The sequence below is a fragment of the Bradyrhizobium sp. th-b2 genome (assembly GCF_000426785.1).
GTDB lineage: Bacteria > Pseudomonadota > Alphaproteobacteria > Rhizobiales > Xanthobacteraceae > Bradyrhizobium > Bradyrhizobium septentrionale.
Genome location: NZ_AUGA01000014.1, coordinates 57672 through 173014, shown reverse-complemented (window position 1 = coordinate 173014; position 115343 = coordinate 57672). Strand labels below are relative to the sequence as shown.

Genomic DNA, 115343 nt, shown 5'->3' with positions numbered 1-115343 from the left:
GCCCGACAGCCTCCATCTTCTGCACCTGGCGCAGCTTCTGCTCGGCTTCGAGCTGTTCGCGGGCGGCCTCGACCTCGCGGGCGCGCATGAAGATTTCCGCTTCCATCTGCTCGGTGCGCTCGCGCAGCAGGTCTGTCAGCTTGTCCTGCTCGACGCCGCGCTGCTTCAACTGGATGAAGCTGGTGACGTCCTCGACCCGATGGATGATGTAGGTGAACTGCCCGCTCGGCCCGAGCACCGGCGAATTGCGCGGGCTCCAGTAACGTTCCTCGAAGCCGCCGCCCTCCGAGTCGGGCTTGCGGATATCGTATTTCTGCACCGACATGGTGTCGGGGCGGCGGAACTGCACCACGCGCTCGAGCGAGGCGCGCAGGTTCCGCACGCCGTCGGCGGCCGGATCGTCCGGATTATCGGGAAAGACCTCGAACAGCCCGCGCCCAAGGATCGCGGCGCGCTCGGTCTTGGTGGCACGCAGATAGGCGTCGCTTACTGCCACGATGCGGAAGTCGGGCTGGGTCAGCACCAGATAGAGGCCGGGCGCCGCCTCGAATAACGCCTTGAAGTCAGGCATCGGCGGGGACTGGTTCTGCAGTTCATCCTCCCTTGGGGGATACGGTCAGGTGGCCGCACTCAAGATGTGACATGCGCCTCGCGGAACTTCAATGCCTAACATACGGCGCCACCTCGTTTTTCTCGATCGCGCGTGCATCGCGGCAACGCGCGGCACTAGCGCGAATTCGGCAGATAGCGCCAGCCCTCCTTGCCGAGGAAGTCCAGCATGGCCTGCGCGGGCGGCAGCAGGATCTTGTCGACGCGCCTGATTGCGTGCCACTGCCTGACGATCGGCAGGCCCTTCACCTTGAGCACCACCAGCCGGCCGTCCTCGAGTTCGTGGAACACCGTGTGCTGGGAGATGAAGGCGATGCCGAGCCCGGCCATGACGGCCTGCTTGATGGTCTCGTTGCTGTCCATCGCCATGCCGAGCTTCGGCTCCAGTCCGACCCGCTCGAAATATTGCTGCATCAGCATCCGCGTGCCCGATCCCTGCTCGCGGGTGATGAAGGTCTCGTTGGCGAGCTCCGATGTGGCGACGTGCCGTCGCCGCGCCAGCCGATGATCGGGCGCGGCGATGATGAAGTGCGGATGCCGGCCGAGCGGCTTCATCTCGACCTCGACATCGGCCGGCGGCCGGCCCATCACCGCGATGTCGAGATCGTAGCCGCGCAGCGCGTCGCGGATCTCCTCGCGGTTGCCGATCCTGAGCGTGACCTCGATCTTGGGAAAGCGGCGCGAGAACGCCGCGATCGCGAACGGCACGAAGTATTTCGCGGTCGAGACCGCGCCCATCGCGACGCGGCCGCCGCTGCGGCCTGCGATCATGTCGAGCGACTGCTCGCAGTCCTTGAGCGCCGCCTCGATCCGCTCGACCAGCGTCAACACATGCGCGCCGGCATCGGTCAGCGCCATGCCGTCGCCGGTGCGCTGGATCAGCGGCAATCCCGCGAGCGCCTGCAGGTTGCGGAGCTGCAGCGTCACCGCCGGCTGCGTCAGGTTGAGCTGGTTGGCCGCCGACGTGATCGAGCCGGCGCCGTGCACGGTGGACAGCGCACGCAGCTGGCGGATGGTGAGGTCCCGCGAGAAGTTCCCGGCCACGACAAGCTCCATAAGAAATACTTTGCCCGGACCAAAGATAATAAAATTTCCCTAATTCGGCAAATCGCGCGTTGATACGGCGAAGGCGACTCCCTGTGGTCGCCTCTCGACACCTCGGGACAGAGGGCGATCAAAGGGAGAGGCCGGTGGAGATTCGTCCTGCATTGCATGCCCATCTGGAGTGGCCGACGCAGCACAACCCGTTGCGTGCCGCGACCGTTGCGGTGATCGAAGCCCTTGCCGGTGCCGCGATCGAGCTCTCGCGCATCATCGCCGCCGGATCGCTCGCCGGGATCGGCGGGGAGAGCGGCGGCGTCAATCCCGACGGCGATCGCCAGAAGACCATCGACATCGTCGCCGACCGCCTGATGCGCGACGCGCTGCGCACTGCGCCGGTCGCCGCGGTGCTGTCGGAGGAGGTCGAGCTGCCGGAGACGCTCGATCCCGATGCGCCGCTCTGTGTCGCGATCGATCCGCTCGATGGATCCGCGAATCTCGAAAACAATATCTCGATCGGCACGATCTTCTCGATCCGGCCCAAGGGAAACGACCTCATCTCGACCTTCTTCGAGCCCGGCACGGCGCAGTGTGCCGCCGGCTGCTTCATCTACGGTCCGCAGACCGTGCTGGTGCTGGCGCTCGACCAGTGCGTCGACTGCTTCACGCTGGACCCGCGAACCGGCGAGTTCGTGCTGACGGCGCGTGACCTGCGGGTGCCGCAGGATGCCTCGGAGTTCGCCATCAATGCCTCGAACCGGCGGCACTGGAGCGGCCCGGTGCGCAGCTACATCGACGAGTGCCTCGCCGGGGTGAACGGCGAGCGCGGGCGGGACTACAACATGCGCTGGATCGGCTCGCTGGTGGCGGAAGCCTACCGCATCTTGATGCGCGGCGGCGTGTTCCTGTATCCGGCGGATGCGCGCCAGGGCTACCGCGAAGGCCGGCTGCGCCTGCTGTATGAGGCGCATCCGATCGCGCTGATCATGGAATGGGCGGGCGGCGCCGCGTCGAGCGGGCGGTCGCGCATTCTCGAACTCTCGGCACGTACGCCGCATCAGCGCGTGCCCCTGATCATGGGATCGGCGCGCGCCGTGCGCGACGTCGATGCGATCCACCTGACCGTCGAGCCGTTGTTCGAGAGCAGCGATGCCCCGCTGTTCGCGCGGCGCGGCCTGTTCCGCTGAGGGGGAGCGCATGTCTCGTCGACATCCCATCATCTCGATCACCGGCTCCTCGGGCGCCGGCACCACCTCGGTGAAGAAGACGTTCGAGAACATCTTCCGCCGCGAGAATGTGGTCGCGGCCTACATCGAGGGCGACGCATTCCACCGCTACGACCGCGCCGAGATGCGCAGCCAGATGCTGGAGAAGGCCGAGCGCGGCGACAAGCATTTCAGCCATTTCAGCCCCGAGACCAATTTGTTCGAGGAACTGGAGAAGCTGTTCAGCGACTATGCCGAGACCGGCACCGGAACGACGCGGCACTATGTCCACGACGAAGAGGAATCCCGACTCTACGGCGCCAAGCCCGGCACCTTCACCAAGTGGGAGCCGCTGCCGGAGAATTCCGACCTGCTGTTCTATGAGGGCCTGCATGGCGCCGTGGTCACCGACAAGGTGAACGTCGCGCAGCACGCTGACCTCAAGATCGGCGTCGTGCCGGTCATCAATCTCGAATGGATCCAGAAGCTGCATCGCGATCGCAGCCATCGCGGCTACTCCACTGAGGCCGTGACCGACACCATCCTGCGCCGCATGCCTGACTATGTGAACTACATCTGCCCGCAGTTCAGCGAAACCGACATCAATTTCCAGCGTGTGCCGACGGTCGATACATCGAATCCGTTCATCGCGCGCTGGATCCCGACGCCGGATGAATCGATGGTCGTGATCCGGCTGAAGAACCCGCGCGGCATCGATTTTCCCTATCTGCTCTCGATGATCCCGAACAGCTTCATGTCGCGCGCCAACTCGATCGTGATTCATGGCGCCAAGCTGGACCTGGCGATGCAGCTCATCCTCACCCCGCTGATCCTGCAACTGATCGAACGAAAGAGGCGAACGATATGACCGCACTTGCGTCCGTTGCCAACCGGCCCGACGTCAGCCATGACGAGATGGCCAACGCCATCCGCTTCCTCACCATCGACGCGGTGGAACAGGCGAAATCCGGCCATCCCGGCATGCCGATGGGTATGGCCGATGTCGCGACCGTGCTGTTCACCGACTTCCTGAAGTTCGACCCGGCCGATCCGGCCTGGCCCGACCGCGACCGCTTCGTGCTGTCGGCAGGTCACGGCTCGATGCTGCTCTACGCGCTGCTCTATTTGACGGGCTACGAGAGCATGACGCTCGATCAGCTCAAGGCCTTCAGGCAGTGGGGATCGAAAACCCCGGGCCATCCCGAATACGGGCACACGCCGGGGGTCGAGACCACGACCGGGCCGCTCGGGCAGGGGATTGCGACCGCGGTCGGCATGGCGCTCGCCGAGCGCTTGATAAACGCCCGCTTTGGCGACGAGCTGGTCGACCATTACACCTATGTGATCGCCGGCGATGGCTGCCTGATGGAGGGCCTCAGCCATGAGGCGATCTCGCTCGCCGGCCATTTGCGGCTGAACCGGCTGATCGTGCTGTTCGACGACAACCACATCTCGATCGACGGCGCCACCTCGCTGTCCTGCTCGGACGACCAGACGGCGCGGTTTGGGGCCAGCGGCTGGAACGTCTGCCGCATCGACGGCCACGATCCGCAGGCCATCTCTGCAGCGATCAGGCAGGCGCGGTCGAGCGATCGTCCGTCGCTGATCGCCTGCCGCACCGTGATCGGGTTCGGTGCGCCGAACCGGCAGGGCAGTGAGAAAGTGCATGGCGCGCCGCTCGGCACCGATGAGGTGGCGAAGACCCGCAGCGCGCTGCGCTGGCCGTATCCGGCATTCGAAATCCCCGACGCGGTGCTGGCCGAGTGGCGCGAGCTCGGCGGCCGCGGCCGCGACGCGCGGCGGGCCTGGATCGAGCGCTCGCGCAGCGCCTGCAAGGCCGACACGGGCGTGCGGTCTGCGTTCCACGACGCGCTGAACCGGAAATTGCCCTGCGCCTATACCAAGGCGATGGCCAAGCTTGTGGAACGGTTTGCGACCGAGCGGCCGAAGCTCGCCACGCGGCAGGCCTCGCAGCAGGTCATCGACGTCATCGCCGAGGCCTTGCCGAACCTGCTGGGCGGCTCCGCCGACCTCACGCACTCCAACCTCACGCTGGCGAAGTCGCAGGTTTCGGTGCGGCCGGAGACGCTCGACGGCAGCTATATCCATTATGGCATCCGCGAGCACGGCATGGCCGCGGCGATGAACGGCATCGCGCTGCATGGCGGGTTCATTCCCTATGGCGGCACCTTTCTCAGCTTCGCCGATTACAGCCGGCCGGCAATCCGTCTTGCGGCGCTGATGGGGATCCGCGTCATCCATGTGATGACCCACGATTCGATCGGGCTCGGCGAAGACGGGCCGACGCATCAGCCGGTCGAGCATCTGGCGGCGCTGCGGGCGATCCCGAACCTGCTGGTGTTCCGCCCCGTCGATGCAGTGGAGACGGCGGAAGCCTGGGACTGCGCGTTGAAGGCGGAGACCTCGCCGTCGATCCTCTGCCTGTCGCGGCAGGCGCTGCCGACGGTCCGCGACGATATCAAGGACAACCAGGTCGCGCTCGGCGCCTACGTTCTCGTCGAGCCGGCCTTCGGGCGTGACGTCACCCTGATTGCAACGGGTTCGGAGGTGGCGATCGCGCTCGAAGCCGCAAAGCTGCTGGCGGAAGACGGAGTACAGGCCGCGGTCGTCTCGGCCCCGTGCTTCGAGCTGTTCCGCCAGCAGCCGAGCGGCTATCGCGCCAAGGTGCTGGGCGACGCCCCGCGCGTCGGTGTGGAGGCCGCAGTCGAAGGCGACTGGGCGCGCTGGCTCGGCGACGACGGGGCGTTCGTCGGCATGACCGGCTTCGGTGCCTCCGCGCCGGCCGACGTGCTCTACCGCGAATTCGGCATCACGCCTGCGGCAGTTGCCGCGGCGGCAAAGCAACTCAAGCAACGAGCGAATTGAAAGGAGGACGCCATTATGGCGCGGATCACACTGAGGCAATTGCTGGACCACGCCGCCGAACGCGGCTACGGCGTGCCGGCCTTCAACATCAACAATATGGAGCAGGGCCTCGCCATCATGGAGGCGGCGGCCGCCTGCGATGCGCCGGTTATCATCCAGGCCTCGCGCGGCGCGCGGTCCTATGCCAACGACATCATGCTGGCGAAGATGATCGACGCGCTGGAGGAGATGTATCCGCAGATCCCGCTCTGCCTGCATCTCGACCACGGCAACGAGGAGGCGACCTGCGCCACCGCGATCCGCTACGGCTTCACCTCGGTCATGATGGACGGCTCGCTGAAAGCCGACGCCAAGACCGCGGCCGACTACGACTACAATGTCGATATCACCCGCCGGGTGGTCGAGATGGCGCACTGGGTCGGTGCGTCGGTCGAAGGCGAACTCGGCGTGCTCGGCTCGCTCGAACATGGCGGCGGCGAGCAGGAGGACGGTCACGGCGTCGAAGGCAAGCTGAGCCATGACCAGCTGCTCACCGATCCCGACCAGGCGGTCGATTTTGTCCGCGTCACCAAGGTCGATGCGCTGGCGATCGCGATGGGCACTTCGCACGGCGCCTACAAGTTCACGCGCCGCCCCGACGGCGAGATCCTGGCGATGCGCGTGGTCGAGGAGATCCACACCCGGCTGCCGAACACGCACCTCGTGATGCATGGCTCGTCCTCGGTGCCGCAGCCGCTGCAGGATATGTTCAACCAGTTCGGCGGCGAGATGCCGCAGACCTGGGGCGTGCCGGTCGAGGAGATCGTCCGCGGCATCAAGCACGGCGTGCGCAAGGTCAACATCGACACCGATTGCCGGCTGGCGATGGCCGCGGCCTTCCGCAAGGTCGCGGTGCAGTCGAAGAGCGAGTTCGATCCGCGCAAATTCCTGAAGCCCGCGATGGATGCGCTGCGCGAACTCTGCCGTGACCGCTTCGAGCAATTCGGCACGGCCGGCAATGCCGCCCGGATCAAGGTGGTGGCACTGCCCGAGATGGCCCGTCGCTACCGCGCCGGCGCGCTCGATCCGCAGATTGGAAAGATGACCCAGGCCGCCTGAGCAAATGGCGGCGAACGACAGGAGATTTTGATGAATATTCAGCAGTCGATCACGGTGCGTGGCAAGGATCGCTACAAGTCCGGCGTGATGGAATACAAGCGGATGGGCTATTGGGAGCCGAACTACGAGCCCAAGGACACCGACGTGATCGCGCTGTTCCGCGTCACGCCGCAGGACGGCGTCGATCCGACCGAGGCCTGCGCGGCGGTGGCGGGCGAATCCTCGACCGCGACCTGGACCGTAGTGTGGACCGACCGGCTGACCGCCGCGGAGAAATACCGGGCGAAGTGCTATCGCGTCGATCCGGTGCCGAACTCGCCGGGCAGCTACTTCGCCTATATCGCCTACGACCTCGATTTGTTCGAGCCGGGCTCGATCTCGAACCTGACGGCGTCGATCATCGGCAACGTGTTCGGCTTCAAGCCGCTGAAGGCGCTGCGGCTCGAGGATATGCGGCTGCCCGTCGCCTATGTGAAGACATTCCAGGGCCCGGCAACTGGCATCGTGGTGGAGCGCGAGCGGCTCGACAAGTTCGGCCGTCCGTTGCTCGGCGCCACCGTGAAGCCGAAGCTCGGCCTGTCCGGCCGCAACTACGGCCGTGTTGTCTATGAAGCCTTGAGAGGCGGGCTCGACTTCACCAAGGACGACGAGAACATCAACTCGCAGCCCTTCATGCACTGGCGTGAGCGCTTCCTGTACTGCATGGAGGCGGTCAATCGCGCCCAGGCCGCCACCGGCGAGATCAAGGGCACTTATCTCAACGTCACCGCGGCGACCATGGAGGATATGTACGAGCGCGCCGAATATGCCCACGAGCTCGGCTCCAACATCGTCATGATCGATCTTGTGATCGGCTACACCGCGATCCAGTCGATGGCGAAGTGGGCGCGCAGGAACAACATGATCCTGCATCTGCACCGCGCCGGCCACTCCACCTATACGCGGCAGCGCAGCCACGGCGTCTCGTTCCGGGTGATCGCGAAGTGGATGCGGCTGGCCGGCGTCGATCATATTCATGCCGGCACGGTGGTCGGCAAGCTCGAAGGCGATCCGAACACCACGCGCGGCTACTACGACATCTGCCGCGAGGACTTCAATCCGATGCAGCTCGAGCACGGCGTGTTCTTCGATCAGAACTGGGCGAGCCTCAACAAGCTGATGCCGGTGGCCTCCGGCGGCATTCATGCGGGCCAGATGCACCAGCTGCTCGATCTGCTCGGTGAGGACGTCGTGCTGCAGTTCGGCGGCGGCACGATCGGCCACCCCCGCGGCATCCAGGCCGGCGCGATCGCCAACCGCGTCGCGCTGGAAGCGATGGTCCTCGCCCGCAACGAGGGGCGCGACTACGTCCATGAAGGACCGGAGATCCTGGCCAAGGCGGCGCAGACCTGCACGCCGCTGCGCGAGGCGCTCGATGTCTGGAAGGACGTCACCTTCAACTATGAGTCGACGGATGCCCCCGATTTCGTTCCCACGCCGAGCTTGGCGGTTTGACAGGAGATTCTGATGCGCGTGACCCAAGGCTGCTTTTCGTTCCTGCCCGATCTCACCGACGAGCAGATCGCCGCACAGGTGCAATACTGCCTCGACAAGGGCTGGGCGGTGAACATCGAGTTCACCGACGATCCGCATCCCCGCAACACCTATTGGGAGATGTGGGGGTTGCCGATGTTCGACCTGCGCGATGCGGCAGGGATCATGAAGGAGCTCGCCGACTGCCGGCGGGTCTATGGCGACCGCTACATCCGGATCTCCGGTTTCGATTCCGGCCACGGCTGGGAGTCCGTTCGCATCTCCTTCATCGTCAACCGGCCGCGCGAGGAGCCGGGCTTCCGGCTCGACCGCCAGGAGGCTGCCGGACGCAACCTCCGCTACGCGACGCGTTCCTATGCGGCGACGCGCCCCGAGGGCGAACGCTACACCGACCAGTGACCGCGTCCGGCCAGTAAACCAGGCGGATTGCTCCCTCGACCGTCCTGGTCCGGATGCACTTCTCCGTCGCCGCCGCCGCGGCGACGGAGCCTTTTTCGAAGCGAGAGGATGATGACCCAAGCGCAAGAACAACTCGGCGAACAAATCCGCGAGACGCCGCTCGCAACCATCGACATCCGGCATGAATTCGCCGACCTCGGCATCGGCGACGTGCTCGACCAGCTTGATTCCGAACTGATCGGCCTCAAGCCGGTGAAGACCCGCATCCGCGAGATCGCCTCGCTGCTGCTGGTCGAACGTATCCGGCAGAAGATGGCGTTGGCGACGACGTTTCCGACCCTGCACATGTCGTTCACCGGCAATCCCGGCACCGGCAAGACCACGGTCGCGCTCAGGATGGCCGGCATCCTGCACAAGCTCGGCTTCGTGCGCCGCGGCCACGTCATCAGCGTCACGCGCGACGACCTCGTCGGGCAATATATCGGCCACACCGCGCCGAAGACCAAGGAGATACTGAAGAAGGCGATGGGCGGCGTGCTGTTCATCGACGAGGCCTATTATCTCTACCGCCCCGAAAACGAGCGCGACTACGGCCAGGAGGCGATCGAGATCCTGCTGCAGATCATGGAACAGCAGCGCGAGGATCTGGTGGTGATCCTGGCCGGCTATGGCGACCGCATGGAGAAGTTCTTCCAGAGCAATCCGGGCTTCCGCTCACGTATCGCCCATCACATCGACTTTCCGGATTATTCGGACGGCGAGCTGCTCTGGATCGCCGAATTGATGTTGCAGCAGCAGAATTATCGCTTGTCTCCGGAAGCACGCGAGGCCTTCATCCGCTACATCGCCGTGCGCAAGGAACAGCCGCTGTTCTCCAATGCGCGCTCGATCCGCAACGCGCTCGACCGCATCCGGCTGCGCCAGGCCAACCGGATCGTGGCAAAGCTCGACCGCACGCTGACGGCCGACGACGTGATGTCGATCGAGGCCGGCGACGTGCTTGCCAGCCGCGTGTTCAGCAAAGAAGCCGGTGCAGCGGGCGAGGGACGATGAATCAGGCGCTCGCAGTGATCCGAAGGACCGGGATGCGCGACATCATTGCGGGCGCCCGTGCATTGATCTTCGACGTCGATGGCACGCTGGCCGAAACCGAGGAGGTGCACCGCCGCGCCTTCAACGAGGCGTTTGCCGAGGCAGGCCTCGACTGGTTCTGGGATCAGGTCACCTACGCGCGGCTGCTCCGCGTCGCCGGAGGCAAGGAGCGCATCCGCGCGTTCGACCAACGCAACGCGATGCCGGCGCTGACATTTGCCGATATCGCCGACCTGCACCGGATCAAGACCGCGCGCTACGCCGCGCTGATAGCGGCGGGCGGCTGCCCGCTGCGGCCGGGCGTGAGAGCATTCCTCGGCGGTGCGCGCCGCCGCGGCCAGCGGCTGGCGATTGCGACCACGACCTCGCATGGCAACATCGATGCGCTGCTCTCGGTCGCGCTGGGGCTCGGCTGGACCGGTCTGTTCGAGACGATCGTTGCCGGCGACGACGTTCCGCGCAAGAAGCCGGCGCCCGACGTTTATGTCGAGGCCCTGACCCGGCTTGGACTGGCGCCGGCGGACTGCATCGCCATCGAGGATTCCGGCAACGGCCTCGTTGCCGCGTCGCACGCGGGCATCCCCGTGGTCATCACCCGAAGCGCGTATTTCGCTGATGACGATTTCGCGGAGGCGCTGCTCGTCGTCGACGACCTCTCGGTGATCGACAAGTAGGGTCGGCGCCGTGTCGTTCGGGTCGGTCTGCCCGGTACAGGTCACAAACAATGTGACTAGTCGGCGCATTTCTTCCGTGGAATAGTACCGAAGTACCCCGCAAGAGGGTCGCCCTGCGCTGCCACACCACCTTGAACGCTGGTGGAGGGCGCACACGAATGAGCTTGGGAGACCGCGCCTCATGATGCCTGAATCCACCGTTGCGCCCCCTTCAATTCCTTCTCTCGCAGGCGAGTGAAGCCGGCCGGTGCCGCGTGGACGGGCGATCGGCGCGACGCGAGGGATGGTGGTGCCAGTCATGGGCTGCATCGACTTTTTCCGCAATAAATCACCCTGACGGCGGCGCGGATGCTGCTGCCGAGAGGTGGTATGACATATAACACGCTCGTCATGGTTGATACGCCATTGGCTGCAGCGCGGCACCAATCAAAGAAGGGGAGTGACGCATGTTCAGATTGAAGGTCTCGTTGATCGCGCTGGCGCTGGCAGGTCTCACCGCGGCCGCGCCGGACGCCCGCGCCCAGAGCAAGCCGACCATCGGCATCGCAATGCCGACCAAATCCTCGGCACGCTGGATCGACGACGGCAACAACATGGTCAAGGTGCTGAAGGAACGCGGCTACGGGACCGACCTGCAATATGCCGACGACGACATCCCGAACCAGCTCTCCCAGGTCGAGAACATGGTGACCAAGGGCGCCAAGGTGCTGGTCATCGCGGCGATCGACGGCACCACGCTGTCCGACGTGCTGAAGCAGGCCAAGGCCCAGGGCATCACGGTGATCGCCTATGACCGCCTGATCCGGGACACGCCAAATGTGGACTATTACGCGACCTTCGACAATTTCCAGGTCGGCGTGCTGCAGGCGCAGTCGATCGAGACCGCGCTCGGGCTGAAGGACGGCAAGGGGCCGTTCAACATCGAGCTGTTCGGCGGCTCGCCCGACGACAACAACGCCTACTTCTTCTACGACGGCGCGATGTCGGTGCTGAAGCCCTATATCGACAGCGGCAAGCTTGTGGTTGCGAGCGGCCAGACGGGCATGGGCAAGGTCGCAACCCTGCGCTGGGACGGCGCGACCGCGCAGGCCCGCATGGACAATCTGCTCAGCGCCTTCTACGGCAAGAGGCGCGTCGATGCGGTGCTGTCGCCGTATGACGGCCTGTCGATCGGCATCATCTCCTCGCTGAAGGGCGTCGGCTACGGCAGCAAGGACCAGCCGATGCCGTTCGTCAGCGGCCAGGATGCCGAGGTGCCCTCGATCAAGGCGATGCTGCGCGGCGAGCAATACTCGACCATCTTCAAGGACACCCGCGATCTCGCCAAGGTCACGGCCGACATGGTCGATGCCGTGCTGAGCAAGAAGGAGGTCAGCGTCAACGACACCAAGACCTACAACAACGGGGTCAAGGTGGTTCCGTCCTATCTGCTCAAGCCGGTCGTGGTGGATAAGACCAATTGGGAGAAAGTCCTGATTGACAGCGGCTACTACAAGCGCTCGCAATTCGACTAAGCTTGAGAGGCGGGTGAGCGGCGGCTGATAGCGCCGAGACCGATCGACGCTGCGGGACACGATTTGATGACGGCGATGCTTGAGATGCGAGACGTCAGCAAGAGCTTTGCCGGCGTGCAGGCATTGCGCGACGTCAATTTCACCGTGGAGGCCGGACAGATCCATGCCCTGGTCGGCGAGAATGGGGCCGGCAAGTCGACCCTGATGAAGGTGCTGAGCGGGGTCTATCCCGCCGGCGGCTATGAAGGGTCGATCCTGTTCGACGGCGAGGAGCGCCGGTTCCGCGACATCAACGACTCCGAGGCGCTGGGGATCATCATCATCCACCAGGAGCTAGCGCTGATCCCGCTGATGTCGATCGCCGAGAACATCTTCCTGTCGCGCGCGCCGTCGCGGTTCGGGGTGATCGACCGCGATGCGGTGTACCGGCGGACCGCCGAGCTGCTGACCCAGGTCGGCCTGCGGGAATCGCCTGATACCCTGGTCACCGATCTCGGCGTCGGCAAGCAGCAGCTCGTCGAGATCGTCAAGGCGCTGTCGAAGCAGGTGCGCCTCCTGATCCTGGACGAGCCGACCGCGAGCCTCAACGAGGCCGACAGTGCCGCGCTGCTGGACCGGTTGCTGGCGTTCCGCGAGCAGGGCATCGCCTCGATCCTGATTTCGCACAAGCTGAACGAGGTCGCACACGTCGCCGACCGGATCACGGTGCTGCGCGACGGCCGCACCGTCGACAGCCTCGATTGCCGGATAGAGCAGGTCGACGAGGACCGGATCATCCGCAGCATGGTCAACCGCGATCTCGCGCATCGCTTCCCCGAGCGGAAGGTCGCGATCGGCGATCCCGTGATGACGGTGGAGAACTGGTCGGTGTATCACCCGCTGCACACCGCCAGGCAGGTGATCAAGAACGTCGATTTCAAGGTGCGCCGCGGCGAGGTGGTCGGCATTGCCGGCCTGATGGGCGCTGGCCGCACCGAGTTCGCCATGAGCCTGTTCGGCCGGGCCTGGGGCTACAATATCTCCGGCAGGATCGGCCTCAATGGACGCGATGCCAACCTTGCCAGCGTGCCGGCGGCGATCGATGCCGGGCTCGCCTATGTCACCGAGGACCGCAAGCAGCTCGGGTTGCTTCTCGCCGACGACGTCCGCAAGAACGTGACGTTGGCGAGCCTTCGCCAGGTGTCGGATCGTGGCGTGATCGACGATGTGGTCGAGCTGAAGGCCGCCAGCGACTACCGCAACCGGATGCGGATCCGCTGCTCCGACGTCTATCAGGAGGCCGGGCAGCTCTCCGGCGGCAACCAGCAGAAGGTGGTGCTGTCGAAATGGCTGATGACCGATCCGCAGGTGCTGTTGCTGGACGAGCCGACCCGCGGCATCGACGTCGGGGCAAAATACGAGATTTATTGTATCATCAACGAGCTCGCGGAGGCCGGCAAGGGGGTCGTGGTGATCTCGTCGGAGATGCCGGAATTGCTCGGCATCTGCGACCGGATTTGCGTGATGAACGACGGCGCCTTCGTCGGCGAGTTTGCGAAGGACGACGCGACGCAGGAGAAGATCATGCGCGCCATCATGCGCAATGTCAGGATGTCCGGAACCGGCGCCCATAGAGGCGAGGTCCGGGCGGGAGACGGAGCACAATGACCGACAAGACGGTATCACTTCCCGAGACCCCCAAGCATTCCGGCTTCATCAAGAACAATCTGCGCAACTACGGCATGCTGCTGTCGCTGCTCGCGATCATGCTGTTCTTCGAGATCGTGACCGACGGCACGCTGTTGCAGCCGGTCAACCTCACCAATCTCGTGCTGCAGAACAGCTACATCGTGATCATGGCGCTCGGCATGCTGCTCGTGATCGTCACCGGGCATATCGACCTGTCGGTCGGCTCGGTCGCGGGATTCGTCGGCGCGGTCGCGGCGGTGCTGATGGTGAGCTACCATGTCGATTACCCGACCGCCTTCATCGTCTGTCTGCTGGTCGGGGCCGCGATCGGCGCGGCGCAGGGTTACTGGGTCGCCTATTTCAAGATTCCGTCCTTCATCGTGACGCTGGCGGGCATGCTGGTGTTCAAGGGCCTTGCGCTCGCGGTCCTGCAGGGCCGGTCGGTCGGGCCGTTTCCGCCGACCTTCCAGAAGCTGTCGTCGGGCTTCATCCCCGAGCTGTTTCCGAGCGCCGGCACGCTCTATCCGACCTCGCTTCTGATCGGTGTCGTGCTGGCATTCGCGCTGGTATGGGCGAGCGCCAAGAGCCGGGCGCGCGAGCAGTCGCACGGCATCGAGGTCGAGCCCTACGCGTTCTTCGTGGCCAAGAGCATCGCGCTGGCTGGCGCGGTGCTCTATTTCACCTATCTGATCGCCTCGTATCGCGGCCTGCCGAACGTGCTCGTCATCATCACGGTCCTGATCGCGCTCTACGGTTTTGTGGCGCGGCGGACGGTGATCGGCCGGCAGATCTATGCCGTCGGCGGCAACGCAAAGGCCGCGAAACTCTCGGGCGTCAAGACCGAACGGCTGACCTTCTTCACCTTCGTCAATATGGGCGTGCTGGCGGCGCTGGCAGGGCTGGTGTTCGCAGCCCGGCTCAACACCGCGACGCCCAAGGCCGGGCTCGGCTTCGAGCTGGACGTGATCGCCGCTTGCTTCATCGGCGGCGCCTCGGCCTATGGCGGCGTCGGCCGGGTCGGCGGCGCGGTGGTCGGTGCCATGATCATGGGGGTGATGAACAACGGCATGTCGATCCTCGGTATAGGCATCGATTATCAGCAAGTGATCAAGGGCCTCGTCCTGCTCGGCGCCGTCTGCATCGATGTCTACAACCAGCGCCGGTGACTGCCACGCAGTCATATTTCCACGATAGGATGCTGGCGCAGTGCAGGAGGAAGCCGCGTGAAACTGTCTCATGCCGATGCGCTGAACATCGGAGACATCCTCGCCGAGGTCGGCCGCAGCGAGATCATGCCGCGGTTCCGCCGCGTGCGGGAGATCGAGGTCCGTACCAAGACATCGGCATTCGACGTGGTCACCGAGGCCGATGAACTCGCCGAGCAGGCGATATCGGCGGCGCTGCTCCGGGCCTTCCCGAACGCGGTTGTGATCGGCGAGGAAGCGACGTCGCGCGACCCGGCCGCGCTCGATCAGGTCGGAACCGCGGAGCTCGCCTTCATCATCGATCCGATCGACGGCACGCGGAACTTCACCTCGAGCCTGCCGCTGTTCTGCACCATGGTGGCTGCGACCATGCGGGGCGAGATCGTGTTCGGTGCGATCCATGATCCCGTCAGCAACGACACGGCATTCGCGCTGCGCGGCGAGGGCGCGTGGCTCGCGATGCCGGATGGCAAGCGGCATGATCTGAAAGTGGCGCCGGCCGTGCCGGTCAAGCAGATGGACGCGGTGGTCGGCGTCAACTTCCTGCCTGAGCCGCTGCGCACGACCGTCGCCGGCAATCTGTCCAGGCTTGGCGCCAGCGCCTGGCTCCGATGCGCCGCGCACGAGTATCGCATGGCGGCGTCCGGCCATTGTCATTTGCTGTTCTACAACAAGCTGATGCCGTGGGATCATGCCGCCGGCTGGCTGTTGCATCGCGAGGCCGGCGGCTACAGCGCGCATTTCGACGGATCGCCGTACAAGCCGGTCAACCTGACGGGCGGCCTGCTCTGCGCGCCCGACGAGGAGAGCTGGCATGCGGCACAGCAGGCGATCCTGACGCCGGCGGGATAGAGGCGGGACGTGCGTTCGGGTGTGCCCATACTCACTGTCGTCCCTGCGGAAGCAGGGACCCATAACCACAGGACTGCATTGTTGAAGAAGGCTGTAGCCCCAGCGCTGCAAGGCAATTGACATTCGTGGTTATGGGTCCCGGGTCGCGCTTCGCTTGCCCGGGACGACGCGGAACGTGTGGCACGGCCAGTGAGTCATACATCCGCATTCTCGCGACATGATTTGTCCGAGCTTCGCGTCTCATTTTGCCGCTCTGAGAACAGAGGGCGCAGGGAAAGCCGGGTGCCGATCGCACCCATGGGCCCTGTGCAACAAAAAAGCACAGGGGTAGGACCACAGGTGTAACCGGAACCATCCCGGCTTTCCCTGCGCGATGGTTTTACGACTTATGCGCGCTCTCCCCGGCGAGACTTGGCTTGTTTGTCACCGCCTTCGCAAGACGCAATTGCGTCTTACAAGGGGACACCGGCCACATCTAGGGCGTCAGGACCACACGACTTCACCGTCCGCTTCGCGTGCTCTCGTCAGCTCCACGCTCGGCGTCCACCGCATCTCACCGCAACACCCGTGACGATGCGCAAGCGCCCCTCGATCGGGTGAGACGGGGAATTCATACACTGAGTTGGGTCTTCAGATAAACCGAAATACTTTTGCTGCGGGGGCTTGCGCCGTCGGGCAACTCAGTGATTGGCGATTTCGGCCGGGACGTCAAGCAGTGGCCGATGCCTGATGCGTCGCGCGACAAGCGCCATGAGCGCGGCGGCGGCGATCGGCGCCAGTTGCAGGCCGTTGGCGCCCGCAGGCACCATGGCGAAAGGCGTCATGTAAAGCGCGGCGAGCGCGATGCGTTCATACGGCAGCCAGCCGTGCGCGAGCGCCTGCGCAATCAGCCACGCGCCCGGGATCGCCAGGATCACGACCTCGTAGCTGCCCAGAGATGGCACGCACAGGGCGGTCGCCGCGACCATCAGCGCGATCTCGGCGGCGCCGCCGGGCCGCTTCCGCAGCACCAGGATCAGAACTGATATCGCGACCGCGGCCGCGGCCACCTGAACGAGCCAGGCGGTGTTGCTCGATCCGCCGGCCAGCCTGATCGCGGCGTAGGGGCTCGCGAACTTCTCGAAACCGGGCTCGCCGCCGAGGCTCCAGGCGCTTGCCTCCGGCAGCACGGCAATGAATTTGATCCACGGCTCGATCCCGAAGCAGGCGGTGGCCGCCACAACAAGCACGAGCGTTGTTGCGGCCGCCGCTGCGAGCGCGCGCCAGCGCCGCGTCAGGATCAGCACGAGCGGCGCGAGCAGGGCGACCTGCGGCTTGTAGCTGAAGCAGCCGAGCAGCATGCCCGCGATCACCGGATTCCGGTCCAACGTCACCGCCGATCCGCCGAGCAGGGCTGCCGAGAACAGCGAGTTCTGTCCGAACAATGCGCATACCCACACGCCGGGAAAGGCGAGCGCGGGAACGACCGACCCGCCCTTGCGCAAGGCTCTCACCGCGGCTGCATAGGCGGCGCCGGTCGCGACGATCCAGATGACGGCGGCGGTCGCAAAGGAAACCAGCGCGAAGGGCAGCCAGAAGAGCAGTGACGTCGGCGGATAAAAGAACGGTGCGTAGGTCTTCTGACCGAACAGGGCCGCGACCGCGGCGCGGCCTGCGTCGCCATAGGCGTCGCCGGCGCGGCCCTCGAGCGCGAGCTTTGCCGCGGTCCAGAATGCCGCGAAGTCAGGGCCGACATCCATCGTCGGCGCAGCCCACGGGATGATCGCGACGCAGCCGATGAACAGCAGGAGAAAGACGCGGGTGAACGCCATGACGCGATCGGCCGTGAGCCACTCGGCCTCGCGCAGCGCGGAGACCAGCGCGCCCGTGCCGGACATCTGGCTGTCAGTTGCGCGCCGCGTCACAGCGCCCGGACCTGCGGCATCCGAAGGCGTCGCGAGGTGACGCGTCGCATCGTCAGCGAAGGCGAGCCTGTGTCCCTCGAGGTCCGACTTTTGCGACATCGGCCGCTTCATCCCAATCGCGTCATGCACGCCCAACGTTTGGATCAAATCGTCTAAGGTTGCGTAAACCCGGTCGCTGCAATTGGCCGCGGCAGGATCGGAACCCGTCGCGCGACATTGCCCTTGTCCGCGGCCTGTCACGCCGGGCATGGTAAAGGAACCCGCAACGTCGGCGGGTTCCGGGCTGGCGGGCGGACATCTTTGCCTGGCAACGGTAGGATCGCGCCGCCCCACCAGGATTTGGGCGGTTGCCGCCATCGTATGCCCGCGCCGGCTATCGCCGCGATGCGCTCAGGAACAGCGGCCGGAAGATATCGAGAAATCCGGTCGCGGCCGGTGTCAGCGGGCGGTTCTTCAGCCGCAGGATTCCGATCTTGCGGACCAGCGGTGGCGAGACCAGCCGTTTGACCACGACACCGCGCGGGGCGCGCGGCGGCAACGCCGATGCCGGCACGATCGAGATGCCGACATTGGCGCCGACAAAATCATAGAGCGTGCCGAACTGCTCGACGATGGTGCTGTGATTGAGCACGATACCGTTCGTGGTTGCGACGCTGTCGATCTGCTTGCGCAGGCCCGAGCCGGTCGGCAGCGAGACGAAAGCTTCGTTGCGCAGCTCGCGCAGGCTCAGCGTGCTCTTGTGTCGCAGCGGATGGCGTGAAGGCAGGATCGCGAAGCAGGACTCTTCCACCGCGTCATCGCTGACCACCTCCTGGCCCAGCGCGGTGACGTTGCCGACGCCAAAGTCGGCGAGGCCGCTGCGCACATCCTCATAGACCTCGCTGCCGAGGCCTTCGCGCAGGTGGATTTCGACGCCTGGATGCGCCTTCCGGTATTTCAGCACGGCCTCCGGCACCACGTGATGGGTCAGTGACAACAGGCACGAGATGATCAGGCGCCCCTTGATCTGATCGCCGAGCGCGCGGGCGTTGTCGACCTGGGCGCCGAGATCGGCGAGCAAGCGCTGCATCGATGCGGTGAATTCGCGGCCTGGTGCGGTCAGGATGACGTTACGCGTCGAGCGCAGGAACAGCGAGACCCCGAGTTGGCGTTCGAGTTGAAGCACCAGCCGGCTGACCGCCGATTGCGTCATGCCGAGGTCGGCGGCCGCGGCCGTGAAGCTGCCATACACCGCAACCGAGTTGGCGGCGCGCAGATGTTTGAGGCTGACCTCGAACTGGCGTGGGCGACGGTCGCGCATCATTCATTCCATTTTCGCATCAATAATCCAGATCGGAAAATATTTGACCTATATCGCCGCGACGTCAACGATGAACACAACGACAGCGCGGTGAGCGGGAAGGGAATTCCGGATGACGGCGAGCCTGAAAATGAGGGCACAAGGCGCGCTCAGGGGTGTCCGCGTTCTCGATCTGACGCGCTTCTATTCGGGTCCGTTCGCCACCTTGATGCTGGCGGGCTTCGGTGCGGAGGTCATTCGCATCGACACCCCGGAGCAGGGCGATCCCGCCATGACGGGGCCGCCGTTCCTCGGCAAGGATGGCGTCGCGCTCGACCGGAAGCACGACAGCGATCTCGGTCTTGCTTATCTAAAGCGCTGCCGCGACAAGAAGTCGATCACGCTGAACATGCGCTCGGCGGAGGGCATGGAGCTGTTCCATGCGCTGCTGCGCAAGGCGGACATCCTGGTTGAGAATTTGCGCCCCGGCGCCGCCGAGCGGCTCGGGATCGACTATGAGGCAAACCGGCAGGTCAACCCCGCGATCGTACATTGCGCGCTGACCGGCTACGGATCGACCGGCGCCGACCGGCGTCTCAAGGCCTATGATTTGATGATCCAGGCGGCGTCCGGCCTGATGTCGATCACGGGTGCGCCGGACAGCGGCCCCAGCAAGGCAGGCACTGCGCTCGCGGATGGCATCACCGGCGCCTTCGCGGTCTCCGGCATCCTCGCCGCGCTGACCGAGCAGCGCATTTCGGGGCAAGGCCAGTTCGTCGACGTCGCGATGGCGGATTGCCTGCTGTCGCTGGTGCTCGACGAGCCCTTGGATTGCTATCCCCGGATGGGCATGGCGCCGCGGCAGGGCAATCGCATCATGCGGTTCTCGCCGTTCAACACCTATGCCACGCGCGATGGTGCGATCGCGCTCGGTGCCGCCACCAACGAGGATTGGCTGGCGCTGCTGGGTGTGATGGACCGGCTCGACCTCGCGCAAGACGACAAGTTCATGAACACCGGCTGGCGCGTTGCCAACAATGCGCTCGTCGACGCGATCGTCAGCGAATGGACGCTGGGCCGCACCACGGCCGAGGCGATCGAGGCGCTCAATCGCGGCGATGTCGCGGCAAGCCCGATCCGCGATATCGACGATATCCTCGCCTGGGAACATCTCGACGCGCGCGACATGCTGCAGGCCGTCGCGCATCCGACCGAGATGCTGGAGCAGCGCGTCATCGGCGCCGGTTTCCCGATCAAGATGGGCCGGACCCATAAGGGATACACCGCGCCGGCTCCGACGCTGGGGCAGAACAATCAGGAGATCTATGGCGGTCTGCTGGGTCTTTCCGGCGAGAGGATCGACGATCTGAAGTCGAGGCGGGTCATCTGAAGCAAAGAGGCCGGCACATGCATGCCGTCCCAAGCGGGGAGCGTCGAGGACAGTGATGGCGAAGACACGATGGATCACAGGTGCGGCAATCGCGTTGCTGGCCGGCAGCGCGGTGCTGACGCCGGTTCGGGCGGAGGATGTGCAGCCGGTCAGGATCGGCGTGCTCACCGACATGTCGGGCATGTATCGCGACATCATGGGGCCGGGATCGGTGCTCGCCGCCAAGATGGCGGTCGAGGAGTTCGGCGGCAGAGTGCTGGGTCGTCCGATCGAAGTGATCTCAGGCGATCACCAGGCGAAGGCCGATGTGGGCGCGGCGATCGCCCGCAACTGGTTCGACAATGGCGGCGCCGACGTCATCGTCGACGTGGCGCAGTCGGCGGTGGCGCTCGCCGTGCAGGAATTGGCGCGGGCGCGCAACAAGATCGTCATCCACGGCGTGACCGGAAGCCCGGTAATCACCCAGCAGGCCTGCGCGGCGACCGCGTTCTCGTGGTCGCTCAATGCCTATGCGATTTCGGCGCCGCTGCCGAAGCCGCTGATCGAGCGCGGGCTCGACAGCTTCTTCTTCCTCTCCGCTGACTATTCCTTCGGCAAGGCGATGGAGGACGCTGCCACCAATGCGATCAAGGCGGCGGGGGGCAAGGTGCTGGGCTCGGTGCGCTTCCCGCAAAACAATCCCGACTTCAGCTCGTTCCTGCTGCAGGCGGTGTCGTCAAAGGCCAAGGTGATCTGGCTGATCTCCGCCGCCGAGGACACCACCAACGCCCTGAAGCAGGCCAAGGAGTTCGGCATCGCCGAGGGCGGTCAGCACATCGTGGTGCCGTTGACCTACATCACCAATGTGCACGCGCTCGGAATTGCCAACGTCCAGGGTCTGACGTTTGCGACGCCATTCTACTGGGACCGCACCGACAAGACCCGCGCCTGGTCGGAGCGCTTCTTCAGACAGCATCATGCGATGCCGACGATGGATCAGGCCGCGGTCTATTCGGGAACGCTGCACTATCTGCAGGCCGTCGCCGCCGCCAGGACGCTCGATGGCCCGAAGGTTGCCGATGAAATCAGGAGGCTGCCGGTCAACGACATGTATGTCGAGAACGGGATTGTGCGCGCCGATGGCTGGCTGATGCATCCGTTCTACATGGCGAGCATCAAGGCCCCCGGCGAGGTCAAGAAGCCCTGGGATTACTACAACATCGAGAAGGTCATTCCGGCATCCGAGGCGGCGCAGCCGCTGTCGGAGAGCCAGTGCCCGCTCGTCGCCCAATCGCAATGACATCGACACAAAGGAGAGACCATGTCGCGCGAAATCCTCAAGATGTATTCGGACTACAAGAGCCCCTATGCCTGGCTGGCGTTTGATCCGGTGTTCGAGCTGGAGAAGAGATACGACATCAAGGTGCAGTGGCGGCCGTTCCAGCTGCGGATCAAGGGCTCCGGCCAGCGCAGCGTCTATTCGGAATACAAGGTCAAGTATTCCTACATGGATGCACGGCGGTCCGCCAACGAGCGTGGCGACAAGAAGATCATCCGCGGCCCGTTGAAGATTTTTGACACCGCGCCGGCGCTGATCGGCGGGCTGTTCGCGGAGAAGCAGGGACGCCTGATCGAATACAGCCGGCTTGTTTATGAGCTGTTCTTCCGCCGCGAGCTCGCTGTCGACGAGGTCGATGCGGTGGAGCGCTTCATCGTCTCGCTCGGCATGTCCGGTGCCGACTATCGCGCCTATCTCGAGGGCGACGGCCGCCGCGAATATGAGGAGGCGCAGCAGGAGAGCCAGGGCGACCATATCTTCGGCGTGCCGATCTGCGTCTTTCGCGGCGAGCAGTTCTGGGGCAATGACCGCGTGCCGATGCTGGAGCGCCGGCTGCAGGAGGTTGGCCTTTCGCTGGCCCGCGAAAAGCAGCCGGCCTGAGCGGCAGGATGGAGGCTCCGATGATCGACCTTCATTTCGCGCCGACACCGAACGGCTGGAAGATATCGATCATGCTCGAGGAATGCGAGCTGCCGTACACTGTCGTGCCCGTCAACATCACGCGCGGCGATCAGTTCCGGAGCGAGTTCCGAGCCCTCAATCCGAATGAGCGGATTCCCGTCATCGTCGACAGGGATCCGCCCAGCGGAGGCGAGCCGCTGACCATCTTCGAGTCGGGTGCGATCCTGCTCTATCTCGCGGAGAAGACCGGCCGCTTCGTTCCGCGCGATCTCCGTGGCCGTTACCGCGTGCAGCAATGGCTGATGTGGCAGATGAGCGCGCTCGGACCGATGCTGGGCCAGAACGGGCACTTCTCGCTCTATGCGCCGAGCAAGATACAATATGCGGTCGAGCGCTACAGCAATGAGGCGCGCCGCCTCTACGGCGTGCTCAACGATCGGCTCGGCGAGAGCATCTATGTCGCAGGCGACGACTATTCGGTCGCCGACATCGCCTGCTTTCCCTGGGTCATGACCCACAAGGCGCAGGGTGTCAGCCTCGACGATTTCCCGCATGTCAGGCGCTGGTTCGCCGCGTTGCGCGCGCGGCCGAAGCTCCAGAAGGGGCTCGCGGTCGGCCGGCGTGGCATTCGCAAGACGCTCGACGCGCAGGCGCGCAGCAATCTGTTTGGTGCGAGACCTGCGGGCGGAGACGCGCCTACCGGAGCGCTTCAATCACAACAAGTGGATAATTGAGATGACCCTGCCTCCGAAAATGCTGACCGGCTATCGCGTGCTCGATATCACCCAGTTCGTCGCGGGCCCGACCTGCACGCGTCTGCTGGCCGAAGCCGGCGCCGACGTGATCAAGATCGAACTCGCGCCGTTTGGCGACCGGTCGCGCTTCCAGGGCCTCAAGCCGCGCGATCCCGCCTACAAGAACACGTCGCAGAGCACCTACTTCTTCCAGCAGAACCATTCGAAGCGCAGCCTCGCGCTCGACTTCAAGCACGAGAAGAGCCGCGAGATCCTGACCCGGCTCGCGGCCAAGGCCGACGTTCTCGTGGAGAATTTCACGCCCGGCGTGATGGAGCGCGCCGGACTTGGCTACGAGACGCTCAAAAAGATCAATCCGCGGCTGATCATGTGCTCGATCTCTTTTGCGGGGCAGAGCGGTCCGCTCAGCGACAAGCCGGGCTTCGACTACATCGCGCAGGCCTTCGCCGGCATTACCGGCGTGATCGGCGACCCCGACGGGAAGCCGGCGCAGGTGCCGGTCGCGATCGGCGACGCGTCGACCGGCGTTGCCGCGGCGATGGCGGTGGGTTTTGCGCTGCTGCATCGCGAGCGTACCGGCGAAGGGCAGTTCATCGAGTCGACGCTGCTCGACACCTATTTCCATATGCACGAGGCCAATGTGCCGAAGGTCTCGCTGCGCGGCGACAGTTTTGTGCCGCAGCGGGAAGGCTCGCTGCATCCGAACGGCGGCCCGGTCGGCGTGTTCGATTGCGGCCGGGACGAGTTTCTCGTGATCTGCGCGCTGGCGCATCAATGGCCGCAAATGGTTCGTGCGCTGGGGAGGCCGGAGCTCGAGAAGGATCCGCGGTTCGAGTCCGCGCGCGCCCGCGCCGACAACAGGGTGCTGGTGGGGGAGATCGTCGAAGCCTGGCTCAAGACGTTTCCGTCGCGCGATGCAGCGATCGCGGCATTGGAAAAAGAGAGAATTCCCTGCGCGCCGGTGCTAACCCTGAATGATGCCATGGCGCAGCCGCATCTGATCGAGCGCGGCACGGTCCGCCATGTCAGCGATCCCCGGATCGGCAAGTTTGCGATTCCCGGCGTGCCGATGCGCTTCTCGGAATGGCCGCAGCGCACCGAGCTGAGGGCCGACCTGCTCGGCGAGCACAATGAAGCGATCCTGGGCGAGCTCGGGCTGTCCGAGCAGGAAATCGACCAGCTCTATGCCGAGAAGGTGCTGGTGCAGGACCGGGAGTTGCGGGCCGGGAAGCGGCTCAGGCAGGCGAGCTGAGTCGCGTCATCATCACGCCGTCAGGCCGAAGTGGGGCGATCGAAATACGCGAACGCCGCACTGGTCAGGCTGCCGAGCAGGGACCAGAACACCAGGCTGGTCAGCGTGACCGCGACCACGAACTGATGCGATAATGACGACGGCACGCTGGTCTCGACATGCTCCAGCTCGGGCGCGCCGATCAAATGCGGCAGCATGATCAGGACCACGCCGGCAATCGCGGCCGGTGCCGAACGCCGGAAAACGATCAGCCCGAGGCCGGCCGAAGTCGCCAGCACCGTCGTCACCCACCAGATCTGACGCGACATCAGTGGTGCGGCGGGGACACCCGGCAGTTCAGGCGGCAGCCCAAGGCCCGGCGCGATCGTGAAGACGGCAAAACCTGCGAGGCCCCACATCAGGCCTTCGTGCCAGGAGATTGGCTCGCCGGTCGCGCCGCTGCGAACCGAGAAGAAGCCGCAGAGCAGAAGCGCAAAGCCGATCCCGGTCAGGATATTGGCGCCCGCGGTATAGAGGTTGCGCTCCAGCCCGTCCCGCGGCTCCCACGCCTCCGCGCCATGATCATGATCCGCATGATCGTGCACGAGGGTCACCTGCGGTGGCGCGGCGGCCTCGTGCTTGTGCTCGGCCGCCTTCTCGTAGACCTCGGCCTTGAGGATCAGGGGGACGGTGCCGAACTGCTGGACCGCCGTGACGATCAGGCCAACGATGAAACCGGCAATGACCGACGAGAAGACGATCGAGCGAAACGTGCTCATGCCAAGGCGGTCAGTGGCAGGGGAACGCGTTGGAGTGGCGCACATCGTGCGCCGCGTTGTGGATCACGTCGATGTGCGAGAAGCCGACCACGCCGACGATGAACAGACCGAGCGTCATCGCCATCAGGGACTGGGCAAGCCGTCCGACCTGTCCGGCGGCGGCCGGCAGATGCGTGACTTGAGCTTGCGTGACCTGGGATTGGCTCATGGTCGTTCTCCACGTTCGATTTGCTCGGCTTCTAGCAGCTTTCGCGCGATGTCGCGACTGGTAAGATGCAAATTTGTTGCAACAGGGATGCGCTTGCGCACAATCTTGGCGCGCGCCGCGGCCCTGAACGCGTCTTCAAACCGTCCGAAATAGCCAAGACAGGCGTCCGGCGTCGGGTCCGTGCCGAGCAACGTCCGAAATGCGCCCTGGTGCACCGCGCAGATCGCGCTGTGCTCCGGGAGGCCAAAGACCAGGGAGGCGATGTCGGCGCGCCAGTGAGCGTCGCAGCTCGGAGCGCCGCTGCCGGCCGGAGCTCCATCAGCGTCGGATGGTGAATGCACCCGGACCTCGCCGCGATTCCCATTTGGCCTGCTCAAGCTCCGGACGGTCACATTCTGCCTGGGGGGTGCCGATGCAGAGGTAGCCGATGAATTTCCAGGCGTCCGGTATTTCCAGAATCTCCTGAATGCGGGTCGGGTTGAGGATCGAGACCCAGCCGAGCCCGATGCCTTCGGCGCGGGCGGCAAGCCACATCGAGCAGATCGCAGCCACCACGGAATACTCAACCGTTTCCGGCATCGTCGCGCGGCCAAGGCCGGAGCCGATGTGCTCGGTCTTGTCGGCGAATACGGCGAGATGGCCGGGCGCCTCTTCCAGGCCCGATAGCTTCAAGGCGGCATATTTCGCGGCACGCTCGCCCGAGTAAGACCGCAGCGCATCGGCGTTGCAGGTCTTGAAGTCTTCGATCACTGCGCGGCGGCGCACCGCATCGTCGACAATGACGAACCGCCAGGGCTGGCTCAGGCCGACCGAGGGCGATAGGCAGGCGACCTCGATCAGCCGCTCGATCGTGCCATCCGGCAGCGGATCGGTTCGGAAGCGCCGCACGTCGCGCCGCCACACGAACAGCTCCTGCAGTTGGCGGCGAAACGCATCATCGAAGGAGACCATCGCGGGGCCTTTGGCTGAATCCATCGCGGACTTCACTTGAGCTTCACCGGCAGGCCCGCAACGACGAACTCGACCTCGTCAGCCACGCCGGCGATGGTCTGGTTCATGATGCCGGCGGCATCGCGGAAGCTGCGCGCCAGTGCATTGTCGGGCACGATGCCGAGGCCAACCTCGTTGGTGACCAGGACGACCGGGCTGTGCTGACGCGGCAGCGCATCCGCCAGGCGCGTCACTTCCTCGGTCCAGTCGCGCTCCGCATGCAGCAGGTTCGAGAGCCAGAGCGTCAGGCAATCGACCAGCCTTGCGCCGCCGCCATCGGTCTCGGACAGCGCGGCGACGAGGTCGAGCGGCACCTCGCGTTCGATCCAGTCGCTGCCGCGCCGCGCGCGATGCTTGGCGATCCGCTCGTCCATTTCCGCATCGAGCGCCTCGGCGGTCGCGATATAGACCGGACGCTCCGGAAAGCTGCGCGCGCGCAGTTCAGCGCGCCGGCTTTTACCGGAGCGAGCTCCACCCGTGATCAGAATGACGGCCATGGGATCTCCTGTCTACGTCCGCTCTAACCACCAATCGCGGTGAAACACAAAGCCGAAATCCGCCACGGAGGGCTTGCACTCGGCCAATGTCTTGCGCATCAGGGGGATCGCGGCGAGGAGAGGGTTAAGTGGGTTTTGCGGGAGCGATGGCGGTGGCGATGGCGGTGGATGCCCTGATCGGCTGGCCATCGCCGCTGTTTGCACGCATCGGCCATCCCGTGACCTGGCTCGGCCGGCTGATCCATCTTGTCGACAGAGCCTGGAACCGGGACACCGATCCGCCGGCGTTGCGTCGCGTCGCGGGTGTCGCGGCTGCTATCCTGGTGATCGCGCTGGTGACGGCTCTCGGTTGGGCGGTTCAGTCCGTGCTCGGATCCGGATGGGTGCGCGTCGTCCTTGTTGGTGTGCTGGCGTGGCCGCTGGTAGCCTTGCGCTCGCTGCATGACCATGTCGCGGCGGTGGCCAATCCGCTGGCGTCCGGCGACATCGCGGCCGCGCGTTCGGCGGTTGCGCAGATTGTCGGACGCGATCCCTTGACGCTCGACGATGCCGGCATCGCGCGCGCGACCATCGAGAGCCTCGCCGAGAATGCATCCGACGGCATCGTCGCGCCAGTGTTCTGGGGCGCGCTGTTCGGCCTGCCGGGAATCCTCGGCTACAAGGCGATCAACACACTGGACTCGATGATCGGCCATCGCACCGAGCGGCACGACGCCTTTGGCTGGGCCGCCGCCCGGATCGACGATCTCGCCAATCTCATTCCGGCGCGGCTGACCGGACTTTTGCTCGTGGTGCTCGCGCCGCGGCCATCGCAGGCGTGGTCATGCATGTTGCGTGACGCGCGCCGCCATCGCTCGCCGAATGCCGGCTGGCCGGAAGCGGCGATGGCCGGTGCGCTCGGCGTGCGGCTCAGCGGTCCCCGCATCTATCACGGCAGCATCGCCGATGAGCCCTGGCTGAACGAGGGCGCGCGCGATCCGGCTGCCGCCGACATCTTCGCCGGGCTGAAACTCTATCGTTACGCCACGATGCTGCTGGCTGCGGCGTTCACAGCCCTGGCGCTGGCGTGAAGGAGCGGGGCATGCGCGAGCACGGCGGAAATCTCGATGTCGCCCAGCAACGCTTCGGCGGCGCTGCGGAGGACTGGATCGACCTGTCGACGGGGATCAATCGGGTGCCTTATCCTGACGTCGATGTGGAGCCGCGGCAATGGAGCGCGTTGCCGTCGCGATCCGAGATCGAATCCCTGCACACCGCCGCGCGGCAGGCTTATGCGACCGACGCGCCGATCTTGGCGATGGGCGGTGCGCAGGCCGCTATTCAGCTGCTGCCCCAGCTGGCGTCCCGGGGGCGGGCGCGTGTCCTGGCGCCGACCTACAATGAGTATGCCGCAGTGTTGTCGGCCGCCGGATGGGACGTCGACGAGGTGTCCGATCTCGCAGCGCTTGCGGGCGCCGGTCTTGCCGTGGTCGTCAACCCGAACAATCCCGATGGGCGGCACCATGAGCGGCGCGAGTTGCTCGCGCTATTGCCGCGCGTCGGCCGGCTCGTGATTGACGAGAGTTTTGCGGACGCCGTGCCGGACCTGTCGCTCACACCGGAAGCCGGACGAGCGGGGCTCGTGATCCTGCGCTCGTTCGGCAAATTCTACGGGCTTGCCGGGCTGCGGCTCGGCTTCGCGATCGGCAGCGAGACGGATATCGCCGCGCTTGCGGCGATGGCGGGCCCATGGCCGGTGTCGGGGGCCGCAATCGCGATCGGGCGGCGGGCGCTGCGCGATCACGACTGGGCAAAGGCGACGGCCGCGCGGCTGGCGGCCGACTGCGTCAGGCTCGATGCAGCGGTGCGATCGCAGGGGTGGACCCTGGTCGGTGGCACGCCGCTGTTCCGTCTCTACGAGACCCGCGATGCGCTGGCCGCACAGGACAAGCTTGCGCGCGGGCTGATCTGGTCGCGCGTCTTCCGGCAGCGGCCGGGATGGCTGCGCCTCGGTTTGCCCGGCAGCGAGGCCGAATGGGCTCGCCTCTCCACGGCATTGTCGCGCTGACCTAGCGCGCCAGCGCGAGCAGGCCTTCGACGTCGAGATGGGTCTCGATGTGTTCGGCGAGCGCATCGAGCGCGCTCTCGACCCGGGCGCCGTATGGCTGGTCGGCCGCGGGAATATCGAGCCTCGCAAGGAACGCCTTGCGAAATTGGTCTGACGTGAACAGGCCGTGCAGATAGCTGCCGTGAACGCGACCATCCGCGGAAACGGCACCTTCTGCTGCGCCGTCAAGCGTCGCAAAAGGCCGCGCGCGATCCGGACCGTCGGTGCGCCCGATGTGGATTTCATAGGCGCTGATCGGCTGAGATGTGGCAGCATGCACCGCGCTGACGCGCGTCAGCGTCTTCTGCTCGGTCATGACAGTTGTGATATCAAGAAGTCCGAGGCCGCGCGTTTCGCCGGCCGGGCCTTCGATCCCGTCGGGATCGGCGACGCTCTCGCCGAGCATCTGATATCCGCCGCAGAGGCCAAGGACATGGCCGCCGCGGCGATGATGCGCCAGGAGATCGATGTCCCAGCCTTGCGCGCGCAGGAAGGCGAGGTCGCCGCGGGTCGATTTCGAGCCGGGCAGGATGACGAGCCGCGCATCACCCGGGATGGCTTCGCCTGGTCGCACCATCACGAGATCGACGCCGGGCTCGAGCTTCAGCGGATCGAGATCGTCGAAATTCGCGATGCGCGACAGCGCAAGGAAGGCGATCTTGCACTGGCCGGGCTTGCGCGCGTCGGCGAGCCCGAGCGCGTCTTCGGCCGGAAGCTCACCGGCGCGGGTAAACCAGGGCAGTACGCCAAAGCCGCGCCACGCCGTGCGGGATTCGATCAAGCGGTAGCCGTCGTCGAACAGCGTCGGATCGCCGCGGAACTTGTTGATGAGAAAACCCTGGATCATCGCGGCATCCTCGGGATCGATCACCGCCTGGATACCGACGAGCTGCGCGATCACGCCGCCGCGGTCGATGTCGCCGACCAGCACCACGGGCACGTCAGCCCGGCGCGCAAAGCCCATATTGGCGATATCGGACTTACGCAGATTGACCTCGGCGGGGCTGCCGGCACCTTCGACCAGCACCAAATCGGCGCGATCCTTCAGCCGCGCAAAGCTCTCCAGCACCGCGCCCATCAGCGACGGTTTCATAGCGGAATATTCGCGCGCGCGTGCGGTCGCGATCCGTTTGCCGTGCACGATGATCTGGGCACCGACATCGCTCTCCGGCTTCAGCAGCACCGGGTTCATGTCGGTGTGCGGCTCGACACCGGCGGCGAGCGCCTGCAGGGCCTGCGCACGTCCGATCTCGCCGCCGTCGATGGTCACGGCCGCGTTGTTGGACATGTTCTGCGGCTTGAAAGGCAAGACGCGCAGGCCGCGTCGTCTGGCAGCGCGCGCCAGGCCCGCGACGATGAGCGACTTGCCCACGTCCGAACCCGCTCCCTGGATCATCAATGCGCGCGCCATGGCGATAACAGTCAGAACTCGACGCCCGGTTGGGCCTTGATGCCGGAGCGGAACGGATGCTTCACCAGCGTCATCTCGGTGACGAGATCGGCGATCTCGATCAATTCATCCTTGGCATTGCGTCCGGTGAGCACGACATGCGTCATCGGCGGCTTCGACGTGGTCAGGAAGTCGACGACATCGGCAATGGCGAGATAATCGTAGCGCAGCGCGATGTTGATCTCGTCGAGCACGACCATGCGCAAGCTCGGGTCTGCGATCAGCTGCTTGGCCTTCTCCCAGCCGGCCTGCGCCGCCGCGATGTCGCGCGCGCGATCCTGGGTCTCCCAGGTAAAACCTTCGCCCATCGCGTGGAATTGACAGAGCTCTCCGAAATGCCCGGTGAGCAGGCGGCGCTCGCCGGTATCCCAGGCGCCCTTGATGAACTGCACCACGGCGCATGGGAAGCCATGCGCCACGCAGCGCACGATCATGCCGAAGGCGGAGGAGGACTTTCCCTTGCCGGCGCCGGTATGAACGATGATCAGACCCTTTTCGCCGCTCTTGGTCGCCATGATCTTGTCGCGGGCGACCTTTTTTTTCGCCATCTTGGTCGCGTGGCGCGCATCCAGCGAAACCTCGCTGCTGACGACCTCGTCTTCGGCGCCGTTTTCTTCAGAAATCATGACGTTCCTTCGGCTTGACAAGTTCGAGCCACGGACGAATGGTGGGCCCGCGTTGGTTCCTGTCCTACGACAGGCGAAGAGGGAATGCGATAGGGCTCAAGGTGGGCCTGAAAAGCAGCCGCCCCCGCGACCGTGACCGGAGAGATGCCCAAAGCCACTGATTCCTTGTCGAGAATCGGGAAGGTGGGCATCGAGGGAGAAATCCTGCTCCGCAAGCCGGGAGACCTGCCAACGCAACGTGTTGTGAGACCGGCGGACGGGGTGTTCCGCGACGGGGAAACGAACCCATTCACAACGGTTCGTGTGCCTCTTCGCCTCCCGCTGTTAATCCAGGATGGGCGATGAGCGTTACACTTCATGTCTGCATCACCTGCCGCGCCGGCCAGACGCTGGCGGAAGGTGAGCTCGCGCCCGGTGCGCGCCTGTATGCCGCGCTTGTTGAGGCCGGCGTGCCCGATGACGTCAATCTTGTTCCCGTCGAATGCCTGTCGGCGTGCAGCCAGGGTTGCTCGGTCGCGCTCAGTGCGCCGGGGCGGTGGTCCTACGTCTACGGCCGCCTGTCCGCTGACAATGCCAGGGATGTGATCGCGGGCGCCACCGCCTATGCCGCGGCGCCTGACGGCATCGTGCCGTGGCGCAGCCGTCCGGAAATCTTTCGCAAGCAATCGCTCGCTCGAATCCCACCCCTTGCCGTCGTGCCGGAGGCCGCAGAATGACTACGCTCGCCAAGGTTCCGGTCACCGTCGTGACCGGTTTTCTCGGGTCCGGCAAGACAACGCTGATCCAGCATCTGATCCGCAACGCCAACGGCAAGAAGCTCGCGGTGCTGGTCAACGAATTCGGCAGCGAAGGCGTCGACGGCGAGATCCTGAAGTCGTGCGCCGACGCCAATTGTCCGGCCGAGAACATCGTCGAGCTCGCCAATGGCTGCATCTGCTGCACCGTCGCCGACGATTTCATCCCGGCCATGGAGCAGTTGCTCGCGCGCCGGGTGAGACCTGATCACATCGTGATCGAGACGTCCGGCCTCGCTTTGCCGAAGCCGCTGCTGAAGGCGTTCGACTGGCCGGAAATCCGCTCGCGGATCACGGTCGACGGCGTGATCGCGCTGGCCGATGCGGAGGCCGTTGCTGCCGGCCGCTTTGCGCCGGATCCGGCCGCAGTCGATGCACAGCGTGCGGCCGACGACAATCTCGACCACGAGACGCCGCTGTCCGAAGTGTTCGAGGACCAGATCGCCTGTGCCGATATCGTGCTGCTGACCAAGGCCGATCTCGCCGGAGCCGAGGGGATCAAGGCGGCCAAAGCGGTGATTGCGGCCGAAATGCCGCGCGAGGTGCCGATATTGCCGATCGTCGACGGCGTCGTCGACGCGCGGGTCATCCTGGGACTCGAGGCCGCCGCAGAGGATGATCTCGCATCGCGGCCGTCTCACCATGATGGCGAAGCCGAACACGAGCACAATGATTTCAACTCCGTAGTGATCGATCTTCCCGAGGTTTCGGATGTCGAGGCACTGGTGGCTTCGATCAAGGGGCTGGCGCGCGAGCAGAACGTGCTGCGCGCCAAGGGCTACATCGCGGTCGAAGGCAAGCCGATGCGGTTGCTAGTGCAGTCCGTCGGCGAACGGGTACGGCATCAGTTCGACATGCCTTGGGGCACGCGGCCGCGGCAGTCGAAGCTGGTCGTGATCGGCGAACACGGCGATATCGATGAAGCTGCGATCAGGGCGCGACTAGGTGTCTGATGCACGTCGTCTTCCGCGAGAGCCGCGGCCTTGAGGAGACCGCGACGCCAAGGGACCTCGGCCAGGATCCGGCCGATCTCGTGGTGTTGTCGTTTTCCGACAGCGATCTCGCCGCCTTCGCGGCCGGCTGGCGGCGGGGCCGCGCCGCGCTGCCGTCGCTGCGGCTCGCCAATCTCGCGGAGCTGCGCCATCCGCTCTCGGTCGATACCTATATCGAGCGCACACTGTCGCGCGCGCGCGGCATCCTGGTGCGGCTGATCGGCGGCGAACCCTATTGGTCATACGGGCTGGCCGCGGTGCATCGTCTGGCGAAGGAGCGCGACATCGCTTTGGTGGTGTTGCCAGCCGATGGCCGCGACGATCTGCGGCTGGATGAATTTTCGACCTTGCCGGTCTCGACGCTGCGTCGTCTGAAGGTGCTGTGCGACAAGGGCGGGCCTGTCGCCGCGCAGGCCGTGATCGCACAATTGGCGCTGGCGTCAGGGCTGTATGCCGGGCCTGTGGTCGGCGAGATCGATCTTCCCGAGATCGGTCTCTACGACCCGCGGCGCGGTGTTGTCGCGGCGCTGCCGGCATCGGATCGCCGGCCGCGGGCACTGGTGACTTTCTATCGCTCCTATCTCGCGGCGGGCGACACGGCACCGGTCGATGCGTTGATTGAGGCGCTACGCGAGAAGGGCTTTGACGCCTACGGCGTCTTCGTCGCCTCGTTGAAGGCGGCGGGCGTGGCCGATTGGCTGCGTACTCAATTCGCGCAATGCGCACCCGCCGCCATCGTCAATGCGACCGCCTTTTCCGCGGCCGGCGATGACGGCACCACGCCGTTCGATGCCGCATCGTGTCCGGTGTTCCAGGTCGCTCTGTCCACGGCGCGGCGCGAGGATTGGGCCGAGTCGCTGCGCGGTCTGTCGCCCGGCGATCTCGCGATGCATGTGGTGTTGCCGGAGGTTGACGGCCGCCTGTTTGCTGGCGTGGTCAGCTTCAAGTCGGCGAGCGAGCGCGATCCCGATCTGCAGTTCGCACATCTCGCGCATCGGCCGGATGCCGGACGCGTCGCAGCAATTGCCGTGCGCGTGGCAGCCTGGCGCCATCTTGCGGAAAAGCCCGCGCGGAAGAAGCAACTTGCACTCGTGCTGTCGAACTATCCGGGCCGTCCGCACCAGATCGCGCATGCTGTCGGCCTCGATGCGCTTGCCTCGGTCGAGGTATTGCGGGCCGATCTCGCGGCCGCGGGCTTTGATCTCGAGCCGGTGGCGTCGCTGGGCGATGCGCTCTTGCACCGGAAACTGACATGGGAGGTGGCCGAGTATCGCGCGGCCATCTCCGGCCTTCCGCCACAGCTTCAGGACGACCTCGCGCGTGCATGGGGCGCGCCGGAGGACGATCCCGATTGTCGTGATGGCGAATTTCAATTCGCGGCAATCCAGTGCGGCAAGTCCGTCATCGCCGTTCAGCCGGAGCGCGGCGATGTCTCTCATCGCGATGCCGACTATCACGATCTGTCGCGCACGCCGCGCCATGCCTATGTCGCGTTCCATCTGTGGCTCAGGCAGCAACGCATCGATGCCGTCGTGCACATGGGCGCGCATGGCACGCTGGAATGGCTGCCCGGCAAGTCGGTTGCGCTGTCGTCCGCGTGCTGGCCGGAAGCGCTGATCGGCGATCTGCCCGTCATCTACCCCTTCATCGTCAACGATCCCGGCGAGGCGGCGCAGGCCAAGCGCCGGATCGGCGCCGTGACGATCGGCCACCTGCCGCCGCCGCTGGCGCAGGCGGCGGTGCCGGAAGGCTTGCGCAGGCTCGAGCGCCTGCTCGATGAATATTCGACCGCTGACGGTCTCGATCCGGCACGGCGGCAGCGCCTGATTGCCGATATCCGCGAGGAAGCGCGGCTGGCCGGGCTGGAGGACGATCTCGGTCTCGCTGCGTCGGTCTCCGCTGCCGAGGCGATTCCGCAGATCGACCGCTTTGTCTGCGATCTCAAGGAAAGTCAGTTCGGCGATGGCCTGCACGTGTTCGGGCAGGGCGCCTGCGGTGCGGAGGAGAGAGCGGCGTTACGCGATGCGCTCTCCGGCCGGCGCGTCGCGCCGGGACCGTCGGGGTCGCCCTATCGCGGGCGCCGCGACGTGCTGCCGACCGGACGCAATCTGTTTGCCGTCGATCCCCGCGCGGTGCCGACGCCGTCGGCGCATGCGCAGGGCGTGAAACTCGCCGAAGAGCTGCTGCGCCGCCACCTGCAGGACCACGGTGACTGGCCGAAGGGGCTCGTCGTCGACCTCTGGGGCTCGTCGACGATGCGCACCGCCGGTGAGGATTTTGCGATGGCGCTGCATCTTGCCGGCATCGCGCCGCGTTGGGATCACGGATCGGGCCGTGTGGCCGGCTACGACATCATCGCGCCGGCGGAGCTCGGTCGTCCCCGCATCGACGTCACGCTGCGCGTGTCGGGGCTGTTCCGCGACGTCTTCTCGGCCCTTGCCCAGTTGTTCGAGGCGGCGACGGAGGCGTTGTCTGAACGCAGCGATGAGGGGGATGAAAATCCCTATCGGCAGCGCGCGTCGCGCGTGTTCGGGCCCCGCCCAGGGCACTATGGGGCGGGCATCGCCGCGATACCGGATGTCTTCACCGAGGCGGCGCGCGATGCGGCTGGCGAAGCTTGGCTGTCGGCGTCGTCCTGGGCGTTTGCATCCGATGGCGAGATGCGGCCCGATCGCGCCGGCATCGAGGCTCGGCTCGCGGCCGCCGACAGTTTTGTCCATACCCAGGACTTGCCCGAGACCGACCTGCTGCTGGCGGCGGACTATGCCGCGCATGAGGCCGGCATCGCGGCGGCGGCCCGGCGCATTGGCGCAGAAGTCCCGGCGCTCTATCATCTCGACGCGACGCGGCCGGATCAACCGCATGCGCGCTCGTTGACCGAGGAGATCTCACGGGTGGTGCGTGCGCGCGCCGCCAATCCCGCCTGGATCGCCGGCATGATGCGCCATGGCTTCCGAGGTGCCGCCGAGATATCAGCGACGCTGGAGCATATGGCGGCGTTTGCCCATCTTGCGGGCGCGGTGCCGCCGCATTTGTTCGACCTCTATTACGACGCGACGCTCGGCAATGACGACGTTCGCGGCTTCATGGCGCGCGAGAATCCGGCTGCCTTGGCTGCGATCGAAACCTGCTTCACCCGGTTGCACGAGGCGTCGCTGTGGCAGACGCGGCGCAATTCGATTGCGGCTGCATTGCAGGAGGCCTCATGAGCGCTGTTGCGATCAAGGGCTGGTGTCCCGGCGCACTGCGACCGATGCTATCAGGCGACGGCCTCGTGGTGCGCATTCGTCCGCGCGGCGGACGGCTCGACGCGGCGCAGGCGGCGGGAATCGCTGATCTGGCTGCGCGGCACGGCAATGGCCTGATCGATCTGACCAGCCGCGCCAATCTTCAGATCCGCGGTGTCAGCGATGAAGGTTTCCCGTCTTTGATCGATGGGCTTGCCGAGCTCGAACTGCTGGACACGGATGCGGACACCGAGGCGCAGCGCAACATTCTGGTGACGCCATTCTGGACCGCCGGCGACGATACGCGCGTGCTCGTGGCCGAGTTGGAGCGGGCGCTTGCCGGCGTGTCGCTCGATCTTCCAACCAAGTTCGGTTTCGCAATCGATGACGGCAGCGAGCGGGTGCTGGCTGGCGCGTCTGCGGATATCAGGATCGAGCGCGATCGCAACGGCGGACTGCTGCTGCGCGCCGATGGCGCCGAGCTCGGGCTTTCCGTCACGCGGAGCGAGGCCGTACCGGTCGCGCTGGCGCTGGCCGAATGGTTCATCGCCTCCGGCGGAGCCAAGGGAGGGAGGCGACGGATGGCGGCTCATCTCGCCGGCGGCGCGCGCCTGCCTGGATCCCTTCGCGGTGATGTGGAGCCGGTGGCTCGATCGGCAGACCCCGTTCCCGGACTCTATCCGTCCGGCGCGATGGTCGGCGTCGCGTTCGGGCTCATGCCGCACCAGACGCTCCGGCATCTTGCCGGGAATGCACAGGCTCTCCGCGTGACGCCGTGGCGGATGCTGCTGGTGGAGGGGATGCGCGAGATGCTTGGTGGAGCCGACCTCGTCACCGAGGCCGACGATCCGGCGCTCCGCGCGATCGCCTGCAGCGGTGCACCGCGCTGTGGTGAGGCGCATGCCGATACCCGCGTGTTGGCATCGGCGCTTGTGCGGCATATCCCGGCGGATGCCCGCCTTCACGTCTCCGGTTGCGCCAAGGGATGTGCGCATTCCGGCTCTGCGGATGTCACCCTCGTGGCTACGAACCAAGGCTTCGATCTCATCCGTCGTGGGACGACACGGGATGCGCCGGTCATGCGTGGGTTGACCAGCGCCGGCATCATCGCAAATCCCTCCGTGCTGCTGGGAGGCCGCTGATGCCGCACATCTATGAGACCGACGGCGCGGCGATCTATCGCCAGTCCTTTGCCGCCATCCGCTCCGAGGCCGACCTTGGCCGCTTCACGTCGGATGAAGAGCCGGTGGTGGTGCGCATGATCCATGCCGCGGGCATGGTGGGGCTGGAAGCGCATGTCCGCTTCACGCCCGGTATGGCCGCGAGCGCGCGTGCCGCCCTGCAGAACGGCGCGCCGATCCTGTGCGACGCGCGCATGGTGTCGGAGGGGATTACGCGCGCGCGACTGCCGGCCGGCAACGCCGTCATCTGCACGCTCGGTGATGTCAAGGTTCCCGAACTCGCCCAGTCGATGCACAACACGCGCTCCGCCGCCGCGCTCGAACTGTGGCGGCCGCATCTGGCCGGCGCAATCGTCGCGATCGGCAATGCGCCGACCGCGCTGTTCCATCTCCTCAACATGCTGGAGGACCCCGATTGCCCGCGGCCGGCGGCGATCATCGGCTGTCCGGTGGGCTTTGTCGGCGCTGCGGAGTCCAAGGCGGCATTGATGGCCGCGCCGCCCGCGCCGGCGCTGACGGTCGAGGGACGGCTCGGTGGTTCGGCGATCACCGTCGCCGCGGTCAATGCGCTGGCGAGCCGGAGCGAATAGATGGGACGCATCATCTGCTGCGGGCTCGGCCCAGGCGATCCGGACCTGATGAGCGTACGCGCTGATCGCACCGTACGGGCCGCGAAGCACGTCGCCTATTTCCGCAAGAGGGGCCAGCTGGGCCAGGCCCGCCGCATCGTCGAGGGGCTGCTCGCCGCCGACGTCAGCGAATATCCGATGGAATATCCCGTCACCACGGAGATCGCCTTCGACAGTCCGGACTATGCGCAGCTGCTCGGGAGCTTCTATGACGAATGGGCCGAGCGCCTGGCGCGGCTTGCGCGCGCAATCGACGTCGTCGTGCTCTGCGAGGGCGATCCCTATTTCTACGGCTCGTTCATGCATCTGCATTCGCGCCTGCAGGGGCGCGTCGAGATCGAGGTGATCGCCGGCATTCCCGGCATGGCGGGCTGCTGGAATTCGGTCGGCCAGCCGATCGCGCTGGGTGATGATGTGACCACCGTGCTGATGGGCACGTTGCCGGAGGCGGAGCTCGAGCAGAGGATGCGGAGTTCCGACGCGCTCGTCGTCATGAAGACCGGTCGCAATCTGAAGAAGATCCGCCGCGCGCTCGCCTCGGCCGGGCGTCTCGACGATGCGTGGCTGGTCGAACGCGGCACCATGCCGGATCAGCGTGTCGTCCGGCTTGCGGAGATCGGCGAGGCCGACTGTCCGTATTTTGCGATCGTGCTGGTGCACGGGCAGGGGCGGCGCAGGGAGGCGGCCGAATGAAGGGCACGCTGACCATCGCGGGACTGGGACCGGGCGACGAAGCGCTGATAACCCCAGAAGTCACAGCTGCACTTGCGGCTGCGACCGACATCGTCGGCTATGCGCCCTATGTGACGCGCGTGCCGCCGCGCGCCGGGCTCACGCTGCATCCCTCGGACAATCGCGTCGAGTTGCAGCGCGCCGCCGACGCGTTGCGGCTTGCATCCGAGGGGCGCCATGTCGTTGTGGTGTCCTCAGGCGATCCCGGCGTCTTCGCGATGGCATCCGCCGTGTTCGAGGCGCTGGAGGATGCGCCGCAATGGCGCGACCTCTCCATTCGCGTGCTGCCTGGCGTCACCGCTATGCTGGCGGCGGCAGCGAGTGCCGGCGCGCCGCTCGGTCATGATTTTTGCGCGATCAACCTCTCCCACAATCTCAAGCCATGGCCGCTGATCGAGAAGCGCCTGCGGCTCGCGGCCGAAGCCGATTTTGCCATCGCGATGTACAATCCCCGCTCGGCCAGCCGGCCGGAAGGTTTTGGTCGCGCGCTTGAGGTCTTGCGCGAAGCAGGTTGCGGCGACCGCATCGTGATCTTTGCCCGGGCCGTCAGCACGCCCGAGCAGCGGATCGAGATGGTCGAGCTGCGCGACGCGAAGCCGGAAATGGCCGACATGCGGACGCTCGTGATCGTCGGCAATTCGGCGACGCGGCGGGTCGGGCGCTGGGTCTACGCGCCGAGGCAGGTCCGATGACCGAGCCATTGCATCACATCTTCGGCGCTTTCCACAAGCGGCCTGTCGGGCAGCGGTGGCCGGATGATCATGATGACGGGAAGGCCAAGAGCACGGGCGGCGTCGATCTTGGCGCGCGCGCCGGTGCCGCCCGAGTTGCGGGCGACGATCCAGTTAATGCGACGCCCGCGCATCATCTCAAGCTCGCCGTCGAGCGTAAACGGTCCGCGCGAGACGATGACGTCGGCATCGGGCAATGGCAGCGTTCCCTCGGGCGGGTCGACAAATCGCAACGTATAGGCGTGTTGCGGTCGGTTGCCGAAGGGCGCGATGTGCTGGCGGCCGATCGCGAGGAATACGCGCGCGCGCCTGTCCGGCAGTGTCGCGACTGCGGAGACGACGTCCGCGACCTCGATCCAGCGGTCGCCGGCTTCCTTGTCCCATGGCGCGCGTTCAAGCGCGATCAACGGCGTTGCGGTTTGTGCGCAGGCGGCGATCGCGTTGCGGCTCATCTCGGCTGCGAAGGGATGCGTCGCGTCGATGACATGCGTGATGCCTTCACGACGAAGATAGTCGGCAAGACCACTGGCGCCGCCGAAGCCGCCGATCCGGGTCGGCAGCGGCTGGTCGGCCGGCGCACGGGTGCGGCCGCCATAGGAATAGACCGCGTCGATCCCCGCGCGCGCGATTGCAGCGGCGAGCAGATTGGCGTCGGCGGTTCCGCCCAGGATCAGGGCGCGCATCATGAATAATCCCTGGTTGACCATCATCGGCATCGGCGAAGATGGCCTTGCCGGCCTCTCCGACGCAAGCCGAAAGGCGCTTCGCGAAGTCGAGACGGTGTTCGGCGGCGAACGGCACCTCGCGCTGGCCGGCATCACCGACCGCGGCCGTGCCTGGCCGGTGCCGTTCGATGCGGACATTGTGCTTGAATGCCGTGGTCGTCCGACGGCGGTGCTCGCCTCGGGCGATCCGTTCTGGCATGGCGTCGGCGGAGGCCTCGCAGAGAAGCTGCAGCCGGGTGAGTGGGTCGCATACTCCGGACCATCGACATTCTTGCTTGCGGCGGCACGCTTGGGCTGGCGCTTAGAGACCGTCATCTGTCTTGGCCTTCATGCGGCACCGTTCGAGCGCCTGTTGCCGTATCTCGCGCGTGATGCACGGATCATCTGCCTGGTGCGCGACGGCAAGGCGGCTTCCGATCTCGCGCAATGGCTCACGGGCCGCGGCTGGGGGCCGTCATCGATGTGGACGCTTTCCGCGCTTGGCGGACCGCGTGAATCCATCACGCAGCATCGCGCGGATGGTTATGCGGGCGATGCAGGCGACAGCCTGGTCGCGGTTGCGCTGGAGGCGAGGGGAACGCAAGGGATCGCACGCAGTTCGGGTCTTCCCGACGCACTCTTTGTGCATGATGGGCAATTGACAAAACAGCCGATCCGCGCGCTTGCGCTGTCGGCGCTTTCGCCGCGGCCTGGCGAGAGGTTGTGGGACATCGGTGCCGGCTCAGGCTCGATCTCGATCGAATGGGCGCTGTGCGGCGGGACGGCGGTCGCCGTCGAGGCCCGCGGCGAGCGCGCCACGAACATCCGCAGCAACGCGGCGAGCTTCGGCCTGACGCACCGGATCACCGTCATCGAGGGCGAGGCGCCGGGCATCCTGTCGGACCTCGAGGCGCCCGATGCCGTGTTCATCGGTGGCGGCCTCGATGCTGATATGTTCGACGCGATCTGGTCGCGCATCGCGCCGGGAACGCGACTGGTTGCGCATGCTGTGACCCTGGAAACCGACGCGCTGCTTGCCGATCTGCATCAGCGCCATGGCGGTGACCTCATGCGCGTCGAGATCGCCCATGCCGAGCCGTTGGGGCGGTATCGCTCCTGGAAGGCTACGCGGCCGATCGTGCAATGGAGCGCTATCCGATGAAGGTCGCAGGTCTCGGATTCAGGCGCGATGCCAGTGTCGCATCCTTGCGCGACGCGCTTGACGCGGCCGGCGGTTCCGATGGCCTTGCGGCGGTTGCAACGGTGAGTAACAAGGCCGATGCGGTGGCGTTGAAAGTGCTGGCGCGGGAGTTGGATTTGCCGATCCGGGGCATTCCCGCCGAGTTATTGGCTGGGACAAGGACCGTAACGCAATCCGAGTTCATCAAGGCGAGGTTCGAAACGGGCTCGGTTGCCGAAGCCGTGGCAATCGCTGCGGCAGGACGCGGTGCGCGGCTGATTTCGGTCAGGGCGACGTCACAGGATCGGATGGCCACTGCGGCGATCGCGGAAGGAGACGGCGAATGACGGTGCATTTCATCGGCGCAGGGCCAGGCGCTGCCGATCTCCTGACCTTGCGCGGGCGCGATCTCATCGCCTCCTGCCCGGTCTGTCTTTATGCCGGATCGCTCGTGCCGGAAGGTGTCCTGGCGCATTGCCCAAAAGATGCGCGTATCGTCAACACGGCGCCGCTGTCGCTCGACGAAATCGTCGCCGAGATCGCCTGCGCGCATGCGGAGGGCAAGGACGTCGCGCGGCTGCATTCGGGCGATCTCTCGATCTGGTCGGCGATGGGCGAACAGTTGCGCCGGCTGCGCGCGTTGCAGATTCCCTATTCGGTGACACCCGGCGTGCCGGCTTTTTCGGCAGCCGCGGCGGCACTGGAGTCCGAGCTGACGCTGCCGGGCCTTGCGCAATCGGTGGTGCTGACGCGCACGCCGGGCAGGGCGAGCGTGATGCCAGATGGTGAAACGCTCGTGGCCTTTGCCGCGACCGGCGCGGTGCTCGCGATCCATCTCTCGATCCATCTGCTCGACAAGGTCGTTGCTGAGCTCACGCCGCATTACGGAGCCGACTGCCCGGTGGCGATCGTCTGGCGTGCGAGCTGGCCGGACCAGCGCATCGTGCGCGCCACGCTTTCGACCCTCGACGCCGCCGTTGGCCCCGAGCTCGAACGCTCCGCGCTGATCCTGGTCGGCAAGACGCTGGGCGCGGATGAATTCGCCGAAAGCCGCCTCTATGCGGCCGACTACGACCGCCGCTACCGGCCGGTGGGAGCCGAGCCACGCTTTCCGGAACCATCGCGATGAGCGCGGGGCTTGTGATCTCTGCGCCGGCATCCGGCGTCGGCAAGACGACGCTGACCTTGGCGCTGGCCCGCGCCTATCGCAATCGTGGGCTGAAGGTGCAATGCCTGAAGAGCGGGCCTGACTACATCGACCCCGCCTTTCATGCGGTCGCTACCGGACGCGCGTCGGTCAATCTCGATAGCTGGGCGATGGAGCGCGACGCGATTGCGCATCTGGCTGGCCGCGGCGCGGACGCCGACCTCGTGCTGGCCGAGGGCTCGATGGGGCTGTTTGACGGCGTCGCCGCACGCGGCGTGTCCGGCACCGGCGCCACCGCTGATATCGCCGAGATGATGGGGTGGCCGGTGTTGCTGGTGATCGATCCTTCCGGCCAGGCACAAACCGCGGCGGCGATCGCGGCAGGATTGCGCGATTTCCGCGCCGGCGTGCGGTTGGCCGGCGTCGTTCTCAACCGCGTTGCAAGCAAGCGGCATGAGGATCTGGTGCGCGGCGCCATGGCAGGCGCGGGCATTGCTGTGTTGGGTGCGCTGCCTCGCCATGCCGAGATCGCCTTGCCGAAGCGGCATCTTGGCCTGGTGCAGGCCGAAGAGCAGGCCGAGATCGACGGCCTGATCGAGGAAGCCGCGCGCTTCGTCGCCGAGCATGTCGACCTCGACGCCGCGCTGCGATCGGCCCGCGTCTCGCCGGTGCAATCGTCGACGCGCCGCTTCGCCGTCACGCCGCCCGGCCAGCGCATCGCGCTCGCCCGCGACGCCGCATTCTCCTTCGTCTATCCGCACATGCTCGAAGCGTGGCGCGCGGCGGGCGCAGAAATCGCGACGTTCTCGCCGCTCGCCGACGAAGGCCCCGACGCCGACGCCGACGTGTGCTGGCTGCCCGGTGGCTATCCTGAACTGCATGCCGGCCGGCTCGCCGCCAACCGGCGATTTCTCGGGCAGTTGCGTAGCTTCGCCGAGACGAGGCCGGTGCATGGCGAATGCGGGGGCTACATGGTGCTGGGCAGCGCGCTGACCGACGCCGACGATGTGCGCCACGAGATGGCGGGCTTGCTCGGCCTCGAGACGAGCTATGCCAAACGCCGCATGCATCTGGGCTACCGGCTTGCCGAGCTCGTTGCACCGATGCCCGGGCACGAGCCGGGCGCACGCCTGCGCGGCCACGAGTTTCACTACTCGACGATCATCGCGCAGCCGGATACGCCGCTCGCGGTGGTGCGCGATGCGACCGGCGCGATCGTGGCCGAAACCGGATCGCGGCGCGGCCGTGCAACGGGGACCTTCTTCCATCTGATTGCGGAGGACCGGTGAGCGGATTCGTCTCCTTCGTCTCGGCCGGCCCCGGTGATCCCGAGCTCCTGACAGTGAAAGGGGCGGCGCGGCTGCGCGAGGCCGACGTGGTGCTCTACGATGACCTTGCCTCGGGCGCGATCCTTGATCTCGCGCGCACCGGTGCCAATCTTGTCGCCGTCGGCAAGCGCGCCGGCCGGCTGTCGGCCAGGCAGCATCATGTCAGCCGGCTGCTGGTCGATTATGCCGCGACCGGCGTGCGCGTGGTTCGCCTGAAATCGGGCGACGCCGGCATCTTCGGACGGCTCGAGGAGGAGATCGAGGCGCTGCGCGCGGCCGGCATCGGCTACGAGATCGTTCCCGGCGTGACCTCGGCCTCGGTCGCCGCCGCACAGGCCGGCATTCCGCTGACCCGACGGCTGACATCGCGCCGGGTGCAGTTCGTGACCGGCGCCGACGTCACCGGTGAATTGCCGGCGGACCTGAATTGGGCGGCGCTGGCCGATCCGGAAGCGACCACCGTCGTCTACATGGGGCGGCGGACTTTCCCCGCGCTGGCGGCAAGGCTGATCGCGCAGGGACTTGCGCCCGAGACGCCGGCGTTGCTGGCGGAATCGCTCGGCCATGCCGATGAGCGGATTGTTCGCACCACGATCGAGGACCTTGCCGAACAGCTCGCGCATGCGGGTGCCGCAACGGCGGCCGCGATTATTCTGTTCGGTGCCCTGGCGCCGAACCAAGGGTGACGCGGACATGCTGACGCTTTCCCTCATCGGCATCGGTTGCGGCGATCCCCGGCAACTCACACTCGCTGCGATCGCCGCGATCAATGCCGCCGATCTAATCCTGATCCCGCGCAAGGGGACCGCGAAGTCGGATCTCGCCGAATTGCGGCGAACGATTTGCGCAGAGGCGTTGAGCAACGACCGGACACGCATTGCCGAGTTCGACCTGCCGGTGCGCGATGCCGGCGAGGAGGACTATCGCAGGGGCGTGGACGATTGGCATGATGCGGTCGCCGCGGCCTGGTCGCAGGAAATCGCGCGCCATCTCGGCGGCGAGGGACGTGTCGCCCTGCTGATCTGGGGCGATCCGTCGCTCTATGATTCAAGCCTGCGGATTGCGCGACGGCTCGATCCGCTGCCATCAATCGAAGTCATCCCCGGCATCACGTCGATCCAGGCGCTGTGCGCGGCGCATTCGTTGCCACTCAACGAGATCGGCGAGCCGTTCCTGGTCACCACCGGCCGGCGGCTGCGCGAGGGCGGATGGCCGTCCGGCACTGACACCGTGGTCGTGATGCTCGATGGCGGCGCGGCCTTCCAGGCGCTGGATCCGGCGCGGCTGCGGATCTGGTGGGGCGCCTATCTCGGCATGGCGGATCAGATCATCATGGCCGGTGAGTTGGCCGAGGTGGGTCCTCGCATCGTCGTCACGCGGCGTGAGGCGCGCGAGCGCCATGGCTGGATCATGGACTGCTACATCCTCAAGCGGCAATCATGATTAGGGGCTGTGCCGACGTATCGGCATTCCAGAGCCGCTAATCCTTGAACCCGCGTATCGACGGCTGGATCGTCAGGCGGTAGGCGACGAGCCTGTCGCCATCGAACTGCTCAAGTGTCGTCTCACAGACCGGGCAGCGATACTCGCCCTTGTTTCCTGAGCCGGACGTCAACTCGAGGCGTCGGAATCCAGCCCCGCAGCGCGGGCACGTGACGTCGTCCTTCTTCATCGGCTTACCCCAGAACAACACCGGCGGTATTTTGTAACCCAGACCGCGCGGCGGAACTATGGTCACGGCCGGAGAGCAGCGGACCATTCGTGCATGGCAACGCCGACACGACCTGGATCGAGCAACCGAGCCGGCAGTTCGATCTCGCACGGGAAACGGATCGGCAATTTCAACGTATTCCGCAAATTCAGCAACGAGTTATGGCGTGACATCGAAGCACGTTCTGAACCTTACCTGCACCGCAACAATCGCTGCCGCGTCGCGATGCCCGTCGGTTCCCCACTGCCTGTCCTCGTCAACGCGCGATCGCCGGCGAACGCTGGGTTCGCCGGCGATCCATCGCCATCAGCGGCTGCCACCTATTGCCGCGTCAGGCGAACCACGTCCTGTCTCAGCAGGTAGAGCGAGACGGCGAGCAGGACGACATCCTTCATCAGGAAGGGCACGTTGCCGGTCATCGCAGGGAAACCTCCGGCCGCAACGTCCCAGCCTTCCGGCATGAACGGGATGATCGTGACCGTCGCGATGAACGTGCCGGTCGAGCCGAGCGCGCCGAGAACGCCGAGCCGCTTGTCCCAGAAGCCCGCGAGCAGCAGGGATCCGAAGGTCCATTCCGAGGCGCCGAGGAAATAGCTGGCGCCGGCATGACCGAAGACGGGATACAGCCACCAGATCAACGGCCCGTTGCTGATGAACGGGACCAGCCGTTCGAATTCGTACGGAAACCACTTCTGGTAACCGAAGAACAGGAACATGATCACCATCGAGGCCCGGACGATATGGTAGTCGAGATCCTCCGCGAGCAGGCCGGACCGATACAGCGCGCGAACAAGCGGATTTTGCGTGGTGTTGGCAAGCGTGGTGTTGGAAAGCGTGGTCATGGTCGTGATCCTTTGACGTGACATCGCGCGGTCGCTTCATGCGACGGCGGGGAAGTCGATGTCGGTGTCGTTGATGCGGTTGAAGACGTTGGTGAAGACGGTGGTCGCGAACGCCAGGCTGATCTCGACCAGTTGCGCGTCGCTGTAACCGGCCGCCCGGATTGCCGCGAAGTCCTCGGCGCTGACGGTGCCGCTCGACTGCGCGAGCTTGCGAACGAAATTCACCAGCGCATCGCGCTTGGCGTCGCCGCTCGGCTCGCCGTCGCGGATCTGCTTCAGCGCGTCGGCCTTCACGCCGGCGAGTCTCGCGAGGTGCGAATGCGCGGCGACACAATAATCGCAGCCGCCGGCGGCGCTGATCACGAGCTTGATGACCTCCTGATCGCGCTTGGGTAGGCTGCTGCCGGCCAGCACGGCATCGGCGGCGAGGATCGACTTGAGCGCGGCCGGACCGTGGGCGGCGATTGCCGCGTAGGTGTTCGGGACGCTGCCGATCGCCTTCTTGATCTGGGCGTAGATCTGGCCCGACGGGCCGGTGTCGGTTTCGAGATTGGGGACTGAGAGACGGGACATGGTGGCACTCCTTGTTGGGGTGGCTGAACGATTGCGGAGTGACAATAGGATCGCGATATGAGACATTGAATGTCGCAATAGCTCACATATATGCTCCATAGTCTCAATCTGGCTGCTTCGGGAGATCGCCCATGGATTGGCTCAGCCGGCTGTTCGAGATGATGCCGGTGCGCGGCCGGCTCGACCTGCGCTGCAGCTATGGCGTGCCCTGGCGCATCGACCAGGGACCGGGCGTGAGCAACGAGATCCCCTATCATGCGGTGCTTGCCGGCTCGGCGATCCTCGACGATCCCGCGGGCGGGCGGCCGTTGCAGCTGAAGGCCCGGCGACATTCTTCTGCTTCCCGGCAACCCGCGGCACGTAATGCATGACGGCAGCGGGACGCCACCGCTGCCGGAGCGCAACCGGGCGGCGCAGAATTTCACGATCAGCGAGAACCTGGGTTCGGACGAGCGGCTCGACCTGCTGTGCGGACACTTCGCGATCGCCCCTCCGCACGACCGCTTGTTGCGCACCCATCTCCCGCCGCGTCTTGTCGTGCATGCCGGACCAAGTGTGGGAGAGGGAACGGCCGCACAGCTCGCCGGACTTGTGTCGCTGATGCGCAGCGAAACGACGGACGATCGTCTGGGCGGCCGCGCCATGCTGAACGCGCTGTCCACGGCGATGTTTGCGCTTGTGCTGCGGCTTGCGAGCGAGACCGACGCAGAGTCACGCGGCCTGCTTGCGCTGGCCGGCGATCCTCGCCTTGCACTGGCGGTGGCCGCCATGTTCAACGAGCCTGAGCGCGCATGGTCGCTGCCGGAGCTTGCGCGGTTGTGCAACATGTCGCGCGCCACGCTGGCACGGCAGTTCCAGGACAAGCTCGGGCGATCGGCCAGCGATCTGCTCACCGATATCAGGATGACGCTGGCGGCGAACGAGTTGAGGCGATCGTCGCTCTCGACCGGCGGCGTTGCGGAGATGGTCGGCTATCAGTCGGAGGCCGCATTTCAGCGCGCCTTCAAGAGCCACATGGGCGTCACGCCGGCGCAGTGGCGAAAAGTGCAGCATTCCGGACAGGACGTGCTGGCGGACCGTGTCGCATCGGCCGATTTGAAGGCGATGTCCGCGGCTGTTGATCGATAGTTTGCGAGGGAGAGGCGGCCGGTGGGCGATCGCCACCGGCCGCTTCGCGGGCCATCACGCCCGCACGGCGGCGGCCTGCTGCAGAACCGGGATCATGTCTTCCGGCTCCGGGCGGCTTGTGTAATCCGGGTTGACCTCGGAGTAGAGGATCACGCCGTTCTGTCCGATCACGTAGCGCCCCGGCATCGGCAGCGTCCAGCTCGGATCGTCGTTGAATGTCGGCAGATCGTTCTTCAGCTGCTTGTAAAGGGCGACCAGATAGTCGGGCAGATGGAAGCGCAGTCCGAAGGCCTCGGCGACCTCGCCCTTCGCGTCGGACAGGATCGGGAAGGAGAGCTTGTTCTGGCGCACCGATTTGCGGCTGTTCGGCGCGGTCTGCGGCGAGATCGCAACCAGCGAGGCGCCGTATTTGTCGAACTCCGCTTTGGCGGCTTCGAGCGCCTGCAGTTCCATGTTGCAATACGGGCACCAGACGCCGCGGTAGAAGCTGAGCACCAGCGGGCCGCGCTGGAACAGATCGGCCGAATTGACGACCTTGCCGTCGGGGTCCCTGAGCGAGAAGGTGGGGGCGACGTCGCCGGCCCGCTTGGCGCGTTGCGCGGCGCCGGACGCGATCAGCTCCGCGGTGGCGCGGTGCATGATCTCGATGACCGGCCGGGGAACGCTGTAGGGCGGCTTTCCGGCTTCGAAATCGGCTTTGAAAGCATCGAGTTTGGCTTGAAGCGACATGACGGTTCTCCTTGGCTGCTGCGTGGTGGACGGCGGCGCCGTCCGTGTTTGTTGAACTCACACGCAGCAAGCTAAAGGAGACCGCCGTGCCGGGTAGCGCTGCCGTCCGACTAGTCCTTATTCCCGTTGGGAATAAATCGAGCGGTCAGCAGCCGCGGCAGATGACCAGCTTGCGGTCGACGTCCTGGTCGAACTGCTGTTGCTGCCGCTCCCATGCCGACACGGTCTCGGGTTTGGGAGCGTCGGCGCGCTGCGGCTGCCGGTGGCCGACCGGTGCTAGCCAGGGCCGGCGCGAGGTCAGCGCAGCCGCATTGACGTTGGTATGATCCGCCGTCGCGCTGATCTGCAAATCGGGAAACACGCGGATCGTGTCGGACTGGCTGGCGTTCGCAGGTGAAAGCAGGCTGGCGAAGACGAAGGCCGCGGCGGCGGTATGGGCAGCGCGCTTCACGATCGAGATGCGGGACATGGCGACACTCCTTGGCGGGAGGCTCGGGATGAGCAACTCCATTGCCGCCACCCTACGCACCGGTGCGCCGCGCTGAATGCCATCGGGGATCGAAGACATGCTCGTTCGTCTCACCGGCTGCCGACGCGGGCCGGGGGACGTCGTCATTCGTTGAAGGTGCGCTCAAAGAAGGTCACGAACGTCCGCGCCTTGGCGGTCGCGGCGCGCCCGCCCGGAAGCACGGCCCAGAGATCGAGCGCGGGCAGACCCCATTCCGGCAACACCGCCCGCACGGCGCCCGACCGGAGTTCGGGGCTGAACATCCATTCCGATGCGACGGCGATGCCCGCATCGGCAAGCACTGCGGCCCTGACGCCCTCGGCGGCGGTCACCCGCAGCCGGCTCTGCACGGTGACGGCGAGCTCTGTGCTGTCGCGCCGGAACGACCACACGCTGCCCTCGCGGAGATAGACGACGGCCTGATGCCGGCTCAGCTCACTCGGCGTGGACGGCGTGCCGGCGCGCTTGAAATAAGCCGGCGTGCCCAGCACCAGGCGCCTGCATCTTGCAACACGGCGTGCGGTCAGCGTCGAGTCCGTCATCTTGCCCATTCGCAGCGCCACGTCGATGCCCTCCTGCACGAGGTCGATCTGACGATCGTCGAGCACGACCTCGAGTTCGAGCTCCGGGTTCTGCGCCAGAAACTTCGGCAGCATCGGAATGAGATGAATGCGGGCGAAGGTGACGGCGGCGCAGACGCGCAACCGGCCCTTGAGGCCCGCGCCGGCGCCACGCGCGGCGAGCTCTGCCTCGGCGGCCTCTTCCAGCGCGCGCCTGGCACGCTCGAGATAGCCCAATCCTGCTTCCGTCGGGGTGAGGCCACGGGTCGAACGGGTGAGCAGTTTGACCCCGAGAAATTCCTCGAGCTGCGCGACGGACTTCGAGACCGCCGGCTGGCCGATCCGAAGTTGCCGCGCGGCGCCGGAGAAGGATCCGGTTTCGATCACCCGAACGAAGGTCTCCATTGCCGCCAGGCGGTCCATGATATTCTCCGCAGGAATGAGCCGGTCCGCCCTTTCTGCCATGCCCTGCGAAGGTTGACCATCACGCGCGCCGGTGCGAGCCGGCGGCCGCTCGATGGTGTCGCTACCGGTCGAGCAGGGTTGGCTTGAACACGGAGAGCGGCGCGGGATCGCGGCTCGGCGGCGGCGGGACCTTCCCGTCGATATCGGTGAAGCCGTATTCGGCCGCCAATTCCGAGGCGAGCAGTATCTGGCCGCTCTTGGCCATCACGTCGGGATCGGCGGCAAGTGCGGCGACCGCGCGGCCGGCGAACACCGGCGTCTCGCCGCGTTCGGCAATCAGCCTGGCGAGCGCCGGCGGCACGCGGTCGGGCTGCGCCGCAAGCTTCTCGCTCTTGATGTAGCCGGGCCAGATCGAGACCGCGGCGACGCCGAAAGGCTGCAGCTCATGCGCCATGTCGCGCGCCATCCGATCGACGCCTGATTTCTGAACGCCGAACGGGACATTGAAGGTGTATCTGACGCCGCCACCCGACGAGGTGTTGACGATCAGGCCGCGCGCTTGCCGCAGCATCAGCGGGACGGCGAGCTGGCTCGCGACGAAATGCGAGCGCAGGCCGACGCGATGCAGGGTGTCCCACAGCGAGGTCGGCACCTGCCAGAACGGGACATTGACCGGCATCACGTTCGGCGCCGCAAACACATTGTTGACGAGCACGTCGAGGCGGCCATGGTCGCGCCGGATCAGGTCGAAGATCTCCTGCACCGAACCGTCGTCCGAATGATCGCACAGCAGGCCGATGCCCCGGCCGCCGGCCTCATCGATCGCAGCGATGGTCTCATCCAGCGATCCCGGCCACTCCGATCCTCCGCTCTTGCGTGTGCGCGCCGTGACGATGACGGTGGCGCCGGCTTCGGCGAGGCCGATCGCGACGCCCTTTCCGACGCCGCGGCTTCCTCCCGTCACCAGCGCGATACGATCCTTGAGGCGTCCCTTGGTCATGCGATCTCCCGATATGGCTTCTTTGGAAGATAACTTGACAATAATCTTCCTAGGAAGATATTAGGCTCAGAATGTCGAAGGCGTCAACCAGGGAGGTTTCGCGATGGTCACGAGGGAAGAGAATGAATTGCTGTGCCGCGTCACGGGTGACGCGCCGATGGGACGGATGCTGCGGCAGCATTACTGGCTGCCGGCCGTTCTCTCGGTGCGCGTGCGCAAGGGAGAGGCACCGGTCCGGGTCAAGTTGTTCGGCCGCAACTTCGTGGCGTTCAGAGGCAAGGACGGCACCGTCGGATTCCTCGACGAGGCCTGTCCGCATCGCGGCGCCTCGCTTGCGCTAGCGCGGGTCGATGATTGCTCGCTGACCTGCCTGTTTCACGGCTGGAAGATCAACGCCAGCGGCGAGGTGCTGGACGTTCCCAATGAGCCGAACAACCCCAGGGAATTCGCCAAGACCGTCAAGGCGAAATCCTATCCGGTGCGGGAAGGCGCCGGGCTGATCTGGGTTTGGCTCGGGGAGGGCACGGCGCCGCCCGCGCCGGACTTCGAATGGATGGATCTGCCGCCGGATCAGGTTTACGCGGCCGGCATCGAGCTCAATGCCAACTGGCTGCAGGGCGTCGAGGCCACCATCGATTCCTCGCATGTCGCGCTGCTGCATCAGAGCTGGACCGCGACATCGTCGAGCGATTTCGGTGCGACCCGCGTCAACACCGAAGTCGGCTACGAATTCGAGAAGAAGTCCTACGGCTTCCGCGCCGCGGCGCTGCGTACCGCGCCGGACGGATCGTGCCTTGCCCGCGTCACCGAGTTCGTGATGCCCTACTATGGCCTGATCGCGCCGATCTTCTCCGGACCGCAGCAGGATCGCACTGCGATCATCGCGGTGCCAATCGACGACGAGAACCTGATCCAGTGGTACATTTTCTACAATCCCGAGAAGCCGGTGGATTCCTGGCGCAAGGTGCAGCGCGCCAACCAGTGGCCGATGGCCGGCGGCCTGCCGGGTGACCAAACCAACAATTGGGGACAGAACCGCCAGATCATGGATGCCGGCAACAGCACCGGTTTCCACGAGATCGTCATCGAGGATTTCGTGGTGATGGTCAGTATGGGGCCGATCGTCGACCGTTCGCAGGAATATCTCTGCTCGGCGGACCAGGCGATTGTCAGGGTGCGTCGCCAACTGCTCGACGAGGTGCGCGGCTTCATGGACGGCAAGGCGCCGAAGAGCGGCCAGAGCGAAACCACGTCCTACAAGGACATTCGCGCGGTCGGTGGCCGGCTCGCCTCCGCCTCGGAGGATTGGCGGCAGATACCCCGTTGATCGGATCGGAAGCCCCCCGGGCGCGGACGGTGTGTCCGCGCCCATGTCCCGGTCTTGGCCCAGGAGACGCCATCTCATGACATTGCAAAAATCGACCTGGCATCATCTATGTGCCGCCGCGAAACTGTCGGAAGGCGAGCCGCTCGGCTTCAAGGTGGGCGACCGGCGTGTCGCGCTCTACAAGGTCGACGACGACATCTTCGCAACGGACGATGTCTGCTCGCACGCGTTTGCGCTGTTGTCGACGGGGTTTCTCGAAGGACACGTGATCGAATGCCCGCTGCATGGCGCGATGTTCGATGTCCGTAACGGCAAATGCCGGTCCAGCGCCTACAAGGATATCGAGGTGTTCAAGGTCGAGATCCGCGACGGCGAGGTCTATGTACAGCTCGACGGCGGTGCTGCGCTCGAAACTGCTCGTGAGGGCGGCGTGGACGTCAAGCCGTGAGCGGCCTTGTCGTCATCGGCGCATCCTATGCCGGCATTCAGGCGGCGCTTGCGGCGCGTGACGCCGGCTATGCCGAGCCGATGACCGTGATCGCCGATGAGCGCGCGCTGCCGTATCAACGGCCGCCGCTTTCCAAGGACTTCCTGCTCGGCGAGATCGGCGCCCATGAGCTCCTCATGCACGACGAGGCCATTTTCGCTGGCAAGCGAATCGAGCTGCTCCTGGGCCATCGCGTTGTCGAGATCGATCGCAGTGCCGGCCGGGTCGCGCTGGCCGGCGGCGCGGTGCTCGCCTTCGACAGCCTCGTCATCGCGACCGGCTCGCGCGCGCGGAGGATCGCTATCAGCGGCGCCGAACTCGACGGCGTCTGCTATCTGCGATCGGTCGCTGATGCCCTCGATCTCAAGGCGCGGCTCGGCCGGGCCAGCGAGATCGTGATCGTGGGTGGCGGCTTCATCGGGCTCGAGGTGGCGTCCTCGGCGGCCAGGTTCGGCAAGCGGGTGACGATGATCGAGGCCGCGTCCCGATTGCTCGAACGGGCGGTGTCTCCGGTGGTGTCGCGCTTCCTGCTTGATCGTCACGTCCGCGCGGGCGTTGCGGTGAAGTTCGGCACGGCTGTTTCGGCCATGATCGGAGAGGGCGGACGGGTCGTGGCGGTCGAACTGAACGGCGGCGTCCGTCTCGGCGCCGACCTTGTCGTCGTCGGCATTGGCGGCATCGCCAATGATGAGCTCGCCATTGCCGCGGGGCTCGAATGCGCCAATGGCATCGTGGTGGATGAGCATGGCCGGACCGCATGCCCGGGCATCTACGCCGCCGGCGACTGCGCCAATCACTACAGCCGGTTCGCGGAGGGCTGGATCAGGCTGGAGTCGGTTCAGCATGCGCAGGATCAGGGAGCGGCCGCAGGGCTTGCGATCGCGGATCGCCACGAGCCGTACGACAGTGTGCCGCGGTTCTGGTCGGATCAGCACGATCTCAAGCTTCAGACCGTTGGCCTCGCCGCGCGCAGCGACCGGATCGCTATCCGCGGCGCGATCGAAGCCGGCCGGTTCTCCGTGTTCAGCTACCGGCAGGGCAAGCTGGTCGCGGTCGACAGCATCAACAATCCGGGCGATCAGATGGTGGCGCGGCGCCTGATCGCTGCCGGCATTTCGCCGACACCGGACCAGGCCGAAGACAACTCATGCGATCTCAAATCGCTGCTGAAGACGGGCAACAAGGCTGTTGCGTAGTGTGTCGGCGGAGGCAGTCAATCGGCTGCGGCGAGCCGGCCGGACTTCTTCGGCGCCTTCACGGTTCGGACGGCGAGCAGCTTGCGCAGGCAGCGGTCGAGCATGGCGAGCTCCGCCTTGGTGAGCCCGCTCGCCTCGGTCACGCTCGCAACGACTCTCGCAACCTCGGCAATGCCGCGGTCGGCGGTCGCGAGACCCTTGGCGGTGAGGCGGACCAGCTCCGAGCGGCCGTCGTCGCTGGCCGAGACGCGGAGAACGAAGCCGCCTTCCTGCAGCCGGGCCACGCGCTTGGTCATGGCGCCCGATGTGACGAGGAGGGCGCGGAACAGGTCGGTCGGACGCAACTCGTACGGCTTTCCCGAGCGCCTGAGCGCCAGCAGGACATAGAGCTCACCGGTCTGCAGGCCGACGGCCTTCGCGATGTCCTGCAGGCGCATCTCATGCAGTTGGTTGACGCGCTCCAGCCGCAACAAGGTGCAGGCGGCGGCGAGGTCGAGGTCGGGGCGCTGTTCGAGCCAGGCGGCCTCGATGTCGTCGTAAAGGGTGCTGTCGGGTGCAGGCGGCTGCTTGATCGCAGGTTCGGCGCGGCGTGACACGCTGCTCTTCTTCATTCCCTTCCAGTCCCCTTCGTCCCGCGCCAGCGGCGCGGCATCATCCGTACAATAATCTAACACTGTCGAATTGATGTGTCGCCCCGCAAGTTCCTTGGTCTCGCTCGAGGTCCCGCGATCGCGCCGCGGAGCGGCCATTTGCCGCTTGAAGTTTGGGTTGACAACTATCTTCCTAGGAAGAATATTCCGGGTAAGAAAACAGAGGGAGGAGCGCATGCGCGGACTTCGCGCGAGATTCTGGTTCGCAGCCTTGCTGGCTGCTTGCGGTCCGGCCGGGGCGGCCGAGACCGAGTTGATCCTCGGCCAGACCATGCCCTATAGCGGGCCGGCGTCGGCGCTGAGTGCCGTCGGCAAGGTGCAGACCCGCTATTTCCAGATGATCAACGACCGCGGCGGCATCAACGGCCACAAGGTCAACCTGATCTCGCTCGACGATGGCTATAGCCCGCCGAAGGCCGTCGAGCAGACGCGCCGATTGATCGAGAATGACGAGGCAGTCGCGATCTTCGGCAGCATGGGAACCGCGCAGAATGCGGCGGTCCAGAAATATCTCAATGCCAAGAAGATCCCTCAGCTGTTCGTGTTCGCGGCCAGCGAGCGCTTCGCCGATCCGAAGACGAGCCCTTACACGATCTCGGGGATGACGCTGTTCAGCACCGAGGCTGCGATCTATGCGCGGCTGGTCGCCGAGCACACTCCCGCCTCGCGCGTCGCCGTGTTGTACCAGAACGACGACTACGGCCGCGAATATCTCCGCAGCTTCAGGGCCGAACTGGCCCGGCTCGATCCCAAGGCCGAGATTGTCGCAGCGTCGCCTTACGAGGTCACGTCGCCCACGGTCGATTCGCAGGTCGTCTCGCTGGCCAGCACCAACGCCAACGTGTTTCTCAATGCGTCGACCGGCAAGTTTACCTCGCAGGCGATCCGCAAGGCAGGCGAGCTCGGCTGGCGTGCGCAGCAGTTCCTGCCGATCGGCAGCAACTTCGTGCCGACGATCCTCAGGCCGGCCGGGCTCGACAACGCCAAGGGGGCGATCTCGGCGACGCCGACCAAGTCGGTCGGCGATCCGGAATGGGCCAACGATCCCGCTTATCTCGAGTGGCTGGCCTTCATGAAAAAGTACTATCCCGAGGGCGACATCGAGGATCAGCTCAACTTCACCGGATGGAATGTCGCTGTCCTCATGACCAAGGTTATCGAGGCTTGCGGCGACGATCTGTCCCGGCAGAACCTCATGAAGCACGCCACCGCGCTGAAGAACGTTGCGCTTCCGGGCTTGATCCCGGGAATCACCGTCAACACCAGCCCGGACGATTATCGTTTGATCACGTCGCTGCGGCCGCAGCGTTTCGATGGCGAACGCTGGGTTCCGATGTCCGGGGCCATGGCCGCGCAGTGAGGTGTGCGTCGGTGATTCGCCGCTAACGGCCGCGCCTCAACTCCTCGGTGGCGCGGCGGAGCACCTCGTGAAGCCATTCATGTGACGGTTCGTTCTCGACCCGTTCGTGCCAGAGCAGCCGAACCTCGACGGGCGTCGTAGTGTAAGGCAGCTCATGGGTCGTGATCGCATGCGCCTGCTCGAGCGCACGCGCCAGCGGCCGCGGAACGATCGCCGCCAGTTCGGACTCGACCAGCAGCGCGGGGAGGGCCAGGAAATGTGGCAGCGAGACCGCGATCCGTGGCGGGTGGTCGCTGTCAGACAGTGCCCGTTCAAGCGCGGGGCGGTCATACATCTCGGAACGCCTGGCAAGCCCGCGCTCGGAGATGTAGCCGCCGATCGCGCCCTCCTGTTCGCCGCCAAAGGACACGACGACCAGCGGCAGGGTCGCGAGCTTCGCCTTGTCGAGTCGGCCAAGCTTGCGTTTTTTGCCGACGATCAGCACGTCGTCATATTCGAACAGCAGGGCGGTGCGGAAGCGGCTCGGCGGCGACGAGAACACGCCGATCGCGACATCGATGCGGCCAAGGTCGATCTGCTCGGCAAGATCGATCCGCGTCACCGGCTTGATCGTGAGGTCGACCGCGGGAGCCTCCCGGCTCAAGATCTTCAAGAGCGGCGGCGCCAGCACCATCGTCGTGAAGTCGTTGGCGGCGAGCGTGAACGGCTTGGTCGAGACCGCCGGAACGAAGGTCGGCAGCTCGACCGCGGCCTCCAGCGACCGCAGCGCCTGGCGCACCTGCGGGGCCATCGTCAACGCGCGGGCTGTCGGCTGCATGCCGGTCGCCGTGCGCACGAACAGGTCGTCATCGAGCATCTCGCGCAGCCGCGCCAGCGAGTGGCTGACGGCGGACTGGCTCAGCGCGACCTTCTGGCTGGCGCGCAGCACGCTGCGCTCCTCCATGACGGCGTCGAACACCTTGAGCAGGTTCAGGTCCAGTGTCTTGAAGGAAACGGACACGATGGCAGTCCCGTCTGTAGCGGATCGCTCGCTCCGGCAAATCGTTACGATCATTTGCAGTTAAGGCCAGGCGTACGGTGGATGCAACCGACCGGATCGTCCGGGAGCGCATCGCAGTATCGCTGCCATTGGCGATCTGAAGCCGGTTCAGGATCAATCTGCAAGACTTTCACTTCCGCAACGCGACGTTCTGGCCAACATTGGCGTCACCGGGTTGGGAGGAGAAAAACGATGAAGCCCTGGGTGAGATCGGCCCGAAGTGGTGTGCGCAAATCAGTTGGACTGGCGCTGACGCTCCTGGCTGTAGCGCCGTCCGCGGTTGCACAGAACGGGCCGGTCAGGCTCGGCGTGCTGACCGACATGTCGTCGCTCTACGCAGATAATGGCGGCCAGGGCTCGGTCGTCGCGGCGCAGATGGCGGTGGACGACTTCAAGGGCAAGGTGCTCGGGCGGCCGATCGAGATCGTCGCGGGGGATCACCAGAACAAGGCGGATATCGGCTCGGTGATTACCCGGCGCTGGCTGGAAAACGAGAATGTTGAGGCGATCCTCGATGTTCCGAATTCCGCGGTCGCGCTGGCGGTGCAAGGCATCACGCGCGACAAGAAGAAGCTCTTCCTTGCCACCGGCGCGGCCACGTCCCGGCTGACCGGCGACGAGTGCTCGCCGACCGGTATCCACTGGACCTACGACACCTATGCGCTGTCGCAGGGGACGACGCGCGCGATCTCGCGTCTCGGCGCCAGGTCCTGGTTCTTCCTGTCGGCCGACTATTCGCTCGGCGCGCAGCTCGAGGCCGACAGCCGCAAGGTGATCGACGCCACCGGCGGCAAGGTGGTCGGCGCGGTGAAGCACCCGATCAACACGCCCGATTTCTCGTCCTTCCTGCTCCAGGCGCAGGCCTCCAGGGCCGACGTGATCGCACTCGCCGACGCCGGCGGCGATTTCATCAACGCCGTGAAGCAGGCGGGCGAGTTCGGCGTGACGCGCGGGCAAAAGCTTGCCGGCCTGATCGTCTTCATCGCCGACATCCACAGCCTCGGCCTGCAAAGCGCGCAAGGCCTGATGCTCAGCTCAGCCTTCTACTGGGACCTCAACGATGAGACGCGGGCGTGGTCGAAGCGCTTCATCGAGAAGACGAAGAAAGTGCCCACCATGATCCATGCCGGCACCTATGGCGCTGTCATGCACTACCTCAAGGCGGTCGAAGCCGCAGGCAGGCTCGACGGACCCGCTGTCGCCGCCAAGATGCGCGAATTGCCGGTGAACGATTTCATGACCCGTAACGGCAAGATCCGGCCGGACGGAAGGCTGGTCCGCGACATGTATCTGTTCCGCGTCAAGGCTCCGGAAGAGTCGAAGTACCAGTTCGATTACTACCAGCTATTGGCGACGATCCCGGGGGACGAAGCTTTCAGACCGATGGAGGGCGGCGGATGTCCGTTCGTGAAGAAGTCGTGATTGATGCGAACGGGGTGTGCGGAGTTGCGCGCAATCCAATCGACGACGTGATCGCTAGCCGCCTTTCGTGCCGTCAGTTCTCCGACAGTCCGGTCGCGCGGTCGACCATTGAGCAAATCCTGCGTGTGGCGCGGTTTGCGCCGAGTGGCGCAAACATTCAGCCCTGGCACGTCTACGTGCTCGCGGGTGCTGCCAAGACCGAGGTGTCGGCGGCCCTTCTGCACGCCTATGAGCGGGAGCCGGGCGAGCACGTCTCCGAGTATCAATACTACGCCACCGAGTTCCCCGAGCCGTATCTCAGCCGTCGCCAGGAGTTCGGACGATTGTTCTATGGCTCGCTCGGAATAGAGCAGAGCGACGCCGCGGCGCGGAGCAGGCAGACCGCAAGAAATTTCGCGTTCTTCGGCGCGCCGGTCGGACTGATCGTGACCATCGATCGTCGGCTCGCCATGGGAAGCTGGCTCGATCTCGGCATGTTCATCCAGACCGTGATGCTGGCGGCAGTCGGACGCGGACTGCAATCCTGCCCGCAGGAAACGCTCGCCAAGTACCACCGGATCTTGCGTCCGATGCTGTCGATCCCTGCAGAGCAGATGGTGGCATGCGGGATCTCGATGGGTCACCCGAGGGAGCAGGCGAGGGCGCGGCTGATGCCGCGCGCGGATTTGGAGGCGTTCGCCTCCTTCAAGGGTTTTGAGAACTAGAACAGGAGTAAGTCATGGGAAGCCGGGAACAGCTTATCGAACGCAGCATTCCGTTTCTGCGCGAAGTCAAGGACATGACGCCGAGCGCGGCGATGGAGCGATGGCTCAACGAGACCTACGGCGAGACGAGCGCGCTTTACCACGATCTCGCACGCCTCATCAAAATGGGCGTCGAGGAGGGCTGGGCGGCGAACCAGGAGGTGGAGGGTCCGAACTATCGGCGCAGCCGCATCCTTGAGCCGGTCCCCGAGACGTTCCAGTTCAGCATCACCGCGGTCTACATGAACAGCGCCGATCCGCGCCGCTTCAAGGACGACGACGATCATGACGTGCTGCGCGGCCAGTATCACGGCCATCCCTATGGCGAGCTCAACCTCGTCGTTCCCCTCGACAGGGGCGCGCAGTTGAAGGGCTTGCAGGGCTGGCAGGGGCCGGGCTGGACCGCGCCGGATCCGGGCAGCCGACACTATCCCGAGGTCAGGGGCGGCGCAGTGATCGCGCTGTTTTATCTGCCTGCCGGGCGCATCTCCTACGATTTCAAGGCACCGGCCTGACGTCCGGCGTCCGTGGCCACGCAGCAATCAGGTCTGGAGCAAGCTCATGACGTTGATCTATCCGGTCGATTCGAACGGCGTTCACCCCCTGCGTCTGTCTCCCGCGTACCGAAGCGCGATCAAACGTTCGCCGCGAAAGCCGCTGATCCCGATGCGGCACACGCTCTCGGAGCTGACCGGGCCGGTCTACGGTCACGAGACCGTGCGCGCGCACGACAATGATCTCACCATCCAGGCGAAGGGCGAGCCACTCGGCGAGCGCATCATCGTGCATGGTCACGTGCTCGACGAGGACGGCCGCGGCGTGCCGAACACACTGGTCGAGTTGTGGCAGGCCAATGCCTGCGGCCGCTACATCCATGTCGTCGATCAGCATCCGGCGCCGCTCGATCCCCACTTCACCGGCGCCGGGCGGACGCAGTCCGATGCAGCCGGCTACTACAAGTTCATCACCATCAAGCCCGGCGCCTATCCCTGGGGCAATCACCACAATGCCTGGCGGCCGGCGCATATCCACTTCTCGGTGTTCGGCCATTCCTTCGTCTCGCGTCTGGTGACGCAGATGTATTTCCCCGGCGATCCCTTGTTTCCGTTCGATCCGATCTTCAACTCGGTGACCGATGTAAAGGCGCGGGCGCGGATGATCTCGTCGTTCGATCTCGACAACACCAAGCCGGAATGGGCGCTGTGCTACCGCTTCGATATCGTGCTGCGCGGCCGCAATGCCACGCCGATGGAGACCAAGTAAGTGTCGAACCAGCGTCTTGATGGAATCACGCCCTCGCAGACCGTCGGTCCTTACTTCAAGTATGGCCTGACGCCGAACGGCGAATATGAATGGAACGACGCCTTCACCAGCAATCTCTTGACACCTGATGTCTCGGGCGAGCGCATCCGGGTCGAGGGCAAGGTCTATGACGGCGACGGCGCCGTGATCCCGGATTGCATGCTGGAGATCTGGCAGGCAGATAGCCAGGGCCGCTTCTCCGATCCGCAGGATGCGCGCGCGCTGCCGAACTCCTCGTTCAAGGGTTTTGGCCGCTGCGGCACCGACAAGAGCGGCGGCTATTCGTTCGACACCATCAGGCCCGGCGTAGTGCCGGATGCCGACGGCAAGCCGCAGGCGCCGCATATCGCGCTCGCGGTGTTCGCGCGCGGCATGCTGTTGCATCTCTACACGCGGATCTATTTTGACGACGAGGCCGGCAACGCCGGTGATTCCGTGCTCGCGCTCGTGCCGGCCGATCGCCGCGCCACCTTGATCGCCAAGCGCAAGGCCGGTGCGGGCCATACCTACACGTTCGACGTCCATCTGCAGGGCGACAACGAAACGGTGTTCTTCGACGTCTAGCCGGCCGGGACGAGGCGCGCAGCTCAAGCGGGGGATGCCTCAGGACTTGCGGTGCCTCGCGTTGACCGCGATCGCGGCCGCGGCGGTCCGGTTTTCGACCCCAAGCTTGGCGTAAATCTGCTCGAGATGCTTGTCGACAGTGCGCGGGCTCAAGCCAAGGATCTGCGCAATGTCGCGGTTGGTCTTGCCCTTGGAGAGCCAGGACAGCACCTCGCCCTCTCGGGTGGTCAGGCCGAGCTCGCTGGAGAATTCGGCCGGCATGTCGCCGCTGGTGTCCTTGGCCAGCCGCAGCAGGAACTCGTTGGGCCCGAGCTTGCCCATATATTGCAGCCGAAGCTGCTCGTTGCCGGGGAATGACGCCACGGTCGCGGTCTTCTTTCCGGCAACACCTTTCTGCGCCTGATCGAGCCATTGCGGCATCGGCTCCGGCAGCACGAAATTGTCGGCAGCGTCGGCGAGCGTGTCCGACAGCAATTTCTGTGCCTGCGGCGTCGCCCACAGCAGCGCGCCTGACCTGTTGACCGCGAGCAGATAGCGGCCGGAGACGTCGAGCGCCGCGCGGGCGCTTTGCGTCATTCGCGCATTGGCGAGATGGACCCGGATGCGGGCTAGCATCTCCTCGACCACGATCGGCTTGGTGACATAGTCGACGCCGCCGGCCTCGAGCCCGCGCACGATGTGCTCGGTTTCGGCCAGCCCCGTCATGAAGATGATCGGGACGCCGTCGAGCCCGGCGTCGCGCTTCAGCCGCCTGCAGGTCTCGAAGCCGTCCATGCCGGGCATCACGGCATCGAGCAGCACGATATCCGGCGTGATCTGCTCGACGATGCGCATCGCGGAGGCCCCGTCGAGCGCCACCATCACGGTCATGCCGGCGCCGTCGAGCGCGTCGGTGAGGAGGCGCAACGTCTCCGGCGAGTCATCGACGACGAGCGCGACGTCGCGCTTTCTTTGTTCAATGGTCATAGCTGTGCAATATCTTCAATGTCGCCATATACTGATCGAGATCGAACCGGTCGATCAGCGTGCGCATCTGGCCGACGAAATCGGCGTGTTCGGGATGTTCGTTGCCGATTTCATCGAGCTTGAGCTGGATCGCCCTGATATAGCCGAGCTGGCCGAGGCTGATCAGCTCTTCGACATATTTCACGGGCGGACGAGAGCCACTGTCGGGTTTCCATTGCGGGAGCGGAGCCTGCTCGGCCTCATACTGCCACTCGATCTTGAGCAGCAGGCGGATGGTCTCTAACAGCCGCGGGATGTCGATCGGCTTCATAAGGTAGCCGTCGTGGAAAGGTTGCGCCAGCGGCGCGCCATGGGCCTCCAGCGCACTGGCCGAGATCATCAGGATACGGGCCTGGTGATGGCCTTCAGCGCGCAAGGTTTCGGCGACCGTCCAGCCGTCCATGCCCGCCATCGAGATATCGAGCAGGAACATGTCCGGCCGACAATGCTGCGCCAGCGCGAGGCAGCCCGGTCCGTCCGGTGCGCTGAGCAGGATGAAGCCGAGCGGCGCCAGGATCTCGCGCAAGAGGTCGCGGTGGGTCGGATCGTCGTCGGTGATCAGGATCGTCTTGCGCGGGCCGTGATAGCCATAGATGGGGGCCTCGACTGGCGCTTCGCGGCGCGGATTGGTGACCTCGGAGAGCAGCAGCTTGACCCGGAACGTGCTGCCGGCGCCGACGCTGGATGTCACCTTGATGTCGCCGCCCATCACGCCGGCGAGCAGGCGGCTGATGGTCAGGCCAAGCCCGGTGCCGGTCTGCGGCTGCGAAACGCCGAGCGCGCCGCGCTCGAAGGGCGCGAAGATGCGTTCGAGGTCGTCAGGCTGGATGCCCGGGCCGGTGTCGGTGACCTCGAACTCGGCGACCGGGCTGCGGTAGTGGACGATGAATTGTACGCGCCCGGCCTGCGTGAACTTGATCGCGTTGGAGAGCAAATTGATCAGGATCTGCCGCAGCCGCTTCTCGTCGGCATAGACCACGACCGGCAGCACCGCCGGCCGCTTGAACACGAAGTCAATGCCTTTTGCTGCGGCCTGGAGGCGGAACATGCCGACCAGCTGATCGAGGAAATCGGTCAGGCGCACCTCGTCGCGCGAGAGGTAAAGGCGACCCGCCTCGATCTTGGAAATGTCGAGAATGCCGTCGATCAGGCCCGACAGATGGTCGGCGCTGCGGCGGACCACGCGCACCTGGTCGCGCGGCCGCGTCTGCAGGCTGTTGTCCTGCTCCAGCAGCTGCGCATAACCGGAGATCGCGTTCAGCGGCGAGCGAAGCTCGTGGCTCAGGCCGACGACGTACCGGCTCTTGGCGAGATTGGCGGATTCCGCAACTTCCTTGGCGCGTTGCAGTTCGGCATCGGTGCGCTTGTGAGCATCGATTTCCTGGATCAGCAGCGTGGTCTGGCGCCGCGTTTCTTCTTCCGCGGCGCGTCGGCTCTGCTGCGCCAGCACGAACAGCCAGGCGACAACGCCGATGATGAGGGTCAGCGCAAAGAACACCTTCCACAGCACGTCGGCCAGCAATTCGTTGGCATGCACGGCCGCCGTGGTCTGCAGGTAGATCAGGCCGAGCACCAGCGCCACCAGACCGGCCGAGACCGCGAACACGCCGAGGTAATGTCCGAGCTGCGAGTTGAGGCGCGCATAGATCGGCTGCGGCATCACCTTGCTCAATGCGTCCGACACCTGCGCGCCGATCCGCGCATGCGGCTTGCAGAGATCGTGGCAGCGGGCGTCGAGCGAGCAGCACAATGAGCAGATCGGGCCGGCATAGGCCGGGCAGGCGGCCATGTCCTCGGGCTCGAACGCATGCTCGCAGATACAGCACTGGATCGATTCAAGGTTCTGCCAGCTTCGTTTCGGTTTGCGTGCGATGTAGTATTTGCCGTCGGTCGCCCAGGCAATCAGGGGGGCCGCGATGAACGCGACGGCCAGCGCAACGAATGCGGACAGCGCCTTCGCCGTCGGGCCGAACAGGCCGTAGAACGCGCTGATCGAGACGACGGTCGCAATCGTCATCGCGCCGACGCCGACCGGATTGATGTCGCAGAGATGGGCGCGCTTGAACTCGATATGCTGCGGCCGCAAGCCGAGCGGCTTGTTGATGACAAGATCGGCCACCAGCGCGCCGACCCAGGCGATCGCGACATTCGAGTAGAGCGCGAGCGTCTGCTCCAGCGCCTTGTAGACGCCGATCTCCATCAACAGCAGCGCGACGACGACGTTGAACACCAGCCACACCACGCGGCCGGGATGCGAGTGGGTGAGGCGGGAGAAGAAGTTCGACCAGGCGATCGAGCCGGCATAGGCGTTGGTGACGTTGATCTTGACCTGCGACAGGATCACGAACGTGCCGGTCAGCGCCATCGCGAGATCCGGCTGCGACAGCACGTAGCGGAAGGCTTCGAGATACATGTTGGCGGGCTCGGCCGCGTGTTCGGCCGAGACGCCGTGGCTGAGCGCGAAGAAGGCCAGGAACGAGCCCGCCAGCAGTTTCAGCGCGCCGAGCACGATCCACCCGGGACCGGCGCTCAGCAGGGCGATCCACCAGGCCTTGCGCGAGGTGCGGCGGTCGCGCGGCAGGAAGCGCAGGAAGTCGACCTGCTCGCCGATCTGCGCCACCAGCGCGAACACGACGGAGGCCGCGGTGCCGAACAGCAGGAGATCGAGGTTGCCTGCGGGATCGCCGTGATCGCCGGCGAATTTGCGCCACTCGGTGAACGAATGCGGATTGGCCCAGGCGATCGCCGCGAACGGCATGATGTGGAGGATGATCCACAACGGCTGGGTCCAGAGCTGGAAGCGGCTGATCAGCGTGATGCCGTAGATCACGAGCGGAATGATTACGACTGCGCTGATCAAATAGCCGATCGGCCGGGGAATGCCGAAGCACATGTCCAGTGCGCTGGCCAGGATCACGGCCTCGATCGCGAAGAAGATGAAGGTGAAGGAGGCGTAGATCAGCGAGGTGATGGTCGAACCGATATAGCCGAAGCCGGCGCCGCGGGTCAGCAGATCGATATCGATGCCGCATTTTGCGGCGTGGTAGGCGATCGGCAGCCCGCAAAGGAAGATGATGACGCTGACGACCAGGATCGCGGCGGAGGCGTTCATCGCGCCATAGTTCAGCGTGATGGTGCCCCCGATCGCCTCCAGCGCAAGGAAGGAGATCGCGCCGAGCGCGGTGTTGGCGACGCGGGCGGCGGACCAGCGCCTGGCGCTCTTGGCGGTGAAGCGCAGCGCGTAGTCTTCCAGCGTCTGGTTGGCGACCCATTGATTGTATTGGCGCCTGACGCGGTCTATCCGCTGCCGCCCTGCCACTCGTTCTTACTCCTGGTCCACGATGCTCTGATCGCGGGCAAATCCCGTACCAAAAACCTACGTCGCTATTTTGCGGTGCAGTATACGCGATCTCACGTATCAGTGCGGTGCACAAAAGTAAGCAATCCTCGCCTCATCAATAAGCGTTCTCGAACCAGATGGGGTGCTCATGTCAGACGAAACAAAACCAGGACTGCAGTCTCCGCTTCGGCGCAAGCTCTTGATGGGAATGGCCGCTTTGCCGGCCGTTTCGATGCTGGGCCGTCCGGCATTTGCCGATGTTCCTGCAACCTCCGCGGTCAACACCACGGGTCTTGCAGTCACCGATAGCGAAGTCACGGTCGGTATCCTGCACTCGGTGACCGGCACCATGGCGATCTCCGAGACCGGATCGGTCGAGGCCGAGAAGCTCGCGATCGAGCAGATCAACGCCGCCGGCGGCGTGCTCGGCCGCAAGATCAAGTTCATCCAGGAAGACGGCGCGAGCGACTGGCCGACCTTCGCGGAAAAGGCGAAGAAGCTCCTGGTCAACGACAAATGCGCCGCCGTGATGGGCTGCTGGACCTCGGCCTCGCGCAAGGCGGTGCTGCCGGTGTTCGAGCAGTACAACGGCATGCTCTACTATCCGACCTTCTATGAAGGCCTCGAGCAGTCCAAGAACGTCATCTACACCGGCCAGGAGGCGACGCAGCAGATCATCGCCGGCCTCGACTGGGTCAACAAGACCAAGGGCGCCAAGAGCTTCTATCTGCTCGGCTCGGACTACATCTGGCCGCGCACCTCGAACAAGATCGCGCGCAAGCATATCGAGAACCACCTGCAGGGCTGCAAGGTGGTCGGCGAGGAATACTTCCCGCTCGGCTCGACCCAGTTCAACTCGGTCATCAACAAGATCAAGCTGACCAAGCCTGACGTGATCTATGCGATCATCGTCGGCGGCTCGAACGTCGCGTTCTACAAGCAGCTGAAGGCGGCCGGCATCGACCTGTCGAAGCAGACGCTGCTGACGATCTCGGTCACCGAGGACGAGATCGACGGTATCGGCGGCGAAAACATCGCCGGCGCCTACGCCTGTATGAAGTACTTCCAGTCGCTCGACAACGCCAACAACAAGGCGTTCGTGCCCGCCTTCAAGAAGATGTGGGGCGAGAAGACCGTGATCGGCGACGTGACGCAAGCCGCCTATCTCGGCCCGTGGCTGTGGAAGTTGACGGTGGAGAAGGCAGGCTCCTTCGACATCGACAAGATCGCGGCGGCGTCGCCCGGCGTCGAGTTCAAGGGCGCGCCGGAAGGCTACGTCCGGATCCACGAGAACCATCACTTGTGGTCAAAGACCCGCGTCGGACGCGCCAAGGCCGATGGCCAGTATGAGCTGATCTACGAGACCGCCGATCTCGTCGAGCCGGATCCGTTCCCCAAGGGTTACCAGTGAGGCGGCGCGCCTAGCGCGCCACCCTCAACCTCAACGCATCGCGGCGTGGACGTTACCCGCCCACGCCGCGGATCGGACGCCGCTGCGTCGCGGCGCACGCCGGTGGACTGCCCTTGGACTGGAGGATCAGATGTTCGGCGACTATTCGATCGGTGATCTCGGCGCCATCCTTGCGATGCAGGGATTCGCCGGGCTCATCCTGTTCTCCGTCTACGTGCTGATGGCGCTGGGGCTTGCCATCATCTTCGGCCAGATGGGCGTTATCAACATGGCCCATGGCGAGTTCATGATCCTCGGCGCCTACGTCACCTGGATGACGTCGAACACGGTGCAGCACATCGCGCCCTGGCTGTTTCCCGGCTACTTCTTCATCGCGATGATCCTGGCGTTCATCGCGTCCGGCGCGCTCGGCATGCTGGTCGAGTGGGCGCTGATACGGCATCTCTACAAGCGTCCGCTCGACACGCTGCTGGCGACCTGGGGTCTCAGCCTGATCCTGCAACAGGCCTATCGCTCGATCTTCGGCGCGCGCGAGGTCGGCGTCGAGCTGCCGGAGTGGATGATGGGTTCCTGGCAGGCGACCGACTCGATCCAGATCCCGATCAACGGCATGTTCGTGATGGCGCTGACCATCCTGATCACGATCGCGGTTGCCTACGTGCTGTTCTGGTCGAGCTGGGGCAAGCAGGTGCGCGCAGTGGTGCAGAACCGCGTGATGGCCGGCGCCGTCGGCATCAACACCGAGAAGGTCGACCGCTACACCTTTGCGCTCGGCTGCGGCATCGCCGGCGTCGCAGGCTCGGCCTTCACCATGATCGGGTCGACCGGGCCGACCGCCGGCCAGCTCTACATCGTCGATACCTTCCTGGTGGTCGTGTTCGGCGGCGCCGCGTCGCTGTTCGGCACCATTGCCTCGGCCTTCTCGATCTCGCAGACCCAGTCGACGCTGGAATTCTTCCTGTCGGGATCGATGGCCAAGGTGATCACGCTGCTCACGATCGTCGCGATCCTGATGGTGCGTCCGCAGGGGCTCTTCGCGCTCAAGGTCCGCAAATAAGAACAACAGGCAGGTCATGATCATCAACTCGCGCTTTTTCAATCGCTCTGAACTGATCGGCTTTTTTGCGCTCGCGGTGCTGTTGTTTGTCATCCTGCCGCTGTCGCTGGATATCTTCCGCCTCAACCTGGTCGCCAAATACCTGACCTACGCCTTCGTCGGCATCGGCCTCGTGCTGTGCTGGGGCTATGGCGGCATCTTGAGCCTGGGGCAGGGCGTGTTCTTCGGCCTCGGCGGCTACTGCATGGCGATGTACCTCAAGCTCGAGGCGTCCTCGGTTGCCAACACCAAGATCCAGTCGACGCCGGGCATTCCCGACTTCATGGACTGGAACCAGATCACGCAGCTTCCGCTGTTCTGGAAGCCGTTCCACAGTTTTCCGCTCACGGTGCTGGCGATCTTGCTGGTTCCCGCCTTCTTTGCGCTGATCATCGGCGCGGCGATGTTCAAGCGCCGGGTCGGCGGCGTGTATTTTGCGATCATCACGCAGGCCATCGCCGCGATCCTCACCATTCTGATCGTGGGACAGCAGGGCTACACCGGCGGCATCAACGGCATCACCGATCTGCGCACACTGCACGGTTGGGACATCCGCACCGATCACGCCAAATTCATTCTGTACTTTGTCGAGGTTGTGTTGCTGTTCGGTTGCATCGTCGCCGCGCAGTTCATCCGCCTGACAAAACTCGGGCGCATCCTGGTGGCGATGAGGGAGCAGGAGGACCGCGTGCGCTTCTCCGGTTACAGCGTCGCCAATTTCAAGATCTTCGCGTTCTGCGCCGCGGCGGTGTTTGCCGCGATCGGCGGCGCCATGTTCACGCTCGAGGTCGGCTTCATGTCGCCGTCCTTTGTCGGCATTGTGCCGTCGATCGAGATGGTGATCTACACCGCGGTCGGTGGCCGGATGTCGATCTTCGGTGCGGTCTGGGGCGCGCTGCTGGTCAATTTCGCCAAGACCAGCCTCTCGGAGTCCTTCCCGCAGCTCTGGCTGTTCGGCCTCGGCGCGCTGTTCATCGCGGTCGTGCTGGCGTTCCCGAACGGGCTCTCCGGCATCTGGGCGGACCACGTCCAGCCGCGCATCGACCGCCTGCTGGCATCGCGAAGATCAAAATCGGCGGCGCTTGTCGCCGACGGCGCACCGGCTGAGTGAGGAGGAACCATCATGCTCGTCGGTCATCAGCCCAAGGACTTCCTGCTCGCGGTCTCCGGCCTCACCGTGTCCTTTGACGGCTTCAAGGCGGTGAACGATCTCTCCTTCTATGTCGAGGAGAACGAGATCCGCGTCATCATCGGCCCGAACGGCGCCGGCAAGACCACGGTGCTCGACCTGATCTGCGGCAAGACCAGGGCCACATCAGGCTCGATCCAGTTCCGCGGCCAGGAGCTGACCAGGCTGCGCGAGAACGAAATCGTGCAGGCCGGCGTCGGCCGCAAGTTCCAGACGCCGTCGGTGTTCGAGGATCTCACCGTGTTCGAGAACCTCGAAATCTCCTATCCGCGCGGCCGCACCGTGTTCGGCTCGCTGGCCTTCCAGCGCGATGATGCGGTCAAGCAGCGGGTCGAGGAGGTCGCCGAGATGATCTTCCTGAAGGATCGCCTCAACACCTATGCCGACCAGCTGAGCCACGGCCAGAAGCAGTGGCTCGAGATCGGCATGCTGCTGATCCAGGACCCGGACTTGCTGATGCTCGACGAGCCGGTCGCCGGCATGAGCGTGTCCGAGCGCGCCAAGACCGCCGAGCTGCTCAACCGCATCATCAAGGACCGCTCGGTGCTGGTGATCGAGCACGACATGAAGTTCGTCGAGGACATCGCCCACAAGGTCACCGTGCTGCACCAGGGACAGATCCTGTCCGAGGGAACCATGGAGCACGTCAAGAACGATCCCAAGGTCATTGAAGTTTACCTGGGCCACTAGCCCATGATCCCGGAAAGTGGCGTCCGGTTTCCGGACAAGATCATGGGCACGAACTAAGGAGCGCGTCGATGCTGGCAATCAATGATCTTCACGTCGCCTATGGCCAGAGCGAGGTGCTGCACGGCCTCAACGTCTCAGTCGCGCCCAACGAGATCGTTGCGATCATGGGCCGCAACGGCATGGGCAAGACCACGCTGATGAAGTCCCTGATGGGCATCCTGCCGGCCAAGAGCGGCAAGGTGACGATGGACGGCACCGAGCTCGGCACCATGAAGAGCTACGAGCGGGTCGCGAAGGGCCTCGCCTATGTACCGCAGGGCCGCATGATCTTCTCAACCATGACGGTGAAGGAGAACATCGAGACCGGGCTCGTGGTGTCAGGCGGTTCCGAGGTCCCCGGCGATATCTACGAACTGTTCCCGGTGCTGCTCGAGATGAAGGGCCGCCGCGGCGGCAATCTCTCGGGTGGGCAACAGCAGCAGCTCGCGATCGCCCGGGCACTTGCGACCAAGCCGAAGGTGCTGCTGCTGGACGAGCCGACCGAGGGCATCCAGCCGTCGATCATCAAGGACATGGCGCGCACCTTGAAGCGGATCCGCGACGAGCGGGGGCTATCGATCGTCGTCTCCGAGCAGGTGCTGAGCTTCGCGCTCGACATCGCTGACCGCGTGCTCGTCATCGAGAACGGCGAGATCGTCCGCGACGATCCGCGCGACAGCGTCGATGCCGCACAGATCTCGAAATATCTGTCTGTCTAACCAGTAACCCAAGGGGAGCAAGCGATGCCAGATACACTGATCAAGGTTGATCTCAGCAAGTCCGCCTATGAAAACGACAAGATCCACAACCGCTGGCATCCGGAGGTTCCGATCGTCGAGTGGGTCAGCCCGGGCGACGATTTCATCATCGAGACCGTCGACTGGACCGGCGGCTTCATCAAGAATAACGACTCGGCCGACGACGTTCGCGACATCGACCTGTCGATCGTGCACTTCCTGTCGGGCCCGATCGGCGTCAAGGGTGCCGAGCCCGGCGACCTCCTGGTTGTTGACCTGCTCGACGTCGGTCCGCTCAAGGAGAGCCTGTGGGGCTTCAACGGTTTCTTCTCCAAGCAGAATGGCGGCGGCTTCCTGACCGACCATTTCCCGCTGGCGCAGAAGTCGATCTGGGACATCAAGGGTCTCTACACGTCGTCGCGCCACATCCCCGGTGTGAACTTCGCCGGACTGATCCATCCCGGCCTGATCGGGTGCTTGCCCGATGCGAAGATGCTGGCGGCCTGGAACAAGCGCGAGGCCGAGCTGATCGCGACCAACCCGACCCGCGTGCCGGGCCTCGCCAATCCGCCGTTCGCGCCGACCGCCCATGCCGGCCAGGCCAAGGGCGATGCCAAGGCCAAGATCGGTCTCGAAGGCGCGCGCACCGTGCCGCCGCGCGAGCATGGCGGCAATTGCGACATCAAGGACCTTTCGCGCGGCTCGAAGATCTATTTCCCGGTCTATGTGCCGGGCGGCGGGCTCTCGATGGGCGACCTGCATTTCAGCCAGGGCGACGGCGAGATCACCTTCTGTGGCGCCATCGAAATGGCCGGCTGGTTGCATATCAAGGTCGATATCATCAAGGACGGCGTAGCGAAGTACGGCATCAAGAACCCCGTGTTCAAGCCGTCGCCGATCACGCCGAACTACAAGGACTATTTGATCTTCGAGGGCATCTCGGTCGACGAGGCCGGCAAGCAGCACTATCTCGACGTCCACATCGCCTATCGCCAGGCCTGCCTGAACGCGATCGAGTACCTGAAGAAGTTCGGCTACTCCGGCGCCCAGGCCTATTCGATCCTCGGCACCGCGCCGTGTCAGGGCCACATCTCCGGCGTGGTCGACGTGCCCAATGCCTGCGCCACGCTGTGGCTGCCGACGGAAATCTTCGACTTCGACGTGATGCCGTCGTCGGCGGGACCGATCAAGCACATCAAGGGTGACATCCAGATGCCGATCTCGCCCGACAAGTGATCCTTCAAGTGATCCCTGCGCGAAGGATGCGGGACGGCTGCGTATTGGCCGCCTCGCATCCATCGCCGGATGTCACGCACGACTGCGCAAGGATTAAGGAAATGCCGATCTACGAATATCTCTGCAACGACTGCGGTCCCTTCACCGACATGCGGCCGATGGCCGAATGCGACCTGCCGCAGGACTGTCCGCAATGCGAGACGACGTCGCCGCGCGTGATACTGACCGCGCCGGCGTTCTTCTGCATGCCCTCGGACAAGCGCAAGGCGCACGCCACCAATGAGCAGAGCCGGCACGCGCCGAAGACGCTCGATCAGTACAAGGCCGCGCACGGGCCGGGCTGCGGCTGCTGTTCCACCACGGGCAAGAACAAGCCGGCACGGCTGATGACCAAGACCAAGAGCGGGGCAAAGGGCTTTCCGACCGCGCGTCCCTGGATGATCAGCCACTGACGGCGTGGCTGGTCGTCAGGCCTGCTCGGCGACCTTCAACGCTTCGGTGCGGATCTCCTCGACCAGCCGTTCCTTCAGGGCGACGAATTCCGGCGTGGTCTTGATCTTGTAGGAGCGGGGATGCGGCAGATCGACCGTAATCTCGGCCTTGATGCGGCCGGGGCGCGCGCTCATGACGATCACGCGGCTGCCGAGGAAGATCGCTTCCTCGATGTCGTGCGTCACGAACAGCACGGTCTTCTGGTCGCGTTCCCAGATCCCGAGCAGCATCTCCTGCATCAATGCCCGCGTCTGGTTGTCGAGCGCGCCGAACGGCTCGTCGAGCAGCAGGATCTTCGGATCATTGGCCAGCGCCCGGGCAATCGCCGTGCGTTGCTGCATGCCGCCCGACAACTGCTTGGGCCAGTGATTTTCGAAGCCGGATAGCCCGACCCGGCGAATGAAGGCGTCGGCTATCTCGTGGCGCTCGGCTTGCGGAACACCGCGCTCGCGCAGGCCGAAGGCGATGTTCTCGCGCACGGTCAGCCAGGGAAACAGCGTGTAGGATTGGAACACCATGCCGCGATCGGCGCCGGGGTCCGTGACCTCGCGGCCATCGAGCGTGACCCGCCCGCTGGTCGGCCGGTCGAGCCCGGCGATGATCCTGAGCAGGGTGGATTTTCCGCAACCCGACGGCCCGAGAATGGTGACGAAGTCGTTGTCGCCAACATCGAGGCTTGTCGGCTCGAGCGCTTGGGTCGGCGCATGGCCGGCGCGGGCGGGGAAGGTTCGCGAGACCTGATCGATCCTGAGCGCGGTCATGCAAGCTTCCACGGGAACAGCCAGGCGTTGAAGGCCTTGAACAGGAAGTCGGAGATCAGGCCGATCAGCCCGATGACGATGATGCCGAAGATGATCTGGCCGGTGTTGAGCAGTGCCTGGCTGTCGGTGATCATGTGCCCGATGCCCGACGACGAGCCGATCAATTCGGCGACGATGACGTAGGTCCAGGCCCAGCCCAGCACCAGCCGGAGGATCTCGGCAATCTCGGGGGCTGCGGAGGGCAGCAGCACGCGGCGGATGATGCCGCGGTCGCGGGCGCCGAGCGTGTAGGCGGCTTCGACCAGGTCGCGTCTTGTGGCGCCGACGGTCACCGCCACCATCAGGATGATCTGAAACACCGCGCCGATGAAGATCACGAGCAGCTTTTGCAGCTCGCCGATGCCCGCCCACAGGATCAACAGCGGGATGAAGGCGGAGGCCGGCAGATAGCGCGCAAAGGACACGAAGGGTTCGAGGAAGGCTTCGATCGGCTTGTAGGCGCCCATCAGCACGCCGAGCGGCACCGCGATCGCGGCGGCAAGGGCAAAGCCGCCGACGACCCGCCAGATCGTCATCCCGATATCGAACAGGAAGCCTTGCTTGGCGATCAGCTCATAGCCCTCCTGCACCATGGTCAGGGGATTGGCGAGGAATGTCTTCGACACGTGGCCGCCGAACGTGGCCCAGGACCACAGGGCGACGAACAGCACGAAGAACGCGAGGCCGTAGGCCACGCGCTGCTTCGATGTCGTGGGCTCGAGAGGACGCATCACGGTATCCAGGCGAATCTCATGCGCCAGTCCCGCCTGCAGTGCCGCGAGGCGGGGCCGGCCGAAATGATTGTTGCGTTACTTGATGAAGCTTGCGTCGTAGATGTCGTCGACCTTCGGCGCAGCCTTGATGATGCCGACCTCGAGCAGCAGCTCGGCTGCATCCTTGTTGAAGGTGAGGAAGTCGCCGGCGAAGAATTTCTGGTTGGCGGCCTTGTCCTGCCAGCGCAGGTATTTTGCCGAGTTGCCGAACTGCTCGCCGGACTGCTTCACGTCTGCGCCCATGATCTCGTAGGCCTTGGCCTGATCCTTGGCGATCATGTCCAGCGCCTCGAAATAGCTGTCGGCGAGCGCCTGGGCCGCCTTCGGATTGTCGGTCAGGAATTTTGGCGTGCAGCCGAACGTATCCATCACCATCGGATAGTCGAGCGTGGTCGCGATGATCTTGCCCTTGTCGGGCGCCGCGCGCACGGTCGACAGATAAGGCTCGTAGGTCATCGCGGCATCGTTCTGACCGGAGACGAAGGCCTGCGCGGCGGCAGCCGGCTCCAGATTCACCACGGTGACATCCTTCACCGTGAGGCCATTCTTCTTCAGCATCCAGGCCAGCGCGAAATAGGGCGAGGTGCCTGGCGCGGAGGCGGCGACGGTCTTGCCCTTCAGGTCCTTGATCGCGACGACGTCGTTGCGCACGGCCATGCCGTCGGCGCCATAGCTCTTGTCGAGCTGGAAGATCTGCTTGGTCGCGACGCCATTGGCATTCCAGGAGATCCAGGTCTCGACCGTCGTGGCGGCGCACTGGATGTCGCCCGAGGCAATCGCGAGATGCCGGTCCTTCTGCGGGATCTTCTTCAGCGTCACGTCGAGGCCGTTCTTCTTGAAGATGCCGGCCTCCTTGGCGAGCGTCAGCGGTGCGAAGCCGGTCCATCCGGAGATGCCGACGCCGACCTTGACGTCATCGGCGAGCGCGGCGGTGGACGCGAGCAAAGCTGCGACTGCGGGCAATAGCTTGAAGGAACGCATGATTGTCGACTCCTTGAACGACGGATTGAAGCCTGTTGATCTCTTCACGTCAGTGATCTCCTCACGTCAGTGATCTCTTCACGTCAGTCGCGGCGGATTGCCGCATGAGACGCGTCTGTGAATAGTTGCCCATGATGCATTGCATGAATTATGCCGCGCAAGATGTTCTCAGCCTCCCGTGAAGCGAGCTACCAGCCGGTGCGTCTCGCCCGGATAGTGCAGCCGCACCGCGGTCAGCGTCCGTGCGCTGCGCCAGGTATAGCGATCGATCACGAGGCAGGGCGCGCCGACCGCGATGTCGAGTGCCTTGGCCGTGCGATCGTCGGCAACGACGGCGCTGATTGTGTGCTCAGCCTCGGTCCACGGCACATGATGCAGCAGCCATGATCCCGGCGGTTCGCGTGCAAAGTCGGCCGTTGCGGCCTCCGGCACGGTGGCGAGATCGATCAGCCTGTCCTCGACGGCGAACGGCACATTGTCGGCGCTGTGCCGGCAGGCGATCGCGACCACCTTGCCGGCCTTGCTTGCACCGAGCCGGGCGCGATCAGCCGATGTGGCGGTGCGCCGCCGGCAATCGATCAGCTGATAGCCATAGCTGCGCCCGAGCGCGGTGATCTCGGCTCTGATGTCGGCGATCTTGAGCACCGCCGACAGATGCTGCGGACGGCGCACGAAGGAACCGGCGCGGCGGCGGCGCTCGATCAGGTCGGCCTGCGCCAGCTCCGACAGCGCCTTGCTCACCGTCATTCGCGAGCAGTGATAGCGCGCCATCAATTGATGCTCGAAGGGGATGCGATGACCCGGCGGCCATTCGCCGGTCAGGATCCGCGTCTCGATGTCGAGCCGGATCCGCTTGTAGAGCGTCGGCTTGCCGGCCGTATCAGGGCGGGCCCGATCGGAGGCGAGACTCATGCCACGAGCCTCCGGACGCTTGCATTGAATTGCTCGCGCGCCCTGGCACGCAGCCGGTGCCGTCCGCCCGCGACCACCTTGTCGCCGCCGGCCCAGACGCAGTCGATCGCGTCGGCTCCGGCCGCAAACAGCCAGCCGTCGAGAACGGCATCGTCTGACCGTCCGGCCAGGGACGGATGCGCGGTGTCGAGGGTGACGATGTCGGCCCGCGCGCCGGGGACCAGCCCAGTCCTGGTTTGTGCCAGCGCCTGCGCACCGCCTGCGAGCGCGTGATCGAGCAGCGCGCGGCCGGTGGATGCGCCGGGACGCCCGGAGAGCACATTGCGCTCCCGGTGCTTCAGTCGCTGGCCGTACTCGAGCTGACGCAGCTCGTCGGCGACTCCGACCAGCACGTTGGAATCGGTTCCGATGCCGAACCGGCCGCCTGCGGCGAGGAATTCGCGCGCCGAAAAGATGCCGTCGCCGAGACTCGCTTCGGTGACCGGGCAGAGGCCGGCCACTGCGCCGCAGCGGGCGAGCGCAACGACTTCCTGATCCGTCATGTGGGTCGCGTGAATCAGGCACCAGCGCTGATTGACGGGCGCATGTTCGAGCAGCCATTCCACCGGCCGCTGCCCGGACCAGGCGAGGCAATCCTCGACCTCGCGCACCTGCTCGGCAGCGTGGATATGGATTGGGTCTGGCCCGGCGAGCGGGATGATCGCCGCAAGTTCATCGGGTGACACCGCACGAAGGCTATGTGGCGCGATGCCGATATTGGCGCCGGGCAATTTTCGGATCACCTCGCGCGAGGCTGCCATCAGCGCGGCGAACTGATCGACCGAGCAGATGAAGCGACGCTGACCCGCATGCGGCGCTGCGCCGCCAAAAGTGCTGTGGGCATAGAAGCTCGGCAGCAGCGTCAGCCCGATGCCGGAGGCCTCAGTGGCTTCAGCAATGCGCACTGCCATCTCGGCAGGATTGGCATAAGGCGAGCCGTCGCGATCATGATGCAGATAGTGAAACTCGCCGACGCGGGTAAAGCCCCGCTCGAGCATCTCGACATAGAGCAGGGTCGCTACGGCCGCGACGTCGTCCGGCGTCATTTCCAACGCAAAGCGATACATCGTCTCACGCCAGGTCCAGAACGTATCGGTGGTGTCGCCGCGCAGCTCGGCGAGGCCGGCCATGCCGCGCTGAAAGGCGTGGCTGTGCAGGCTCGCCAATCCCGGAACCGCCACTTGGTGACGTTCGTCGCCGGCGGTCGCCGCCACGCCCGGCGTCACCGAAGCGATCGTGCCGCTGGCGACGGCGACCTGCACGTCACTGGCCCAGCCCGAAGGCAGCAGCGCGAATGCGAAATGCAGTCGTGTCATTTTTCCACGCCGGCTGGACAGAACCGGCACACGATTATATGTCTAGACATATAAGTCAAGCATCCCACCTCGAGGGGACGATCGCATGGCAGAGCGTTTCGACCGCATCTGGCACAACGCCCGGCTCGCCCCGATGCGCGGCGATCGCGCCGATCTCGGCGAGATCGAGCGGGGCCTGATCGCGGCGCGTGACGGCCGCATCGTCTATGCGGGCGCGCAATCGGATTTTCCTGTGGATGCGGACGCCATTCAACGGATCGATTGCGGCGGCCGCTGGATCACGCCCGGGCTGGTCGATTGCCACACCCATCTCGTCTTTGGCGGCAACCGCGCGCATGAGTTCGAGCTTCGCCTAAAGGGCGCGAGCTATGAGGAGATCGCGCGCGCGGGCGGCGGCATCGTCTCGACCGTGGCGGCGACGCGCAAGGCGACCGAGGCGGAGCTTGTCGCCGGCGCACTGCCGCGGCTCGACGCGCTGGTCGGCGAGGGCGCAACCACCGTCGAGATCAAGTCCGGCTATGGCCTGAATGCCGAGACCGAGATGCGGCAGCTGGCCGCCGCACGCAGTCTCGGCCAGCTGCGGCAGGTTGCGATCCGCACGTCCTTTCTCGGTGCGCATGCGCTGCCGCCCGAAGCCGATGGCGACAAGGATCGCTACATCGATCTGGTCTGCAACGAGATGCTGCCGGCCGTGGCCAAGGCCGGTCTTGCCGATGCCGTTGACGGCTTCATGGAGGGCATTGCATTTTCCGGAGAGCAGACGGCGCGGGTGTTCGAGGCGGCGCGTACGCTCGGACTACCCGTGAAGCTGCATGCGGATCAACTGTCAAATCTTGGCGGTGCAGCGCTCGCCGCAAGATTCTCCGCGCTATCAGCCGATCATCTGGAGCACACCGATGAAGCCGGCGTCGCCGCGATGGCAAAGGCGGGGACCGTCGCGGTCCTGCTGCCCGGCGCGTTCTACTTCATTCGTGAAACGCAGAAGCCGCCGGTCGAGCTATTCCGCGCCCACGGCGTGCAGATGGCGCTGGCGACCGACTGCAATCCCGGCAGCTCGCCGCTCACCTCGCTCTTGCTCGCGATGAACATGGGCGCAACGCTGTTCCGGATGACGGTCGCTGAATGTCTCGCCGGCGTGACGCGGGAAGGAGCGCGCGCGCTCGGCATGCTCGCCGAGACCGGCACGCTCGAAGCCGGCAAATGGTGCGATTTCGCGATCTGGGACATCGAGCGCCCGGCCGAACTGGTTTACCGCATTGGCTTCAACCCGCTGCACAGCCGGGTGTGGAGGGGACAATGAGTGACCGCGATGCGCCTGTCGTCGTGACACCCGGAACCGTCGGCCTGGACGTGCTGGCGCGAGTGCTTGCGGGCGCGACCATCGTGCTCGATCCGTCGTGTTGGCCGCGCGTCGAGGCGGCTGCGGAGATCGTGGCGAAGGCCGCGCGTATCGATGTTCCCGTCTACGGCATCAATACCGGCTTCGGGAAGCTGGCGTCGACGCGCATCGCGCCTGATCAAACAGCACTGCTTCAGCGCAACCTCATCCTGTCGCATTGCTGCGGGGTCGGGCCAGCGACGCCCGAGCCGATCGTCCGCCTGATGATGGCGCTGAAAGTGATCTCGCTCGGCCGCGGCGCGTCCGGCGTGCGCCGCGACGTCATCGAGCAGTTGCAGGGCATGCTGGCGCGCGGCGTTGATCCGCTGGTGCCGCAGCAGGGCTCCGTCGGGGCCTCCGGCGATCTGGCGCCGCTCGCCCATATGACCGCGGTCATGATCGGGGAAGGGCAGGCAGTCGTGGACGGCAAGGTCGTGCCGGGCCGCGAGGCACTTGCGGCCGCCGGTCTCGCGCCGCTGACGCTTGGTCCCAAAGAGGGGCTTGCGCTGATCAACGGCACACAGTTTTCGACCGCGTATGCGATTTCCGGCCTGCTGCGCGCGCATCGTCTGGCGCGTGCCGCGCTGGTGACCGGTGCGCTGTCAGTTGACGCGGCGATGGCGTCCACGGTGCCGTTCCGCCCGGAAATCCAGGCATTGCGCGGCCATGACGGGCAGATCGCCGCGGCAGCTGCCTTGACTGCGCTGCTCGACGGCAGCGACATCAGGCAATCGCACCTCGAAGGCGATGAGCGGGTGCAGGACCCTTATTGTCTGCGCTGCCAGCCGCAGGTCGCGGGCGCGGTGCTCGATCTGCTCGCGCAAGCCGCGCGCGGGCTGACCATCGAGGCCAACGCCGTGACCGACAACCCGCTGGTCCTGGTTGAGACCGGCGAGATCGTCTCGGGCGGCAATTTTCATGCTGAGCCGGTGGCGTTCGCAGCCGACCAGATCGCGCTCGGTCTGGCTGAGATCGGCGCGACCAGCGAGCGGCGGATCGCGACCCTCGTCGACCCAGCCCTGAACTTCGGTCTGCCGCCGTTCCTGACGCCCGAGCCCGGCATCAATTCCGGCTTTATGATCGCCGAGGTGACGGCGGCGGCGCTCTATGCCGAGAACAAGCAGCGCGCAATGCCGTGCTCAATCGACTCCACGCCGACCAGCGCCAATCAGGAGGATCACGTCTCGATGGCCGCGCACGCCGCGCGCCGGCTGTCCGACATGGCCGACAACCTTGCCGCCATCCTCGGCATCGAGCTCCTGGTCGCCGCGCAAGGCATCACCTTGCGCGCACCACATTCGACAAGTGCGCCGCTCGCGGCCGTCATCGCCGCGTTGCGCGAGCACGTTCCGGCGCTCGCTGCTGATCGCTACATGGCCGACGATCTCGCCAAGGCTGCGGCGCTGATCGAGGCCGATACGTTACCGGCCACGGCGATCGCCGCCCTTTCAGCTGATCCGTTTCCAAGACTTGCCTAGAAGACTTGCCTAGAAGACTTGCTTAGCCCACAGGAACATCCGTCATGAACCGCCGACTGGATAACGAACGTGTCATCCGTGCTCCCCGCGGCCCCGAGATCAGCGCGAAGAGCTGGCTGACGGAAGCACCGCTGCGCATGCTGATGAACAATCTGGATCCAGATGTCGCCGAGCGTCCGAGCGAGCTTGTGGTCTATGGCGGCATCGGACGTGCGGCGCGCGACTGGGAGAGCTTTGACCGGATTGCCGCCTCCCTGCGCAAGCTCGAAGGCGACCAGACGCTGCTGGTGCAATCCGGCAAGCCGGTCGGCATCTTCCGCACCCATGCGGATGCGCCGCGCGTCCTGATCGCGAATTCGAACCTGGTGCCGCATTGGGCAACGCTCGATCATTTCAACGAGCTCGACCGGCAGGGCCTGATGATGTTCGGCCAGATGACGGCGGGGTCATGGATCTATATCGGCAGCCAGGGGATCGTGCAGGGGACCTACGAGACGTTTGTCGAGGTCGGGCGCCGGCATTATGGCGGCAGTCTCGCCGGCAAATGGATCCTCACGGCGGGCCTCGGCGGCATGGGCGGCGCGCAGCCGCTCGCCGCGACGATGGCGGGCGCCTCGATGCTGGCGGTGGAATGCCAGCCGAGCCGCATTGAGATGCGCTTGCGCACGGGTTACCTCGACCGCCAGGCGACGACGCTCGATGAAGCGCTGGCGATCATCGCTGACGCGGCCAAGAGCCAAAAGCCGGTTTCGGTCGGCCTGCTCGGCAACGCGGCCGAGATCTTTCCCGAACTGGTGCGCCGCGGCGTGCGGCCGGACATCGTGACCGACCAGACCAGCGCGCACGATCCGATCAACGGCTATCTGCCGAAGGGGTGGACGCTTGCCGAGTGGGAAGCCAGGCGCGCCGCCGATCCGAAGGCCGTGGAAAGCGCAGCCAAGACCTCGATGGTCGATCACGTCCAGGCCATGCTGGATTTCCACGCGCAGGGAATCCCGACGCTCGACTACGGCAACAATATTCGCCAGATGGCGAAGGACATGGGCCTGAAGCAGGCGTTCGATTTTCCGGGCTTCGTTCCGGCCTATATCCGTCCGCTGTTTTGCCGCGGTGTGGGACCGTTTCGCTGGGCGGCGCTGTCAGGGGATCCCGAGGACATCTTCAAGACCGATGCCAAGGTCAAGGAACTGATGCCCAACGACAGCCATCTGCACAATTGGCTAGACATGGCCAAGGCGCGCATCAAGTTTCAGGGGCTGCCGGCGCGAATTTGCTGGGTCGGCCTCGGCGACCGCCATCGTCTCGGCCTTGCCTTCAACGAGATGGTGGCGCGCGGCGAACTCAAGGCGCCGATCGTGATCGGCCGCGACCATCTCGACAGCGGCTCGGTGGCGAGCCCGAACCGCGAGACCGAGGCGATGCGCGATGGCTCGGACGCGGTGTCGGATTGGCCGTTGCTCAACGCTCTGCTCAACTGTGCGAGCGGCGCGACCTGGGTGTCACTGCACCATGGCGGCGGCGTCGGCATCGGCTACTCGCAGCACGCCGGCATGGTGATCGTTGCCGACGGCACGCCGGAGGCGGCGCGCCGCCTCGAGCGCGTGCTGTGGAACGATCCGGCGACCGGCGTCATGCGTCACGCCGACGCCGGCTATGAGACCGCGGTCGAATGCGCCCGGGCCAATGGGCTTGATCTGCCGAGCTTGCGCGCCTGAGTCGACGTTGGCGCGAAGCGGGGTTCTCGCCAAGCATTTCAATCCGCCGAGAGCGGTTCGCCGGTCAGCGACCAGCTCTCGCCATCGAATGTCGCAATCCGCAGCGTCCGGAACGGCGTGTAGTCGCCGGGCCGGGTGCTGATCGAGATGCCCGGCAGCATCATCGGCAGCCGCTCGCCGTTCAACGAGGTCGCCTCCTTGATCAGGTTCTCGCGGGTCAATTGATTGCCGCATTTGCGCAATGCCAACTCCACTGCATGCACGTTCATGTAGGCGACCAGCACGGAATAGTCGTCCGGATTGGCCGAAGGTGCGTATTTTTTCAGGAAATCCTTGTAGGCGTTGACTTCGTCGTCCTTGGCCCAGGCCGGATCGCCCGGCTGCTTGAGAAACTGCGTGGTCACCAGTCCTTTCGACGCTTCGAGGCCCGCCGGCTTCAGGATGGTGTCGACCGACGCCGTCGAGCCGCCGATCACATGCAGCGGCTTCCAGCCGAGCTCATAGACCTTGCGGATCGATTGCGCGGCGGCCTTCGACGACGACTGCTCGATCAGGGTGTCGACGCCGGCGGCCTTGAGCTGGACGATCTGCGAGTCGATCGTCGGGTCGGCGAGTTCGTAGGAGGCCTGGGCGACGATTAACTCGGCCTTGGGGCCGAGGCCGGCGCGGAGGCCCTTGAGGTAATCCTTGCCGTAGTCGTCATTCTGGTAAAGCACGCCGATCCTGGCGTCGGGTTTTGCGGCCAATATGTACTTGGCGACGACGCGGCCTTCGGTTTCGAAGTCCGGATAGAGCGGGATGGTCCACGGGAACGCCTTGGGATCGTTGAAGCGGCGTCCGCCGGCGGTGATGAAGAGCTGTGGCACCTGCTTGCCGTTGAGGTATTTCTGGATCGCGACGTTGGGCGCGGTGCCGATCGTGCCGACCTCGGCCAATACGCCGACGTCCTCGATCAGCTTGCGCGATTGCTCGACCGCCTTCGGCGCGCTGTAGGCATTGTCGAGCTGCGTGAAGTTGATCTTGCGGCCGTTAATGCCTCCTCGTGCGTTCAACATCTCGAAATAGCCGACCACGGCGCGCCCGGCGCCCGCGCCGAAAGCGGAGGCGGGGCCGCTCAGCGGCGTCGACTGGCCGAGCTTGATCTCGGTGTCGCTGGCGCCGGGACCATAGGCCTTCTGCGCGTCGGCAGGTGCCGCCAGCAGGCCGGACAGCGCGACGGCCGCCAGCGCCCGGGTGATGATGGGGTTCAAGGTCGTTCCTCCCTGCAATTCGTTTCTTGTTGCAATCGATCTGCGCTAGCGCAGCAGCTCGCGGGCGATCACCACGCGCTGGATCTGGTTGGTGCCTTCAAAAATCTGGGTCAGCTTGGCGTCGCGCATCATGCGCTCGACCGGATAGTCCATGGTGTAGCCGTAGCCGCCGAAGATCTGGACGGCGTCGGTCGTCACCTTCATCGCCATGTCGCTGCCGACGCATTTGGCCATGCTGGCGAGCACATTGAGGCGCTTCCAGTCCCCGGCATCGCCGGCGCGGGCGCATTCATAGACCAGTGCGCGGGCAGCCTCGATCTGCATGGCCATGTCGGCGAGCATGAACTGCACGCCCTGGAACTCGGCGATCGGCTTCTTGAACTGCTTGCGCTCCTTGGCGTAGGCGATGCAGGCATCGAGCGCGCCCTGCGCCAGGCCGACCGACTGGGCGCCGATGGTAGGGCGGTTGAGGTCGAGCGCGCGCATCGACGCGCGAAAACCCTTGCCTTCCTCGCCGACGAGATTCTCGGCCGGGACCCGGACATTGTCGAAGAAGATCGGCGTGTTGGGGGCGCCGCGAAACCCCATCTTGCGCTCATGGCGGCCGAACGAGACGCCCGGCATCTTTTTCGGCTCGACGATGAAGGCGCTGATGCCATCAGCGCCGGCGCCGTCACTGGTCCGCGCCATCACCACGATATAGTCGGCGACGACGCCGTAGCTGCACCATTGCTTGCGGCCGTTGAGGACGTAGCTGTCGCCGTCCTTCCGGGCGCGGGTGTTGAGCGCGGCGACATCGGAGCCGGCCTGCGGCTCGGAAATCGCGATCGCGGTGACGATGCCGCCCTCGGCGATGATGGGCAGATATTTCCGGCGCTGCTCTTCCGAGCCGAAATGCAGCAGCGGCATGATGAACATGGTGTTGAGTGCCGCTATCGACGCGCAAGCGGGCGAGACCTTCGAGATCTCCTCCCGCGCGATGCAGGCCATGGTCAGATTGCCGTTCGGGCCGCCATAACGCTCCGGCACCCAGAGCTGCATCAGTCCCATCTCGCCGAACAGCTTGACCAGCTCAAGCGGGAAGCGGTCGGTCTCGTCGATCTCGGCGGCGATCGGCGCCACGTGCCTGGCGACCATCCTGCGCACGTTGTCACGGAATGCGACCTGCTCCTCGGAAAAACTCATACGGAACTCCCCGTTTTGTTTTCTTTGCCGGAAGCCAAAAAGGGACTTCCATTGAATGGGTGATCCATTTAATAATTCACCGCATGAGCACCAAGTCAAGCCCTCGCGCGCCGCAGCGCCCTCGTACCGCCTCGCCGAACCGGCGGGAGCGGGCCACCGATCTTCGTGCCGCGGGCTCCGCGGCCGCGCCGACCTTCAAGCCGATCCACACCAGGCGGACGTTCGAGGAGATCTGTGAGCGCATTCGCGAGCAGCTGGCGCTCGGCGTGCTGAAGCCCGGCGACAAGCTGCCGGCCGAGCGTGAGCTGGCGCAGCAGCTCGGCGTCAGCAGGAACGTGCTGCGCGAGGCGCTGCGCAGCCTCGAGATGGCCGGCGTGCTGCGGCTGCAGAAGGGCGTCAAGGGCGGCGCCTTCATCCAACAGGGCGATACGCGCCGCATGAACGAGGTCATGCGCGACATGCTGAGCCTCGGCACGATTTCGGTGCGGGAGTTGTCGGAGGCGAGGGTTCATGTGCTCGACCTCGTGGTGCAGCTGGCCTGTGCGAATGCGCGGCGCGTCGACCTCGACGCGCTCGAAGCCAATATTGAGCGGACGGAGCTCGCTACGAAGGAGGGCCGGCTGCTCGATCGGGTCGAGTGTTCGCGCGAGTTCTACAAGCTGCTCGCGGCGTCGACCGGCAACAAGGTGATCGCGATGATCGTGGATTCCGTCACCGAGATCCATATGCGCTTCGTCTATGCCAAGGTCGCCTCGAGCGGGGTCGCGATGGCGCGGCTCGCAGAGAAGCGGCGGCAATTCCTGGCGGCGCTGAGCGAGCGCGACGTGGCGCTGGCGAGCCGGCTGCTGCGGTCGCACCTCGAATCCGTGCAGCGCATGCTGGAGCAGGATCCGGGCGCGATGTCGCTTCACGTTGCCTTGGCGGACGTGCAGCCGGGGATGCGCCGGTAGCGCGCCGGGCCGGCAGAACAAATCAACGCTCAAACAGCAATAACAAGGGAGGAAAACGTGTCCAATTACGCCAAGTATGAATGTCTGACGGTCGAGGTTGTGGACAAGGTCGCAACCGTGACCTTGAACCGTCCGCAGGCCCGCAATGCCATCAATCAGAAGCTGATCCGCGAACTGCGGACGATTTGGGACGATCTTGCTGACGACCATGCCGTCAATGCCGTGGTGTTGACCGGCGCCGGCGACTTCTTCAGCGTCGGCGGCGACGTGAAGGCGATGTCGGAGCGGCCGGGCGGCGACGTACTCGAAGAGGGCGAGGTGCACGATCCCATGATCAGCCGGCGCGGCGTCACCCGCCAGCTCGAGCTCGACAAGCCGATCATCGCGGCGATCAACGGCGACGCCATCGGACTTGCTGCGACTCATGCATTGCTCTGTGACATCACGGTGATGGCCGAGGACGCCCGGATCGGTGACACCCACGTCTCGCGTGTCGGTCTGGTCGCGGGCGACGGCGGCACGGTGATCTGGCCGCTGTTGATCGGCATCAACAAGGCCAAGGAATTCTTGATCCGCGGCACGCTGCTGAAGGGCAGGGAGGCGGAGCGGATTGGGCTGGTCAATCACGTCGCGCCGCGCGCGGAGGTGCTGGCCAAGGCCCGCGAGATCGCGGTCGAGCTCGCGAACGGTCCGACCTGGGCCATTCGCTGGACCAAGCTGTCGATCAACCAGATCGTCAAGGAGCGCGTCAATATGCTGCTGGAGGCCTCGATGGCGCTCGAGCAGGTGACATTCGAGACCGCCGACCACAAGGAAGCGACCATGTCGTTCAAGGAGAAGCGCAAGCCCAGGTTCGGCCAGGTATAGCCTGGGCGATGGTCGCGACCGAACCGTCGGGAGACGACGTCACAGGGATGCTGCGTGACTCCTTGCGTGGCTTCCTGGATGAGCATTGGCGCACACGTGGCCAGGCTGCCTCTGCCTCACCGGAGGACGTCGCGGCGATCTGGCGCAGGCTCGTCGGGCAGGGCGTCGCAGCGCTCGGCGCCGAGGGTGGCGAAGGTGGGCTCGCCGAGATACTCGTCGTCATGGCGGAGCTTGGCCGCGCCGGATGTCCGGCGCCGATGTGGTCCGCGGCGCTCGCCAATCTTGCGGTGTCCGGGTCGCAGATCGCTGCTGCCGTCGACTTGCTGGAGCGGCTGCATTCCGGCAAGGCGATTGTTGCCTTCTCATTCGCCGCGCTGGATCCCGATCCCGGCGCGGGCTCGATCCAGGTTGCGGGCCTCAACGCAACAGGAGTGCTCCGCTTCGTCGAGGCTGCGGCAAGCGCGACGCATCTCCTGGTCGCTCTCGATCAGTCTCGTTTCGCGCTGATCGACCTCGGCGCTCCCGGCGTCGCGTGCGTCGCGACCCGGGCGATGGGCGCGTCAGCGCTCTACGAGATCAGGCTGAGCGCTGCGCCGGCCACGCTGATTCCGCTCGGTCCGGTCGATGCCGGCGATCTCCGCCGCAAGGGCAAGGTGGCGTTGATCGCGCGCGCTTATGGTGCCGCCCGGCGCGCGTTCGATCTGGCGGTGGACTATGCCAAGGAAAGGCATCAGTTCGGGCAACCGATCGGAAAATTCCAGGCCATTCAGCACAAGCTGGCAAACGGCCTGATCGCGCTCGAGGGCGTCAGGTTGATCCTGGAGCATACCGCCAGATTGCATGATGCTGGCGACGACGACTGGCGCTACTTTGCCGATTGCGCATCGGCATTCTCGGGCGATGCGTTGCGGCGGGTTTCGCTGGAGACCCAGCATATTTTCGGTGCGATCGGCTATGCCGAGGAGCACGAGGCGCCGGCCCATTTCAAGCGGGTGCACCTCGATACGATCGCGCTTGGCGGCGCGGCGGATGCGAAACGCCGGCTGGCGGCACGGCTGCTGGACGCGCGCGGCGCTGGGCTGCCGCAATACGACCTCGGGTCGGCCGGCAATGCGTTGCGCGAGCAGGTCCGGCTTTGGCTCGAGCAAAATTGGACCGGAAGCCGGAAGAATGCGTTCGACCAGAGGCCATTCGCCAAGCGCGAGTTCGATGCGAGCTTCGCCCGCGACATCGGTGAGACCGGGTGGATCGGCCTCGGATGGCCGCAACAATTCGGCGGCCAGGCGCGCTCTCCGCTGGAGCAGATCGCCTTCATGGAGACGATGGAGCGGGGCGAGGCACCGCGGATCGGCGCGGCGATCCAGGCCAACGCGCTGATGATGTTCGGCACGCCGGAGCAGCAGCAACAATACCTTCCGGAAATCCTGCGCGGCGAAGCCATGCACGGCATGGGTTACAGCGAGCCGCAGGCGGGCTCCGATCTGGCCGCACTGCGCACCAGCGCTATCCGGGACGGCGGCCACTGGGTGATCAACGGCCAGAAGATCTGGACCACCACCTGGTGGGGCAAGTACATGTTCCTCGCCGCGCGGACCGACAAGGATGCGAGGCCGCCGCACGCCGGGATCAGCATGTTCATCGTGCCGATGGATGCGCCGGGCATCACGATTCGTCCGTCGGTTACGATGTATGACGGCACGTTCGCCAACATCTTCTACGACAACGTCCGCATTCCCGCCGAAAACCTCGTTGGCGAGGTCAATGGCGGCTGGAAAGTGCTGGCTGGTGCGCTGGCCTTCGAGCGGGGGTTGGTTGGTGGCGGAATCGTTCTGAAGGTCGCCCATGCTTTCGAACGATTGCGTGCGCATGTCATCGGCGATCGGTCCCTGGCGGATGACCCGATCGTCCGCAACAGGATCGCGACCTTGGCGTCCGAAATCGAGATCGGTCGTCTCTTGATGATGCATTGCGCCGAGCTCGCCGCCGATGGTGTGACGCCGCCGGAATATGGCGCTATCAGCAAGGTGTTCTCCGCTGAGCTGATGGAGCGCTTCGGCGAGGCTGCGCTCGACATTTTCGGCATGCGTGCCGCGCTGTCCGAGCAGATGCCGGGCGCGATCGACAATGGCCGCTTCGAGCAAAACCTGCGGCATTCGCTGATGTGGGTGATCAGCATCGGGACCAACGAAATTCAGCGCAGCCTGATCGCGCAGCGCGCGCTCGGATTGCCGAGGTAGGAGAAATCGGATGCAGAAGGATAGCGACGGGGCGCCGCTTGCCGGTGTGCGCGTGCTGGATTTTTCCATCATGGTGGCGGGGCCCTATTGCGCGCGGCTGCTTGCCGACGTCGGCGCCGAGGTCATCAAGATCGAGCCGCCTGAGGGCGACGACATGCGGTTGCGGACGCCGCTGCGCGAAGGCCACAGCACCTATTTCGGCCAGCTCAATGCCGGCAAGCGCAGCCTGGCGCTGGACTTGAAGAACGCCGATGCCATCAAGCTCGTGCATCGCATGGTCGCGGAGGCGGACATCGTCGTCGAGAATTTCCGTCCGGGGGTCATGGACCGCCTCGGCCTTGGCTACGAAGCGCTTCGCGAGATCAATCCACGGCTGATCTATTGCTCGATCTCGGGCTATGGACAGACAGGCCCCGCTGCCGAGCGTGCGGCCTATGCCATGATCGTGCATGCCGAGAGCGGATTCGATACCTCGCTGATGCGCTATGCCGGCGACCGGGAGCGACCGGCGGCCGGGGCGATCTTTGTCGCCGATATCCTCGGCGGCATTTTCGGCTATTCCGCGATCCAGACTGCGATGGTCCAGCGTGCGCGCACCGGCAAAGGGCAGCGCGTCGACGTGGCATTGATGGATTGCATGCTGAACCTCTTGGTCTACGAGCTTCAGGAGGCGCAATTCCCGATCCACTCACCGCGTCCGACCTATGGCCCCGTGCGCACGCGCGATGGCGATATCCTGATCGCCCCGGTCACGCCGCGCAACTTTGCGGCGCTGTGCGAGGTGACAGGGCAGGATGAGCTCGTGAACGACCCGCGCTTTGCGAGCATTCCGGCGCGCGGCGCCAACTGGACCGCCATGATGCAGGTGATCGAGCAATGGACCGAGCGCCACACCATCGCCGAATGCGTTGCGGCGCTGGACCGCGCCGGCGTTCCCTGCGCCGAATATCGCGCACCCGGTGCAGCGCTGAGCGATCCTCATTTGCGCCAGCGCGGCGTATTCGGGACGGTTGCGGACGGTGCCGGCGAATTCGTCGGCGTCAATGCGCCATGGCAGATGTCCGGGGCCGATACGCCGATCGGGCGTCAGGTTCCCGGGATCGGTGCGCAGCGGGACGACGTGTTGTCCCAGCTTCTTGGATTGTCGCCCGACGAGATCGCAGCACTCGCCGCTGCGGGCACATTTGGCAAGGCGCCGGCCTAGGCCGGCAGGGACCGGCGATTTCAGGTCTCGGACGGCGCGTCCGGCGGCGGAGCCTTCGCGATCGCCAGCAGGCATTTCAGGAAGTGCGAGCGGTCTTCCTTGCGCAAGGGAGCCAGCATGATCTCTTGCAGCGCAGCTGCGGCCGGAATGACGGCGAGAAGCGCTTCCTCGCCCTTGGCCGTGATCTGCACCTGAAGCGAGCGGCGGTCGTCCGGATTGTCCTTCTTCGCGACCAGCCGGCGCGCAACCATCCGCTTCAGCATTTCGCTGAGCGTGTTGCGGTCGCAGCTGATCCGCTCCGCCAGCACGGACGGGGTAAGCGGGCCCAATTGGTACAGCGCCATCAGCACGCCAAACTGCCGCGGCGTGATGTCGCTCTGGCGCGTCATGCTTTGGTAAAGCCCGTCGTAGCGGGCCTCCAGCAGCCGCAGCAGAAATCCGACGCCGCCTTCCAGTTGCCAGTTGCGCGCAACATCTGCGGCCGAGCTCGTCTTCATTGCCTTGTCGGCTGCCATGCCGTCGTTGGACTCCGATTTGCGAATTCGCGTTAGCCGTTAGCAGCTTGGCTTGACGTCCTCAACCCTGCGGTGAACCGCCGCCCGAGTCAGTTCGCAGGGCGATGCAATGGCCCTTGTCAGCCATTCGGCAATGTAGTACGTATACGTATCAAATGCGATGCGAAGACATCGTCTGGGGAGGTCGGTCTTGGACCTGCGTGAGCTGCTCTCTATTCCCTATCTGCTGGAGGCCGAGGCGGTCGAAACCGAGCCGGGGCAGTGGCGGGTTCGTCTCGCCTATCCCGAGCTCCCGGGGTGTACGGCCGAAGCGGACGTCGTCGAGTACGCTCTACGGGAGCTTGAGCGGCGACGCATCGAACTGATCGTCGGCCTCGTGGAGGAGGGCAAGCAGCCTCCCGTTCCAAGAAGGCCGCTCACTGCATCCGATCCGCTTTGGACCGCTCAGGATCTCGGACTGTCTGACCGCGTCGCCGCGCTTCTCGGCGGTGCGGCGGGCCCGACCAAACGCAATTGAAGGAGGCACACCCATGCTCTCGCGCGAAGACAATGAACGCCTAGTGAGGGTCGGCAAGGGCACGTCGCTCGGCGATCTCTTCCGCCTGTACTGGATCCCCTTCCTGCCGTCGGCGGACCTCGCCAGGGACGGGCAGCCGAAGCGTATCCGGTTGCTCGGCGAGGATCTGGTCGCCTTCCGCGACACCGAGGGGCGTGTCGGGTTGGTCGACCCGGCGTGCCCGCATCGCGGCGCGCCGCTGATCTTTGGCCGAAACGAGGATTGCGGGCTGCGCTGCGTCTATCACGGCTGGAAGTTCGACGTCACCGGCGCGGTGATGGACATGCCGGCTGAGCCGGTGCGCAGCCGCCTCAAGGAACGGGTGCGGATCAAGGCCTATCCCTGCAAGGAACGCAACGGAATGATCTGGACTTATATGGGTCCCGACCAGGCCGAACTTCCGCCGCTGCCGAACCTCGAATGGAATCTGGTGCCGGCAGAGCAGGTGCACATTTCGGTTCGCGTTCAGGAGTGCAACTGGCTGCAAGCGGTCGAAGGCGAGATCGACTCGGCGCATGCGCCGCTGCTGCATGGACGGCTCGATGCCCAGGGCACGACGAGCGCCTGGATCCAGAAACGCGACCTGCGCCCGACCTTCGAATGCATCAAGCAGGACTTTGGCATGAGCATCGCGGCGCGGCGCAACTACGACGCCAACACGCTGTATTGGCGCGTCAACCAGTTCATGCTGCCGTTCTATACGCTGGTGCCGCCGCTGTCGCCCTTCCCGGATCTGAGCGGGCACGCCTGGGTGCCGATCGATGACGAGAACACGCTCTGCATCATGTTCTCCTATCATCCGTCGGAGCCGCTGCTGGAGAAGACGCGGCAGGTCTTTGCCGAAGGACACAAGGGCCGCGAAAGCGGCCACGCCAGCCGCCACGCCCTGGTGCAGCACCCGGTGACGGTCCCATACGCGGGCTACTGGACCAAATACAATCCGCAGAACGGCTTTCAGTTCGACCACGAGGCGCAGCGGACCACCTGGTTCTCGGGCCTGCCGGGTCTGTGGGTGCAGGACGGCGCCTGCCAGAGCGGCGTCTCGCCGATCTTCGATCGCTCCAAGGAGACGCTCTGCTCGAGCGACACCGGCATCGCGATGACGCGGCGCTTCATTCTCGAAGCGCTTGGTGCCTATCGCGATCACGCGATCAAGCCCAAGGGCGTCTCGGACCCCGACGTGTTCATGGTGCGGGCGGTGTCGTTGCGGCTGCCGCCGGAGGATTCCTGGGTCGATGTCGCCGCGCCGTTTATGCGGGCGAAGCTTGGCGCCGATTTCGGCTACGAGCTGTGAGCGCATCCCGCCATGGCTGACGCGACGCAGGACGTGCTCGTCAAGCGCATCGGTGCTATGAGGCTGAGCGGATCAATTCCTACGAGCTGATCGCCCGGGCGAGCGGCGAGCTCGTGCCGTTTACGGCCGGCAGCCACATCGATCTGCATTTGCCGAACGGCATGATCCGCAGCTACTCGCTGGTCAACGACCAGCGCGAACGGCAGCGCTATGTCATCGCGGTCAGCAGGGATGGTGAGAGCCGGGGCGGCTCCAGCTTCGTCCACGACTGCATCAAGGCGGGAGATATCCTCAGGGTATCTCGACCACGAAACAACTTCTCGCTTCGCGAAGAGGCCGAGCACTCGATCCTGATCGCGGGCGGCATCGGCATCACGCCGCTATTGTCCATGATGCGACGGCTGGAGGCGCTGGGACGCCGCTGGGAGCTGTTCTACGCCGCAAGGACCCGCGCCGCCGCCGCGTTTCTTGACGAGCTCGCTGCGCTTCGACCGGATGTCCATTTGAACATGCATGTCGATTTCGATGACGAGCGATCGGGACGCGTCTTCGACATCCCGGCCATCGTCAAGAACGCACCGGCTCACGCGCATCTTTACTGCTGCGGCCCGGTGCCGATGCTCGAAGCATTCGAGGCGGCGACCGCCGATCGTCCGGCCGGTCACGTGCATGTCGAGTATTTCCAGGCGCGCGAAGCTCCGGCCACAGAAGGCAGCTTCGACGTCAGGCTCGCGCGGAGCAATCGCACCATTGCGGTCGATGCCGGCAAGACGATCCTCGATGCGCTGCTCGATGCCGGAATTGCGGTGAACTACGCCTGCGCTGAGGGGGTCTGTGGCACCTGCGAGACGGGCGTGCTCGAGGGCATCCCCGATCATCGCGACCAGTTCCTGAGCGAGGAAGAGCACGCGACGAACAAGAGCATCATGATCTGCTGCTCGGGTGCCAGGTCCCGCACCTTGGTGCTCGATCTCTGAAAGCAACGACGTAGGGGTGAAAACAGTGAAATATCTTTCGCGTATAGTCGGAATATCGCTGCTGGCCGTTTGGGCCAGTTCTTCCGCATCGGTGGACGCTGCGCGCACCTTGAAGATCGGCGTGCTCAACGACGCGTCCGGTCCTTACTCGGACAATGCCGGCGAAGGGTCGGTCACATCAGCGAAAATGGCCGCCGAGGATTTCATGCGGCTTCATCCTGATATCAAGGTCGAGATCGTTTCGGCCGATCACCAGAACAAGGCGGACGTCGAAGCTGCGATTGCGCGCCGCTGGATCGACCAGGAGAAGGTCGATGCGGTCGCCGACGTGCCGAACTCGGCCGTTGGGCTCGCCGTCAACGAGGTCGTTCGCGGCACCAAGGCGGCGCTGATCGCATCGAGCGCGGCGTCCTCGGACCTGACCGGGAAATTCTGCTCGCCCAACACGGTCCAGTGGACGTTCGACACCTGGGCGGCCTCGCATACGATCGGCGCCTACCTCGTCCGTCACGGCGGCAAGAAGTGGTACTTCATCGCGACCGACAATGCGCTCGGCAAGTCGATGGTGCGCGACGGCACGGCGGTGATCGGCATTGGCGGCGGCACCGTGCTCGGGTCGGTCAATGTGCCCATCAACAATGCCGACTATGCCTCGTTCATTCTGCAGGCCGAAGGTTCGGGCGCGGATGTGATCGCGTTCGCAACGGCAGGCGGCGACACGGTCAGCCTGATCAAGCAATCCGCAGAATTCGGGCTGAAGCAGAGCGGGCGGACCTTCGCGGCGCTGCTGACCACCACCAACGATGTCGAATCCAGCGGGCTTGCGGTCGGGGAAGGGCTGATCATCACCCAGCCGTTCTACTGGAACCTCAACGATGCCAGCCGGGCCTGGTCGGCCAGGTTCAGCGAGCGGCAACATGGACAGTCGCCGACCGCGTTCCATGCCGGCGTCTATTCTTCGGTGCTGGCCTATCTGAACGCGGCGCTCGCGGCAGGCGCCAACGATGCCCAGGCCGTGATCCGCAAGCTGAAGGAGACGCCGATCGATGACGCCTTGTTCGGGCCGGTTGTCGTTCGCGCGGACGGCCGCGCCATTCACAACATGTACATCTTCAAGGTGAAGAGCTCGACTACGTCGAAGAGCAAGTGGGATCTGCTGGAGCAGGTCGGCGTGCTGTCGGGGCCCGAGGCGTTTCGGCCGCTTGATCAGGGCGGCTGCTCGCTCGTCGAACCATCGAAGAGCAATTGAACGTTTGCGGCGAACTAGATCAATACCTCTCAAACCGTCGGATGTCCTGATGTTGGATCAGCTTGAAGCCGAATTCCCCGAGCACACGCCGCGTGCGTCCAATGCGCCAAGGGCGCTTCAGGGCATTCGAGTCGCCGATTTCTCCCATTTCATCGCGGGACCGTTTGCCACCATGATCCTGGCCGACATGGGCGCCGAGGTGATCAAGATCGAGGCGCCCGGCCGCGGCGACGATTTGCGTCGCTATCCTCCGCTGCATCCCGGTCTCAAGCACGGCGCGCCGTTCCTCTGGACCAACCGCAACAAGCGCAGCGTCGCGCTCGATCTCAAATCCCCCGAAGGCCTGAAGGTTGCGCGTGAGTTGATCGCTACGGCCGACGTCGTCGTCGAGAATTTCTCGGCCGGGGTCATGGCGCGGCTGGGGCTCGATTACGAGAGCTGCCGCAAGATCAAACCCGAGGTCATCTATTGCGCCGTATCAGCCTATGGACGTGACGGGGCGTTTTCGGACCGGCTCGGTTTTGATCCGATCGCGCAGGTCGAGAGCGGCTTTGTGTCGATGAACGGCTATGCCGACCGCGAGGGCGTGCGGGCGCTGTCGCCGGTGATGGATATCAGCACCGCGATGATGGCGAGCAATGCGATCCTCGGCGCCCTGTTCGCGCGCGAGCGCAGTGGGCAGGGCCAGGCCATCGAGGTATCGTTGTTCGAGAATGCGGTCCTGATGACCGGGTACGCGACCATGCAGTCGCTGTTCAACGATGCCGATCCGAAGCGAAGCGGAAACACCAGTCCCGACACCTGCCCATCGGGCGTGTTTTTGGCCAGCGATTGCTCGTTCTACATCAATTGCGGCAATGACAAGATCTTCCAGCGCTTGATGTCGCAGGTCCTCGGGCGCGAAGACCTCGCCGTGGCCGATATCTATGCGACGGGCCCTGACCGGATCCGCCGGCGTGAGGAATTGTTCGCGATCCTTGGTGACGCGTTCGGCAAGCAGCCATGGTCACACTGGCAATCGCGGATGCGGGCGGCCGGTGTCCCCTGCGGCCAGCTGCGCACCGTCGGCGAGGCGATCCGCTCACCCGAAGCGAGGGAGCGGGCCATCGTCACCCGGATTCCGCACGAGACGGTCGGCTGGGTACCGAATGTGAACCTGCCGATCCGTTATTCGCGGACGCCGATCGTCGATCCGGTTGCTGCGCCGGCGGTCGGACAGCATACCGAAGGCGTGCTACGCGAGCTGCTCGGCTATGACGAGGCACAGATCGCGCGTCTCGCCGCGAGCGGAGCTTTCGGCAGCCAGCCGTCGCAAGAGGATGCCAAAGAGGACGTCAAAGCGTGACGGCGCGAGCGCGAGACGAGCGGACGCTGCGGGGGCGTGTGGCCGTGATCGGGATCGGCGAAACCGAATATTATCGCCACGGCGCCTCTCCCGATCCCGAATTCAAGCTTGCGCTGAAAGCCATTCTGGCGGCTTGCACGGACGCCGGGCTCGATCCCCGCGACATCGATGGCTTTTCCTCCTACAGCGACGATCGCAGCGAGGCGTCACGGCTAGCGGCGGCGCTCGGCACGCACCGTTTGCGGACGGCGACGATGCAATGGGGCGGCGGAGGCGGCGGCTGCTGCGCGGCGGTTGCCAATGCGGCGGCCGCGATTGTCGCGGGCCTGGCCGATTGCGTCGTGGTGTTCCGATCGCTGGCGCAGGGTCAATATGGCCGCTTCGGGCAGGCGGCCGGGATCCACACCGTGTCGGGCGAACGCTCCTATTTGATGCCCTACGGGGTGCTGGCGCCGCCTCAGCGCTTTGCGATGCGCGTCCAGCGCTACATGCACGAGCACGGCGTCCGGCAGGACGCCATGCGAGCGATTGCGCTCGCCTCCTATCATCATGCCCAGGCCAACCCGCGTGCCGTGATGTATGGCAAGCCGCTCGATCCCGGGAAATACGATGCCTCGCGCTGGATCGTGGAGCCGTTTCATCTCTACGACTGCTGCATGGAGAATGACGGCGCGGCGGCCCTGGTGCTGGTATCGGCCGAGCGCGCCGGCGATTTCAGGTGCAAGCCGGCCTATCTGCTCGGTGCGGCCTTTGGCTCCGGACATCGTGCGGCCGCGACGGCGCACAACGCGCCGCTCTATGCCACCGCGAGTTTCGACACAGTGGCGCCTGATCTTTACCGGATGGCCGGGGTAGGGCCGTCCGATGTCGGCGTCGTCCAGGCGTATGAGAATTTCACCGGCGGCGTCGTGATGGCGCTGGCAGAGCATGGCTTCTTCCGCCCGGAGGACGCCAACGACTTCCTGACATTCGAGAGTCTGATCGCGCCGTCCGGACGGCTGCCGCTCAACACCAGCGGCGGCAATCTCGCCGAGTGCTACATGCACGGCTTTGAGCTCGTGCTGGAGGCCGTTCGGCAGGTGCGCGGAACGTCGACGAGCCAAGCCCGCCGCAGCGACGTCGCAATGGTCATTGGAGGTCCAATGGTGTCACCAGCGAGCAACCTCATTTTGGGTTCGGAGGCCACCTTATGAGTAATCCGAGCGCAGGCTATCTTCCGGCGGGCCTGCCAATTCCGGTCGCAGAGCCCGATGGTCTGTCTGCGCCCTATTGGCAAGGATTGCGTCAGGGCAAGCTGCTGGTTCAACGCTGCAGCCACTGCAATACGTGGCAATTCGGACCCGAATGGCTCTGCCATCGCTGCCAAGCCTTCGACCCGGCATGGACGGAGGTCGAGCCGCGCAGCCGGATCTTCAGCTGGGAGCGCGTGTGGCATCCCTCGCACGCGGCGCTGAAAGGGCATGGACCTTACATTGCGGTGCTTGTCGAGCTGCCTCACGCCGGGGGAATCCGCATGGTCGGCAATCTGCTCGGCGATCCCGCGCAGAAGGTCATGATCGGCGCTGATGTCGATGGGGTCTTCGAACATCACCTGGACTCGAATCCCCCATATTCCTTGCTGCAATGGCGCCAGCAACAGGTTTCCTCGACGTGACTGTCGCGTCTGCCCTCGATGCGGGAAATCGATCGCAGGTCTACCGGAGATAGATGGTTCTCGAACCGTTGCACCTATGATCAGGTCTTAAGACATCCACTTGCCCGGTTTCGCGTCAGCTCCGCTGACAGGATGAGCGGCCGGGGTCCTTGTCTCGCGGCAGATGTCATGCAATCTTGCGCCGCCGGCAAAGCTGTTCGAGAGCAACAAGAACAATAATCCCTCTCGTCCCTCCAACTCTGTTGAGGGCCTGATCATGTCGAACCTTACCCAAACGACGTCCGCTCCGTGGCGGATAGGAGTGCTGTTCTCGCGGACCGGTTTCATGTCGGTGATCGAGGAGACCCAGTATCAGGGCACGCAACTCGCGATCGAGGAGGTTAATGAGGCCGGCGGGGTCTGCGGCCGCGAGCTGGTTCCCGTTGCCTACGATCCCGGCTCGGATTCCGCCGCCTATGGCCATTACGCCAAGCGGCTGATGGTCGAGGACCAGGTCAGCACGATCTTCGGCTGCTACACCTCGTCGAGCCGCAAGGCCGTGCTGCCGGTGGTCGAACGGCTCAACGGCCTGCTCTGGTATCCGACGCTTTACGAAGGGTTCGAGGCGTCGCCCAACGTCATCTACACCGGCGCCTCGCCGAACCAGAACAGCCTCGCGCTGTGCCGCTATCTGATGGATACGTTCGGAACGCGGTTCTACTTCGTGGGCTCGGACTATATCTATCCGCGCGAATCCAACCGCGTGATGCGCGAATTGCTCAAGGCCAATGGCGGATCGGTGGTCGGCGAGCGTTATGTCAATGTCTATGCGCGCTGGCAGGACTTTGTGCCGATCATCCAGGACATCAAGCGCGTCAGGCCCGACGTGATCTTCTCGACTGTCGTCGGCGAAGGCACCGTGTTTCTCTATCAAGCCTACGCCAATGTCGGGCTCGATCCGAAGCAGGTGCCGATCGCCAGCCTGACCACGACGGAAGCCGAAATTGCGGCCATGGGCTTCGACGTCGGCGCGGGGCACGTCACGGCGGCATCTTATTTCCAGGGCGTCGAGGGCAGCGCCAACAGCGCATTTGTGCAGCGCTTCAAGAAGCGGTTCGGCGCCGACGTCTCGACCAACATGTGCGCCGAATCGTCCTATTTTCAGCTCCATCTGTTCGCGAAGGCGCTCGAACAGGTCAATTCGCTCGACACGGAAGTGCTGCGCTCCATGGTGTTCGGCACCAGCTTTGATGCGCCGCAAGGGGCGGTGACAGTCAACCCGATGTCGGGGCATACTGATCTGTGGACCCGGATCGGGCGTGCCAATCGCAACGGGCAGTTCGATATCGTCAGCCAGTCGAAGGAGCCGGTGCATGCCGATCCGTTCCTGATCGGATACGGTCGTGCAACGCAAACAGGAAGCGTCCAATGAACGAAATGTCGCGTAAGCCGACGCTGAGCCGAGACGTCGGCGGGCGCAAGACCATGGTTCAGGAACTTGCCGATCTGTCGGCGGTGGTGGTCGCGCCGGTCGACGATCAGGTCGGCATGTTGCTGCGCGAACTGCAGCGGTTCCGGATGCGGGTGCGGCAGGTCTGGCCGATGCCGGAAAGCGTGCCCGCCGATGCCGACGTGGTGTACTGCGAATATTCACCGGATCTGGCGCGGCGACTGCCATGGATTCCGGGCGATGCGCGCTCGGCGCTGGTCGTGATCCTGCCGGCGACAGAGACCGTTCATGCCGACGCGCTGTGTCATGCGACGCCGAACGCCATTTTGCCGCGGCCGTTCACGCAGAATGCGGTGTTGTCGAGCCTCGTGCTGGCGCGCAGTCAATTTGGTTATGAGCGGCGGCTCCGCAGCAAGATCGAGAAGCTTGACGACAATCTGCGTTCGATGCGCACGGTGGAACGCGCCAAGGCCATTCTGATGGCGACGCGGCAGATGCCGGAAACCGAAGCCTATGGCTTCATCAGACGACAGGCGATGGATCGTCGTGTGTCGGCAAGCGCAGTCGCCGCGGCGATTGTTGACTCGTTCGAACTGCTTGGCTACGATCATCAACAGTAAGCCCCAATAGCGGGGCCGGCGGCGACAGCGCCGCCTTCGACACAACCGGCAACAAAGCCCTCCCAATGCTCGCGTAAGCGCGCATCGGGAGGGCTTTTTGTTTTTTTCAGTCCTGAAGGGAGCTAGGGATGAGCATTTCACGGCGGACTTTGCTGAGGAATACCGCGGCGCTTGGCGCGTTTGCCGGCGCCGGACTGCCGCACATCTGGATCAAGAACGCCGACCTCGCTTACGCCGCCGGCGGCGAAATCAAGGTCGGCGTGCTGTTCTCGCTGACGGGAACGACCGCGATCATCGAGGAATCGCTCAACAAGGCTACGCTGCTCGCGATCGAGGAAATCAACGCCGCCGGCGGCATCAAGGGCAGCAAGATCGTGCCGATCGTCGAGGATCCTGCGTCCGATCCCGCGACCTTCTCGGAGAAGGCCCGCAAGCTCGTCGTCGGCGACAAATGCGTCAGCGTGTTCGGCTCCTACACTTCGGCGAGCCGCAAGGCGGTACTCCCGGTGTTCGAGCGGCAGAACAATCTCTATTGGTATCCGACGCTCTATGAAGGCCGCGAGTGTTCGAAGAACGTGATCTACACCGGGGCGGTGCCGAACCAGCAGCAGGACGAGTTCGTGCCCTGGCTGGTCAAGAAGTTCGGCAAGAAGTTCTATCTGATCGGCTCCAACTACATCTATCCGAAGGAAGAGAATAACTACTGCAAGAAGCTGCTCGAGAAGCTTGGTGGCGAGGTCGTCGCGGAAGAATATGTGCCGCTCGGCCATTCCGAATTCTCTTCCGTCATCAACAAGATCCGCTCGACCCAGCCGAACGTGATCTTCTCGACTGTGGTTGGCGATTCCGTGGTCGCGCTGCATCGCCAGTATCGCGCTGCCGGCCTCGATCCCGAGAAGATGCCGATGGCGAGCCTCACCACGTCCGAGAATGAGGTCGCGGCGATGGGCGGTGAGGCTGCCGCCGGCCACTTCACCTCGGCGCCGTACTTCATGGTGCACAAGTCGCCGGAGAACGAGAAGTTCGTCGCGGCCTACAAGAAGCGCTGGGGCGCCGACAAGGTCACGCATTTCGTGTCGGAGGCCTGCTACTTCCAGACCTATTTGTTCAAACAGGCGGTCGAGAAGCTTGCGACCAGCGACCTGACGCCGCCGAACATTCGCGACGCGGTCAAGGGCGAGGGAATGATTGCGCCGCAGGGCAAGGTCCAGATCGAGCCGGAGAACCTTCACACCTGGCTATGGCCGAAGATCGCCCAGGCGAAGTCGAACGGCCAGTTCGAGATTCTCGTCGAATCCAAGGAATGGCTGAAGCCGGTGCCTTACGCGGCCTATCCCGGGCAGTCCTGCACCGAGAAGGGCCTGGTCGAGAAGAGCTGACAACCGGGGCTGACCAAGGCCGTCGGCGTGCGGCGCCGGCGGCCGGCGTCCCGCAGCAAATGCGCCTCTCGCATGCATGCGTGCGAGGGGCAGGCGCACCAAACGAACATTGAAGAGCGGATCCCGACGTGGACCAATTCATCGAACAAATCGTCACGGGCCTGAGCATCGGGTCGATCCTGCTGCTGGTCGCGCTGGGACTGTCGATCATCTACGGCTCGATGGGCATCATCAATCTCGCCCATGGCGAGTTCGTGATGCTCGGTGCGTACGCGGCCTGGGTGTTTCACACCTATTTCGGGTGGAGCCTGCTGACGAGCCTGGTCCCGATCTTCCTCGTGGTTGCCGCGTTCGGCTGGGTCATTGAGCGCTACGTCCTGAGCCTGCTCAACAACCGGCCGCTGGATACGATTCTTGCGACCTGGGGCGTCGGCATCATGCTGCAGCAGGCGGTGCGGCTGATGGTCGGCAGCGAGTTGCGCTACGTGCAGCTGCCGCCGGCGCTGTCCGACAGCATGAACGTGTTCGGTATCCCGATATCGTCGTATCGGGTGTTCCTGTTCGTGGTGTCGATCGCGCTGTTCATGGCGACCTGGTTGCTGATGAACCGCACCACGGTCGGGATGAAGCTGCGCGCGATCATCCAGGACCGCTCGGTCGCCGCCTCGTTCGGCATCAACGCCAAGCGGGTCTATGCGCTGACGTTTGCCTATGGCGCCGGGCTTGCGGGCCTGGCCGGCGCACTGGTGTCGCCGCTCAAGAGCGTGTCGCCCGATATGGGCACCGGCTATGTGGTCGATGCCTTCATGGTGGTCGTGCTCGGCGGCGTGCAGAGCCTCGCCGGCACCGTGGCGAGCGCCTTCATTCTCGGCGAACTCTCCGGCGGCATTGCCTTCCTGCAGAACGACACGGTGGCGAAGGCAATCGTGCTGCTCGCCATCGTCGTGCTCATCCGTTTCCGCCCCGAAGGGCTTTTCACCGCACGCGTGCGGGCCTGAGACAGATCGCTCATTCATGCCGTCGAATGTGACTACCTCCAGCGGATTGCAGCGCCTGATCGCGCAGCTTGCCCCGCTGCTCATTGTCTGCGCGCTCGTGATCGCGCTGCCGGTGCTGCTCAACAATGACTTCCTGCTCAACAAGGTCGCGCGCTATCTGGTGCTTGGCATCCTCACGGTGTCGCTCGGGCTGTCCTGGGGCTTCGGCGGCATCCTGAACCTCGGCCAGGCGATGAGCTTCGGGCTCGGCTCCTACGCCATGGCGATGGCGCTGAAGCTCAAGACCGTCCCCGTGCATACGGGGGCGAGCGGACTGCCGGACTTCATGGTCTGGAACAATGTCGCGCACCTGCCATGGTTCTGGGAGCCGTTCCGCTCGCTGACCTTCGCCATCGCGGCGGGCCTGCTCGTGCCGGCACTGGTTGCGGCGGCGCTCGGCTGGTTCATGTTCCGCGGACGTGTGACCGGCGTCTACGTCTCGATCATCACGCTCGCCACCATGGTGGTGATCAATCTCGTGATCATCGACCAGCAGAGCTATACCGGCGGCTTCAACGGGATCACCGATCTCGCCCAGCTCGAGATCTTCGGCGTCGCGTTCGATGCTTATGGCCGCGCGACCTACTATCTCGTGGCCGGCTGCGTGCTGCTCAGCCTGCTCGTCGCCTTTGCCTTCACGAAGTCCAGGGCCGGCCTGATCGTGCAGGCGATCCGCGACCATGAGAGCCGGGTGCGTTACTTCGGCTACGACGTCGCGCTCTACCAGATCTTCGTGTTCGCGCTGTCGGCCGCGATCGCGGGGCTTGCCGGCATGCTCTACACGGTGGTGATGGAGTTTGCCTCGCCGACCTTCCTTGGCGTGCAGATTTCGCTGTCGGTGGTGGTGTGGTGCGCGGTCGGCGGCCGGCAGAGCCTGGTCGGTGCGTTCCTCGGCGCGGTGCTGGTGGCGGGCATGCAGGGGGCGCTGTCGGAATCTGCGGCTTTCCTGGAAACCTGGACGCTGGTGATGGGCGCGCTGTTCGTGCTCGTGGTGCTGTTCCTGCCGAAGGGGCTCGCCGGCCTCGCCCAGGTCGTCGTGCGCTGGATCGTGCAACGCCGGCAGGCCACCGGCCGTGGTGTTGCGCAAGGCGTCGGCCAGACGGAGGGCAGCACATGACTTCCCATCTCGAACTCCGCGACATCTCGGTCAGCTTCAATGGCTTCAGGGCGATCAATGGCCTCAACATGAGCGTCCGCAAGGGCGAACTGCGTTGCCTGATCGGGCCGAACGGCGCGGGCAAGACCACGGCGCTGGACATCATCTGCGGCAAGGTCAAGCCGAGCGGCGGCACCGTCAGCTTTGACGGCACCGCGCTGCAGGATCTCGAGGAATACGAGATCGCCCGCGCCGGCGTTGGCCGCAAGTTCCAGGTGCCGAGCGTGTTCCGCGAGCTCTCGGTCTCCGAGAACCTTGAAGTGGCCCGGGCCCACCACACCTCCGTGTTCGGCAATCTTCGCTGGAATGTCGGCAATTCCGGGCGCCCGGACGTTGAACGTCTTGCCGAACTGGTCGGGCTCACCGAGCAGCTCGACCGGCCCGCCGCCTATCTGTCGCACGGCCAGACCCAATGGCTCGAGATCGGCATGCTGGTCGCCCAGGACGCCGAGCTGATCCTGATGGACGAGCCCACCGCGGGCATGACGGCACAGGAAACTCGCAAGACCGCCGAACTGTTCGCGCGGCTGAAGGGCAAGCACACGCTGATCGTGGTCGAGCATGACATGGGTTTCGTCAAGGCGATCGGCGACATCATCTCGGTGATGCATATGGGCCAGATGCTGGCCGAGGGCACCGCGGCGGAGGTCGAGGCGCATCCCGAAGTGCGCCGCGCTTACCTCGGATCGGGAGGCATCAGCCATGCTTGAGCTGACCGACGTCGACGCCTTTTACGGCAACAGCCGCGCCCTGCAGGGCATCAACCTGATGGTCGGCAATGGCGAGTTCCTCTCGGTGCTCGGCCGCAACGGCGTCGGCAAGACCACGCTGATGCGCAGCATCCTCGGCCTGATGGACCGCGTCACCGGACGGCTGTCGCTCGACGGCGCCGACATCTCGCCATTGCGGACCTATCAGCGCGCCAAGGCCGGCATCGCCTATGTGCCGCAGGGACGCGGCATTCTGCCGCGCTTCACTGTGCGGGAGAACCTGACGCTCGGGACCTTCGCTGCGAAATCGGCCAACGGCATCGAGGAGTGGGTGCTCGAGCTGTTTCCGGTTCTCAAGGACTTTCTCAATCGCTACGGCGGCAATCTCTCCGGCGGCCAGCAGCAGCAGCTTGCGATCGCGCGCGCGCTGCTCGCCCAGCCCAAGGTCATCCTGCTGGACGAACCGACCGAGGGCATCCAGCCGAACATCGTCGAGCAGATCGAGGACGTGATCGTCCGCCTCAACCGCGAGCGCGGCATCACAGTCGTGCTGGTCGAACAGAATGTCGCGTTCGCGCGGCGTGCGTCTCACCGCTTCGCGCTGCTCGAAAAGGGACGCGTCGTCGCCAAGGGCGCGATCGGTGAGCTCACCGATGATCTCATCCAGCTGCACATGGCTGTGTAGCGGGAACTATGGTTCAAGAAAGGGAGTCGAGACATGTTGCATGGAGACATATCGAGCAGCAAGGACACGGTCGGCGTCGCCGTGGTCAATTACAAGATGCCACGCCTGCACACCAAGGCGCAGGTGCTGGATAACGCGCGCAACATCGCCAACATGGTCGAGGGCATGAAGCTCGGCCTGCCGGGCATGGACCTGGTGATCTTCCCGGAATACTCGACCCACGGCATCATGTACGACTCCAAGGAGATGTACGAGACGGCATCGTCGGTGCCCGGCGAGGAGACCCGCATCTTCGCGGACGCCTGCCGCAAGGCGAAGGTCTGGGGCGTGTTCTCGCTGACCGGCGAGCGCCACGAGGAGCATCCCAACAAGGCGCCGTACAACACTCTGATCCTGATGAACGACAAGGGCGAGATCGTCCAGAAGTATCGCAAGATCATGCCATGGGTGCCGATCGAGGGCTGGTATCCCGGCGACTGCACCTACGTCTCGGAAGGGCCGAAGGGGCTGAAGATCAGTCTGATCATCTGCGACGACGGCAACTATCCGGAGATCTGGCGTGACTGCGCCATGCGCGGCGCCGAGTTGATCGTCCGCTGCCAGGGTTACATGTATCCGGCCAAGGAGCAGCAGATCCAGATCTCGAAGTCGATGGCCTGGGCCAACAATTGCTACGTCGCGGTCGCCAACGCCTCGGGCTTCGACGGCGTCTATTCCTATTTCGGCCATTCCGCGATCATCGGTTTCGACGGCCGCACGCTCGGCGAGTGCGGCACCGAGGACAACGGCATCCAGTACGCCCAGCTCTCGGTATCGCTGATCCGCGACGCCCGCCGCAACATGCAGTCGCAGAACCATCTCTTCAAGCTGATGCACCGCGGCTATACCGGCCTGATCAACTCCGGTGATGGTGATCGCGGCCACGCGGTCTGCCCCTACACCTTCTACAAGAACTGGATCACGGACCCCGAGGGCACGCGGGAAATGGTCGAGGCCATGACCCGCCCGACTGTCGGCACCGACGAGTGTCCGATCGAGGGCATTCCGAACCAGAAAGTCGCGCATCGCTAGGCGACATCGACGATCGGCGCCGGCGCTGTGTTTCGCGCCGGCGTGGTTCGAGGCAACGGCGGGCATTTCCACACAGGGGAAGCGGGGGCGATATCATGAGCAGTCAATCCAATAGCGGGCTGGTTCATCAGACCGAGGGCCAGATCGACGACCTTCTCGGTCACGAGTTCGAGCACGAGCCGGTGCCGATGGGCGCCCGGCGCAGCGCCTTCTCGGTGACCATGGTGTGGCTGGGCTTTCCGATGATCATCACCGGCGCGATGACCGGATCGCTGCTCGTGCTGGGCATGGGGTTCAAGAATGCGCTGGTAGCGATGATCGTCGGCAATTTGATCATGTTCGCCTATGTGGGCGCGCTCGGCCTGATCGGCACCCGGCGCGGCATGAACTTCGCGCTGATCGCGAGCATTGTGTTCGGCAAGAAGGGCTATGTGCTGGCGTCGGGTCTGCTGTCGACGCTGCTGCTCGGCTGGTACGCCGTGCAGACCGGCATCACGGGCGCCTTGATCTCCTCGACCTACGGCCTCAATTACGTGGCCATGACCATCGTTGCCGGCGTGCTCTATATCGGAATCACCTTCGTCGGCGTGAAGGGCTTGCACTATATCGGGCTGGCGTCGGTGCCGCTGTTCGTCGTGCTCGGCCTTTGGGTCGCGGCCGACGCCGCCTCGACCACGACATCAGCGGCGATCTTTGGCTATGCCGGCAATAATGGCGTGGCCAGCATGTCGATGGGCGTCGGTCTCACGGTGGTGCTCGCGCTGTTCATCGACGCCGGCACGGTGACTGCGGACTTCAACCGCTGGGCGCCGAGTGCGCGATCATCACTGTTTGCCACATTCAGCGCGTTTCCGTTTGCCAATCTGGTGGCGATGCTGGTTGGCGGCGTGATGACCGCGGCGCTCGCCGTGCCAAACGCCAATCCGTTCGGCGTCGACAACATGTTCGGCTACATGAACGGCAAGCAGCTCACCTGGCTCAGCATCCTCGCGTTCATCTTCCTCTACGCCAATCTTGGCTCGGTCTGCTCGCACTGCCTGTATAATGCGGCCACCGGCTGGTCGCGCATTCTGGGCACCAACATGCGCTTGATGGCCGTGATACTTGGCGCCATCGGCATCGTCGTTGCGGCTGGCAATGTCTGGGCGTTCTTCATCCAATGGCTGTCGCTGCTCGGCATCCTCGTGCCGCCGATCGGTGCGATCATCCTGGTCGACCAGTACCTGTTGCGCGCCGGTGCGCGGGCGGACGTGGACTGGCGTGCGAAGCCGTTCATTGCCTGGGGCATCGGGTCGCTGTGCGCCTTTGCAGTTGAAAACCTGATGCCGGGGCTGTCCACTGCGATCTCGGCCGCGCTGGTCGCCGGCATCGTGTACGGGGCGATCGCACGGGTGGAGCCGTCCGCCGAAAAGGTGGCGCGTCCCGCATAAGCGACAGGCTCGATTAAGCAAAAAGGATGCATCAATGAGCGTCGACTATCAGATCTACGATCTCGGCAATCTGACCTTGCAGCGCGGCGCGACCATCCGCGACTGCAAGCTCGCCTACAAGACGTTTGGCCAGCTCAACGCGGCCAAGGACAACGTGATCGTCTATCCGACCTGGTACTCCGGCCAGCACTACGACAATGAATGGCTGATCGGGCCGGGCATGGCACTCGATCCGGCAAAATACTTCATCATCATACCCAACATGCTCGGCAACGGCCTGTCGTCATCGCCGAGCAACACACCGGAGCCGTACAACGGGCCGCGTTTTCCGCAGGTGACGGCCTATGACAATGTGCGCGCCCAGCACCGGCTGGTGACCGAGCAATTCGGTATCAAGCACATCCGTCTGGTGGTCGGTTGGTCGATGGGGGCACTGCAGACCTTCCATTGGGGCGCGCTCTACCCCGATATGATGGACCTGCTGGCGCCGTTCTGCGGCTCGGCCAAATGCTCGCGCCACAACTACGTGTTCCTCGAGGGCGTGAAGGCGGCGCTCACTGCGGATGCCGCGTGGAAGGAGGGCTGGTACACCGACAAGCCGGCCCGCGGCCTGCGCGCAGCCGCGCGGGTCTATGCCGGCTGGGGCTTTTCGCAGGCCTTTTATCGCGAGCAGCTCGACATCAAGACGCTGGGCTATTCGTCGCTGGAGGATTTCCTGGTGGCGTTCTGGGAGGGCTTCTTCTTGCCGAAGGATCCCAACAACCTGCTCACCATGCTGTGGACCTGGCAGAACGGTGACATCAGCGCCAACGAGATCTACAAGGGCGACTTCAAGGCCGCGCTCAGGGCGATCAAGGCCAAGGCCTATGTCATGCCGGGGCAGACCGATCTTTACTTCCCGCCCGAGGACAGCGAGATCGAAGTGGCGAACATGCCGAACGCCAAGTTCGTGCCGGTGCCGTCGATCTGGGGGCATTTCGCGGGCGGGCCGGGAACCAACCCGGTCGATGTCGCCTTCATCGACACCAAGCTCAAGGAATTGCTCGCATCGTGAAATCGAACGGTTGCCTGCGCGATCATGGGAGGGGTGAGCTTGTCCAATCCCGCTCTGCTGCTTGACCAGTACCGCATCCGGGAGGAGCCGTATTACCGGCCGCTCAAGGATGAGGTCGAACTGTTCGGTGCAGCCTATGCGAACCGCATGCCGGTGATGCTGAAAGGCCCCACCGGCTGCGGCAAGACTCGGTTCATCGAATACATGGCGTGGCGGCTCGGCCGCCCGCTCATCACGGTCGCCTGTCACGAGGACATGACGGCGGCGGATCTGGTGGGGCGATGGCTGCTCGATGCACAGGGTACGGTGTGGAGCGACGGGCCGCTCACCACCGCCGTGCGCCTTGGCGCGATCTGCTACCTCGACGAGATCGTCGAGGCACGCCAGGACACCACCGTCGTGATCCATCCATTGACCGATGATCGTCGTGTCCTGCCGCTGGAAAAGCGTGGCGAACTGATCCACGCCCATTCCGACTTTCAGCTCGTGATCTCCTACAATCCGGGTTACCAGAGCGCGATCAAGGATCTCAAGGAATCCACCAAACAACGTTTTGCGGCGCTGGATTTCGGGTATCCCGACCGGTCGGCGGAGACCGAGGTGGTGTCGCGCGAGGCCGGCATCGAGCCGAACCTCGCCGATCTCCTGGTCAAGATCGCCCAGCACAGTCGCAACCTGAAGGGCCAAGGTCTCGACGAGGGCGCCTCGACCCGGATGCTGGTCAATGCCGGCCGGCTGATCGGATGCGGCATCAGCCTCGAAAAGGCGTGCGAGACCACGATTGTCGTTCCCTTGACAGATGATGCGGACACCAGGAACACGTTGCGCGACGTGATCTCGGCCTCTGCGTGAATGGAAGCCGGCAGGTGGCGGTCGCGCAAATCAGTTCGCTCGATGGCTTCCGGTCCGGACGCCGGCTTGCGGCACTGTTGCGCGGTCACGACGAGATCGCCGCGGCAGTGCAGGCGGCGCGCGCCACATTGCAGCCCGTCGTTTCGTTCGATCATCTCGCGGCCTGGGACGAGGCTGTGCACGGCCTGTTCGCGGTCAATCTCGGCGCAGCCGTGGTGCTCGGCTATCTCAGGCTATCGGAACGGTGGCCGGTGCAGCGACCGGCCGACGACCTGGTCGCGATCGGCCGTGCGGTCAGCGACATCGGCCGCAGCGCCGGAAGCCGCGTCGCTCACGCACTGCTGACTGAGCTGTCCAAGGTGCTGCCGCGGCTTGCGGGTGCTGGAGAGCTCACCGCGGTTCTCGCTGCGTTCGGTCAACTCGCAGATACCGGGCCGGAGTCGGCCGGCCTTGCGATCGTTCGGCTGGAGCTGTTTCTGGCGCAGTCCGGCGGCGAGGCGTTCTCCGCCTGGGTCTCCGCCGGCTTGCGCGCGAGCGGCGGCCGCGCGGCGCGGCGGCGGGCCTATTTCGCGCTCGAGGATCCGCTGTCGGCGCGGCTGTTCGCAGCCGGGCGGACAGGGGATGATTTTTCGCGGCTGGAGAAGCGTCTCGCGGCGACAACACTAGCGTTGTGGAACAGAAAATCACGTTTCCGCAAATTGGCCGTTGCACCGACGCCGGTGCCGCGGCGGACCTCGCTCGCCGCCGGCTTCATCGGCCTGCCGGAGACGTTTCCCGGCTTCGAAGGCGAGGGGGCGGACGCGCTCTATCTCGCAGCGGTCGCGCACGCCGGGGCGCATCTGGTGCATTCCACCGTCCGCTTTCCGGTCGGGCGATTGAAGGCGCTGCAGATCGCGCTGGTCTCGCTGATCGAGGATGCCCGGGTCGAGACGCTGGCGCTTCGTGAACTGCCCGGCCTGCGCCGGCTGTGGCTGCCATTTCACACCGCGACGCCATCCGGCCAGGCGACGGCGGCCGGGCTGATGACGCGGCTGGCGCGGGCGCTGATCGACCCGGATTATCAGGATTCGGATGCATGGGTCACCAAGGGACAGCAGCTGTTTGCCGCCGCCGCCGACCGCTGGACCGATCCTGCCATCAGCCGCGAGATCGGCGGACTTCTGGGCAATGACATCGGGCAGATGCGGCTGCAGTTCAACGCCAAGAGCTATGTCGTCGAACCCGCCTACCGCGACGACAATCTGGCGCTTTGGGATTTTGGCGATCAGCCGGACAGCCCGGCCGAGACCATCGAGCTCGCGGTCGATTCCGTGCGGATCGAGCGGCGCGATGATCCAGCCGCACAGTCGGCCGACGACGACGCCAAGCCGGACGAGGCGCTGCGTGCGAGGGCCGGCGCGGCCACGCTGCTGGACGGATTTCCGGCCGCAACCTATCCGGAATGGGACTATGCCGCGCGCGCCGAGCGGGCGGACTGGACCACCATTCTGGAGGCTGATGCCGCCGTTTCCGCGAAGCCGTTCGATCTGCCGGCGGACACGGACACGATGCGCTGGGTCACGCGCTTGACCCGCGATGCGTCGATTGGCCGCCGCATCCGCCACAAGGGCCAGCGCGACGGCGAGGCGCTCGACATCGATGCGGCAGTCGCCGTGACGATCGAGCGACGTGCCGGCAACACTGGCGAGCCCAGGGTCTATCAGCGCGATGCGCCGGGACCGCGCGATCTCGCCATCCTGCTGCTGATGGATCTGTCGCAATCGACCGCCGACCGCGATCGCCGCGGCCGGACAGTTCTCGACGTCGAGCGTAAGGCAGCCGCGATCATGGCGACGGCGGTCGAGGCCGCCAATGACTCGATCGCGGTGCATGGCTTCAGCTCCGACGGCCGCGAACGCGTGCGTTATCTGCGCATCAAGGACTTCGAGGAGCCGATGGACGCTGTGGTACGGTCGCGCCTCGCGGGCGTTGCCAGCAGCCATTCCACCCGGCTTGGTGCGGCCTTGCGCCATGCGGGCGGCTACCTCGCGGGACGACGTGCGTTCCGCAAGGTGCTGCTGCTCCTGACCGATGGCGAGCCCTCCGACATCGACGTGCCAGACCCGCAATATCTCGTTGAGGACGCGCGCCGTGCCGCGCAGCAGCTGCGGCGGCGCAGCACCGACATCTTTGCCTTCGGCATCGGTGAAGGCAGATTTCCCCAGCTCGATCGCATTTTCGGCGAACGCTATGCGCTTCGCGTGCCGCGCATCGAGGTGTTGCCGCAACGGGTGATGCAGCTTTATGCGGAACTGAAGAAGTAGTCCTGGCAGCTAGCCTATTGCCCGCGGCAGGGAGCCCTTTGCCGTGATCTCCGCGGAAATGTCCTCGATTGTCTTGCGCTGTTCCATGGCGGCCCGCCGGATCAGCGCAAAGGCGGCCGGCTCGGCCAGCGCATGGGTGTGCATGACCTGAAGCACGGCGGCGAGCACGATGCGACGGGATCGAAGCCGCTGCTCGAGCTTGAGCACCTGCTGCTTCAGCTCGTTGGTGCGCTCGTTCCGCTCGAAGGCCATCACGAGGGCGGCATAGATGCCCGCCGAGCGCAGCGGCTTGACCAGGAATGATGCCGGATCGAGGTCGAGCACCAGCTTCAGCCGGCTCGGCGTCTCCGTACCGATCAGGGCGATGACCGGGCTCTGTCCAAGCGACGCACGCTGCGCCGGTGAGGTGAGCGGCAGGAACTCGTCGTCGACCAGCGTCACGTCCGGTCGGCAATCGATCTTGGCGCCGGGCTCCCATGTGACAATCTCGATCCCGAGACGCTCGAACTGGCGCCTGACGATCGAGGCATCGCGCTCGTCCTTGATGGCGACCAGCGCCTTGCGTCCGCGCAGCGAAAATGAAGACGGTTTGCTCATTTCACAACCCGCAAATGCGGCGCATTCGGCGACGCTGCATCCCTTGCGGGGCTGGCGGCGACGTCGAGCTGCGTCAGATAAGGATCAGGCTTAACCGGAGCCTCAGCTTCCCAGAAGATGTCAAACTGTCCCTCGGCGTTGGAGACGGCCAGCCGCGGCGTCAGGACGCAGTGGTTATTGCTATCATCGATCCAGACCGGACCCTGTGGCGAATTGTAGCGATGGCCGGCAGCGGCGCGCCGCACCTCGCCGATATCAGAGGTGCCGGCGCGCTGCAGCGCGCGGGCCAAGAGATAGACCGCGACATAGGCGGATTGTCCGTCCACCGAGGGGCTGCTGTGTTCGCCGTAACGGGCCTTCCAGCGTGCGACGAAAGCCTTGTTCTCAGGCAGGCGAATGCTTTCGAAATAGGCCGATGATGTGATGCATCCGGCCGATGCAGGGCCTGCGATCTTGAGCTCCGGCTCGCACAGGCTGCAGCTCAGCATGGGAATGCTGAGGTTGGCCGCAGTGGTTGCGGCATGAAAGGCACGGATGAAATCATAGCTCGAACTGCCGACCAGCGTGTTGAAGACAACCGGCGGCCGGCGCCGCACGATCTCGTCGACGATGTGCGTGACCGCGCTTTCACCGAGTTCGAGCAGGCGTTCGGCGAGAATGCGACCTCCCGCCGCCGTCACAAGCTCGCGGGTGACGCGATTGGTTTCCCAGGTCCAGACATAGTTGGAGCCGACGCAGAAGATCTCGCGCGACAGATTGTCGAGCACGTAGCGCACCAGCGGCAGTACGTTGTGATTGGGCGAGGCGCCGACATAGATGACGTTGTCGGAGCATTCGAAGCCCTCATAGCGGGCAGGATACCAGAGCAGTCGGTCGGTGCGCTCGACGATCGGAAGCACCTGTTTGCGCGAGGCCGATGTGTAGCAGCCGATGATGTGCTCGACCCCGACATTGCGAATGAGGTCGTCGCAGACCGTATGGTATTCCGCAATCACCCCGCGGGGATCGCGGACATGCGCTGACATCGAGAAATCGAAGCCATCCTGCTCGTTGATCTCGTCGACCGCCATCATCGCGCTCTTGAGGATCTCGCGCCCCATGGCCTGATAGGGCCCGTGCTGCGAGCAGATGATGCCAACTGGTATGGACGGCTTTGTCATCGACGACTTTCACTGAATTCACGAAGCAAACCATCTTCGCAGAGGTCGGGGCAAGAGGTCATGCCGTTTTGCTGCGCATGCACCTCGCGAAATTTGTGCAGCCAGCCTCGTTGACAACGCGCTGCACACTTCCTTAGAATTTTCTCCTACAGGGCTTCCTGTCGAACTTGCGTGCGTCGATTTGGCCGATGACGTCCCGGTCGCCGTGCAGAGTGCTCCGTTCGATCCCGGGCCCGATGCGATAGTTCATAGCCGCGGCATTTGAGCCATTCGTCACCTTCGTTTCGGAGGGGCGGGTGGCTTTTTGCTTTTGCCGCTAAACAAATTGGCGACACGTTCCGTGTCGCCAAGCCGGAGGCGCATGCGCGGTGATGGGCAGTGCCTGCGCTTGCGTCATGTCAAGTGCGGGGATGCGAGACGATGACGGAACTTCACTATCTCGGGCTGATTGAGGTCGGGCAGCAAATCCAGGCCAAGAAGCTCTCGCCGGTCGAAGTGACCAAGGCGATGCTCGGGCGGATCGAGCAGCTCGACGGCAAGCTCAAGAGCTACGCCTTTGTGATGGCCGATGTGGCGCTTGCGGAAGCGGCGGGGGCCGAAAAGGACATCGCGTCCGGCAAGGTCAAGGGGCCGCTGCACGGCGTGCCGATCGCGATCAAGGACCTGTGCTGGGTCAAGGGCGCGCCGGCCGCGCATGGCATGACCATCCATCGCGATTTCCGGCCGAGCGAGGACGCCACGGTGGTCGCGCGGCTGAAGGATGCCGGCGCCATCATCCTCGGCAAGCTGCAGCAGACCGAGGGCGCCTATGCCGACCATCACCCGAAGATCGATCCGCCGAAGAACCCGTGGAGCGCCGATCTGTGGTCGGGTGCGTCCTCAAGCGGTTCCGGCGTCGCTACCGCGGCGGGCCTTTGCTTCGGTTCGCTTGGAACCGACACCGGCGGGTCGATCCGCTTTCCTTCGGCTGCCAACGGCATCACCGGGCTGAAGCCGACCTGGGGACGTGTCAGCCGCTACGGCGCCTTTGAACTTGCGGCCACGCTGGATCACATCGGACCGATGGCACGCAGCGCGGCCGATTGCGGCGCGATGCTCTCCGTGATCGCCGGCCAGGACCCCAAGGACACCACGTCGGTGCCGTTATCCGTGCCGGACTATCTCGCTGGTCTCACCGGAGACCTGCGCGGCGTGACGATCGGCGTCGATCGGCGCTGGACCAGCGAGGGCACCGACGAAGCAGCGAGCAAGGTGCTCACCGAAGGTCTGCGGGTTGCGGCCGATCTCGGCGCCAAGATCAAGGAGATCACGTTCCCCGATCCCAAGGCCGTGATCGAGGACTGGTTCCCGCTGTGCGGCATCGAAGTGGCCGTTGCGCACGAGGAGACCTATCCGGCACGCAAGGACGAGTACGGTCCGGGGCTGGCAGGCCTGCTCGATCTCGGCCGGGCGCAATCCGGCATGGACTATCAGAAGATCGTGCTGCGGCGCGAAGCGTTCCGCGGCGCCGTGCGGCTGCTGTTCGAGACGGTCGATCTGATCGCCGTCCCGGCGCAGGCGTTTGCCGCGCCGACGCTGGCCAAGATGGCCGCGCTCGGCGAGGACGCGTCGCTGATTGCCGGGCTGCTTCGCTTCACCTGTCCGTTCGACATGACCGGAAGCCCGACCGTGACGCTTCCCGGCGGTTTCGCGCCGAGCGGCGGCCCCGTCGCCTTCCAATTCGTCGGCCGTCACTTCGACGAGGCAAGTCTCGTCCGCGCAGGCGATGCCTTCCAGCGCGTCACCGACTGGCACAAGCGCCATCCCGCGATCTGAGTTGAGGAGCCGTTGGCATGACCGAAGACTGGTTGAAGAGTTCCATCATGGCAAAGCGGGCCGTCGCCAAGGGCGCGACCGGCACGACCCATAGTTTGACGATCGAGCAACAGGGCGGCTTCCATTACGTCTATGGACCCTATGCCAAGCCGACGCTGTCGATCGATCCGGGCGGGGTGGTCGTCGTCGAGACCGAAGACGCCTTCGGCGGCGTGCTCACCAGCGAGACCGACAGCCCCACCGCGAAGCTGAACTTTCCTTACCTGAACCCGCAATGCGGGCCGATCGCGGTCAAGGGCGCCAAAAAGGGCGATTGCCTCGCCGTCTATATCCGCGACGTCGAGACCCGCGGCGCACAGCCAGCAGGCACCACCTGCATCATTCCGGAGTTCGGCGGTCTGGTCGGGACCGCATCCACGGCGTTGCTCAATCCGCCATTGCCCGAGCGCGTCAAGAAGCTGCATGTCGACCGCAACGGGGTGCGCTGGAGCGACAAGATCACGCTGCCCTACGAGCCCTTCATCGGTACCATCGGCGTGTCGCCCGAAATCGAGGCAATCTCCTCGCTGCAGCCCGACTATCACGGCGGCAACATGGACCTGCCCGACGTCGCGCCGGGTGCGATCATCTATTTGCCGGTGCATACCGAGGGCGGGCTGCTCTATGTCGGTGACTGCCACGCCACGCAAGGCGATGGCGAGCTCTCGGGTGTCGCGCTCGAGCAGCGCGCGACCGTCACGCTGCAGGTCGATCTGATCAAGAACTGGAGCTTTGCCTGGCCGCGGCTCGAGACCCGCGACTTCATCATGACGATCGGCAGCGCACGGCCGCTCGAAGATGCGGCGCGTATCGCCTATCGCGAGCTGGTGCGGTGGATGAGTGCGGACTACGGCTTCGACGAGATCGACGCCTACATGCTGCTCAGCCAGGCCGGCCGCATGCGGCTCGGCAACATGGTCGACCCCAAATACACGATGGGGGCGTCGATCCTGAAGAATTACCTCAAGGCGTGACTTCCAACATCCTTCAACGAG

108 protein-coding genes, 1 pseudogene and 1 riboswitch (1 of these 110 only partly in view) are annotated in these 115343 nt (G+C 65.0%); of the genes and pseudogenes, 77 read left to right on the top strand and 32 right to left on the bottom strand.

Annotated elements, in window-relative coordinates; all coding sequences use genetic code 11:
• Together K359_RS0118640 and K359_RS0118635 are read right to left on the bottom strand one after the other, a co-directional pair.
• On the bottom strand, positions 1-571 hold the 5' portion of the coding sequence (locus K359_RS0118640) for an ATP-binding protein (protein WP_084518442.1). The gene continues 1124 nt to the left of window position 1, outside the view; 571 of the gene's 1695 nt are visible here — the first part of the coding sequence; it begins with the start codon at positions 569-571; its stop codon lies off the left edge, out of view.
• Positions 572-726: 155 nt separating this feature from the next.
• A complete protein-coding gene (locus tag K359_RS0118635; RefSeq protein WP_029080714.1) occupies positions 727-1653 on the bottom strand; it encodes a LysR family transcriptional regulator in 927 nt (308 codons plus the stop codon).
• 152 nt (positions 1654-1805) lie between these two features.
• On the opposite strand from K359_RS0118635, the gene K359_RS0118630 reads away from it, so the two are divergent.
• The 12 genes from K359_RS0118630 (at position 1806) to K359_RS0118575 (ending at position 15776) form a co-directional block, all read left to right on the top strand.
• On the top strand, positions 1806-2837 hold the full coding sequence (locus tag K359_RS0118630) for a class 1 fructose-bisphosphatase (RefSeq protein WP_371261167.1): 1032 nt from the start codon (positions 1806-1808) through the stop codon (positions 2835-2837).
• Positions 2838-2847: 10 nt separating this feature from the next.
• Complete coding sequence (locus tag K359_RS0118625) at positions 2848-3723, top strand: phosphoribulokinase (RefSeq protein ID WP_029080712.1); 876 nt, start codon at positions 2848-2850, stop codon at positions 3721-3723.
• Positions 3720-5741, top strand: coding sequence for a transketolase (gene tkt / locus K359_RS0118620; protein WP_029080711.1), 2022 nt, complete (start codon positions 3720-3722; stop codon positions 5739-5741). Before K359_RS0118625 ends, tkt begins: the two co-directional genes overlap by 4 nt.
• Positions 5742-5756: 15 nt before the next feature.
• Positions 5757-6839, top strand: coding sequence for a class II fructose-bisphosphate aldolase (fba, locus tag K359_RS0118615; protein WP_029080710.1), 1083 nt, complete (start codon positions 5757-5759; stop codon positions 6837-6839).
• Positions 6840-6869: 30 nt separating this feature from the next.
• Entirely contained in the window at positions 6870-8333 is a 1464-nt protein-coding gene (locus tag K359_RS0118610) for a form I ribulose bisphosphate carboxylase large subunit (protein WP_029080709.1), read from the top strand.
• 12 nt (positions 8334-8345) lie between these two features.
• Positions 8346-8771 (top strand): ribulose bisphosphate carboxylase small subunit, encoded by a 426-nt coding sequence (locus K359_RS0118605; RefSeq protein WP_029080708.1) that lies wholly within the window; start codon positions 8346-8348, stop codon positions 8769-8771.
• A gap of 111 nt (positions 8772-8882) precedes the next feature.
• The gene (gene cbbX / locus K359_RS0118600) at positions 8883-9824 is read left to right on the top strand and encodes a CbbX protein (RefSeq protein WP_156928553.1); all 942 of its coding nucleotides are present in this window, start codon (positions 8883-8885) and stop codon (positions 9822-9824) included.
• A 32-nt stretch (positions 9825-9856) separates the two neighbouring features.
• Positions 9857-10537 (top strand): HAD family hydrolase, encoded by a 681-nt coding sequence (locus K359_RS0118595; RefSeq protein ID WP_371261166.1) that lies wholly within the window; start codon positions 9857-9859, stop codon positions 10535-10537.
• Between the two features lie 446 nt (positions 10538-10983).
• Complete coding sequence (gene chvE / locus K359_RS0118590; RefSeq protein ID WP_029080705.1) at positions 10984-12051, top strand: multiple monosaccharide ABC transporter substrate-binding protein; 1068 nt, start codon at positions 10984-10986, stop codon at positions 12049-12051.
• Between the two features lie 66 nt (positions 12052-12117).
• On the top strand, positions 12118-13698 hold the full coding sequence (gene mmsA, locus K359_RS0118585) for a multiple monosaccharide ABC transporter ATP-binding protein (protein ID WP_029080704.1): 1581 nt from the start codon (positions 12118-12120) through the stop codon (positions 13696-13698).
• The gene (gene mmsB, locus K359_RS0118580) at positions 13695-14885 is read left to right on the top strand and encodes a multiple monosaccharide ABC transporter permease (RefSeq protein ID WP_029080703.1); all 1191 of its coding nucleotides are present in this window, start codon (positions 13695-13697) and stop codon (positions 14883-14885) included. Before mmsA ends, mmsB begins: the two co-directional genes overlap by 4 nt.
• 57 nt (positions 14886-14942) lie before the next feature.
• Positions 14943-15776, top strand: coding sequence for an inositol monophosphatase (locus K359_RS0118575; RefSeq protein WP_051346198.1), 834 nt, complete (start codon positions 14943-14945; stop codon positions 15774-15776).
• 680 nt (positions 15777-16456) lie between these two features.
• Here K359_RS0118575 and K359_RS0118570 read toward each other — a convergent pair.
• Both K359_RS0118570 and K359_RS0118565 read right to left on the bottom strand, forming a co-directional pair.
• A complete protein-coding gene (locus K359_RS0118570; protein WP_165128807.1) occupies positions 16457-17779 on the bottom strand; it encodes a glycosyltransferase family 87 protein in 1323 nt (440 codons plus the stop codon).
• A gap of 274 nt (positions 17780-18053) precedes the next feature.
• Complete coding sequence (locus tag K359_RS0118565) at positions 18054-18980, bottom strand: LysR family transcriptional regulator (RefSeq protein WP_198031156.1); 927 nt, start codon at positions 18978-18980, stop codon at positions 18054-18056.
• 130 nt (positions 18981-19110) lie between these two features.
• Between K359_RS0118565 and K359_RS0118560 the strand changes: the two genes are divergently transcribed.
• Genes K359_RS0118560 through K359_RS52330 form a run of 5 tightly spaced genes read left to right on the top strand, consistent with a single transcriptional unit; the run spans position 19111 to position 24295 of the window.
• Positions 19111-20349, top strand: coding sequence for a CaiB/BaiF CoA-transferase family protein (locus tag K359_RS0118560; RefSeq protein WP_029080699.1), 1239 nt, complete (start codon positions 19111-19113; stop codon positions 20347-20349).
• Positions 20350-20404: 55 nt separating this feature from the next.
• Entirely contained in the window at positions 20405-21628 is a 1224-nt protein-coding gene (locus tag K359_RS0118555; RefSeq protein ID WP_029080698.1) for an ABC transporter substrate-binding protein, read from the top strand.
• Positions 21629-21649: 21 nt separating this feature from the next.
• Positions 21650-22267: a DsbA family protein gene (locus K359_RS52335; protein ID WP_051346196.1), complete on the top strand. Its 618-nt coding sequence runs from the start codon at positions 21650-21652 to the stop codon at positions 22265-22267.
• Positions 22268-22287: 20 nt separating this feature from the next.
• Complete coding sequence (locus K359_RS0118545; protein WP_029080697.1) at positions 22288-23022, top strand: glutathione binding-like protein; 735 nt, start codon at positions 22288-22290, stop codon at positions 23020-23022.
• A gap of 1 nt (position 23023) precedes the next feature.
• Positions 23024-24295: a CaiB/BaiF CoA-transferase family protein gene (locus K359_RS52330; protein ID WP_051346195.1), complete on the top strand. Its 1272-nt coding sequence runs from the start codon at positions 23024-23026 to the stop codon at positions 24293-24295.
• A gap of 20 nt (positions 24296-24315) precedes the next feature.
• Here K359_RS52330 and K359_RS0118535 read toward each other — a convergent pair whose 3' ends face one another.
• The 4 genes from K359_RS0118535 to cobU all read right to left on the bottom strand — a co-directional run bounded on the left by K359_RS0118535 (position 24316) and on the right by cobU (position 26748).
• The gene (locus tag K359_RS0118535; protein WP_029080696.1) at positions 24316-25053 is read right to left on the bottom strand and encodes a CbtA family protein; all 738 of its coding nucleotides are present in this window, start codon (positions 25051-25053) and stop codon (positions 24316-24318) included.
• A gap of 10 nt (positions 25054-25063) precedes the next feature.
• A complete protein-coding gene (locus K359_RS0118530; RefSeq protein ID WP_029080695.1) occupies positions 25064-25261 on the bottom strand; it encodes a CbtB-domain containing protein in 198 nt (65 codons plus the stop codon).
• 318 nt (positions 25262-25579) lie between these two features.
• The gene (bluB, locus tag K359_RS0118520; RefSeq protein WP_029080693.1) at positions 25580-26212 is read right to left on the bottom strand and encodes a 5,6-dimethylbenzimidazole synthase; all 633 of its coding nucleotides are present in this window, start codon (positions 26210-26212) and stop codon (positions 25580-25582) included.
• A 32-nt stretch (positions 26213-26244) separates the two neighbouring features.
• On the bottom strand, positions 26245-26748 hold the full coding sequence (gene cobU, locus K359_RS0118515; protein WP_029080692.1) for a bifunctional adenosylcobinamide kinase/adenosylcobinamide-phosphate guanylyltransferase: 504 nt from the start codon (positions 26746-26748) through the stop codon (positions 26245-26247).
• Between the two features lie 128 nt (positions 26749-26876).
• On the opposite strand from cobU, the gene cbiB reads away from it, so the two are divergent.
• The gene (cbiB, locus tag K359_RS0118510) at positions 26877-27818 is read left to right on the top strand and encodes an adenosylcobinamide-phosphate synthase CbiB (protein ID WP_029080691.1); all 942 of its coding nucleotides are present in this window, start codon (positions 26877-26879) and stop codon (positions 27816-27818) included.
• An 11-nt stretch (positions 27819-27829) separates the two neighbouring features.
• Positions 27830-28795, top strand: coding sequence for a threonine-phosphate decarboxylase CobD (gene cobD / locus K359_RS0118505; protein ID WP_029080690.1), 966 nt, complete (start codon positions 27830-27832; stop codon positions 28793-28795).
• 1 nt (position 28796) lies between these two features.
• On the opposite strand, the gene K359_RS0118500 is transcribed toward cobD, so the two are convergent.
• Positions 28797-30245, bottom strand: coding sequence for a cobyric acid synthase (locus tag K359_RS0118500; protein ID WP_029080689.1), 1449 nt, complete (start codon positions 30243-30245; stop codon positions 28797-28799).
• A gap of 11 nt (positions 30246-30256) precedes the next feature.
• On the bottom strand, positions 30257-30910 hold the full coding sequence (cobO, locus tag K359_RS0118495) for a cob(I)yrinic acid a,c-diamide adenosyltransferase (RefSeq protein WP_029080688.1): 654 nt from the start codon (positions 30908-30910) through the stop codon (positions 30257-30259).
• Between the two features lie 36 nt (positions 30911-30946).
• A riboswitch (cobalamin riboswitch) is annotated at positions 30947-31158 on the top strand.
• Positions 31159-31251: 93 nt separating this feature from the next.
• On the opposite strand from cobO, the gene K359_RS0118490 reads away from it, so the two are divergent.
• Genes K359_RS0118490 through cobJ form a run of 7 tightly spaced genes read left to right on the top strand, consistent with a single transcriptional unit; the run spans position 31252 to position 39157 of the window.
• On the top strand, positions 31252-31626 hold the full coding sequence (locus K359_RS0118490; protein ID WP_029080687.1) for a DUF1636 domain-containing protein: 375 nt from the start codon (positions 31252-31254) through the stop codon (positions 31624-31626).
• Positions 31623-32657 (top strand): cobalamin biosynthesis protein CobW, encoded by a 1035-nt coding sequence (gene cobW, locus K359_RS0118485; protein WP_029080686.1) that lies wholly within the window; start codon positions 31623-31625, stop codon positions 32655-32657. The genes K359_RS0118490 and cobW overlap by 4 nt, the downstream gene beginning before the upstream one ends.
• Complete coding sequence (gene cobN, locus K359_RS0118480; protein ID WP_029080685.1) at positions 32657-35905, top strand: cobaltochelatase subunit CobN; 3249 nt, start codon at positions 32657-32659, stop codon at positions 35903-35905. The genes cobW and cobN overlap by 1 nt, the downstream gene beginning before the upstream one ends.
• Positions 35902-37065, top strand: coding sequence for a precorrin-3B synthase (gene cobG, locus K359_RS0118475; protein ID WP_029080684.1), 1164 nt, complete (start codon positions 35902-35904; stop codon positions 37063-37065). The genes cobN and cobG overlap by 4 nt, the downstream gene beginning before the upstream one ends.
• Positions 37065-37694 carry a precorrin-8X methylmutase gene (locus K359_RS0118470; protein ID WP_029080683.1) on the top strand — a complete coding sequence of 210 codons (630 nt, stop codon included), beginning with the start codon at positions 37065-37067 and terminating at the stop codon, positions 37692-37694. Before cobG ends, K359_RS0118470 begins: the two co-directional genes overlap by 1 nt.
• Positions 37695-38426, top strand: a complete 732-nt coding sequence (locus K359_RS0118465; RefSeq protein WP_029080682.1) for a precorrin-2 C(20)-methyltransferase — start codon at positions 37695-37697, stop codon at positions 38424-38426.
• The gene (gene cobJ / locus K359_RS0118460) at positions 38423-39157 is read left to right on the top strand and encodes a precorrin-3B C(17)-methyltransferase (protein ID WP_029080681.1); all 735 of its coding nucleotides are present in this window, start codon (positions 38423-38425) and stop codon (positions 39155-39157) included. Before K359_RS0118465 ends, cobJ begins: the two co-directional genes overlap by 4 nt.
• On the opposite strand, the gene K359_RS0118455 is transcribed toward cobJ, so the two are convergent.
• On the bottom strand, positions 39133-39882 hold the full coding sequence (locus K359_RS0118455; RefSeq protein WP_029080680.1) for a cobalt-precorrin-6A reductase: 750 nt from the start codon (positions 39880-39882) through the stop codon (positions 39133-39135). The genes cobJ and K359_RS0118455 overlap by 25 nt on opposite strands.
• Between K359_RS0118455 and K359_RS0118450 the strand changes: the two genes are divergently transcribed.
• From K359_RS0118450 to cobF, 6 genes are read left to right on the top strand one after another with little or no spacing between them, the layout of a single operon-like run.
• Positions 39881-41062: a bifunctional cobalt-precorrin-7 (C(5))-methyltransferase/cobalt-precorrin-6B (C(15))-methyltransferase gene (locus tag K359_RS0118450; protein ID WP_029080679.1), complete on the top strand. Its 1182-nt coding sequence runs from the start codon at positions 39881-39883 to the stop codon at positions 41060-41062. The two genes, K359_RS0118455 and K359_RS0118450, sit on opposite strands and share 2 nt — an antisense overlap.
• Positions 41059-41427, top strand: a complete 369-nt coding sequence (locus tag K359_RS0118445; RefSeq protein ID WP_029080678.1) for a cobalamin biosynthesis protein — start codon at positions 41059-41061, stop codon at positions 41425-41427. The genes K359_RS0118450 and K359_RS0118445 overlap by 4 nt, the downstream gene beginning before the upstream one ends.
• Entirely contained in the window at positions 41424-42209 is a 786-nt protein-coding gene (gene cobM, locus K359_RS0118440) for a precorrin-4 C(11)-methyltransferase (RefSeq protein ID WP_029080677.1), read from the top strand. Before K359_RS0118445 ends, cobM begins: the two co-directional genes overlap by 4 nt.
• On the top strand, positions 42206-43516 hold the full coding sequence (locus tag K359_RS0118435) for a cobyrinate a,c-diamide synthase (protein WP_029080676.1): 1311 nt from the start codon (positions 42206-42208) through the stop codon (positions 43514-43516). The genes cobM and K359_RS0118435 overlap by 4 nt, the downstream gene beginning before the upstream one ends.
• Positions 43513-44241, top strand: coding sequence for a uroporphyrinogen-III C-methyltransferase (gene cobA, locus K359_RS0118430; RefSeq protein WP_029080675.1), 729 nt, complete (start codon positions 43513-43515; stop codon positions 44239-44241). The genes K359_RS0118435 and cobA overlap by 4 nt, the downstream gene beginning before the upstream one ends.
• Before the next feature lie 7 nt (positions 44242-44248).
• Positions 44249-44998, top strand: coding sequence for a precorrin-6A synthase (deacetylating) (gene cobF / locus K359_RS0118425; protein WP_029080674.1), 750 nt, complete (start codon positions 44249-44251; stop codon positions 44996-44998).
• A 37-nt stretch (positions 44999-45035) separates the two neighbouring features.
• Here cobF and K359_RS0118420 read toward each other — a convergent pair whose 3' ends face one another.
• The 3 genes from K359_RS0118420 to K359_RS0118410 all read right to left on the bottom strand — a co-directional run bounded on the left by K359_RS0118420 (position 45036) and on the right by K359_RS0118410 (position 46681).
• Positions 45036-45227, bottom strand: coding sequence for a hypothetical protein (locus K359_RS0118420; protein ID WP_029080673.1), 192 nt, complete (start codon positions 45225-45227; stop codon positions 45036-45038).
• Positions 45228-45586: 359 nt separating this feature from the next.
• Positions 45587-46108: a YkgB family protein gene (locus K359_RS0118415; RefSeq protein WP_035976744.1), complete on the bottom strand. Its 522-nt coding sequence runs from the start codon at positions 46106-46108 to the stop codon at positions 45587-45589.
• Between the two features lie 36 nt (positions 46109-46144).
• Complete coding sequence (locus K359_RS0118410; protein ID WP_029080671.1) at positions 46145-46681, bottom strand: carboxymuconolactone decarboxylase family protein; 537 nt, start codon at positions 46679-46681, stop codon at positions 46145-46147.
• A 131-nt stretch (positions 46682-46812) separates the two neighbouring features.
• Between K359_RS0118410 and K359_RS52325 the strand changes: the two are divergent.
• Positions 46813-47809, top strand: a pseudogene (locus K359_RS52325) (AraC family transcriptional regulator).
• 54 nt (positions 47810-47863) lie between these two features.
• Here K359_RS52325 and K359_RS0118400 read toward each other — a convergent pair.
• From K359_RS0118400 to K359_RS0118385, 4 genes are all read right to left on the bottom strand, one after another.
• A complete protein-coding gene (locus K359_RS0118400) occupies positions 47864-48538 on the bottom strand; it encodes a peroxiredoxin-like family protein (protein WP_029080670.1) in 675 nt (224 codons plus the stop codon).
• Positions 48539-48683: 145 nt separating this feature from the next.
• Positions 48684-49007, bottom strand: coding sequence for a hypothetical protein (locus K359_RS0118395; RefSeq protein ID WP_245284654.1), 324 nt, complete (start codon positions 49005-49007; stop codon positions 48684-48686).
• 143 nt (positions 49008-49150) lie between these two features.
• Positions 49151-50029 carry a LysR family transcriptional regulator gene (locus tag K359_RS0118390; RefSeq protein ID WP_029080668.1) on the bottom strand — a complete coding sequence of 293 codons (879 nt, stop codon included), beginning with the start codon at positions 50027-50029 and terminating at the stop codon, positions 49151-49153.
• Between the two features lie 103 nt (positions 50030-50132).
• A complete protein-coding gene (locus tag K359_RS0118385) occupies positions 50133-51011 on the bottom strand; it encodes an SDR family NAD(P)-dependent oxidoreductase (RefSeq protein WP_029080667.1) in 879 nt (292 codons plus the stop codon).
• Between the two features lie 103 nt (positions 51012-51114).
• On the opposite strand from K359_RS0118385, the gene K359_RS0118380 reads away from it, so the two are divergent.
• From K359_RS0118380 to K359_RS0118370, 3 genes are all read left to right on the top strand, one after another.
• On the top strand, positions 51115-52338 hold the full coding sequence (locus K359_RS0118380) for a Rieske 2Fe-2S domain-containing protein (RefSeq protein WP_029080666.1): 1224 nt from the start codon (positions 51115-51117) through the stop codon (positions 52336-52338).
• A gap of 76 nt (positions 52339-52414) precedes the next feature.
• Complete coding sequence (locus K359_RS52320; RefSeq protein WP_051346193.1) at positions 52415-52786, top strand: non-heme iron oxygenase ferredoxin subunit; 372 nt, start codon at positions 52415-52417, stop codon at positions 52784-52786.
• Positions 52783-54021, top strand: a complete 1239-nt coding sequence (locus tag K359_RS0118370; protein ID WP_029080665.1) for an NAD(P)/FAD-dependent oxidoreductase — start codon at positions 52783-52785, stop codon at positions 54019-54021. The genes K359_RS52320 and K359_RS0118370 overlap by 4 nt, the downstream gene beginning before the upstream one ends.
• A 17-nt stretch (positions 54022-54038) precedes the next feature.
• Here K359_RS0118370 and K359_RS58885 read toward each other — a convergent pair whose 3' ends face one another.
• The gene (locus tag K359_RS58885) at positions 54039-54632 is read right to left on the bottom strand and encodes a MarR family winged helix-turn-helix transcriptional regulator (RefSeq protein ID WP_165128819.1); all 594 of its coding nucleotides are present in this window, start codon (positions 54630-54632) and stop codon (positions 54039-54041) included.
• A 214-nt stretch (positions 54633-54846) separates the two neighbouring features.
• Here K359_RS58885 and K359_RS52310 point away from each other — a divergent pair, with 214 nt between their 5' ends.
• Positions 54847-56031, top strand: a complete 1185-nt coding sequence (locus K359_RS52310) for an ABC transporter substrate-binding protein (protein WP_035976743.1) — start codon at positions 54847-54849, stop codon at positions 56029-56031.
• Between the two features lie 22 nt (positions 56032-56053).
• Here K359_RS52310 and K359_RS0118355 read toward each other — a convergent pair whose 3' ends face one another.
• On the bottom strand, positions 56054-57031 hold the full coding sequence (locus K359_RS0118355; protein WP_029080664.1) for a LysR family transcriptional regulator: 978 nt from the start codon (positions 57029-57031) through the stop codon (positions 56054-56056).
• Between the two features lie 231 nt (positions 57032-57262).
• Here K359_RS0118355 and K359_RS0118350 point away from each other — a divergent pair, with 231 nt between their 5' ends.
• From K359_RS0118350 to pcaG, 5 genes are read left to right on the top strand one after another with little or no spacing between them, the layout of a single operon-like run.
• A complete protein-coding gene (locus K359_RS0118350; RefSeq protein WP_035976742.1) occupies positions 57263-58492 on the top strand; it encodes an ABC transporter substrate-binding protein in 1230 nt (409 codons plus the stop codon).
• Entirely contained in the window at positions 58468-59196 is a 729-nt protein-coding gene (locus tag K359_RS0118345) for a nitroreductase (protein WP_051346191.1), read from the top strand. Before K359_RS0118350 ends, K359_RS0118345 begins: the two co-directional genes overlap by 25 nt.
• A 14-nt stretch (positions 59197-59210) precedes the next feature.
• Positions 59211-59750 carry a DUF4863 family protein gene (locus K359_RS0118340; RefSeq protein ID WP_029080661.1) on the top strand — a complete coding sequence of 180 codons (540 nt, stop codon included), beginning with the start codon at positions 59211-59213 and terminating at the stop codon, positions 59748-59750.
• A 46-nt stretch (positions 59751-59796) separates the two neighbouring features.
• Positions 59797-60498 carry a protocatechuate 3,4-dioxygenase subunit beta gene (gene pcaH, locus K359_RS0118335; protein WP_029080660.1) on the top strand — a complete coding sequence of 234 codons (702 nt, stop codon included), beginning with the start codon at positions 59797-59799 and terminating at the stop codon, positions 60496-60498.
• Positions 60499-61101, top strand: coding sequence for a protocatechuate 3,4-dioxygenase subunit alpha (pcaG, locus tag K359_RS0118330; RefSeq protein ID WP_029080659.1), 603 nt, complete (start codon positions 60499-60501; stop codon positions 61099-61101).
• 39 nt (positions 61102-61140) lie between these two features.
• Here pcaG and K359_RS0118325 read toward each other — a convergent pair whose 3' ends face one another.
• Together K359_RS0118325 and K359_RS0118320 are read right to left on the bottom strand one after the other, a co-directional pair.
• Entirely contained in the window at positions 61141-62067 is a 927-nt protein-coding gene (locus K359_RS0118325; RefSeq protein WP_029080658.1) for a response regulator, read from the bottom strand.
• Entirely contained in the window at positions 62057-65425 is a 3369-nt protein-coding gene (locus K359_RS0118320; protein WP_029080657.1) for an ATP-binding protein, read from the bottom strand. The genes K359_RS0118325 and K359_RS0118320 overlap by 11 nt, the downstream gene beginning before the upstream one ends.
• Before the next feature lie 169 nt (positions 65426-65594).
• Between K359_RS0118320 and urtA the strand changes: the two genes are divergently transcribed.
• From urtA to K359_RS0118285, 7 genes are all read left to right on the top strand, one after another.
• On the top strand, positions 65595-66857 hold the full coding sequence (urtA, locus tag K359_RS0118315; RefSeq protein WP_029080656.1) for an urea ABC transporter substrate-binding protein: 1263 nt from the start codon (positions 65595-65597) through the stop codon (positions 66855-66857).
• A gap of 130 nt (positions 66858-66987) precedes the next feature.
• A complete protein-coding gene (gene urtB / locus K359_RS0118310) occupies positions 66988-67914 on the top strand; it encodes an urea ABC transporter permease subunit UrtB (RefSeq protein WP_029080655.1) in 927 nt (308 codons plus the stop codon).
• Positions 67915-67930: 16 nt separating this feature from the next.
• Entirely contained in the window at positions 67931-69064 is a 1134-nt protein-coding gene (urtC, locus tag K359_RS0118305) for an urea ABC transporter permease subunit UrtC (protein WP_029080654.1), read from the top strand.
• Positions 69065-69076: 12 nt separating this feature from the next.
• Complete coding sequence (urtD, locus tag K359_RS0118300; protein WP_029080653.1) at positions 69077-69832, top strand: urea ABC transporter ATP-binding protein UrtD; 756 nt, start codon at positions 69077-69079, stop codon at positions 69830-69832.
• A 68-nt stretch (positions 69833-69900) separates the two neighbouring features.
• Entirely contained in the window at positions 69901-70590 is a 690-nt protein-coding gene (gene urtE, locus K359_RS0118295; protein WP_029080652.1) for an urea ABC transporter ATP-binding subunit UrtE, read from the top strand.
• A gap of 24 nt (positions 70591-70614) precedes the next feature.
• On the top strand, positions 70615-71844 hold the full coding sequence (fmdA, locus tag K359_RS0118290; RefSeq protein WP_029080651.1) for a formamidase: 1230 nt from the start codon (positions 70615-70617) through the stop codon (positions 71842-71844).
• A 101-nt stretch (positions 71845-71945) separates the two neighbouring features.
• Positions 71946-72296: a zinc ribbon domain-containing protein gene (locus K359_RS0118285; protein WP_029080650.1), complete on the top strand. Its 351-nt coding sequence runs from the start codon at positions 71946-71948 to the stop codon at positions 72294-72296.
• A 15-nt stretch (positions 72297-72311) separates the two neighbouring features.
• Here K359_RS0118285 and K359_RS0118280 read toward each other — a convergent pair whose 3' ends face one another.
• The 5 genes from K359_RS0118280 to K359_RS0118260 form a co-directional block, all read right to left on the bottom strand.
• On the bottom strand, positions 72312-73097 hold the full coding sequence (locus K359_RS0118280; RefSeq protein WP_029080649.1) for an ABC transporter ATP-binding protein: 786 nt from the start codon (positions 73095-73097) through the stop codon (positions 72312-72314).
• The gene (locus K359_RS0118275; RefSeq protein WP_029080648.1) at positions 73094-73867 is read right to left on the bottom strand and encodes an ABC transporter permease; all 774 of its coding nucleotides are present in this window, start codon (positions 73865-73867) and stop codon (positions 73094-73096) included. Before K359_RS0118275 ends, K359_RS0118280 begins: the two co-directional genes overlap by 4 nt.
• Positions 73868-73945: 78 nt before the next feature.
• Entirely contained in the window at positions 73946-74890 is a 945-nt protein-coding gene (locus K359_RS0118270; protein WP_029080647.1) for an ABC transporter substrate-binding protein, read from the bottom strand.
• Positions 74891-75058: 168 nt separating this feature from the next.
• The gene (hutC, locus tag K359_RS0118265; RefSeq protein ID WP_029080646.1) at positions 75059-75802 is read right to left on the bottom strand and encodes a histidine utilization repressor; all 744 of its coding nucleotides are present in this window, start codon (positions 75800-75802) and stop codon (positions 75059-75061) included.
• Positions 75799-77157: a formimidoylglutamate deiminase gene (locus tag K359_RS0118260; RefSeq protein ID WP_029080645.1), complete on the bottom strand. Its 1359-nt coding sequence runs from the start codon at positions 77155-77157 to the stop codon at positions 75799-75801. The genes hutC and K359_RS0118260 overlap by 4 nt, the downstream gene beginning before the upstream one ends.
• Positions 77158-77242: 85 nt before the next feature.
• Here K359_RS0118260 and hutI point away from each other — a divergent pair, with 85 nt between their 5' ends.
• From hutI to hutU, 3 genes are read left to right on the top strand one after another with little or no spacing between them, the layout of a single operon-like run.
• Positions 77243-78457 (top strand): imidazolonepropionase, encoded by a 1215-nt coding sequence (hutI, locus tag K359_RS0118255; RefSeq protein WP_029080644.1) that lies wholly within the window; start codon positions 77243-77245, stop codon positions 78455-78457.
• Complete coding sequence (gene hutH, locus K359_RS0118250) at positions 78454-80013, top strand: histidine ammonia-lyase (RefSeq protein ID WP_029080643.1); 1560 nt, start codon at positions 78454-78456, stop codon at positions 80011-80013. The genes hutI and hutH overlap by 4 nt, the downstream gene beginning before the upstream one ends.
• A 44-nt stretch (positions 80014-80057) precedes the next feature.
• Entirely contained in the window at positions 80058-81728 is a 1671-nt protein-coding gene (hutU, locus tag K359_RS0118245; RefSeq protein WP_029080642.1) for a urocanate hydratase, read from the top strand.
• Between the two features lie 38 nt (positions 81729-81766).
• Here hutU and K359_RS0118240 read toward each other — a convergent pair whose 3' ends face one another.
• Positions 81767-82969 (bottom strand): ABC transporter substrate-binding protein, encoded by a 1203-nt coding sequence (locus K359_RS0118240; protein WP_029080641.1) that lies wholly within the window; start codon positions 82967-82969, stop codon positions 81767-81769.
• A 54-nt stretch (positions 82970-83023) separates the two neighbouring features.
• Complete coding sequence (locus K359_RS0118235; protein ID WP_029080640.1) at positions 83024-84163, bottom strand: acyl-CoA dehydrogenase family protein; 1140 nt, start codon at positions 84161-84163, stop codon at positions 83024-83026.
• An 83-nt stretch (positions 84164-84246) separates the two neighbouring features.
• On the opposite strand from K359_RS0118235, the gene K359_RS57285 reads away from it, so the two are divergent.
• Genes K359_RS57285 through K359_RS0118215 form a run of 4 tightly spaced genes read left to right on the top strand, consistent with a single transcriptional unit; the run spans position 84247 to position 89421 of the window.
• A complete protein-coding gene (locus K359_RS57285; RefSeq protein WP_051346190.1) occupies positions 84247-85113 on the top strand; it encodes a FadR/GntR family transcriptional regulator in 867 nt (288 codons plus the stop codon).
• A 57-nt stretch (positions 85114-85170) separates the two neighbouring features.
• A complete protein-coding gene (locus tag K359_RS0118225) occupies positions 85171-85980 on the top strand; it encodes an enoyl-CoA hydratase/isomerase family protein (protein ID WP_029080639.1) in 810 nt (269 codons plus the stop codon).
• A gap of 47 nt (positions 85981-86027) precedes the next feature.
• Positions 86028-88217: an acyl-CoA dehydrogenase family protein gene (locus tag K359_RS0118220; RefSeq protein WP_245284653.1), complete on the top strand. Its 2190-nt coding sequence runs from the start codon at positions 86028-86030 to the stop codon at positions 88215-88217.
• A gap of 10 nt (positions 88218-88227) precedes the next feature.
• Complete coding sequence (locus tag K359_RS0118215) at positions 88228-89421, top strand: CaiB/BaiF CoA-transferase family protein (protein WP_029080637.1); 1194 nt, start codon at positions 88228-88230, stop codon at positions 89419-89421.
• Positions 89422-89441: 20 nt separating this feature from the next.
• On the opposite strand, the gene K359_RS0118210 is transcribed toward K359_RS0118215, so the two are convergent.
• Positions 89442-89936, bottom strand: a complete 495-nt coding sequence (locus tag K359_RS0118210; protein ID WP_029080636.1) for a MarR family winged helix-turn-helix transcriptional regulator — start codon at positions 89934-89936, stop codon at positions 89442-89444.
• A 190-nt stretch (positions 89937-90126) separates the two neighbouring features.
• Here K359_RS0118210 and K359_RS0118205 point away from each other — a divergent pair, with 190 nt between their 5' ends.
• The 19 genes from K359_RS0118205 to K359_RS0118115 all read left to right on the top strand — a co-directional run bounded on the left by K359_RS0118205 (position 90127) and on the right by K359_RS0118115 (position 110737).
• Positions 90127-90453: a hypothetical protein gene (locus K359_RS0118205; RefSeq protein WP_029080635.1), complete on the top strand. Its 327-nt coding sequence runs from the start codon at positions 90127-90129 to the stop codon at positions 90451-90453.
• A gap of 13 nt (positions 90454-90466) precedes the next feature.
• On the top strand, positions 90467-91786 hold the full coding sequence (locus K359_RS0118200; RefSeq protein WP_029080634.1) for a Rieske 2Fe-2S domain-containing protein: 1320 nt from the start codon (positions 90467-90469) through the stop codon (positions 91784-91786).
• 113 nt (positions 91787-91899) lie between these two features.
• Positions 91900-92763, top strand: a complete 864-nt coding sequence (locus tag K359_RS52300) for a PDR/VanB family oxidoreductase (protein WP_245284652.1) — start codon at positions 91900-91902, stop codon at positions 92761-92763.
• 25 nt (positions 92764-92788) lie between these two features.
• A complete protein-coding gene (locus K359_RS0118190) occupies positions 92789-94012 on the top strand; it encodes an ABC transporter substrate-binding protein (protein WP_029080633.1) in 1224 nt (407 codons plus the stop codon).
• Positions 93966-95357 (top strand): CaiB/BaiF CoA transferase family protein, encoded by a 1392-nt coding sequence (locus K359_RS0118185; protein ID WP_371261165.1) that lies wholly within the window; start codon positions 93966-93968, stop codon positions 95355-95357. Before K359_RS0118190 ends, K359_RS0118185 begins: the two co-directional genes overlap by 47 nt.
• Complete coding sequence (locus tag K359_RS0118180; RefSeq protein WP_029080631.1) at positions 95354-96550, top strand: acetyl-CoA acetyltransferase; 1197 nt, start codon at positions 95354-95356, stop codon at positions 96548-96550. The genes K359_RS0118185 and K359_RS0118180 overlap by 4 nt, the downstream gene beginning before the upstream one ends.
• Positions 96547-97011 (top strand): Zn-ribbon domain-containing OB-fold protein, encoded by a 465-nt coding sequence (locus K359_RS0118175; protein ID WP_029080630.1) that lies wholly within the window; start codon positions 96547-96549, stop codon positions 97009-97011. Before K359_RS0118180 ends, K359_RS0118175 begins: the two co-directional genes overlap by 4 nt.
• A gap of 256 nt (positions 97012-97267) precedes the next feature.
• Entirely contained in the window at positions 97268-98422 is a 1155-nt protein-coding gene (locus tag K359_RS0118170) for a transporter substrate-binding domain-containing protein (protein ID WP_029080629.1), read from the top strand.
• Positions 98419-99060 (top strand): ANTAR domain-containing response regulator, encoded by a 642-nt coding sequence (locus K359_RS0118165; RefSeq protein ID WP_029080628.1) that lies wholly within the window; start codon positions 98419-98421, stop codon positions 99058-99060. The genes K359_RS0118170 and K359_RS0118165 overlap by 4 nt, the downstream gene beginning before the upstream one ends.
• A gap of 128 nt (positions 99061-99188) precedes the next feature.
• The gene (locus K359_RS0118160) at positions 99189-100439 is read left to right on the top strand and encodes a transporter substrate-binding domain-containing protein (protein ID WP_035976739.1); all 1251 of its coding nucleotides are present in this window, start codon (positions 99189-99191) and stop codon (positions 100437-100439) included.
• A 128-nt stretch (positions 100440-100567) separates the two neighbouring features.
• Positions 100568-101437, top strand: coding sequence for an urea ABC transporter permease subunit UrtB (urtB, locus tag K359_RS0118155; protein ID WP_029080626.1), 870 nt, complete (start codon positions 100568-100570; stop codon positions 101435-101437).
• Positions 101438-101453: 16 nt separating this feature from the next.
• A complete protein-coding gene (gene urtC / locus K359_RS0118150; RefSeq protein ID WP_029080625.1) occupies positions 101454-102593 on the top strand; it encodes an urea ABC transporter permease subunit UrtC in 1140 nt (379 codons plus the stop codon).
• Positions 102590-103342 (top strand): urea ABC transporter ATP-binding protein UrtD, encoded by a 753-nt coding sequence (urtD, locus tag K359_RS0118145; protein WP_029080624.1) that lies wholly within the window; start codon positions 102590-102592, stop codon positions 103340-103342. Before urtC (K359_RS0118150) ends, urtD (K359_RS0118145) begins: the two co-directional genes overlap by 4 nt.
• Positions 103335-104027, top strand: coding sequence for an urea ABC transporter ATP-binding subunit UrtE (gene urtE / locus K359_RS0118140; RefSeq protein ID WP_029080623.1), 693 nt, complete (start codon positions 103335-103337; stop codon positions 104025-104027). Before urtD (K359_RS0118145) ends, urtE (K359_RS0118140) begins: the two co-directional genes overlap by 8 nt.
• 33 nt (positions 104028-104060) lie before the next feature.
• Entirely contained in the window at positions 104061-105098 is a 1038-nt protein-coding gene (locus tag K359_RS0118135) for an aliphatic amidase (RefSeq protein ID WP_029080622.1), read from the top strand.
• A 95-nt stretch (positions 105099-105193) separates the two neighbouring features.
• On the top strand, positions 105194-106528 hold the full coding sequence (locus tag K359_RS0118130; protein WP_029080621.1) for a cytosine permease: 1335 nt from the start codon (positions 105194-105196) through the stop codon (positions 106526-106528).
• A gap of 34 nt (positions 106529-106562) precedes the next feature.
• Positions 106563-107582 (top strand): alpha/beta fold hydrolase, encoded by a 1020-nt coding sequence (locus K359_RS0118125; RefSeq protein WP_029080620.1) that lies wholly within the window; start codon positions 106563-106565, stop codon positions 107580-107582.
• Positions 107583-107621: 39 nt separating this feature from the next.
• Positions 107622-108434 carry a CbbQ/NirQ/NorQ/GpvN family protein gene (locus tag K359_RS0118120; protein ID WP_029080619.1) on the top strand — a complete coding sequence of 271 codons (813 nt, stop codon included), beginning with the start codon at positions 107622-107624 and terminating at the stop codon, positions 108432-108434.
• Positions 108435-108448: 14 nt separating this feature from the next.
• The gene (locus K359_RS0118115; RefSeq protein ID WP_029080618.1) at positions 108449-110737 is read left to right on the top strand and encodes a nitric oxide reductase activation protein NorD; all 2289 of its coding nucleotides are present in this window, start codon (positions 108449-108451) and stop codon (positions 110735-110737) included.
• A gap of 9 nt (positions 110738-110746) precedes the next feature.
• On the opposite strand, the gene K359_RS0118110 is transcribed toward K359_RS0118115, so the two are convergent.
• Positions 110747-111334 carry an ANTAR domain-containing response regulator gene (locus K359_RS0118110; RefSeq protein WP_029080617.1) on the bottom strand — a complete coding sequence of 196 codons (588 nt, stop codon included), beginning with the start codon at positions 111332-111334 and terminating at the stop codon, positions 110747-110749.
• Positions 111331-112494 (bottom strand): transporter substrate-binding domain-containing protein, encoded by a 1164-nt coding sequence (locus tag K359_RS0118105; RefSeq protein ID WP_029080616.1) that lies wholly within the window; start codon positions 112492-112494, stop codon positions 111331-111333. The genes K359_RS0118110 and K359_RS0118105 overlap by 4 nt, the downstream gene beginning before the upstream one ends.
• Before the next feature lie 420 nt (positions 112495-112914).
• Between K359_RS0118105 and K359_RS0118095 the strand changes: the two genes are divergently transcribed.
• Both K359_RS0118095 and K359_RS0118090 read left to right on the top strand, forming a co-directional pair.
• Entirely contained in the window at positions 112915-114309 is a 1395-nt protein-coding gene (locus tag K359_RS0118095) for an amidase (RefSeq protein WP_029080615.1), read from the top strand.
• A gap of 17 nt (positions 114310-114326) precedes the next feature.
• Complete coding sequence (locus K359_RS0118090) at positions 114327-115322, top strand: acetamidase/formamidase family protein (RefSeq protein WP_029080614.1); 996 nt, start codon at positions 114327-114329, stop codon at positions 115320-115322.
• The last annotated feature ends 21 nt before the right edge of the window (positions 115323-115343 follow it).

Excerpts from the sequence above, each read along its gene's own strand:
- urtC (WP_029080625.1), top strand. The coding sequence starts at position 101,454 with ATGCCGTCGAATGTGACTACCTCCAGCGGATTGCAGCGCCTGATCGCG.
- pcaH (WP_029080660.1), top strand. The coding sequence starts at position 59,797 with ATGACGTTGATCTATCCGGTCGATTCGAACGGCGTTCACCCCCTGCGT.
- urtC (WP_029080654.1), top strand. The coding sequence starts at position 67,931 with ATGATCATCAACTCGCGCTTTTTCAATCGCTCTGAACTGATCGGCTTT.
- K359_RS0118350 (WP_035976742.1), top strand. The coding sequence starts at position 57,263 with ATGAAGCCCTGGGTGAGATCGGCCCGAAGTGGTGTGCGCAAATCAGTT.
- K359_RS0118235 (WP_029080640.1), bottom strand. The coding sequence starts at position 84,163 with ATGAGTTTTTCCGAGGAGCAGGTCGCATTCCGTGACAACGTGCGCAGG.
- K359_RS0118390 (WP_029080668.1), bottom strand. The coding sequence starts at position 50,029 with ATGGACCGCCTGGCGGCAATGGAGACCTTCGTTCGGGTGATCGAAACC.
- K359_RS52330 (WP_051346195.1), top strand. The coding sequence starts at position 23,024 with ATGACCCTGCCTCCGAAAATGCTGACCGGCTATCGCGTGCTCGATATC.
- K359_RS0118260 (WP_029080645.1), bottom strand. The coding sequence starts at position 77,157 with ATGACACGACTGCATTTCGCATTCGCGCTGCTGCCTTCGGGCTGGGCC.
- cbbX (WP_156928553.1), top strand. The coding sequence starts at position 8,883 with ATGACCCAAGCGCAAGAACAACTCGGCGAACAAATCCGCGAGACGCCG.
- K359_RS0118450 (WP_029080679.1), top strand. The coding sequence starts at position 39,881 with ATGAATAATCCCTGGTTGACCATCATCGGCATCGGCGAAGATGGCCTT.
- K359_RS0118410 (WP_029080671.1), bottom strand. The coding sequence starts at position 46,681 with ATGTCCCGTCTCTCAGTCCCCAATCTCGAAACCGACACCGGCCCGTCG.
- K359_RS0118415 (WP_035976744.1), bottom strand. The coding sequence starts at position 46,108 with ATGACCACGCTTTCCAACACCACGCTTGCCAACACCACGCAAAATCCG.
- mmsA (WP_029080704.1), top strand. The coding sequence starts at position 12,118 with ATGACGGCGATGCTTGAGATGCGAGACGTCAGCAAGAGCTTTGCCGGC.
- mmsB (WP_029080703.1), top strand. The coding sequence starts at position 13,695 with ATGACCGACAAGACGGTATCACTTCCCGAGACCCCCAAGCATTCCGGC.
- K359_RS0118555 (WP_029080698.1), top strand. The coding sequence starts at position 20,405 with ATGGCGAAGACACGATGGATCACAGGTGCGGCAATCGCGTTGCTGGCC.
- K359_RS0118605 (WP_029080708.1), top strand. The coding sequence starts at position 8,346 with ATGCGCGTGACCCAAGGCTGCTTTTCGTTCCTGCCCGATCTCACCGAC.
- K359_RS52320 (WP_051346193.1), top strand. The coding sequence starts at position 52,415 with ATGACATTGCAAAAATCGACCTGGCATCATCTATGTGCCGCCGCGAAA.
- K359_RS0118125 (WP_029080620.1), top strand. The coding sequence starts at position 106,563 with ATGAGCGTCGACTATCAGATCTACGATCTCGGCAATCTGACCTTGCAG.
- K359_RS0118210 (WP_029080636.1), bottom strand. The coding sequence starts at position 89,936 with ATGGCAGCCGACAAGGCAATGAAGACGAGCTCGGCCGCAGATGTTGCG.
- K359_RS0118215 (WP_029080637.1), top strand. The coding sequence starts at position 88,228 with ATGCAGAAGGATAGCGACGGGGCGCCGCTTGCCGGTGTGCGCGTGCTG.
- K359_RS0118220 (WP_245284653.1), top strand. The coding sequence starts at position 86,028 with ATGCTGCGTGACTCCTTGCGTGGCTTCCTGGATGAGCATTGGCGCACA.
- K359_RS0118325 (WP_029080658.1), bottom strand. The coding sequence starts at position 62,067 with ATGACCATTGAACAAAGAAAGCGCGACGTCGCGCTCGTCGTCGATGAC.
- K359_RS0118380 (WP_029080666.1), top strand. The coding sequence starts at position 51,115 with ATGGTCACGAGGGAAGAGAATGAATTGCTGTGCCGCGTCACGGGTGAC.
- K359_RS0118130 (WP_029080621.1), top strand. The coding sequence starts at position 105,194 with ATGAGCAGTCAATCCAATAGCGGGCTGGTTCATCAGACCGAGGGCCAG.
- K359_RS0118170 (WP_029080629.1), top strand. The coding sequence starts at position 97,268 with ATGTCGAACCTTACCCAAACGACGTCCGCTCCGTGGCGGATAGGAGTG.
- K359_RS0118570 (WP_165128807.1), bottom strand. The coding sequence starts at position 17,779 with ATGTCGCAAAAGTCGGACCTCGAGGGACACAGGCTCGCCTTCGCTGAC.
- K359_RS0118530 (WP_029080695.1), bottom strand. The coding sequence starts at position 25,261 with ATGAGCCAATCCCAGGTCACGCAAGCTCAAGTCACGCATCTGCCGGCC.
- cobN (WP_029080685.1), top strand. The coding sequence starts at position 32,657 with ATGCACGTCGTCTTCCGCGAGAGCCGCGGCCTTGAGGAGACCGCGACG.
- cobF (WP_029080674.1), top strand. The coding sequence starts at position 44,249 with ATGCTGACGCTTTCCCTCATCGGCATCGGTTGCGGCGATCCCCGGCAA.
- urtB (WP_029080655.1), top strand. The coding sequence starts at position 66,988 with ATGTTCGGCGACTATTCGATCGGTGATCTCGGCGCCATCCTTGCGATG.
- cobM (WP_029080677.1), top strand. The coding sequence starts at position 41,424 with ATGACGGTGCATTTCATCGGCGCAGGGCCAGGCGCTGCCGATCTCCTG.
- K359_RS0118435 (WP_029080676.1), top strand. The coding sequence starts at position 42,206 with ATGAGCGCGGGGCTTGTGATCTCTGCGCCGGCATCCGGCGTCGGCAAG.
- K359_RS0118625 (WP_029080712.1), top strand. The coding sequence starts at position 2,848 with ATGTCTCGTCGACATCCCATCATCTCGATCACCGGCTCCTCGGGCGCC.
- K359_RS0118105 (WP_029080616.1), bottom strand. The coding sequence starts at position 112,494 with ATGACAAAGCCGTCCATACCAGTTGGCATCATCTGCTCGCAGCACGGG.
- K359_RS0118275 (WP_029080648.1), bottom strand. The coding sequence starts at position 73,867 with ATGCGTCCTCTCGAGCCCACGACATCGAAGCAGCGCGTGGCCTACGGC.
- chvE (WP_029080705.1), top strand. The coding sequence starts at position 10,984 with ATGTTCAGATTGAAGGTCTCGTTGATCGCGCTGGCGCTGGCAGGTCTC.
- fba (WP_029080710.1), top strand. The coding sequence starts at position 5,757 with ATGGCGCGGATCACACTGAGGCAATTGCTGGACCACGCCGCCGAACGC.
- K359_RS0118465 (WP_029080682.1), top strand. The coding sequence starts at position 37,695 with ATGGGACGCATCATCTGCTGCGGGCTCGGCCCAGGCGATCCGGACCTG.
- K359_RS52335 (WP_051346196.1), top strand. The coding sequence starts at position 21,650 with ATGTCGCGCGAAATCCTCAAGATGTATTCGGACTACAAGAGCCCCTAT.
- cobO (WP_029080688.1), bottom strand. The coding sequence starts at position 30,910 with ATGATTTCTGAAGAAAACGGCGCCGAAGACGAGGTCGTCAGCAGCGAG.
- K359_RS0118175 (WP_029080630.1), top strand. The coding sequence starts at position 96,547 with ATGAGTAATCCGAGCGCAGGCTATCTTCCGGCGGGCCTGCCAATTCCG.
- hutU (WP_029080642.1), top strand. The coding sequence starts at position 80,058 with ATGAACCGCCGACTGGATAACGAACGTGTCATCCGTGCTCCCCGCGGC.
- cobG (WP_029080684.1), top strand. The coding sequence starts at position 35,902 with ATGAGCGCTGTTGCGATCAAGGGCTGGTGTCCCGGCGCACTGCGACCG.
- K359_RS57285 (WP_051346190.1), top strand. The coding sequence starts at position 84,247 with ATGAGCACCAAGTCAAGCCCTCGCGCGCCGCAGCGCCCTCGTACCGCC.
- urtD (WP_029080624.1), top strand. The coding sequence starts at position 102,590 with ATGACTTCCCATCTCGAACTCCGCGACATCTCGGTCAGCTTCAATGGC.
- K359_RS0118395 (WP_245284654.1), bottom strand. The coding sequence starts at position 49,007 with ATGTCCCGCATCTCGATCGTGAAGCGCGCTGCCCATACCGCCGCCGCG.
- urtA (WP_029080656.1), top strand. The coding sequence starts at position 65,595 with ATGTCAGACGAAACAAAACCAGGACTGCAGTCTCCGCTTCGGCGCAAG.
- K359_RS0118340 (WP_029080661.1), top strand. The coding sequence starts at position 59,211 with ATGGGAAGCCGGGAACAGCTTATCGAACGCAGCATTCCGTTTCTGCGC.
- K359_RS0118545 (WP_029080697.1), top strand. The coding sequence starts at position 22,288 with ATGATCGACCTTCATTTCGCGCCGACACCGAACGGCTGGAAGATATCG.
- K359_RS0118535 (WP_029080696.1), bottom strand. The coding sequence starts at position 25,053 with ATGAGCACGTTTCGCTCGATCGTCTTCTCGTCGGTCATTGCCGGTTTC.
- K359_RS0118595 (WP_371261166.1), top strand. The coding sequence starts at position 9,857 with ATGCGCGACATCATTGCGGGCGCCCGTGCATTGATCTTCGACGTCGAT.
- K359_RS0118095 (WP_029080615.1), top strand. The coding sequence starts at position 112,915 with ATGACGGAACTTCACTATCTCGGGCTGATTGAGGTCGGGCAGCAAATC.
- K359_RS0118200 (WP_029080634.1), top strand. The coding sequence starts at position 90,467 with ATGCTCTCGCGCGAAGACAATGAACGCCTAGTGAGGGTCGGCAAGGGC.
- K359_RS0118135 (WP_029080622.1), top strand. The coding sequence starts at position 104,061 with ATGTTGCATGGAGACATATCGAGCAGCAAGGACACGGTCGGCGTCGCC.
- urtE (WP_029080623.1), top strand. The coding sequence starts at position 103,335 with ATGCTTGAGCTGACCGACGTCGACGCCTTTTACGGCAACAGCCGCGCC.
- K359_RS0118610 (WP_029080709.1), top strand. The coding sequence starts at position 6,870 with ATGAATATTCAGCAGTCGATCACGGTGCGTGGCAAGGATCGCTACAAG.
- cobU (WP_029080692.1), bottom strand. The coding sequence starts at position 26,748 with ATGGCCGTCATTCTGATCACGGGTGGAGCTCGCTCCGGTAAAAGCCGG.
- K359_RS0118445 (WP_029080678.1), top strand. The coding sequence starts at position 41,059 with ATGAAGGTCGCAGGTCTCGGATTCAGGCGCGATGCCAGTGTCGCATCC.
- K359_RS0118110 (WP_029080617.1), bottom strand. The coding sequence starts at position 111,334 with ATGAGCAAACCGTCTTCATTTTCGCTGCGCGGACGCAAGGCGCTGGTC.
- K359_RS0118500 (WP_029080689.1), bottom strand. The coding sequence starts at position 30,245 with ATGGCGCGCGCATTGATGATCCAGGGAGCGGGTTCGGACGTGGGCAAG.
- hutH (WP_029080643.1), top strand. The coding sequence starts at position 78,454 with ATGAGTGACCGCGATGCGCCTGTCGTCGTGACACCCGGAACCGTCGGC.
- hutI (WP_029080644.1), top strand. The coding sequence starts at position 77,243 with ATGGCAGAGCGTTTCGACCGCATCTGGCACAACGCCCGGCTCGCCCCG.
- K359_RS0118285 (WP_029080650.1), top strand. The coding sequence starts at position 71,946 with ATGCCGATCTACGAATATCTCTGCAACGACTGCGGTCCCTTCACCGAC.
- K359_RS0118560 (WP_029080699.1), top strand. The coding sequence starts at position 19,111 with ATGAGGGCACAAGGCGCGCTCAGGGGTGTCCGCGTTCTCGATCTGACG.
- K359_RS52310 (WP_035976743.1), top strand. The coding sequence starts at position 54,847 with ATGCGCGGACTTCGCGCGAGATTCTGGTTCGCAGCCTTGCTGGCTGCT.
- cobJ (WP_029080681.1), top strand. The coding sequence starts at position 38,423 with ATGAAGGGCACGCTGACCATCGCGGGACTGGGACCGGGCGACGAAGCG.
- K359_RS0118385 (WP_029080667.1), bottom strand. The coding sequence starts at position 51,011 with ATGACCAAGGGACGCCTCAAGGATCGTATCGCGCTGGTGACGGGAGGA.
- K359_RS0118400 (WP_029080670.1), bottom strand. The coding sequence starts at position 48,538 with ATGTCGCTTCAAGCCAAACTCGATGCTTTCAAAGCCGATTTCGAAGCC.
- K359_RS0118565 (WP_198031156.1), bottom strand. The coding sequence starts at position 18,980 with ATGCGCGACCGTCGCCCACGCCAGTTCGAGGTCAGCCTCAAACATCTG.
- K359_RS0118455 (WP_029080680.1), bottom strand. The coding sequence starts at position 39,882 with ATGATGCGCGCCCTGATCCTGGGCGGAACCGCCGACGCCAATCTGCTC.
- K359_RS0118160 (WP_035976739.1), top strand. The coding sequence starts at position 99,189 with ATGAGCATTTCACGGCGGACTTTGCTGAGGAATACCGCGGCGCTTGGC.
- K359_RS0118165 (WP_029080628.1), top strand. The coding sequence starts at position 98,419 with ATGAACGAAATGTCGCGTAAGCCGACGCTGAGCCGAGACGTCGGCGGG.
- urtE (WP_029080652.1), top strand. The coding sequence starts at position 69,901 with ATGCTGGCAATCAATGATCTTCACGTCGCCTATGGCCAGAGCGAGGTG.
- tkt (WP_029080711.1), top strand. The coding sequence starts at position 3,720 with ATGACCGCACTTGCGTCCGTTGCCAACCGGCCCGACGTCAGCCATGAC.
- hutC (WP_029080646.1), bottom strand. The coding sequence starts at position 75,802 with ATGAGTCTCGCCTCCGATCGGGCCCGCCCTGATACGGCCGGCAAGCCG.
- K359_RS0118420 (WP_029080673.1), bottom strand. The coding sequence starts at position 45,227 with ATGAAGAAGGACGACGTCACGTGCCCGCGCTGCGGGGCTGGATTCCGA.
- K359_RS0118490 (WP_029080687.1), top strand. The coding sequence starts at position 31,252 with ATGAGCGTTACACTTCATGTCTGCATCACCTGCCGCGCCGGCCAGACG.
- cobW (WP_029080686.1), top strand. The coding sequence starts at position 31,623 with ATGACTACGCTCGCCAAGGTTCCGGTCACCGTCGTGACCGGTTTTCTC.
- K359_RS0118470 (WP_029080683.1), top strand. The coding sequence starts at position 37,065 with ATGCCGCACATCTATGAGACCGACGGCGCGGCGATCTATCGCCAGTCC.
- urtD (WP_029080653.1), top strand. The coding sequence starts at position 69,077 with ATGCTCGTCGGTCATCAGCCCAAGGACTTCCTGCTCGCGGTCTCCGGC.
- fmdA (WP_029080651.1), top strand. The coding sequence starts at position 70,615 with ATGCCAGATACACTGATCAAGGTTGATCTCAGCAAGTCCGCCTATGAA.
- K359_RS58885 (WP_165128819.1), bottom strand. The coding sequence starts at position 54,632 with ATGAAGAAGAGCAGCGTGTCACGCCGCGCCGAACCTGCGATCAAGCAG.
- cobD (WP_029080690.1), top strand. The coding sequence starts at position 27,830 with ATGCGCGAGCACGGCGGAAATCTCGATGTCGCCCAGCAACGCTTCGGC.
- K359_RS0118270 (WP_029080647.1), bottom strand. The coding sequence starts at position 74,890 with ATGCGTTCCTTCAAGCTATTGCCCGCAGTCGCAGCTTTGCTCGCGTCC.
- K359_RS0118280 (WP_029080649.1), bottom strand. The coding sequence starts at position 73,097 with ATGACCGCGCTCAGGATCGATCAGGTCTCGCGAACCTTCCCCGCCCGC.
- bluB (WP_029080693.1), bottom strand. The coding sequence starts at position 26,212 with ATGGTCTCCTTCGATGATGCGTTTCGCCGCCAACTGCAGGAGCTGTTC.
- K359_RS0118345 (WP_051346191.1), top strand. The coding sequence starts at position 58,468 with ATGTCCGTTCGTGAAGAAGTCGTGATTGATGCGAACGGGGTGTGCGGA.
- K359_RS0118090 (WP_029080614.1), top strand. The coding sequence starts at position 114,327 with ATGACCGAAGACTGGTTGAAGAGTTCCATCATGGCAAAGCGGGCCGTC.